The sequence below is a fragment of the Jeotgalibacillus terrae genome (genome assembly GCF_016908195.1).
Taxonomy (GTDB): Bacteria; Bacillota; Bacilli; order Bacillales; family Jeotgalibacillaceae; genus Jeotgalibacillus; species Jeotgalibacillus terrae.
Genome location: NZ_JAFBDK010000001.1, coordinates 57,672 through 173,014, shown reverse-complemented (window position 1 = coordinate 173,014; position 115,343 = coordinate 57,672). Strand labels below are relative to the sequence as shown.

Genomic DNA, 115,343 nt, shown 5'->3' with positions numbered 1-115,343 from the left:
GATGCAATGGCCTATCAGGTAGCGAAGGAAATCGGTGCTGCCGCTGCAGCTGTCAGCGGAAAGGCTGATGCGATTATCCTGACTGGTGGACTTGCGTATGGAAAAGAGTTTGTTGAACTGATCAGTAATCGCGTTGACTGGATTGCTGATGTGATTGTTCAGCCTGGCGAAAATGAACTGCAGGCACTCGCGGAGGGTGCCCTCAGAGTATTGCGTAATGAAGAATCTGCAAAAATATATTCAGCGAACTAGGAGGAATCATCATGGCAGAAGAATATGATCTCGTCATTATCGGTGGCGGTACTGGCGGGTACGTAGCTGCAATCAGAGCTTCACAGCTTGGATTGAAAACAGCGATCGTAGAAAAAGGTAAGATAGGTGGTACGTGTCTTCATAGAGGCTGTATTCCAAGTAAAGCCCTTTTGAGAAGCGCTGAAGTATTCGCAACAGCAAAGAATGCAGAAGAATTCGGAGTTGAGATCAGCGAAGCCGTTTTAAACTTTACGAAAGTACAGCAAAGAAAACAGGCCATTGTAGACCAGCTCCATAAAGGTGTACAGCATCTGATGAAGCAGGGGAAAATAGATGTATTTGATGGATTTGGAAGAATTCTCGGACCATCTATCTTCTCTCCAATGCCCGGCACGGTTTCAGTGGAAATGACTGACGGTACAGAAAATGAAATGCTCATACCGAAAAATGTGATTGTTGCAACCGGCTCTAGACCACGGTCTCTGCCAGGCCTTGAAATTGACGGTAAGCATATTCTGAGCTCTGATGAAACGTTAGAGCTTGAAGAGCTTCCAAAGTCTATCATTATCGTAGGCGGAGGTGTAATCGGTATCGAGTGGGCTTCAATGTTAAATGACTTTGGTGTTGAAGTAACAGTGCTTGAGTACGCAGACCGTATTATTCCTACTGAAGACAGCGACGTGTCTAAAGAAATGGAAAAGCTTCTGAAGAAAAAAGGAATTACAATTGTTACTTCAGCTAAAGTGGATGCTGAAAGTGCCTCTACTGGAGATGAAGTGTCCATCTCAGCTGAAGTAAAAGGTGAAACGATTACCTATACGGCTGAAAAGATTCTTGTTTCCGTTGGCCGCAGCGCAAATACTGAAGGTATTGGACTTGAAAACACTGATATTCAGGTGGAAAACGGATTTATTAAAGTGAATAACAAGCTACAAACAAAAGAATCTCATATCTATGCGATCGGTGACGTGATCGGCGGGCTGCAGCTGGCTCATGTGGCGTCACACGAAGGGATTCATGCCGTCGAACATATTGCAAATATGGAAGTTGAACCGATCGATTACAGCCTTGTCTCAAAATGTATTTATTCAAGTCCTGAGGCTGCAAGTGTAGGTCTGACTGAACAGCAGGCGAAAGATGAAGGCTTTGATGTGAAAGTTGGTAAATTTCCGTTTAAAGCAATTGGAAAAGCACTTGTATTCGGAAAGTCAGATGGCTTTGTGAAAATTATTGCTGATAAAGCTTCAAATGATATCTTAGGCGTCCATATGATCGGACCGCATGTAACGGATATGATTTCTGAAGCAGGTCTTGCGAAAGTACTTGACGCTACACCTTGGGAAGTCGGACAGACGATTCACCCGCACCCTACGCTGAGTGAAGCGATCGGTGAAGCAGCACTCGCAGTTGATGGAAAAGCAATTCATTCTTAATGCAGGAGGCGAAAGTAAAATGTCAAATTCACGTCACGAAGAATTAGGTCTGACAAATGAAGATGTTTTGAAAATATATGAAACGATGTTAATGGCAAGACGAATCGACGAACGTATGTGGCTATTGAACCGTTCAGGTAAAATTCCATTTGTTATTTCATGTCAGGGTCAGGAAGCTGCACAGGTTGGAGCAGCCTACGCACTTGATACAGAAAAAGATTATGCTCTTCCTTACTATAGAGATATGGGGGTTGTGCTTCATTTTGGTATGACTGCCCGTGAACTGATGCTATCAGGTTTTGCAAAAGCAGAAGACCCTAACTCAGGCGGACGTCAGATGCCTGGACATTTCGGTCACAAAGCAAAGCGGATCGTAACCGGATCATCACCTGTAACAACTCAGGTCCCGCATGCTGTTGGACTTGCTCTTGCAGGTAAAATGGAGAAAAAAGATCTTGTCACTTTTGTTACTTTTGGTGAAGGATCTTCAAACCAGGGAGATTTCCATGAAGGTGCAAACTTTGCAGGGGTACATAAATTGCCCGTTATCTTCATGTGTGAAAACAATAAGTATGCAATCTCTGTACCGATCGAAAAACAGCTTGCATGTGAAAACGTATCAGACCGTGCGATTGGGTATGGTATGCCGGGTATTACAGTAGATGGTAATGATCCGCTTGAAGTTTACAAAGCTGTTAAAGAAGCAGCCGACAGAGGACGCCGTGGTGAAGGCCCAACATTAGTAGAAACGGTCTCTTACCGTCTGACTGCGCACTCGTCTGATGATGATGACCGTGCATACCGTTCTCCTGATGAAGTGGCAAAAGCGAAATCTCTTGATCCGATCATTACGTTTGGTGCTTACCTGAAAGAGAATGGTGTCATGAATGATGAGCTCGAAAAAGAAATCAACGACCGGATTATGAAAGAAGTAAATGAAGCGACTGATTACGCTGAAAAAGCACCTTATGCAGATGCTGAGTCAGCTTTAAAATACGTATACGCAGAACAAGAATAAAGGAGGATAAACCGATGCCGGTAATGTCATATATTGACGCTGTTACATTAGCAATGAAAGAAGAAATGGAACGGGACGAGCGCGTGTTTGTCCTTGGTGAAGATGTTGGGAAAAAAGGTGGCGTATTCAAAGCAACGAATGGATTATACGACCAGTTCGGTGAAGATCGTGTCATTGATACACCTCTTGCAGAATCTGCCATCGCAGGTGTTGGAATCGGAGCTGCTATGTACGGGATGCGTCCGATTGCCGAAATGCAATTTGCAGACTTTATTATGCCTGCTGTGAACCAGATTATCTCAGAAGCAGCAAAAATCCGTTACCGTTCCAATAACGACTGGAGCTGTCCAATGGTGATCAGAGCGCCTTATGGAGGCGGTGTACACGGTGCGCTGTATCATTCTCAATCTGTTGAAGCGGTATTTGCAAACCAGCCCGGGCTGAAAATTGTTATGCCTTCAACACCACATGATGTAAAAGGTCTGCTGAAAGCCGCGATCCGTGATGACGATCCGGTTATGTTCTTTGAGCACAAGCGTGCCTACCGTCTGATTAAGGGTGAAGTGCCGGATGAAGATTATACTATTGAAATCGGCAAAGCAGACGTGAAACGTGAAGGCGAAGATATTACAGTGATTACTTACGGATTATGCGTACACTTTGCCCTGCAGGCTGCAGAACGCCTGGCTGAAGATGGCTACAGCGTACACGTGCTTGACCTTCGTACCATCTATCCTTTAGATAAAGAAGCGATCATTGAAGCTGCTTCAAAAACTGGCAAGGTACTATTGTTAACTGAAGATACAAAAGAGGGAAGCATTATGGGAGAAGTATCTGCCATTATCGCTGAAAACTGCCTCTTTGACCTTGACGCACCAATTATGCGACTTGCAGGACCTGATGTACCCGCAATGCCATATGCACCTACAATGGAGAAATTCTTTATGGTGAACCCTGATAAAGTAGAAAAAGCAATGAAAGAACTTGCTGAATACTAATCACCTCTGTTAAGACTTTTAGCAGAGCACAATAAAAAGGAGGCTATTTCCTTGGGTATTGAAAAAATGACGATGCCTCAGCTTGGTGAATCTGTTACTGAGGGTACGATTGAAAAATGGCTCGTGCAGCCGGGAGATTCTGTTAATAAATATGATCCGATTGCTGAAGTGAATACAGATAAGGTCAATGCAGAAGTGCCGTCTTCATTTACAGGCGTTATTAAAGAGCTGATCGCAAATGAAGGTGACACACTTGAGGTCGGAGAAGTAATCTGCTCAATCGAAGTAGAAGGCGGATCTGCAGAGGAACCTGCTGAAAAGAAAGAAGAGAAATCTGAAGCGCCGGTTTCAAATGAGAAAAAGTCAGCATCTGACACTAAAAAACCTCAAACGAAACAGACTGGTACAAGGTTCTCACCTGCAGTGATGAAAATGTCACAGGAGCACGGTATTGACCTGTCACTTGTTGAAGGCTCAGGTAAAGAAGGGCGCATTACAAGAAAAGATCTTCAAAAAATCATTGATTCAGGGGAGATTCCAACTGCAGACCAAAAGCCGGCTGAACCTGCACCTGAACAGAAGCCTGCAGCCCAGGCGGCACCGAAGCCTGCTGCACCGAAGCAGGATATCCAATCTGCACCTGGAGATATTGAAATCCCAGTAACAGGTGTAAGAAAAGCGATTGCTGCCAACATGCTGAAAAGTAAGCATGAAGCACCTCATGCATGGACAATGATGGAAGTGGATGTAACAAACCTTGTTCAATACCGCGACTCAATCAAAGGTGAGTTCAAGCAAAAAGAAGGATTCAATATTACTTATTTCGCATTCTTTGTTAAAGCAGTAGCGCAGGCACTAAAAGAATTCCCTCAGATGAATTCAATGTGGGCCGGGGATAAAATCATTCAGAAAAAAGATATTAATATCTCTATCGCAGTTGCTACAGACGATGCGTTATTTGTACCAGTTATTAAGCATGCAGATGAAAAAACAATCAAAGGAATCGGCCGTGAAATTAATGAGCTTGCAGGAAAAGTACGTGCAGGAAAGTTGAAGTCCGAAGAGATGCAGGGCGGGACATTTACAGTAAATAATACCGGCTCATTCGGTTCTGTACAGTCTATGGGTATTATCAATCACCCGCAGGCAGCAATTTTACAGGTTGAATCAATTGTGAAAAGGCCTGTAGTGATGAATAATGGCATGATCGCTGTGCGCGACATGGTTAACCTTTGTCTTTCACTTGACCACCGCGTACTTGATGGTCTTGTGTGCGGGAGGTTCTTGCAGCGCGTAAAAGAAATCTTAGAGAATACATCTGAAAATACTACTGTATATTAATTAGCTCAGGCCGCCAGTTTATACTGGCGGCTCTCTTTTCAATGTCTCAACTTTTCACTATACTGGTATTGAGAGAATTGAAAACGATTACATAAGGGGGAAAGCTGCACAGCAGCAACAACATGAATAATAAAACAGTATTTCCGGCAGCTTCATATGAAGAGTGGATTGAACAGGTGGAAAAAGTGTTAAAAGGAAAGCCGGTTGATTCATTAAATAAAATGACGCCGGAAGGAATTACGTTACATCCTTTATATACAGACAGACCTGAAACAGACGACAGCCATATTTCAAGGTACTGGAAACCTAACCCTGACTGGCTTATTGCGCAGCAGGCATTTGGACTTCAAGCATCTAAGCTGATTTCAGCTGCAAGAGAAGAGTTAACCAGAGGTTCTGACATAGTCGCATTAGATAGTGAGACATCCGGCTGTTTTAACGCTCAGGATGCCGTCAGCCTGTTTAGCTTAAAAGACGAATTACATATCTATATAAAACATCAGGACGGGAACCCCTGGATCCAGGCCCTGAGTGACCGGAAAGTAAGAGGTGTTCTGGGAAGGGACTGGGGTAGCCAGGTTCAAAATAATACGACGGATGAAGCCTTTACAGAGATGAAAGAAATTGATCAGACGCACCCCGAATTGAAAAGTGTGATCCTCTCTAGTATTTCAATTCATCAAAAAGGGGCGAATATGATTCAGGAGCTTGCATTTATTCTTTCTCAGGCAAGCAGCGTGATCAGAAAAGCTGATCACCATGGATGGGCAATTGATAAGATTTGTTCTAAGATTCATGTGGAATTTGCAATCGGCTCAGATTTCTTTATGGAAATTTCAAAGCTGAGAGCTTTCCGGGCACTATGGCATCATTTCATGTCTCAGTATGGTGTCACACACACAGTGACAATTGGTGCTGAAACTGCTCAATTTACAAAATTAACACAGGATGAACATACAAATATGCTGAGAAGCGGGAATGAAGCTTTTGCAGCTGTTCTCGGCGGTGCTGATTATATCAGTGCAAAACCGTATGACTGGTTTAAACAAAAACCCTCCCAGCAGGCAATTCGTGCTGCGAGAAATATACTCCTGATTTTAAAGGAAGAAATGTTCCTGCAAAACCAGATTGATCCTGCAGGCGGGTCTTACTATGTTGAACATCTGACAAAAGAAATTGCTGAAAAGGCATGGGAACAATTTTGTGAGATTGAAGATAACAAGGGCATAGAGCATGTCTACAGTGAATTCATGAATGAGATTAAAACAGTCTTTGATAAAAGAGATCAGGATGTTCGTACCAGAAAACAATCACTCGTTGGTTTGAACAAATATGCACCACCAGAAAAGAATATTCTGAAACACATACCGGAAACAGCAGGCTATTCCTGGGACCTTCTGATCCAGAAGGTAAAAACGACTTCAACTGCGAGTGTATCACTTTATCCTGTGGGTGAATTAAAAGATTACAAACCGCGGGCAGATTTTGTGAAAGGTGTATTCTCAGCTGCAGGGATCGTACCTGATATTAATAATAATGAAGCGCAAGTGATCATCGTCTGCGGTTCTGATAAAGCATATGAAGAATATTTATTCGGTGTCATTCAATCAAAAAAAGCAGGACAAAAGGTATTTGCAGCTGGAAAGTATGAAGCTAGAGGACTTGATGGGGTTATATACAGCGGTATGGATATGATCTCATTTCTTGAAGAAGTATTGTTTGGTCAGAAGGGAGCAAATGGTCATGAAGCCTGAATTTAAGAAAAGTTCATTCAAATGGTCTGATTATACAAATACCACAAAGGCAGACAGCAGGCCAATGATTACAAACGAAGAAATTGAAATTAATTCGTATTATACTTCAACGGATGTTGAACAAGCTGACTATGTGAACGAACTTCCAGGGACAGCCCCTTTTACAAGAGGTCCGTACCCGACGATGTATACGACAAGACCGTGGACAATCAGACAATATGCTGGATTCTCGACTGCTGAGGAAAGTAATGCATTTTACCGCCGAAACCTCGAAATGGGTCAAAAGGGTTTATCTGTTGCTTTCGACCTTGCCACGCACCGTGGATATGATTCCGATCATAAAAGAGTAACTGGGGATGTAGGAAAAGCGGGTGTAGCAATTGATTCAGTTGAAGACATGAAAATACTTTTTGACGGAATTCCCCTTGATAAAATGTCTGTCTCCATGACAATGAATGGTGCAGTTCTGCCAATCATGGCTTTTTATATTGTTGCAGCAGAAGAGCAGGGAGTCAGCCCTGAACAACTGTCAGGTACAATTCAAAACGATATTTTGAAGGAATATATGGTGAGAAACACGTATATTTATCCTCCTGAGATGTCGATGAAGATTATTGCTGACATCTTTTCATATACAGCAGGACATATGCCGAAGTTCAATTCAATCTCGATTTCCGGTTATCATATTCAGGAAGCCGGGGCACCTGCTGATGTGGAACTTGCATATACGCTCGCAGACGGACTTGAGTATGTAAGAACCGGATTAAAAGCAGGGATTGATATAGACAAGTTTGCGCCAAGGCTCTCTTTTTTCTGGGGAATCGGGATGAACTACTTTATGGAAGTTGCAAAAATGAGAGCTGCAAGGAATATGTGGGCGCAGCTGATTAAACCTTTTAACCCTGAAAATCCAAAATCACTGATGCTGCGGACGCATTCTCAGACATCAGGATGGTCATTAACAGAGCAGGATCCATATAACAACGTCATGAGAACATTGATGGAAGCACACGCTGCGGCAATGGGACATACTCAGTCGCTCCATACGAATGCACTTGATGAAGCAATTGCTCTCCCGACTGACTTCTCAGCAAGAATTGCAAGAAATACGCAGCTTTATCTTCAGGAAGAAACTGGTATCACCAATGTAATCGATCCATGGGGAGGCTCTTATTATGTTGAATCACTGACTCAGCAAATCATGGATAAGGCGTGGGCCCATATTGAAGAAATCGAATCTCTTGGCGGCATGACAAAAGCGATTGAAACCGGCCTGCCAAAGATGCGGATTGAAGAAGCCGCTGCTAAAAGACAGGCGAAAATTGATTCGGGCAAAGAAGTGATTATCGGTGTGAACCGCTTCCGCCTGGATCAGGAAGATGAAATGGATATTTTATCAATCGATAACGAGAAAGTACGCCAGGCACAGATTGAACGGATTCAAAGAATGCGTGATGAACGGGATGAGACAGCGGTGAATGAAGCGTTAAACGATCTGACTGAAGCTGCAGAGTCGGGTGAAGCAAATCTGCTTGAAAAAGCCATTTATGCTGCAAGACTGAGAGCCACGCTTGGAGAAATCTCAGACGCAGTTGAAAAAGTATGCGGAAGACATCAGGCGGTGATTCGATCAGTCAGCGGTGTTTACAGTGATGCCTACTCTGATGCAGATGCGATTGATAACGTGCGTGAAATGACTCAGGCCTTTATGGACAATGAAGGGAGAAGACCGAGAATCTTAATTGCTAAGATGGGTCAGGATGGGCATGACCGGGGGGCAAAAGTGATTTCCACTGCCTTTGCAGACCTCGGTTTCGATGTGGATATCGGCCCGTTGTTCCAGACGCCTGAAGAAACTGCAGCTCAGGCTGTAGAAAATGATGTTCATGTGATCGGAGTCAGCTCACTTGCTGCAGGTCATAAAACACTTGTGCCAGCGCTTATAAATGAACTGAAAAAGTGGAACAGGGAAGATATCATGGTCGTAATCGGCGGTGTCATTCCTGCCCAGGACTATGCCTATTTATTGAATAATGGTGCATCTGCCATCTTTGGCCCGGGTACGGTCATACCGGCAGCTGCTGAAAAAGTAATTGAAGAAATTTATCTCCGCCTTGGATACGAGGAAGTTATGCAGGATGACTAATCCTAAAAAAAGAAGAGTTTTTCAAAAGAAGGTTAGGGAAGAAATTGATGTTAAACACCTGGCTGAAAAAATGATTAAAGGTGACAGAGGAGCTTTATCAAAAGGTATTACAATCATTGAAAGCCATGCAAGACATCACAGACAGACTGCAAATGACCTGATTCAGCTGATTTTACCGTATACAGGAGATAGTGTAAGAGTTGGAATCACTGGTGTGCCTGGTGCAGGAAAGAGTACATGGATAGAGGCTTTTGGTAAAACAGCTGTCAGCAAAAAACATAAAACTGCTGTGCTTGCAGTAGATCCAAGCTCATCTTTATCCGGAGGCAGTATTCTTGGTGATAAGACCAGAATGGAATTTCTTGCGCATCACCCTGATGTATTTATCAGACCTTCCCCCTCCTCAGGCACTCTTGGCGGTGTGGCAAGAATGACAAGGGAAACGATTCTGCTCTGTGAAGCAGCCGGTTATGACCTTATTCTGGTTGAAACTGTCGGGGTAGGCCAAAGTGAAGGGATAGTAAGAGGCATGACTGATTTCTTCCTGCTACTTTCATTGACCGGGGCGGGTGACGAACTGCAGGGGATGAAAAAAGGGATCATGGAACTTGTTGATGCCATTGTCATTAATAAAGCGGATGGCGCCAATAAAGAACAGGCAGTTAAAACAATGCACGATTACAATCAGATTTTAAGATTTATCACACCAGCTACAAAAGGATGGAAACCGAAAGCCTATACCTGCTCAGCATTATATAATGACGGTATTAATGATGTTTGGGATGCAGTATTTGAATTTATCGAAGCAACAAAAAAAACAGGAGAGTTTCACAAACGTCGCAGTAGACAGTCAGTTGACTGGATGAATCAGCTTATACAGATAAAGCTGAATGAAACTTTCTTTAATGATCAGAAAAAGCTTCAACTTAAAATACTGGAAGAAAAAGTCCGTAGTGGTGAAGTGTCTCCTTCAGAAGCAGCAGAACTTTTGTTTGATTAAGTCTTTTGAGTAGCTTAAAACAAAAAAGGACGGCAGAAATTCTGCCGTCAAAGAAATCTAGGGAGTTTAGGGGTTAAATCTAGATCCTAGTAGCTATTATTCCACGGTTAAAAAAAAATAAACCTTTTTTATTTTATTCAGCCACATTTTTTGGAATGTTGTTAATTGTATATAGTTGATAAACATGCGGTTGTCATCTATGATTAAATTGTAATCACCTTTAAAGGAGAGTCGGAAAATGAGCATGGATTTTAATATATTTATGAATGATGTAGTCCGTCAGGCGAGAGAAGAAATTGAAGCTGCAGGTTACGAGCAGCTGACTACACCTGAGGAAGTTGAAGAAACGCTTGAAAAAGAAGGTACGACTCTTGTAATGGTTAATTCGGTTTGCGGTTGTGCAGGCGGTATTGCCCGTCCTGCAGCTTCACATGCGATCCATTATGATAAGCGTCCCGACCGTCTTGTTACCGTATTTGCAGGACAGGATAAAGAAGCGACAGCGAAAGCCAGAAGCTATTTTGAAGGCTATCCGCCGTCATCTCCATCTTTTGCATTACTGAAAGACGGAAAAATCATTTCAATGGTCGAAAGACATGAAATTGAAGGTCACGATCCAATGTCAGTAATTGCAAACCTTCAGAGTCTGTTTGAAGTGCACTGTAAAGAATTATAATAAAATTTAGGCTATGTTAAAGCCCAATGTTGTTTTAGCACAGATGGTGATTGGAGCGGAAGGGGGACGACTCCAGCAGGAGAAGCGTGACAGGTGAGCCCCCGCAGAAGCGTAGCTTCGAGGAGGCTCACCGCACGCCCTGCGGAAAGCGTTCCCTCTGAAGCGGAAATCAACAGCCACCTTTAACAGAGCTAAAATTTAAAAACCGTGCCGTGTGCACGGTTTTTTCTTATGTCCATATATTGATTGAAAAATCTGAATAATTTTATATTTATTCATTTATTAAAAAAGTATTGCAAGATCATGAGAGGGTGATAGAATAAAAATATAATAAATATACAAGTTATTGTATTAAAATACGTTTTTGGGGGAATTGAAATGAAAAAAATGTTATTTGTATCTGCACTGACGGGTGCGCTGGTATTATCAGCTTGCGGTTTTGAGGATCAATCAGGATCTTCAACAGAAAATTCATCAGAAGATAAGCCGCAGCTTGTAATGGGAACTTCAGCAGATTACAAACCTTTTGAATACGTTGATACTGCGAACGGGGAAGAAATTATCGGTTATGATATCGACCTTGCTAATATGATTGCAGACGAACTCGGATTTGAATTCACGATTAAAGATATGGAATTCAGCGGACTGATTACAGCTTTACAAAATGAGCAGGTTGATTTTGTATTGGCTGCGATGACGCCGACAGAAGAAAGAAAACAGAACGTTGAATTCACTGATATTTATTATGTGGCACAGGATATGATCATTTCTCTTGATGGCAGCGGGATCACATCTCCTGAGGATCTTGATGGAAAAACAGTTGGCGTTCAACTTGGTTCTATTCAGCAGGAGTATGTTGATGGGCTTGCAGAGGAAATGGATGTGACAGTTGAAACGAGAAACCGTATTCCTGAATTAATGCAGGATGTGATTAATGAGAGATTTGATGCGATTATCGTTGAAAATACTGTAGCAGAAGGATATCTGAATAATAGCGAGGAATTGACAGGTAACACAATTGAAGTAGAAGAACAGGAAGCCGGTTCTGCTATAGCATTACCTCTTGGCAGCGAATGGACAGAGCAGTTTAATGAAGTACTTGCTGAGCTTGAAGAGTCAGGTGAACTTGAAAAGCTGGCTGAAAAATGGTTCGACGCAGAAGCGTCCGAATAAATTTTAAAAGAGTGCTGCTTTAGAGCACTCTTTTATTGTTTCGCTTTGTTTCTAAATATCACGACAGGAAGGCTGATTGAGTATGAATTTCGAACAAATCGTCCCATCGATGCCATATATCCTACAGGGGATCTGGGTAACATTACAAATCGTTTTAATCGCAGGGTTACTCGGTTTTGCAATTGGTATTATTTTATCCTTATTTAAAATCGGGAGAATCCCATTTTTGAGATGGTTTGCAGACGGCTATACATCTATTTTCAGAGGAACGCCGCTTGTACTGCAGCTGATGATCATCTATTATGCATCACCTCAGCTCTTCGGGGTACAGATCGAAGCTTATACTGCAGCAATTTTATCATTCGGTTTAAACTCTGCGGCATATATATCGGAAATTATCCGTGCAGGGATCCAGGCGGTGGATAAAGGACAGCGTGAAGCTGCTATGGCGCTTGGTGTGCCATATAATAAAATGATGAAAGACGTTATTTTGTCGCAGGCACTAAAAAACATCCTGCCTGCTTTAATGAATGAATTTATTACTCTGACAAAAGAGTCAGCGATTGTGACAGTCATCGGTGTTACTGATATCATGAGAAGAGCTTATATCGTCGGCAGTGATAAATTTTCATTTTTAGAACCATTGTTATTTGCCGGAATGATTTATTATCTTATGGTACTGGTTCTGACATTTGCCGGTAAATGGGTTGAAGGGAGAATGAGAAAAAGTGATTAAAGTAGAAGGATTATATAAATCATTTGGACAACTAGAGGTCTTGAAAGATATCACCGCAGAAATTAAAGAAGGAGAAGTTGTCGTGGTGATCGGGCCATCAGGTTCAGGGAAATCCACTTTTCTGCGTTGTTTGAATCTGCTTGAAGAACCTACATCAGGGAAAATTGTGATTGGACAGGATGAAGTAACAGGCAAAAAATTCAACCCTCAGAAGCTGCGTTCAGAGGTCGGGATGGTGTTCCAACATTTTCACTTGTTCCCGCATATGACTGTGCTTGAAAATGTCACATATGCACCATTAAAAGTAAAGGGTGTTCAAAAGCAGGAAGCAGATCAGCTTGGCAGAGAGCTGCTCGCTAAAGTCGGACTGTCAGAAAAAGCAGACGAATATCCAAACAGGTTATCAGGCGGACAAAAGCAGCGTGTGGCAATTGCCAGAGCACTCGCTATGCAGCCAAATGTTATGCTGTTTGATGAGCCTACTTCAGCGCTTGATCCTGAGATGGTAAAAGAAGTACTTGATGTAATGAAGTCACTCGCGAAAACCGGTATGACGATGATGATTGTCACTCATGAAATGGGCTTTGCGAGAGAAGTAGCTGACAGAGTGATCTTTATGGACGAGGGAATGCTTGTAGAACAGGCAGATCCAACATCATTTTTCAGTTCACCTTCCTCAGAAAGAGCGCAGAATTTCCTTCAAAAAGTGTTATAATAAATCTGACGTTACCCAAAGTATATCGATACTTTGGGTTTAAATTTTTTCTATTTCATATATGTGAAAGAAAGGAAGAACGAATGTTTCGAATCGGATATCGCACCATAAAAACAGCTGCAGGGACTGCGATTGCCATTGCGGTTGCCGGAATGCTCGGGCTTGAAAATTTTGCATCCGCAGGAATCATTACCATTTTATGCATACAAAATACAAAGCGGAAATCTGTTAAAGCGTCCTGGAGCAGGGTTGCAGCATGTATAATCGCCATGATATTTTCTTTTTTCATTTTTGAAGGGATCGCTTACCATCCTGTTACCATCGGGCTGTTAATTCTGTTTTTCATACCAACTGCTGTAGCCCTGAAGATCAAAGAAGGAATTGTGACAAGCAGTGTCATTATTTTGCATCTGTATACAAGTAACCATATTACGTTCGCTCTGATTGGTAATGAATTAATGCTTCTGACGATCGGGGTGATCACTGCGCTTTTGATGAACTTGTACATGCCGAGTGTTGAAAGTAAAATGGGAAACATGCAGATGCAGATTGAAGAACAATTCAAGGAGATTTTTGAGCAGATGTCCGCATACCTGAGAGATACTCATTCAGAGTGGAATGATCATTTGTTAAAGGAAACAGAAGCTCTGATTAAAGAGGGGAAAACGATTGCTTTTCAGGATGTTGAAAATCACTTTTTAAGAAATGAGAATATTTATTATCTCTATTTTACGATGAGAGAAAAGCAGTTTGTGCTCATCAAAAGGATGCTGCCTCTGTTGCAAAGCTTAAATTCTGAAGTCGAGCAGAGGGAAATGATTGCTGAGTTCGTTGAAGATTTAAGCACGCATATTCATCCGGGAAACACAGCAGTCTTATATTTGAAAAAGTTGTTTGACATGAAGCTGCTGATAGAAGAAATGCCAATGCCAAGAGAGCGTAACGAATTTGAGACGAGGGCAGCATTGTTTCAGTTTATACGTGAAATGGAAGAATACCTGCAGCTGAAACAATCCTTCAGAGGGATTCCATTATCAAGAAGACAGGCAGAAATGTAAAGGAGCAGCGGATCCTGTGATCCACTGCTCCATTTTTTAAAATACAACCATTGATAATCCGATAGCAAGCGTCGAAGCCAGCATCGCAAAAATCATCAGGTAAACAATAAAAGTTCTGAATTTGCGGTTGCGCAAAATGATTCGCTCCTTTTACAGCATATTGATTTAATTGTACACGCCTGTACAATCCTTCGCAAGTAGTAGTCAACTTCAGCTGATATCGTTACAATAGAAAAGTAGCCGTCTGAAAGGGGAATTCTAATGAAAAAAACAGATCATATCGGAGTAGCAGTTAAATCAATTGAAGAAGCACTGCCTTTTTACACTAATATGTTAGCGCTTACTTTACTGAAGCAGGAAACAGTTGATTCCCAGGGAGTCAAAGTAGCATTTTTAGATGCCGGGAATATTAAAATTGAATTACTTGAACCGCTGAACAGTGATTCTCCAATTGCAGCTTTTATTAATAAGAGAGGTGAAGGCATTCACCATGTGGCATTTGGCGTGAGCGATATTGATCAAAGAATGGAAGAACTGAAAAGCAAAGGGCTAAAGTTTACCTCAGAGGGTTCAAAAACCGGAGCGGGCGGTGCCCAGGTCGCATTCCTGCATCCTAAACAGGCACATGGTGTGCTATATGAACTTTGCGATCACGATTATAAAGGAGGCAGTCATCATGAGTGATATGTTCGAAAAAATTAATGAGTTATACGATAAAAAACGGGAAATTGAGCTCGGAGGCGGAGATGAGCGCATTGATAAGCAGCATGAAAAAGGCAAGCTGACAGCCCGTGAAAGAATCGATCTTTTAGTGGATAAGGGGTCTTTTGTAGAATTGAATCCTTTTATTGAGCACCGCTGCGGAGATTTTGGAATGGAATCACAAAAGGGACCCGGGGATGGTGTTGTAACCGGTTATGGCAAAGTAAACGGACGCCCGATATATTTATTTTCACAGGACTTTACTGTATTTGGTGGTGCGCTTGGGGAAATGCACGCAGCTAAAATTGCAAATGTAATGGATCTTGCAGCAAAAAACCGGGCTCCGTTTATTGGATTGAATGATTCAGGAGGCGCCCGGATCCAGGAAGGTGTCGTTTCATTAGATGGATACGGTCAGATTTTTTACCGTAATTCCATCTATTCCGGCGTAATGCCACAGATCTCTGTCATAATGGGACCGTGTGCGGGTGGCGCAGTTTATTCTCCAGCTATTACTGATTTTGTTTTCATGGTGGATAAAACAAGCCAGATGTTTATTACAGGACCTAAAGTAATTGAAACAGTAACAGGTGAAAAAATATCTTCAGAGGATCTGGGCGGATCGAAAATACATAATTCTATCAGTGGAAACGCTCATTTCCGTGCTGAAACTGAACAGGAAACGCTTGAGCAGGTTAGACAGCTGCTTAGCTACCTGCCGCAGTCCAATGAAGAACAGCCACCAGTAGCCGATGTGCCGGATGAATCTGATGACAGACCGGACTTAGCTGATGCGATTCCATTCGATCCGCTGCGTCCCTATGATGTCAGAATTGTCATTGATCACGTTGTGGATAAAAACTCATTTATGGAAGTGCAGAAAGAATTTGCACGCAATATTGTCGTAGGTTTTGCAAGAATCAAAGGTGAGACAGTTGGACTTGTGTGTAACCAGCCGAAAGTAATGGCAGGCGGTCTTGATATTGATTCAAGTGATAAAGCATCAAGGTTTATCCGCTTTTGTGATTCATTTAATATTCCGATTATCACGTTTGAAGATGTAACCGGATTCTTCCCGGGTATTAAACAGGAGCACGGTGGGATTATCAGACACGGTGCAAAAATTCTGTATGCCTATTCAGAAGCTACCGTACCGAAGATGACAGTCATTTTACGTAAAGCTTATGGTGGGGCTTACGTGGCATTGAACAGTAAATCAATTGGAGCAGACCTTGTTTTTGCATGGCCGAATGCAGAAATTGCAGTAATGGGACCACAGGGGGCTGCCAATATTATTTTTGCCAGAGAGATTGCAAACAGTGATGAGCCTGAAGTAACACGAGCTAAAAAGATTGAGGAATACCGTGAAAAGTTCGCAAACCCATTTGTGGCTGCTTCAAGAGGAATGGTGGACGATGTGATTGATCCGAGAGAAACGAGAATTAAGCTGATCCAGGCGCTTGAGATGATGAGAAACAAGCATGAAGAACGTCCAAAGAAAAAGCACGGAAACATACCGCTGTAATAAGTGACAGTTCTTCGTTATACTTAATACTTATTATGATTTTTTCGGAGGTTTTTAGATGAATAAAGAACGTGTAGTGAATCAATTTATTGAACTTGTTAAAGTAGATTCTGAAACGAAATACGAATCTGACATTTCTAAAGTGCTGAAGAAAATATTCACAGAGCTTGGCTGTGAGATTGAAGAAGACGACAGTATGAAAGAGACCGGGCACGGTGCTAATAACCTGATTATCACGCTAAAAGGACAGGATCAATCAGCTGATACGATTTACTTCACATCCCACATGGATACAGTTACGCCAGGGAAAGGAATTAACCCTGTCATCAAAGAGGATGGATACATTTATTCTGATGGTTCAACCATCCTTGGTGCGGATGATAAAGCAGGTATTGCTGCGATGATTGAAATGATTCTTCAATTGAAAGAACAGAATATCAGCCACGGAGATATTCAATTTATCATTACTGCCGGTGAAGAATCAGGACTTGTTGGTGCTAAAGCGCTTGATCCATCTTATGTAAAAGCAAAGTACGGTTATGCTGTAGACAGTGATGGACAAGTTGGAAATATTATCGTAGCAGCTCCGACTCAGGCAAAAATCAAGGCTGTCATTCACGGAAAAACGGCACATGCCGGCGTAGCACCTGAAAAAGGTGTGTCAGCTATTACAATCGCTTCTAAAGCAATTGCAAACATGAACCTTGGCCGTCTTGATGAAGAGACTACTGCAAATATTGGCCGCTTTGAAGGTGGAAGTGCCACTAATATCGTCTGTGACCGTGTAGATGTATTAGCAGAAGCAAGATCATTGGTTCCTGAAAAAATGGAAAAACAGGCACAGGAAATGAAAAAAGCTTTTGAAGATGCAGCCGAGGAAATGGGTGGCAGGGCTGATGTTGAGATCCAGGTAATGTACCCGGGCTTTAAATTCAGTGAAAACGACCATGTTGTTCAGTTGGCGAAGAAGGCAGCAAAGGCAATCGGCAGAACTTCCGAGCTACTGACAAGCGGTGGAGGAAGCGATGCGAATGTCATTGCAGGTATGGGTGTGCCGACTGTAAACCTTGCAGTGGGCTATGAAGAAATCCATACAACCAATGAGCGTATGCCGGTTGATGAATTAGTTAAATTAAGTGAATTATTGACTCAGATTGTGAAAGAAAGCAATCAATAAAAAAGCAGGTTTTCCTGCTTTTTTATTGATTTGCTCATAATATTATTATGTAAACTAAATAATTATGGAAAACCCTGTTGTTTTATGGTACATTAGTATCATTCGAAAAAGGGGGAAATTAGTTATGGAAGATGGATTAAAAGCAGTTGTTTTTAAGTGTGGAAACGAAGAATACGCCATTTCAATTCAATCAGTTATATCAATTGAAAAAGAAGAGAAAGTAACACCTGTTCCGCATCTTCCCGCATATATGCCCGGGATCACTGAAGTAAGGGGAGAGCTTGTCCCTGTTTTGGACTTTGAAGAGATCCTTTACAGCAGGCCGCTGGTTGCTGAAGAATCAAAGATGCTTGTATTGAAGACAGAACAGCTTTCACTCGCCGTACGTGTAAGAGATGCAAAGGAAATCATTGATATTCCGTCAGAGCGCCTAAAAGAAATAGGGCTCGCAGCATACAGAAAAACAGAGTATTTCACTTCAGTTGCACAACTGGAAAATCGCTTGATTACCATCATTGATCCTGAGGTTCTGACAGAGAGTCTCGATGGAATGAAAGAAATCAGGGATTATATAGCTGAAGCCAAATCACAGGAAATTTCCTGATTATAGATCATGATTTAACAGATGTTCCTTTATGAAGGAACATTTTTTTTTGTGTGATTTTCGTGTAATATTTTCAGTAGTGAACAATAGAAGGGATTGAGTTGATGAGCGGAAGTGGAAAAATTATTCTCCATATTGATATGAACAGCTTTTATGCTTCAGTTGAAGCTGCTCATCAGCCGGAACTGAAAGGGAAGGCGATTGCGATTGCAGGTAATCCTGAAGAGCGGAGAGGCATTGTTGTCACCTGCAGCTATGAGGCGAGGAGTAAAGGTGTCAAAACCACTATGCAGGTTCATGAAGCACTGAAGCTTTGTCCTGAGCTGATTGTACTCAGACCTGATTTCACACGCTACAGACAGGCCTCTAAAGCCATTTTTGATATTCTGAGAAGTTATACTACGATGGTTGAACCTGTATCAATTGATGAAGGATATATGGATATCACGGAGGTTGAAGGAAACCCGATAGAGTTGATTAAAGAAATTCAGGACAGAATTCTAAGGGAGCTTGATCTTCCGTGCAGTATTGGTGTTTCTCCAAATAAGTTTCTTTCTAAAATGGCTTCGGATATGAAAAAACCGATGGGGATAACAGTGCTGAGAAAAAGAGAAATTGAGCACAAACTCTGGCCCATGCCAATCCGTGAGATGAACGGAGTAGGGGAGAAAACGGCTGAAAAATTATCTTCTCTTTCCATCGAGACCATTGGAGATCTTGCATCAGCTGATGAAATAAAATTGAAAGTATTGCTTGGTATTAATGGACTGAAGCTGAAGAACAGAGCAAATGGGATTGATTCGAGAAAAGTGGACCCGGAAAGTATCTATGATTACAAAAGTGTAGGGAATTCAACTACGCTGCCAAAGGATCTGACAAATCAAAGTGAACTGTTAAAAGTAATTGAGCAGCTGTCAGAAAAGGTCAGTGAACGATTAAGTACGAAGCAGATGATCGGGTATGCTCTACAGATCATGATCCGTTTTAAAAACAGAAAAACCATAACCAGGAGTCTTACACTCAGTCACCCGCTGTATGACAGAAATCATATAGCTGAAGAAGCAAAAGGACTTTTTCTGAAGCATTGGAACGGAACGCCGGTCAGACTGCTCGGTGTCACAGTACAAGATCTGGCTGATAAAAGTCATGCTTATAAACAGATTGATTTATTTTCATATGAGGAAGATGTTAAGTATGAGCCGGTCGAAAAAGTGATGAGAGAACTTGAAGAGAAACACGGAAAAGGAATTCTGACACGTGGGATGAAAAGCGCGAAAAGTGTCCAGAATGCAGAAACCAGTTTCAGCAAAGATTTTCTTGATGACCATAATTAGAGGGTCATCGTTCGATTTTTTGGCGTTTAATGATACAATAGTTTAGGATCAAAGGGAGAACGAAGACAGAAAGGAAGTTGATTATGTCAAAACATCAATTTGGCGTTGTCGGTTTGGCAGTTATGGGTAAAAACCTTGCATGGAATATTGAAAGCAGAGGTTTTTCAGTTGCTGTGTATAACCGGTCTTCTGAAAAAGTTGACGATATGTTAAATGAATCCGGAGGCAAGCAGATCCACGGTACATATAGCCTGGAAGAGTTTGTGGATTCTCTTGAGACACCGAGAAAAATTATGCTCATGGTAAAGGCAGGTCCTGCTACAGATGCAACGATCTCAGGGTTGCTGCCTTTACTTGATAAGGGTGATATTCTGATTGATGGCGGGAATACATTTTATCAGGATACAATCCGCCGTAACAAAGAGTTAAGTGAGTATGGTGTACACTTTATCGGTACCGGCGTATCCGGCGGTGAAGAAGGCGCACTGACAGGCCCTTCAATTATGCCTGGTGGACAGAAAGAAGCCTATGATCTCGTGGCGCCGATTTTCAACGAAATTTCCGCAAAAGTGAATGGGGAAGCCTGCAGTACGTATATCGGCCCTGATGGTGCGGGACATTATGTAAAAATGGTGCATAACGGGATTGAATACGCGGATATGCAGCTGATTGCAGAATCCTACTTCCTGATGAAGCAGGTGCTTGGATTGAATGCTGAAGACTTGCATGAAGTTTTCACAGAGTGGAATAAAGGTGAACTCGACAGCTATCTGATCGAAATTACAGCAGATATCTTTAAAAAATATGATGATGAAACCGGTAAACCGATGGTAGACGTGATCCTTGATAAAGCAGGGCAAAAGGGTACCGGAAAATGGACAAGCCAAAGCGCACTTGACCTTGGTACACCACTTCCGATCATTACAGAATCAGTATTTGCACGGTTTATTTCAGCACTGAAAGATGAGCGTGTGAAGGCAAGCGGGATTTTAAGCGGACCTGAACCAAAGTTACCTGAAGAAGATAAAAAAGAGTGGGTTGAAGCGATCAGACGCGCACTTTATATGTCTAAAATTGCTTCCTATGCACAAGGCTTCGCTCAAATGAGAGCTGCTTCTGAAGAATATAACTGGGATCTGAAATTCGGTGAGATTGCGATGATTTTCCGTGGAGGATGTATTATCCGTGCCCAGTTCCTTCAAAAGATAAAAGAAGCTTACGATAGAGATCCGCATTTGACTAATCTGATGCTTGATGATTACTTTAAGTCAATTGTTGAAAATTACCAGAGTGCACTGCGTGAAGTGATTGCGCTTGCTGTTAAGAATGGAATTCCGGTACCGGGCTTCTCTACAGCGCTGTCTTACTATGACAGTTACCGTACAGCGGTTCTGCCGGCTAATCTGATTCAGGCTCAGCGTGACTATTTCGGCGCACATACGTATGAGCGCACTGATAAAGAAGGTACATTCCATACTGAATGGATTGAAGATTAATCAATACCCGCCTTTCATTTTGAAAGGCGGGTATTATAGAATGGAGAGACTCTCATGAGAAGACTGTACGGTGCAATCGTATTCTATGCAGGTATTATGCATTTTCTTAAGGAAAGAAACTTCAGAAAGATCGTCCCGCCTGCTTTACCATTTAAAAAAGCCATTGTCTACATAACAGGTGTGATTGAAATTGTGATCGGGGCAATGCTGGTACTTGATAAAGGGGCAAAACTTGCAGGGAAACTGCTTGCGCTCTTTCTTGTTGCCGTCTGGCCGGCCAATATATATATGGCAAAGAAAAATGTGAGGATTGCAGGAAAAAAGATGCCTGCTGCTCTTTGGGGAAGAGTACTTTTTCAAATTCCGCTGATTCAGTGGGCATTGAAGATAGCAAAAAAGTAAGGCAGAGATGCCTTACTTTTTTGTATGCTTATTCATCAACTTCCAGTTCGCCGATTGGCCACCACTCAAAACCATCCTGTTCAAGCAACAGGTCACTTTTGTGAGGTCCCATTGACCCTGCGAAATAATTCGGGAACGAAGTATCTTTTGTTTTTTCCCAATGATCAGAGATTTTATCGACAAAACTCCACGAATGCTTTACTTCATCCCAGTGTGTAAAGTTAGTCGCATCTCCTAAAATGCAGTCTAAAAGCAGCTTTTCATAAGCTTCAGGTGTATTAATCCCGTCGATACTGCTTGCAGAATAGCTGAGCTTCACACTGTCAGTATCAATACCCTGAGCAGTTTTCTTAGCATTAAGGTGAAGTGTAATACCTTCATCGGGCTGAATATGAATGACCAGCAGATTAGGATCAAGTGAATGCTCTTTATTATAATAAAGATTCATCGGAATGTCCTTGAACTGCACAACAATTTTGGTGGATTTAACAGCCATGCTCTTCCCGGTACGGATATAAAAAGGTACACCTGCCCAGCGGAAATTATCAATCATCACTTTTCCGGCAACATATGTCTCCGTATTGGAATCGGAATCTACATTATCATTTTCCCTGTAGCCCTTTTGAACACGTTTGTAATCAGATCCGTACTGACCTCTGACAAAATAATTGTCCACCTCTTCACCTTCGATCGGACGCATTGCACGAAGTACGCGTACTTTTTCACTTCTGATCTCATCTGTGCTAAGACTGATCGGAGGCTCCATTGCAAGCAGTGCAACCATCTGAAGCATATGGTTTTGTACCATATCTCTCAGAGCACCGCTTTTTTCATAATATCTCCCGCGTTCTTCCACGCCGAGTACTTCTGAAGAAGTAATCTGGATATTTGAAATGAAGCGGCTATTCCATAATGGTTCGAACAGTGCATTTGCAAAACGGATTACTTCGATGTTCTGCACCATTTCTTTACCAAGATAATGGTCAATCCGGTAAATCGATTCTTCAGGAAATGATTGTCTGATCTGATTATTCAGCGCATTTGCTGAAGGAAGACTGTGTCCGAACGGCTTTTCTATGACAAGACGGCAGAAACCGTTATTATCTGTCAGCCCGTCAGATTTCAAATGATCTGTAATGGTGCCGAAAAACTCAGGAGCCATTGCAAGATAAAAAATTCTGTTGCCTTCTAAGTTAAACTTTCCGTCAAGTTCATCAGCTACGTGTTTAAGCTTTATGTATGATGAGGAATCTTCAACATCATGTGACTCATAAACACAATGCTCGATAAATGAATCAATATGGTCATGGTTATCAGAAGCAGTCATTAATGAATCCCGGATGTGTTTTGTGAATTGTTCATTAGACCATTCACGGCGACCGATACCCAGCACTGCAAATTGTTTTTCCAGACTTCCTTTTAGATAAAGCTGATATAATGAAGGATACAATTTGCGTTTAGCAAGGTCTCCGGTTGCGCCAAATATCATAATTAATGTTGGTGGTGTAGATGTCTGTTTCACTTTCAGGACCTCACTTTATAGTTTCATTCGGCGTGATGCCGGCTTTGCAATATCTAAATTGTATAGCGGCTCCCGATCAGATGCAACCTTTACGCTGAACTTGAACATACAGGTAACATGATTTAATCTGTTAAAACACATTCACATAAATATTACTATCATTTATTCAGGAGGAAATTATGCGTTTACATTTTTTAGGTACAGGTGCAGGCGTTCCAGCTAAAGAAAGAAATGTTTCTGCCGTTGTATTAAAACAAATCAATAAAGATGGCGACAGCTGGCTATTTGATTGCGGAGAAGCAACACAGCACCAGATTCTGCAGACTTCGATTAAACCAAGAAGAATTACTAAAGTATTTATTACACATTTGCACGGCGACCACATCTTCGGCCTTCCAGGATTTCTTGGGAGCAGATCTTTTCAGGGGGGGACCGGACCGTTAACGGTATACGGACCAGCTGGTATAAAAGATTATATAGAAACTTCGTTGAGAATCAGTAAAACTTATTTGAAATATGAGCTTTCAGTGATTGAAGTATCAGACGGAGAGGAGTTCACCGAAGACGGCTTTACAATTAGTATAAGGCAGCTTGATCATGTTATCCCTTCTTTCGGGTACAGGCTTGTTGAGAAAGACCAGCAGGGAAAACTGAACAGTGAAAAACTTCAGTCTATCGGTATCGAACCTGGTCCAATTTATAAACAGCTGAAAAACGGAGAAAAGGTTATGTGGAATGGCCGACTGATTGATGGTAATCACTTTCTTAGTGAGCCAAAAAAGGGGAAGGTCATTGCAATTGCAGGCGATACGAGAAAATGCAAAGCTGCCGCTGATCTCGCACATAAAGCAGACGTGCTCATACATGAAGCAACATTCGGGAGCGAAAATGAACAGCTGGCTAAAGACTATTATCATTCGACTGCAGCTCAGGCTGCAGAGACTGCGAAAGTGGCCGGTGTCAACACACTCTGGCTTACACATATCAGTGCACGTTATGCAGATGGGAAAGAAAGCGCGCTTTTGATGCAGGCAAAAGAAATTTTTCCGAAAACCTATATTGCTGAAGATTTGCTAGAAGCGGAGGTCGATTAAATACAACAGACTGTGACAAGTGCTTATCACAGTCTGTATTGTAAGGTTAAAATACCCAGCCCCGGCTATATTGTTTAAGTGGTTCAATAGAAGTCTGAAGTTCGAGTGCTGCTCTTCTTGGCCAGTATGGATCTCTTAGCAGTTCTCTTGCGATAAAGATCAAATCAGCGCGTTTGTTCTGCAGTATTTCTTCTGCCTGCAGTCCGCTTGTAATCATACCAACAGCCCCCGTATCAATTCCACCTTTATGTTTAATCGTCTCAGCCATTGGCACCTGGTATCCCGGATAAGCGTGAATCTGAGCCGGAACAACCGCACCTGAGCTAACATCAATCAGGTCAACACCCTGCAGTTTCATCCATTTTGCATATGTAGCATAATCTTCTGGCGTTAATCCTTCCTCGTGCCAATCACTTGCAGAAACCCGTACAAATAGAGGGCCGGACCATTCTTCATTTACTGCTTCGATCATTTCTTTTAAGAACCTGTAACGGTTTTCAGCCGAACCACCGTATTCATCTGATCTGTGATTAGAGAGTGGGGATAAAAACTCATTAATCAAATAGCCATGTGCCCCGTGCAGTTCAATAATGTCAAAGCCGGCTTCACGGGAACGTCTGGCACCATCTTTAAATGCCTGGATCGTTTCGCGGATCTGAACCTGCGACATTTCTTCGGGCTGCTTCATATTTTCGTTAAAAGCAATGGCAGACGGGGCAATGATGGTTCCATCAGTCATTGACTTTCTTCCTGCGTGTGCGAGCTGGATCGCAGACTTTGAGCCATTTTCTCTGATCAAATCTGTCAATTCTTTTAAACCGTTGATATGGTCATCACTCCAAATCCCCAGATCTTCATTCGAAATTCTTCCCTGAGGCGTTACTGAAGTAGCTTCAAGCATAATTAAACCGGTTTGACCTGCAGCTCTTGAAGCATAATGGACTTTATGAAAATCAGTTACCATCCCGTCTTGCCGGTAGCAGGAATACATACACATAGGTGCCATAACGATACGGTTTTTTAAGGTAACGCCTTTTATTGTGTAAGGGGAAAACAAAACTGTACTCATCAAATAACCTCCTGTAATAACATTCCTTACCAGTATATCATCATTAAAAAAAGAGCTGAATCTTCAGCTCTTTTTCTTCAGCTCTTTTATGGAGTAGGTTGTTCCTCTCCAGCTGATTCCGCCTCGCAGAGCAGTCAGTGCCGCAGCTCTGAATATTGCATAAATGAATAGTACTGCCGAAACAGGAAATACTGCAGCATGCCATACAGGATAGGCAGTCAGTCTCCTGGTAATAGGAATGTAGACTGCCATTATTGCTGCAATTGTGACCCATGCCATAGAAGCAGTTAAAGGATCCGGACTAAACACTGCTATAAAAGGAAGAACCTGTGAAATGAACACCCCGCACATTGCAAACAATGTAAAAAGATAGCTGTAATGCAATCCTGCGAACGCATTCTTTTCAAGTCCTTTGAAAGCCTCATTTAAAGAAGGATACCACTCTACACTGAGCATCGTTTTAGCAGTAGCCATCCTTTGCTTAAACCCTTTCTTTTTAATGTGTATCCCTAATTGCAGATCATCGTCAGGTCTTAACCTGATTGCCTGGTGACCACCGATCCTCACATAGGATGATTTTGTAATCATATTAAAAGCACCGATGCCCATTCCGTTTTTTGAGCGGTCCCGGTTTGCTGTCCAGGGTCTCTTATAATAGGAAAATCCGAATAAAAAGAAAGCGACAAACGCTTTTAATAGAAAACTTTTTGATTGCAGGTCAGGTGAGACAGTCAGATGGTCAATTTTCATTCGCTTCATATAGTGGAAAGCTTTTGCCACCATATCAGGTTCATAAAGTACATCAGCATCTGTAAAAAGGTATACGTTACCTGAAGCGGCTTGTGCACCTCTGTGAAGGGCATAATTTTTTCCAAGCCAGCCTTCAGGCAGTGTTTGTATATGAATCACCCTTATTCTGTGATCAAGTGCTGAGAGTTTATCCATTATTTTACCTGTTTCATCACTGGAACGATCATTGATTAAGATCCACTCGATCTGACTGTAAGTCTGATTTAACTGGGAGCGGATACTCTTTTCAATATGTGCTTCTTCATTTCTCGCAGGAATAATGAGACTGACCATGCCGCCTGAACTGAGCGGAGGTTCTTTTTCTAAAGCAGGCAATTCTAGAAGCCCGCGGTACGTATCTATTGCGACAATCATCCAGAACAGAGCTGTAATGGAAAGTATGATAAAAAGCATGAGCACAGCTCCTTTTATACAATCGTACTGAAAGCTGCTTTATCACTGCAAGTATTAACTGCTGTGAGTCTGCTCAAATTGTCTGCGCAGTCGTTCAGAATGGTCGGTAGCTTCTTTAATACAGGCTGCAAAAGCATCTTTTACCTGTCTGCAGTCCAGCTCAGCGATTCCCGCTTCAGTTGTTCCGCCTTCACTGGTAATGGCTTTTCTTAAATTTTCAGGAGACTGATTGGATGTTTCGAGCATATGAGCAGCTCCTTTTAATGTCTGAATAATAAAAGGCATGGCATCATCACCAAGATCAGCAGCAGCTTTTTCCATTGCTTCTACTACATAATATATATAAGCAGGTCCGCTTCCGGATAACCCTGTTACTAAGTCAAGTCGTGATTCCTCCACATAAGTAACGGAACCGATTGATGAGAAAATAGAACGGGCTACATCTTTTTGAGAATCTGAGAGCTGGCTGTTAAAAGATAACCCTGTTGCAGATTCCCCAATCATAGCTGACGTGTTTGGCATGGCCCGGGCAATTGCCCCCCTGGCGAGTATATGTTCAATAAAACTGATCGAAAGTCCTGCAAGTACAGAGATCAACAGCTGTTCATTATAAAATGGTTTTATGGAAGTGAGTGCCTCTTTCGCATCTTTCGGTTTTACTGCAAGAATGATTATATCAGCCTGATCGAATAACTGAGGAAAATCATAGGTAGACTTCACACCGTAATTCTCAGAAAGCTTATTAAGTCTCACATTATCATGCCTATTTGTTACCCAGATATCTGTATGTTTAAATTCGTTTGAGTTTTTCATTCCTTTAATCATTGCTTCAGCCATGGATCCTGCTCCTACAAAAACGATCTTCATTATTCATTCCTCCCCTGAAAAAATTAAAGAACCCTCCCGTCCCTGTAAAAAGGACGAAAGGGTTCTTCCGTGGTACCACCTTAATTTGCAGACCGTTCTGCACACTCATAACGCCTCTAACGCGGGCTGGGCGGACATTTTTATGTCACTCTAAGGGCAGGTTCAGCGGATGGTCGGACTGCAGAATTTTTCAGCCTGTGAATTCTGCTCTCTGATGTCCCCAGTGGCGCTTACTATTCCTTATCATCGATTTTATTTATTATTGAGATTATGCTTAGTTTAAGTATGAATGTCAAGAACATTTTTCTTTCTCTTAACAAAGCAGGGGAAAAAGGCTACACTAGAGAAAAAGTGAATAATTATTCATTTCAGGAGGTTTAATATATGAAAGATCCAATTATTCATCAGCTTACAATTCCCACTCCATTTGCTGTGGGGGATGTTCATACTTATTTATTAGTACATGACACTGTGACACTTGTGGATACAGGTCCTGACACAGCTGAAGGTAAAGAAACGCTGATAAAAAAACTAAATGAAATTGGCTTTCAACCTGAAGATATTGATCAGATCGTCCTGACGCATCACCATCCTGATCATGCAGGACTGACTGAATTTTTCAGCCATGCAAAACTGTTTGCACACCATGACAGTGAGCGTTTTCTCGTCAGAAACGATTCATTTATGAACCTGCATGACTTTTTTTACAATGAGTTTTTCAAACAGGCCGGTCTGCCGGAAGCTTATTTTATACTCATTGAAAAAATGAAAGAGACACTGAGTGTAATGGGGAACAGGCCGGTTGATGCATATTTGGCTGACGGTGATCTGCTGCCCGGTCATCAGGGATGGAGTGTAATGGAGTCACACGGTCACTCTCAGGGACACATATCACTCATTCATGAAAATGGAATGGTTATAGGGGGAGATCTGCTGATCAGACATATTTCATCGAATCCGCTGATTGAACCTCCGTTTGGAATCAATCAGCCAAGGCCGCTCCCGCAGCTGCAATATAATGAATCGCTTAAAAAACTGGCTGCACTGAATCCTACAATCGTATACCCGGGTCATGGAGAAGTCATTGTTCAGGCAGCTGAATTAATTTCTGAGCGCTTAATAAAACAGGAAGAACGTGCCGGATACGTGAGATCACTTCTTCAGAAGAAAGAGACAACTGTTTTTGATCTCTGCACTCAGCTTTTTCCAAAGATCTATAAAAAACAGCTCGGGCTCACCCTTTCAGAAACTCAGGGACAAATTGATTATTTGATGGCGAAAGGAGAAATTAGAGCTGCAGATATGAGTGGGTCAGCTATTATTTACAAAACTGAAAGCAGGGTGAAGTTATGAGTCATTTAAGTGGAAAAACAGTGTGGATTACCGGTGCTTCAGGCGGCCTTGGAAGAGCGATTGCTGAGGAGGCTGCAAGATACGGTGCGGACTTAATTTTAACTGCAAGAAATGAACGGGGGCTGATTCAGACAGGGGAGAGATGCCGCCAGTTTGGTGCCGGTCACATTTTGATCAGACCGTTTGACCTGAACCGTATTGAAGAAATTCCCGGATTTGCTGAATCAGTTGTAAATGAAAGCAGCAGAATCGATGTTCTGGTCAATAATGCCGGATTTGGGCTTTTTGAAAAGCTTGAGGATACGTCTCCTGAAACCATTATTTCAATGATTAACGTGAATGTTACAGCTCTTATGTTAATGAGCAGAGCGGTGATACCATCGATGAAAGAAAAGGGAGGACATCTTGTCAATATCGCCTCCCAGGCAGGGAAGCTTGCAACGCCTAAATCTTCTGTCTATTCTGCTGCCAAACATGCGGTTCTGGGTTTTTCAAACAGTCTCAGAATGGAGCTCCCAGAAGACAATATACGCGTCACTGCAGTGAATCCGGGTCCGATTGAAACAGATTTTTTTGAAACAGCTGATCAGTCAGGCAGGTACGCAGATAACGTGAGGAAGTGGATGCTTTCACCGCGTACAGTTGCAAAAAAGACAGTAGAAGTATTTTACACTGATAAAAGAGAAGTGAACCTTCCGGGCTGGATGAATGCAGCTTCAAAAGCCTATTCATTAGCTCCGGGAATGGTAGAGCGTCTTGGGAAAAAAGGATTTAATCAAAAATAAGCGCAATTGCGCTTATTTTTTTGTTTAACTTACTCATTCAGCTCTTTTTCTGCTCTGACACATGATTCAAAAACACCCTTATGCGATGCATCGCAAAACGGCATTCGTTTTGACTGCCCGCATCTGCATAATGAAAACACCTGCTTAACCGGAAACTGGTTGCCATCCATATCTACGAGTTCAACATCTCCCGTAACTTTTAATGATCCATTGTCCATCACTTTTATCTGTACTTTTTTCTCCATTTAATCCCCTCCGCAAACATGATTCGCTTTTGATGCTACTTGAAAAGCCTTTCAAAAGCAAGATAAGAGAAGAACGCTTCTGATCATGCTATACTTGAAAAAATGGAGGCGGTTAAGATGAATATTGAAATTACCAATCTGGCAGCAGAAAAAATTGCAGATAAAATCGCGTCTGATTCCGGCTTTTTAAAATTAAAATACGACACTGAAGGAACAGGCTGCGTGTTAAATGGTGTTCCGACCCTCTGGTATGTTAAGGAAGCGGCAGATGGTGATCAGTTAATTGAGACAAATGACCGGCCAATTCTTGTTGAAGAATCAAAAACGGTTTTTTATGATCAGCGTCTCAAAATCGACTATTCTGAATCAGCGCGGATGTTCCAGCTCAAAAGCCCAGGACAGACGATTAATGGAAGAATGAGTTTGAAAAATATGATCAAATAACAAAAAGCGCCTGCAATTAGGCGCTTTTTGTTATTTGGAATAAAAATGTTCATTTAAAAACTGATCAATTTTTTTACTGTAAGCGTCAGGATTCGCTGTATAGGATTGTGCATGTCCGCCATCTTCGGGTATGAACAGTGCTTTAGGTCCTTCTTTTAAGTTATATAGCGTTTCCGTCATGTGAGAAGGAATGAAATTGTCATTACGGCTATGGATAAAAAGGACTGGCTTATGAATGTTTTTCACAGCCTCTTTAGGTGAAACACCTCTGATCCGATACCTATCCCTGATCAAAATAAATGTCCCAGCCAGGTTCAGAGCCATTTGGACAATGTAAGAAGAACGTGAGGACTTAGCCATTAGAAAGCTTAACTGTTCTGTCAGGTCTGAAAATGGACAATCAGCTATATAAAATGCCCCGCGGTCTTCAACGCTTCCGGCATATAAAAGCATGGTTACAGCACCCATCGATTCCCCGTGAATACCAAATACAGTCTGTTCACCTTCTTCGGTAATCAGATGGTCAATGACTGCTTTTAAATCTGTTTTCTCAAAATGTCCATAACTCGTACTTCTGCCTCCTGAATCCCCATGGCGCCTGTGATCGTATATGACCGCATTAAATCCTTTATCAAGAAACAAATTTACATATTTCATTGAATTAATCTTTGTTTCAGTGACGCCATGACAAAAGATCATAAATGGTGCTTCCGGATATTTCTTAATGATAACTGTATGAATATCATAACCGGTCGGAGAAGGGATACTGAATTCTCTTTTGGGAAGTCTACTGTACATATCAGGATTAAAGTATCCAGCTGCCTCTTCCCGTTCTTTGATTTCAGTCGGATCCTTCAGCTTCATAAACATAATTTTGTTAGAAAGAAACACACCAAGTACGCTGATTCCTGTAACTGCTGTAAAGGCGGCAACTCTTCTTTTTCTCAATCCAATCCCTGCTTTCTATTCTTCCTTCTTTTTATATGACTGATAATACCAGCTCGAAAGCTCGCGGGAAACATGAGGCTCTACTATACTGATGGCCTGTGCAAGTTGATTAAGATCTATGCCTGTTTCAATTCCCATCCGATCAAGCATATACACGACATCTTCTGTTGCTGCGTTTCCGCTGGCACCGGGCGCAAAAGGACAGCCTCCGAGTCCTCCGGCTGATGCATCGAATCTTGTGACACCGGCGCATAATGCAGCATAAATATTCGCAAGCGCCATTTTACGTGTATCGTGAAAATGCGCAGCCATTAAGACCTCAGGTAATTCTTTTTTCAGCATGCTGAATAATGAATAAGACTCTTTTGGTGTAGCTTTTCCGATTGTATCAGCTACACTTAATTCGTTCACACCTGCATGAGCAAGCCTTTTGCATAATGCAAGGGTATCCGCAGGGGCGATTTCACCTTCGTATGGACAGTGAAACGCTGTGGAAATACAGGCTCTGATATAGATTCCGCTATCTTTTAAATCTTTAATGTGAGGAAGCAGGCCTTCAACTGCTTCTTCAGTCGTTTTGTTTATATTTTTCTGATTAAAAGTTGTACTGACACCGATAAAAATTGCAACTGCTTTAGCGCCAGAAGTCAGTGCAGCTTCGATTCCTCTTTTATTGGGCGTAAGGACCATTGTCCCTGAATGACCGCCAATTTCTTTCATGACCTCAGCTGCGTCTTTCATCTGAGGCACCCATTTAGGGGATACAAAAGAAGTCACTTCCATTTCCTTAAATCCTGCTTTCCATAAAGCATCTATAAAAGCTGTTTTCTTTTCTGTAGGAACAAAGTTTGCTTCATTTTGCAGTCCATCCCTCGGACCAACTTCGATTATTTCAGCATAATGGGGTAATTCCAAACGATCCAACTCCTTTTCATGTCATAATTCAACTTTATCAGAAAAAAAGCATGTGAAAAAGCAGGAATAAAAGCGCTTTCATAGAAGTGGTACAATAGAATAGCCGATAAGGTTTGAAAGGGGTAGAGATCATGAAGAAAATTTATCAGTCAGCAGCTGAAGCTGTTGCTGTTTTAAAAGACGGGGATACACTGATGGCCGGGGGATTTGGGCTTTGCGGAATTCCGGAGAAGCTGATTCTTGCGATCAGGGACAGCGGAGTAAAGAATTTGACAGTGGTATCAAATAACTGTGGAGTGGATGACTGGGGCCTTGGACTTTTACTGCAGAATCATCAGATTAATAAAATGATCGGTTCATATGTAGGTGAAAATAAAGAATTTGAAAGACAGGTTCTCTCAGGAGAGCTTGAAGTTGAGCTCGTACCACAGGGGACGCTTGCAGAGAGAATCAGAGCAGGTGGAGCGGGGATCCCTGCATTCTTTACACCTGCGGGGGTAGGCACTCAAATTGCAGAAGGCAAGGAAATCAGAACATTTGAAGGTAAGGAATATGTGATGGAGCATGCCTTAAAAGCTGACCTTAGTATTGTCAGGGCGTGGCGTGGCGATCACATGGGGAACCTTGTATACAGAAAAACTGCACGCAACTTCAACCCAATGATCGCTGCAGCAGGAAAAGTAACGCTCGCAGAGGTGGAAGAACTGGTAGAAACCGGTGAACTTGATCCTGATCATATTCATACGCCGAGTATATATGTTCAGGGGCTTTTGCAGGCTGATCAGGAAAAAAGAATTGAAAGAAAAACTGTTTCTGCCGGAGGTCAATCAAATGGATAAGAAAAAAGTAAGGGAAACCATTGCTAAAAGAGCTGAAAAAGAAATTAATAATGGAGACTATGTAAACTTGGGAATCGGGATGCCAACGTTAGTTGCCAATCATATTTCAGAGGGGAAAGAAGTGATCCTGCAGTCAGAGAACGGTTTGCTCGGGATTGGCAGATACCCTGAAGAAAATGAGCTGGATGCTGACCTAATTAATGCCGGCAAAGAAACTGTCACTGCAATAAAAGGAGCTGCTTTTTTTGATAGTGCTGAGTCTTTCAGTATGATCAGAGGCGGACATGTGGATGTGGCGATTCTAGGGGGTATGGAAGTATCTGAACAAGGAGATTTGGCAAACTGGATGATACCGGGTAAAATGATCAAAGGCATGGGAGGCGCGATGGATCTCGTGCACGGTGCAAGAAAAACAATCATTATTATGGAACATGTCAGTAAAGATGGCAGTCCAAAAATCCTCAGGGAGTGTTCGCTTCCATTAACCGGCAAAAAGGTTGTCAGCCGGATCATTACCGAACGGGCAGTCATAGACGTTACGCCAGCAGGGCTCGAACTCTCGGAAGTTGCCCGCGGGTATACAGTGGATGACATTACTTCAAGCACCGGGCCGGACCTTCGTATCTCTGAAAACCTTAAAATGGAAGCTTTCTAAATGCGGGGTGACACTGATGAAAAAAGTAAAAAACGATAAAGATGCAGTACTGAAGGATGCATTAAATGAGCAAACGCTTGAAAAGCTTAAAATGTTAAAACAACAGACAGCAGCTGCTGAAGAGGACAGAAGAAAAGCTGAGCTTGCAAGAAAAGCTGAAGAAAAAAGATTGCGTGAAAAAAATAAATCCTTTGAAGAACTGCTTAATGAGAGTGACCTTGATTGGACGAACTATAAAAAATGAGGTGCAACTGCACCTCATTTTCAGGTTATCTGTGTTCAGTATAGCCCTTGTTATTAGTAAGTGATTTCAGCATCTCAATTTCCTCGCGGCTAAGAGGCTTCTGATTGATCGCATGAATATTTTCCTTTACCTGTTCAGGGGAGCTCGCTCCGGCAATAATAGAGGATACTTCAGGGTTTGATGCGTTAAATAAAAGTGCCAGCTCCGTCAATGAACGGTTATGAAAGCGGCCGGCAATTTTAGATAGCACTTCCTTCAGCTCCTGATGACTGTAATGTACATATCCATTTTCGCCTGGCCCTGAAAGTTTTTTATTGGATTTAGGAGACAGCAGCCCTTTTGCAAGTGGACCTCTGGTAATGACCGAGACGTTATTTTCTTTCAGCACGGGAAAAGCCTGTTCTTCAGGTCTGCGGTCAAGCAGGCTGTATTGCATCATATTTGATGAAGCAGAAGATCTTGGCGCATATTCCCTGATCACATTCGGGCGGATTGAAGAAAAGCCATAAGCTCTGATTAATCCTTCCTGCTTCAGTTCATCAAAAGCTTCGATCGTTTCATCGATGGGATCATCAAGTGTACCGCCATGCAGCTGATACAGGTCAATATAATCTGTTTGAAGGCGCTTAAGACTATTTTTCACCTGCTCTTTTATGTAGAACTTGGATGCGTCCCAATACCAGCCACTTTTGTCATCTTTAGCACGATTTCCAACCTTCGTTGCAATCAGAACCTCGCTTCTGAATGGCTTTAAAGCTCTGCCGACAATTTCTTCATTTGTTCCATAGTCATATAAGTCAGCGGTATCAAAATAGTTAATCCCGTTTTCATATGCGGTTTTAATAATTTTTTCTGCTTCGTTATACTCTGTTCCGAGTGACATACAGCCGAGACCCAGTAATGAGCTCTCTAGCGGTGAAGACCCAATCCGTCTTTTTTCCATCATCATTCTCCTCTCTATATCAATCATATTCTCTAATTCCCCCGTGTTCAAACTATGCTGAAGCAAATAAGAAAGAACATTGATACAATATGAAAGAAGGAGTGATGAAAGTGAAAAAGTTTGAAGAAAAAACATTGAATAAAGATGTGCTGTTCACTGGGAAAATTATCAGCCTGCAGGTTGAGGAAGTAGAACTTCCAAATGGCAAAACGTCGAAACGGGAAATCATTAAACACCCCGGTGCTGTTTGTGTAATCGCAAAAACTGAAGATAATAAACTGATTATGGTTGAACAATACAGAAAAGCACTAGAGCGTTCAATCGTAGAAATTCCTGCCGGGAAACTTGAACCGGGAGAACTGCCTGAAGTGACTGCTGAGAGAGAACTTGAAGAAGAGACCGGTTATGGCTGTCAAAGTCTGAGCCATTTAATTTCATTTTACACTTCGCCAGGCTTTGCTGATGAGCTGGTACATGTCTATATGGCAGAAGGTTTGTATAAAATTGAGGATGCTCATGATACAGACGAAGATGAATTTGTGGAACTGATGGAAGTTACGCTTGAAGAAGCAGAAGAAATGGTATTAAACCAGAGAATTTATGATGCGAAAACGGCATATGCTGTGCAGTACCTCAGACTTAAGCAAATGAGAAAACATACATAGTATCGATCTGCCTGCATAAGATGTCTGTGCAGGGAGGGAATGCACTTGAAGCCGAATCTGAGTACAGCTATCTTGCACTATCTATCACATCATATTGCATACTATACCTTTATTATCATCATACTTTTTGGCGGCACAGCAGCGGGTGCTCTGCTTGTTAATATTTATGGTCCCCTGAATATTATGCCGTCATTTCATCCTGATACATTTATGAATGATAAAGTATTCAGTGCCCTGATTGTAGATATGATTTTTCTCTTATTTATATGGACATCCGGATTTACACTTGCCGGTCTTCCTATTGCCTGGTTTGTTGTATATATGAAGGGTTGTCTTTTCGGATTTGCAGCAGGTATGATGATATACGATCAGGGCCTGTCGGGAGTAATGGAAGCCGTAATGATCCTGCTCCCACATAATCTGCTGATCATTGTACTGTATATTGTAATGGCAGCTGAATCATTAAAGCTTGCAGGGCAGATCTGGAAAGGAATTGGTGCGAGACAGCCGCTGATCTATACTGTCCGTCAGTTGAAAAATTCCTATACCCTTCTTTTGGGCACTGCAGCTGTTGGAGTTGTCCTGGCTGGTATCATAGAGTTTTATATACCGGGTCTGTTAATTAAAATTTTTATTATATAATAATTATTATTAAATAATAACGCTCTTTTCTTCTAATTAATAATGATTATTGTTTGCAAATGAGAAAACGTTTGTTATAATGTTGATGACATAATGAGGGAGGGGTCAGTATGGAAAACAGGATTGAGAGAATCAAAAAACAGCTTCATTCAGCAAGCTACAAATTAACCCCTCAGCGTGAAGCAACAGTCAGGGTGCTACTTGAAAACGAAGCTGATCACCTCAGTGCGGAGGATGTTTACTTACTTGTAAAAGAAAAAGCGCCTGAAATAGGACTTGCAACTGTGTATCGCACGCTTGAACTTTTGTCCGAACTGAAAGTTGTTGATAAAATAAATTTTGGGGACGGCGTTTCAAGATATGATTTGAGAAAAGAAGGTGCAGCACATTTCCATCACCATTTAATCTGCCTTGAATGTGGAGCTGTAGATGAAATACAGGATGATCTGCTTGAAGATGTTGAAGAAATTGTTGAGCGGGACTGGAACTTTAAAATAAAAGATCACAGACTGACATTTCATGGTATATGCCATAGATGTCAGGATTAAGCCAAAACCATGCACACGCGCATGGTTTTATTTTTTTCGCAGTTAGGTGGTTAAAGACACGGCTTAGACAGGCTGGTTACAACTGATGAGGTGACTTTCACAGTGTTTAACTTTAAAATAAATATGAAACGGGGTGAGGGAATGAACGAGCATCTGCAGGACTTTATACAATATATGATCATTGAAAAAGGCCTCTCTAAAAATACAATTCAGTCGTATGAAAGAGACCTTAAAAGCTATATCGCATATTTAATGAAAGTTGAACAGATCAGTGAAATGAACGACATCCAGAGACTTCATGTGCTACAGTTTTTTCAGCATCTGAAGCAGCAGGGGAAGTCATCTAAAACAATCGCAAGGCATACATCATCTATCAGGTCATTTCATCATTACTTAATGAGGAACAGATTAAGCACGCAAGATCCTACTGAACATCTGAATACGCCTAAAGCAGAAAAGTCTCTCCCTAAGGTATTATCAATAGAAGAAGTGGAGGCGCTGCTTGAGAGTCCTGATCTGACAAAGAAAAATGGTCTGAGAGATAAAGCGATGCTTGAAGTCTTGTACGGGACAGGGATGCGTGTCAGTGAATTAATCGATTTAAATATGGATGACATTAATCTGGATATGGGGTTTATCAAATGCAGAGGGAAGGGAAATAAAGAAAGAATTATACCTATCGGTCAGACAGCAACCGGTGTGATTAAAGGTTATATCCGCCAGCAAAAAACAAGAAAACCAGGTGAACAGGCACTATTTTTGAATCACCATGGAAGAAGACTGAGCAGACAGGGTTTCTGGAAAATCTTAAAAGCGCTTTCCGGCAGAGCAGGAATTGAAAAAGAACTGACGCCCCACACACTCAGACATTCATTTGCCACTCATCTGCTCGAAAATGGTGCAGATTTGAGAGCTGTGCAGGAAATGCTTGGACATGCAGATATCTCAACTACACAAATCTATACGCATGTATCTACAAAAAGAATCAGGGAAGTTTATTCACAGTTTCATCCGAGAGCCTGATTCTCGGTAAATTTAGTTGTCAGACTTCAGACGTATCCCTTGTCACATCGGTTAAAAAATAGGTACAATATAAGCAGTTATTAAAGGAGGAAACAATTATGAGTGATAATCGATTTAAGCGCATTCATCTGATTGTAATGGATTCAGTTGGAATTGGAGAAGCTCCGGATGCTGAGGCATTTAATGATAAAGGTGCGCACACGCTTGGCCATATTGCAGAGCACATGAATGGACTCGAAATGCCGAATATGGGAAAGCTGGGTCTATCAAATATTGAAAACATTAAAGGGATCGAGCCTGCAACAGAACCTCTTGCGAAATATACAAAAATGCAGGAAGCATCTGTAGGGAAAGATACAATGACCGGCCACTGGGAGATTATGGGCCTAAATATCGATACACCTTTTAAAGTATATCCTGAGGGCTTTCCATCTGAGCTGATACAGGCTCTTGAGGAAAAGACTGGACGTAAAGTAATCGGAAATAAGCCGGCAAGTGGAACTGCGATTCTGGATGAACTTGGTGAAGAACATATGAAGACAGGAGCGCTTATTGTTTATACATCAGCGGATCCGGTTCTTCAGATTGCTGCACACGAAGATATCATTCCAATTGAAGAGCAATATAAAATCTGTGAAATTGCAAGAGAGCTCACGCTCGATGAAAAGTACTTAGTTGGACGTATTATCGCAAGACCGTTTGTCGGAGAGCCGGGTTCTTTTAAACGGACTAAAAATCGTCATGACTATGCATTAAAGCCTTTTGACCGTACTGTAATGAATGAATTGAAAGATGAAAATCTGGATGTCATTGCCATCGGTAAAATTTCTGACATTTATAATGGTGAAGGTGTGACTGAATCACTGCGCACAGCAGATAATATGGACGGAATGGATAAGCTGATTCAGACTTTTGACAAGGATTTTACAGGGCTCAGCTTTTTAAACCTTGTTGATTTCGATGCACTATTCGGTCATAGACGAGATCCTAAAGGATATGGGGAAGCATTAGAAGAATATGATGCGCGTCTGACAGAAGTATTTGAAAAAATGACTGAGGATGACCTGTTGATTATCACTGCTGACCACGGAAATGATCCTGTTCACCACGGTACAGACCATACCCGTGAATATGTACCTCTTCTTGTGTACTCACCGGCATTAACAGGAGGGGAAATCCCTGTAAGGGAAACATTTGCTGATATCGGTGCTACCATTGCTGAAAACTTTAACGTAAAAGCACCGGCTTTCGGGAAGAGTTTTTTAACTGATTTATCTAAATAACATTAATCTGTTCAGAGCGGATTCAATACCGCTCTGAATAAAATGAATAAACCTGAAAAGAGGCATCTTAACATGAGAATGGTAGATATTATTGAAAAGAAAAGAAATGGTCAGGAATTGTCAACTGAAGAGATAAGCTTCGTCATCGAAGGCTATACGAATGAAACAATCCCAGACTACCAGGTAAGCGCTTTATTAATGGCAATATATTTTGAAGGTATGACACAGTCAGAACGTGCAGATCTGACAATGGCAATGGTTGAATCGGGAGACCAGATCGATTTATCTGCAATTGAGGGAATTAAAGTGGATAAACACTCAACCGGCGGTGTTGGTGATACCACTACGCTGATTCTTGGACCCCTTGTTGCAGCAGCAGGTGTGCCGGTGGCAAAAATGAGTGGACGCGGACTTGGTCACACAGGTGGTACAATTGATAAACTTGAAGCAGTTCCTGGCTTCCATGTGGAGTTATCGAGTGATGAGTTCACACGACTTGTGAATGAAGAAAAACTTGCTGTTATCGGTCAAAGTGGCAACTTAACGCCTGCAGACAAAAAACTGTATGCACTGCGTGACGTGACAGCAACAGTAAACAGCATTCCGCTGATTGCTTCTTCGATCATGAGTAAAAAAATCGCTGCCGGTGCTGATGCCATTGTTCTTGATGTTAAAACTGGTGCCGGGGCATTTATGAAAGATGAAGCGCAGGCCCGTGAACTAGCAGAGGCGATGGTCAGAATCGGAAATAACGTTGGCCGTCAGACAATGGCTGTTATTTCTGATATGAGTCAGCCGCTTGGATTTGCGATCGGAAATGCTTTAGAAGTAAAAGAAGCGATCGATACGTTAAAAGGTGAAGGTCCTGAAGATCTGACAGAACTCTGTCTTGTTCTGGGCAGTCACATGGTCGTATTGTCTAAAAAAGCCGAAACGCACGAAGAAGCAAGAAAGATGCTTGAAGATGCAATTCAAAGCGGAGAAGCACTTAACCGCTTCAAAGCGTTTCTTAAAGGCCAGGGTGGCGACGCCTCAGTAGTAGATGATCCGTCGAGACTCCCTCAGGCAGAACATAAAATTGAACTGCCGGCTAAAAGCAGCGGTAAAGTCAGCCGCATTATTGCTGACAATGTTGGGACAGCAGCAATGTGGCTTGGAGCAGGAAGAGCAACCAAGGAAAGCGAGATCGACCTTGCAGTTGGTCTGATGCTTAAAAAGAAAGTCGGAGATGAAGTGCAAGAAGGAGAATCGCTCGTCACAATTTATGCGAATGACTTATCAGAAGTAGAAAAAGTGAAAGCTAAACTTTATGAAAGTATTGAAGTTTCCACAGAAGGTCATGCACCAGCCTTAATTGTAGATCAGGTAACAGGAGAATAACGCTCAGAGCCGCAGCTTAACGCTGCGGCTTTTTATGTATAAAAAATCAAAAACCACAAATCATAATAAAAACCGTTAAAGGGCGTGTATGTGTTGAAGAAAATAATGTTCCTCTTTTGCCTGACGTTATTCATATGCCTGCAATCACAGTCCAGTGCTGCAGAACCCGCTTTCGACAATATCAAATCGGGCATTTTGATTGATGCCGATTCCGGAATGGTGATTTATGACCAGAATAGCAGTGAAAAACTTCCACCTGCTTCCATGACTAAAATTGCGACGCTCCTTTTAATCATGGAAGAAGTGAACAGCGGCAGCCTGAAATGGGATGATAAGGTCACAACAAGCAGCACAGCAGCCGGAATGGGAGGTTCCCAGATTTATTTAAAAGAAGGAGAAACCATGACAGTCCGGGAGCTCATCAAAGCAATCTCCATTGCTTCAGCGAATGATGCGTCAGTTGCACTTGCAGAACATATTGCAGGAACTGAAGAAGCATTTGTCAGCAAAATGAATCAAAAAGCTGAAGAGCTTGGATTAAAAAACACTCACTTTAAGAATGTCACAGGGCTGCCTGACGAAGGTCATGTCAGTTCAGCGATGGATATGGCCAGACTTGCAATGGAACTGCTGACACATGAGGAGATTACTGAGTTCACTGGTACGTATGATGATTACCTCAGACAGGATGAAAATCCATTCTGGCTTGTAAACACAAACAAATTGATCAGATCCTATCCGGGGGCAGACGGGTTGAAAACAGGGTTTACAAATGAAGCGAAATACTGTCTCACCGCCACAGCTAAAAGAGGAGACATGCGCCTGATCAGTGTTGTATTCGGTGCACCGAGCTCAAAAGAGAGGAATCAGGTGTCTTCAGACATATTAAATTACGGCTTTAAAAACTATGTGACTAAGACATTCAATCAAAAAGGCGAAGTGCTGGCAGAAGCGGCAATCAATAAAGGTTCAGCTGAAAAAATTCATGCGGAGTTAAAGAACTCCCTGAAAATCATTGAAAAGAAAAATGAGAAAGCTCAATATACGAGGAAACTTACGGTTTATAAAAAGCTTGATGCACCGATCAATAAGGGTCAAGAGGTTGGGTACGTCTCACTGCACAAAAACGGTAAAGAGATTTCAAAAGAACTTCTAATTTCCTCCAAACATATTAAAAAAGCGGACTGGACGGATCTGTTCAGACGCTCATGGAAACGCGTATTATATGCGGAATAAGTCGAAAAACAACTAGTTTTTTCTACTATTGTCATGAGGCAGGATTACGTTACTTCTATCGTGAATACTCCGGATTACAGCTGAGATTAAAATCTGACAGCTGAAAAAGGAGGAATAGGTATGGCGTGCAACGTAGAGGCTGAAGTCAAAGGTAATGTACTGTTACTGAGAATGAGCGGTGAGCTTGATCATCATGAAGTAGGTCCTATTCGAAAAGAACTGATTGAATTGATGGAAAAAGAGTCAATCAGACATATGATTTTAAATCTTGCCAACCTTGAATTTATGGATAGTTCCGGACTCGGCTTAATTCTCGGAAGATATAAGCATCTGCAGAAAATCGGGGGCAATATGGTACTATGCGCAGCAACACCTGCAGTAAAAAGATTATTTGAAATGTCAGGTATGTATAAAATTCTCATCGTTGAACTGTCAGAAGAACGGGCTTTTTCAAGATTGGAGGCAGTCCAATGAAAAACAGTCTGACATGCCATTTTACTTCCATCAGTGAAAATGAAGGGCTTGCAAGAATGATTGCCGCTTCATTTATCGCGCCATACGACCCGACGGTAGGAGAATTGAGTGATATTAAAACAGTTGTTTCAGAAGCTGTTACAAATGCAGTCATCCATGGTTATAACGAAGAAGATTTCCATGAAATCACGCTGAAGCTCCACATTGAACAAAGACTGTTAACAATTGAGATCATTGATGAAGGCAAAGGAATGGAAAAAGTGGAACAGGCGATGGAGCCGCTGTATACTTCAAGGCCTGATATGGAAAGGTCGGGAATGGGCTTTACAATTATGGAACATTTTATGGATCAAGTCGAAGTAAGATCTGCATCAAATCAGGGGACAACAGTCAAAATGGTGAAGCAGCTTTCAGCTGTGAATGCCAATTGTCTGTAGGCCGATTTGTATGAATGCTAATTCTATTAATCATGAAGAAATTCGTGAGTGGATCAGACAAAGTCAGGACGGTAATCAGCAGGCCAGGGATAAAATGGTTGAGAAAAACGTCAGGCTTGTCTGGTCGGTTGTTCAGCGCTTTCAACATCGCGGATATGAATTGGACGATTTATTTCAAATTGGTGCGATCGGATTGTTAAAAGCGGTTGATAAGTTTGACCTTTCATATGATGTAAAATTTTCGACATACGCGGTACCGATGATCATCGGTGAAATTCAGCGCTTTTTAAGAGATGACGGAACAGTAAAAGTAAGCAGGTCAATAAAAGAGCTGGGGTACAAAGTAAGAAGAGCACGTGAACATTTATCTGCAACATTAAACAAAGTGCCGACACTCTCAGAAATTGCAGATTATCTGCATGTGTCGATTGATGATATTGTACTTGCCCAGGAAGCATCTAAAGCACCTTCATCTATACATGAAACTGTATATGAGAGTGAAGGGGATCCAATCACACTGTTAGACCAGCTGGCAGGCGGGGACGATCAGTGGTTTAATCAGATCGCTTTAAAAGAAGCGCTGATGACACTTGATCACAGAGACAGGACGATTATTTTCTTCAGGTATTTTAAGGATTGGACCCAGTCTGAAGTGGCAAAGGAATTAGGGATATCACAGGTACAGGTTTCTCGTATTGAGAAAAAAGTATTATCCTCTATCAAAGATTGGCTTGAAGAAGAACAGAGGGCTTAATAAGGGGGTGAAGAGCGTGGATGCATATATCGAAATGAAATCAAAAGCAATGGTGAAAGAAGGGCCGGTTACATTGAATGATATTGCTGAGATCTTTGCAGAGGATCATCTTAAGCAGTTGCTGATGTGTGACATTGTTTTAAAAGATGTTGACGGCCGATACTCTGTTATCAGCAGGACAGACCTCCAAAGGAAGTATCAGCACCAGAATATTATCATTACAGGCAGTGCCCTTACAATTGTTGAGAGAATGGAAGCGTCGCGCTCTTCAGTCGCTCTTTTAATTACGGTCTGGCTGTTGCTGTTTACAGGTTCAGCATTAACAATCATGTATTTTCATGAAGATGTAAGCATGGCTGAAACACAGATGGTTATTGTGAGTATGCTGGGTAATCCTCATCCTTTCTGGTTTCAGATTCCGTATTCTATCGGAATAGGAGCAGGTATGCTTCTGTTTTTTAACAGAATCATTAAAAAGCAGTTTAATGATGAACCGAGTCCGCTTGACATTGAGATTTACAAATATGAAAAGTCGGTTGAAGATTATGTGAAATCTGCTGACCGGCGGGATCACGAATGATTGCAAATTTACTTGCAGCCTTTACAGGAATATCTGGCGGATTTGCTGTGGGTGGCGGGTTTGTTGCTTTTATCTCAGTACTTGGTGTATTACCGAGAGTCATATTATTAACATCTCAAAAATCTCAGTTAAGGATCATAGAATGGGCGCTTATTGCAGGGGCTCTATGTGGGACAGGCGTGCTGTTTGGCCCAGTCTATATTCAAACACCGTTTCTGGTTCCGGCAGCCGGCCTGTTTTCAGGTCTGTTTATCGGAATGATGGCAGCCGCGTTAACAGAGGTGTTAAACGTTATTCCACTGATAACCAGACGTCTGAAAGTCGCAGGCAGTCTCCAGATCATTATTGCAGCAATTATTGCGGGAAAAGTAGCCGGTTCACTCTTTTACTGGCTGATCTTTTTGCCGGTATGGAAGGATTGAAATAAATGAAGAAGCTCCCCAAAGAAAATCGGGAATTGGACAGCAGATTAAAAGAAGCTGGACTTGGCAAAAGCTTTGACTTTATCGTCAGGCGAATTGAATTTGGCTCTGAGCAGATAAATCTGTATGCTGTGAATGGTCTTTGTGAAACGAGATTCATTATGAAAATCCTTGATGAATTAAGTGCTCTGCATGACTATGATGACGGCGACATTTTCAGAGAAGTCGTCAATCAGAGGATTATTCATCATTCAGTTGAAATGACTGACTCAGAGGATGAATTGATCAGGCAGGTTTTTTCAGGTCTGATAGCCATTAAAATTGACGGTGATCAGGAGTGTTTTTTAGTCGACGTCAGAAGCTATCCCGGACGTCAGCCGGAAGAGCCTGATAATGAAAAAGTAGTAAGGGGATCGAGAGACGGTTTTGTCGAAAATATCATTGTAAATACTGCACTTACAAGAAGAAGAATCAGGGATAAGGGCATCAGGTTTGAGATGCTTGAAGTTGGAGAAAGATCAAAAATGGATGTTGCGATCGGTTATATCGATGGGATCGCAAATAAAGAGCTCATTAACATTATTAAAAAAGAAATTTCTGAGATCAATACTGATGGACTGATTATGACTGATAAGTCACTTGAGGAATACCTTGTAAAACAGGGTTTTAATCCGTATCCGCTTGTCAGATTTACTGAAAGAGCGGATATAGCAGCAGAGCATCTTCTTGAAGGTCATATCTGTATTTATATTGATACATCCCCGGGTGTTATGATCGCACCTGCAACATTTTTTCATCATGTCCAGCATGCTGAGGAATTCAGGCAGTCTCCTGCAGCAGGTACAATGATGAGGTTTATCAGATTTTCCGGAATCATCGCATCAATCATACTCATCCCTCTCTGGTATCTGATGGCGATCGACCCTTTTATGAAACCGATTGAATTATCTTTTATCGGCACAAAAGAAGACTCTGCAATCCCATTGATTATCCAGCTATTATTGGCTGATATTGGTATCGAATTTTTAAGAATGGCTGCTATACACACCCCTACACCTTTATCTACAGCCATGGGATTGATCGCGGCTGTTTTAATCGGGCAGATCGCGGTTGATGTCGGCTTATTTGTTCCTGAAGTCATTCTTTATGTATCAGTTGCGGCGATTGGTACTTTTGCTACACCGAGTTATGAACTGAGCATTGCCAATAAATTTGCCAGAACTTTTTTACTTCTAATGACGGCTTTTTTTCATACCAGCGGTCTTGTGATTGGGGTCACAGTGCTTATTATCTATCTGGCAAGAATTAAAGTTTTTTCAGTACCATATTTGTGGCCGCTGCTCCCATTCAGACCAATTGCGCTTTGGCAGGTCATAACACGTGTACCTGTGACCAGCTCATTTTTAAGACCGATGATCGTGAAATCTGAAGACCGGATCAGACAGAAGCGGAAAAATTGATGCATTGCACGAAATCGCTTTACTGTGGTAATGTACTTACTATCTATAAATGATATTTCGCAGTAAAGAAGGGGTTAAAATATGCATTTTTATGGCACATCATCTATAAATGAAAATGGGCATTTAACAATCGGTGGAGTAGATACAATAGAACTGGCAAAAGAATTTGGAACTCCGCTATATGTTTATGACACACAGTTAATCCGCGAGCGGGCGCGGGGTTTTAAAAATACTTTTGATCAGTTAGGCGTTACTTCCCAGGTTGCATACGCAAGCAAGGCATTTTCTTCAATTGCTATGATACAGCTGATTGATCAGGAGGGGCTTAGCCTCGATGTGGTGTCAGGCGGGGAATTATATACAGCTTTGAAGGCAGGCTTTAATCCTGAAAAGATTCATTTTCATGGAAACAATAAAAGCGCTGAAGAAATTGCAATGGCTTTAGACGCTGATATCGGCTGCTTTGTTGTGGATAATTTTCATGAAATTAACCTTTTGTCTGATATCTGTCAGGAAAAAGGTAAGACCGCATCAATTCTGTTAAGGGTGACACCGGGAATTGAAGCACATACACATGATTATATTTTAACCGGCCAGGAAGATTCAAAATTTGGATTTGACCTGCAAAACGGTCAGGCAGAAGAAGCGCTAGAAAAAACGCTGGACCTTAAGCAGCTGCACGTACTTGGACTCCATTGTCATATTGGATCCCAGATTTTTGAAACGACCGGCTTTATCATGGCCGCTGAAAAAATGATTGAGAAAATGTCAGTATGGAAGCAGCAGTACAATTTTTCAGCTGAAGTGCTGAACTTAGGCGGCGGATTTGGCATACGTTATACGAAAGATGATGAACCGCTTGCCCCGGGTAAATATGTTGAAGATATTATTACCAGAGTAAAATCGCTCATGGCTGACTATCAGCTCACAATGCCTGAGATCTGGATTGAACCGGGACGCTCACTTACAGGAGATGCGGGCACTACTTTGTATACAGTAGGCTCATCTAAGAATGTGCCTGACGTAAGAAATTACCTGGCGGTTGACGGAGGGATGAGTGACAATATACGGCCAGCCCTTTATAATGCCAGATATGAAGCTGTAATTGCAAACCGTCCTGAAGCTGAGCCCGAATCTGTTGTATCGATTGCAGGTAAGTGCTGTGAGTCCGGGGATATGCTAATTTGGGACCTGCCGATCAGTATGCATTCATCAGGAGATGTACTTGCGGTATTCTGCACTGGCGCTTATGGCTATGCAATGGCAAATAACTATAACCGTATTCCGCGTCCTGCTGTAGTGTTCGTTGAAAATGGTGAAGCGGAACTTGTCATTGAGCGCGAAAAATATGAAGACCTGATCAGACATGACCTGCCGTTAAAAGCGCAGCATGGAGGTCAGAAATGAAAAAGCAAAACATATTAACTTTTATTGCCCTGTTAATTATGGCTGTTATCTGGGGAATTATCTACTGGGCTTTCATTGTCTGAAGGCAAAAATTGAAAAGTTCTGCTGCATCTAGTATGATATGTAACGGTATAAGGACAAAATTGATTTAACCGGATCAACTGCCGGATCATAAACCGGCATATGATGATTACAACTTGGTGAGGAGTACTTTATGTTAATTCGTTATAAAAAATCCTTTGAGAAAATTGCAATGGGCCTGATGTCTTTTATGCCAACTGAAAAAGAGATTAAACAACTGCAGCAGTCGATGAAGCAGTATGAAGAAGAACCTAATTTTCAGTTGTTTCTCTGGAAGGAAGAAGATATTATCGGTCTTGCAGGTGTTGAGATTGAAGAGGAGTGTGTTACATTGCGTCACATCTCAGTTAACCCCTCTCACCGCAATGAAGGAGTAGGGCATCGTATTGTTTCAGCACTTAAAGAAATGTACAATGAAAAAGAATTGGGCAGTACATCGTACACAGAAGGATTTTTTCAAAAATGTAATGATAATGAAACCGCAGCTGACTAATGCTGCGGTTTCATTAATTTTTATAAGGTGATCTGGATTTGGAGATCAGTGCTTGCTGTCTCAATGAAATAACGTCAGCTCTGTCACGTAATTTATGTCTGTCGATCAGCATTTTATTCTGAAGGTCACTTGTGCTGCCCCAGCTGTAACCTCTATCGCTGCATATCTTCCCGCATGCTTCGACCAGGTCCTGATCAGTCAGTGGAATCATTACGCTCTGGTAAGGTGAATGAGTAAGGATTGCCCCTTCTAATTCAGTCATCAGCTGTATCAGTCTGTCAGTATCAATTGATAAGTGTCCTGCAGCATCTGTAAAACTTAAGATTTTTTCTTTGGACTGCCTGATCATTCTGAGTGCTCCGCTGTAGTTTCCCCGTCTTTGATGATATAACGCTACTGCGAGCTGTATCAGCCCGACCCAGATTGAATGTTTATTCCCATCAGTGTTTTCTTTCCAATATTCTTCAAGCACTTCATGACATTCAAAGTAGTCGCGATCGCCGTGGAAGTGAACTAAAAATTGAATATAGGAATCCGGATATTTTCTAATCGTTAGCACCTCCGTTCGTGGACAAGTTTAGCATATGGTTTTTTCAGCTCCAAACATTTTGAAAATACCAGAGAGTGATGACAACTGCCAGTATCATACCAGTTAAATCCGCAAGCAGTCCGACAGCAAGTGCCCTTCCCATTTTTTTAATACCAACAGCACCAAAATATACGGTCAGAATATAGAGTGTTGTATCTGTACTTCCCTGTATAACGGCAGCCATTCTTGAAATGATATGCTCGGTTCCGTATGTATGAGTCAAATCTGCCGTGATACTTAACGCTGCGGTACCTGAAATGGGCCTGGTTAAAAAAAGAGGAAATAGTTCTGCCGGGATATGAAAAGTCAGAAATAACGGCGATAGCAGGTTTGTGATCCATAACAATAAACCTGAAGATCGGAGCACGCTGATTGCGGCCATCATACCAACTAAAAACGGCAAAAGCTCAGCGGCCATTTGGAGTCCTTCTTTTCCTCCACTTACAAAAGCACTGTATGCATCTGTTCTTGTTATTAGTGCTGAAAACAAAATCACAAGAATAAATAATGGCAAAATCAGCTTGGCCAGAAATACAATATCAATCACGACTGCCACCTGAAACGATTTTCCAGCTGATTCTGTCATATAAAATGGCAGCAGAACATGACAGGACTGTCGCAATAAATGCCGGAATGACAATATCAAGCGGATCAGCGGCACCTTCAGATAGTCTCATCGATACAATCGTGGCTGGGAAAAAGGTCACGGCTGCTGTATTCATACAGAGGAAAGTAACCATCGAACGGCTTGCCAGTTCAGCGTTTTTATTCATGGATTGGAGCTCTTTCATCGCTTTAACGCCAAAAGGGGTCGCAGCGTTACCCAGACCGAAAAAATTAGCTGATAAATTTGTCATGATATAACCGGCAGCAGGGTGATTTTTAGGCAGATCCGGAAATAATCTGCGAATAAAAGGATAACCGAGTTTAGTCACTAATTGTAATAAGCCCGCACGTTTTGCGATCTCCATCATTCCGAGCCAGAGCGTGAAAACTGCGACAAATCCGATCACTAATTCCACTGACTGCCCCGCAGATTGTAAAAGTCCTTTATTTACTTCGTCTACAGTTCCATTAAAAAAACTGAACAGGATACCCGAGATCAGCATGAAGATCCATATCAGGTTTACCATGTGAAAAACTCCTTTATTTTTCTAATCAGTGTCTGATAGAACGCAGGTGAATCAGTCTTGTCTGCATAAAGTTTTACTTTGGTTAACTCTTCATCCTGAATGTATACGCTCAGTGAAGGTGTATCTCCGTGCTTAATGTGGTAGACAATCTGCTCAGTCTCATCTTCAGTCAGCGGAACTTTTTTTACCTGTTTAGATATGTACTTCATATTTTCATATGATCCGGGTAATACAGGAACAGGACCTTTAGATATTACTTCAAAAGTAGCATACCGCTTGAACGCATCTTCAAAAAGTGACATATGATCATTCCAGTCATCAGGTGCATTAATTGTGACAGCTATTAAGGTCATATTGTTTTTGGTAGCGGTCGTAACCAGCGTTCTGCCGGCTTTTTTTGTAAATCCTGTCTTGCCGCCATCTGAATGAGGATACAATCCTGTAACAAGACGGTGTTTATTGTTCCAATGATAATCGTTAAATGAAGGCTTGTATGATTTAGAAGAAAAGATGGTGTTGAACTGATCATTCTTTATGGCTTCTTTAGTAAGTATGGCCATATCAAAAGCAGTTGACAGATGCTTGTCATCCGTATCAAGTCCATGTGGATTTGTAAAATATGAGTTGGACATTTGAAACGCTTTTGCTTCTTTATTCATCAGTTCAGCAAACTGTTCTACTGACCCGCTGATATGTTCAGCAATTGCCACGGCAGCATCATTGCCTGATCTGAGCAGGAGTCCGTACAAAAGATCTTTTAACAGTACTTTTTCACCTGCTTTCAAATAAAGGCTTGAACCCTCTGCAGATGAAGCTTTTGTTGAAATTTTTACTTGATCATCCAAATTGCCGTGTTTAAGTGCCACATGAGCAGTCATAATTTTTGTAATGCTTGCAATTTTTAATTTTTCGTGCTCATTTTTATTAAAAAGAACCCTTCCACTTTCTGCTTCGATTAGAATTGATGATTGTGCGGAGACATCTATAGCATGTACAGGCTGACAGATTAACAGGAACATGATACATACAGCCAGAATTTTTTTAATCGGGCACACCTCCTAATGTATCATTATGAACCCCTTTGAAAATTAGACCTAAAAAAGACACGTGCATGAGCACGTGTCATTCGTTTGCTGAAAGGCCGTTCCTTAATGATTCAAAGAATAAATCACTATCTTCATTTTCATCATCTATATCCTCTGGAAGGGGAGGAAGTTCTGACAAATCTTTAAGACCGAGGTAATCCAGAAATTCTGCAGTCGTGCCGTATAAAATAGCTCTTCCTGCGCCTTCATTACGGCCAACCTCTTTAATCAGTCCTCTTGCGATCAGTGTATGAACAGGGCCATCAGTCTTAACACCTCTGACTTCTTCAATCTGTACTCTGGTTACCGGCTGTTTATAAGCAATAATTGCCAGGGTTTCAAGTCCGGCTTGTGTCAGAGAGGAAGGTGAAGGTGAATCGGCCAGTAGCTTAATATGTGCTGCAAGGCTTTTTTTTGTAACAAATTGATATTTCCCTGCATAAGCAGCAATTTCAAGTCCTCTTGACGGATCTTCCTCATACTGTGCTGCGATCGATTTCATCAGATCAGCAATCTCTGAAACCACCATGTTCAATGCTTCAGCAATTTGATCTTCTGAAAGTCCTGAATCCCCTGCTGTAAATAAAAGTCCTTCTATAATTGCATTTTGATTATCGCTGTCCAACTAATGACACTCCTTCAGTACTTTCCACCATGATTTCTGAAAAATTATGATCCTGCTTAATATGAATCTCCTGCCTTTTAACTAATTCAAGCACTGCCATGAATGAGACAACCATATGCGGTTTTTCGGCTACGGGAAATAGTTCAGAGAAAGTTCGCGGCGCAGCATGTGCCCGGATGGTTTGGAGAATTTCAGACATGCGTGTTTCAATTGATATTTCCTGTCTGGCAATTCTTGTAGACAGCGGTTTTTTAATCTTTTTACGTCGCATTAATTTATTAAATGCACCAATCAGATCATGCAGGTCAATATTTGTTTCAGATCCCGCACTCACCTGCTCTGAGTATGAACTTAGATCTTCAGGAGGCTTTGTATAATGAAGACTTCTTTCATCCTCTTTTTGCTTAAGCTCGGTAGCAGCTTTTTTGTATTTTTTATATTCAATGAGCTTTTCAACTAATTCTTCTCTGGGGTCTTCTTCAAATGATTGATCTTCTTCCCAATATTCTTCCTGCTTAGGGAGGAGCATTCTGCTCTTAATTGACATTAAAGTAGCAGCCATCACGAGATACTCACTCGCAGTATTCAGCTCCAGTACACTCATTGCTCTAATATAGAGAGTATACTGTTCAGAAATTTCAGCCATTGGGATATCATATATGTCGATTTCAAGACCCTGTATAAGATGAAGCAGAAGGTCAAGCGGGCCTTCAAATGCATCAAGCTTTACTGTGTATTCCATTTCATCACCATTCTAGCGCATACGCTGAGATTCTTTCATCATGCTAATTATATCTGAAGAAATAGGCAGATCCAACAGTTAATCAGGGTTTTATATGATCGTGATTTGCTTTTGACCATATATGTGACATAATGCTGTAAGAAGAAGAACAAATGAAGAGGTGTAAGAGATGGAGAGATTACAAAAAGTGATTGCACACGCTGGAGTGGCATCACGCAGAAAAGCAGAAGAATTAATTTTACAGGGTAAAGTAAAGGTGAATGGAAAAACCGTTAAAGAACTTGGCACTAAAGTGACAGCTTCAGATAAAATAGAAGTTGAAGGAGTCAAAATTGAGCGGGAAAACAAAGTATATTATCTATTCTATAAACCATCCGGTGTGATCTCAGCTGTTAGTGACGATAAAAACCGCAAAGTAGTAACTGATTATTTTCAGCATGTGGAAGAGAGAATTTATCCGGTTGGAAGACTGGACTATGACACATCAGGTTTACTGCTGCTGACCAATGATGGGGAATTTGCCAACCTGTTGACTCACCCTAAATATGAAGTCCCTAAAACGTATGTTGCCAGAGTCAAAGGGCTTGTGAAACGTGAAGTGATTAAAAAACTTGAAAGAGGTATCAAGCTTGAAGATGGAATGACTGCGCCTTCTAGAGCGAAAGTGATTTCAGCTGATAAGCAGAAAGATAAAACCATCCTTGAGATTACGATTCATGAAGGACGTAACAGACAGGTCAGAAGAATGCTTGAGGCTGTAGGACATCCTGTTCAAAAGCTGAAAAGAGAAAGGTACGCCTTTTTGCATCTGACAGGCCTTAATGCCGGTGAAGCCAGAGAACTAACGCCGCATGAAGTGAAACAGCTGAGATCATTCGCAGAAAACGGACTTCATAACTGACAATTTTCACAGTTCATTCAAATACTATACGCTAATGCCTTTATAACGAATGCTATAATGACAATGATACTTTAGTGTGACCGTTTTAAGGGGGTAGCTAATATGAGTAAGAAAAAACAAAAAAGGCTCATCATGCGTGTATCGATTCTTGCTGTCTTACTTGCAGCAGTCTCATATACAATCTACTCCAGTGTGACTGGGGATGAAAAGTCCCTTGTCAGAGCTGGTGATCAGGCACCCGATTTTATACTCGAAGATTTGGATGGCGACACGCATCAGCTGTCAGATTATAAAGGCCAGGGTGTATTTTTAAATTTCTGGGGTACTTGGTGCGAACCTTGTAAAGAGGAATTTCCTTATATGCAAAAACAATATGAGGTCTTTAAGGACCAGGGAGTAGAAGTTATTGCAGTAAACGTAGGGGAATCTGAATTCAAAGTTTCCAATTTTGCCAATCAGTTCGGTCTTACATTTCCTGTGGTCAGAGATGTGAACAGTGACGTAATGGATGCTTATTCAATCGGACCGCTTCCAACGACGCTTCTTGTGAATCCTGATGGAGAAATTGAGAAGGTGATCACAGGCGAAATGAGTGAAGAAATGATTGTATCTTACATGAACATGATCAAACCTGAAAGTCAGGAGTCTTCTGAATGAGTAAATTGATTTGTAAATGCGGCCACGTAAATCCGGAAGGTTCTGAGTTATGTCAGGCCTGCGGCAGAACGTTAACTGAAAAAGCTGCCAAAAGAAAAACAAATGATGTGATGCGGTATGAGGGAATGGCGAGAAGATCTCAAACTTATCACGCTTCTGTTATTGATAAGGTGTGGAACTTCTTTTCATCAGTTAAAGTTGGCGTCTGGCTGATTGTTATTACACTGGTTGCTTCAGCAATCGGAACGATTTTTCCTCAGGAATTTTTTATTCCGCAAAATATTCCGGCTATAGAATATTATGAAGACCGTTACGGTATAGCCGGTAAAATCTATTATGTATTGGGTTTTCATGATTTATATGGATCCTGGTGGTATATGCTGCTCGTAGCAGCGATTGGGACATCGATTATTATAGCTAGTCTGGACCGGGGTATTCCGCTGTATAAAGCGCTGAAAAAACAGCGTGTGGAAAGACATGATTCTTTCCTGAAAAGACAGCGGATTTATTCTGCCTATGAAGCTAAAGGCTCGCTGGATACACTTAACCGCCTTAGCGAAGGTCTGAAAAAAAGACGTTACAAAGTCAGAGTGGAAAATGGTAGTCTTTTAGCTGAGAAAAACCAGTTTTCTAGATGGGGACCGTATATTAACCATACCGGACTGATTATTTTTTTAATCGGAGCAATGCTCAGGTTTGTACCTGGTATGTATGTCGATGAAATGTTATGGATTCGTGAAGGTGAAACTCAAATCATTCCCGGAACAGATCAGGAGTATCTTCTGAAAAATGAAGGGTTTACACTTGAAACGTATCAGGAAGGCGATTCCGAGGTATTTGATGAGACCATTCAGCGCACAGGTGCGATTGCTAAAAACTTCCAGACCGATGCTATACTTTATAAAAAAGACGAAAATGCGATTGCCGGTTCAACTGACAATATAACCGAAGTTGACCATCACGCAATTCAGGTAAATGTGCCGATGAAATTTGATCAATTTGCACTTTATCAGACAGATTATATTGAAGATGAATTATATAAGATGTCCTTTACAATGGACAGTAAAGAAACCGGTGAACCAGTCGGCAGTTTTACAGTCGATTTGTTTGACCCGAACACTTCAGGCGTATATGAATTAAACGATGGCTATGCTGTTGAAATTTCAGGTTATTATCCGGATTTCAGCGGATTTGATGACGGGGAGCCACAATCTGTTTCTCCTCTGCCTAACAATCCTGCATTTTTATTTAATATGATATCACCTGAACATCCTGATGGAGAAGTAGCGTTTGTAGCTATTCAGCAAAATCTTGAACCTCTTGGAGAGAATGACTATGAAATCAGTTTTAATGGCATTGAAACAAGGGATATTTCAGGGTTAACTGTCAGAAAAGATTTAACGCTGTGGATTCTTGCTTTAGGCGGCGCTATTTTTATGTTTGGGGTTATCGTTGGGTCCTACTGGAATCACAGAAGAATCTGGATTAAGACAGATGCCGATTCTCATTTGTATGCAGCAGGCCATACAAATAAAAACTGGTACGGATTGAAAAAAGACATTGCTCCGGCATTCGAATATGCTGGACTCGATCAGCCTGATGACCATCAGGAGCTGAAAGAATCCAAAGGCAATGCAAAGGAGGAAGATGAAAGTGGCACAACTCGCGAGCATAAGTAGTACGCTGCTGTATATAGCTTTTCTGTTATATCTTGTGGCAACTGTATTTTTCGCAGGATCAATTAAATCAAAAAAACATACGAATCAGACTGGCAAAAACAGATGGGCAACAATCGGAATTACCATAACGCTGATCGGATTTGCTTCTCAGCTTGGATATTTCTTTACGAGATGGATTGCTTCAGGACATGCGCCGGTCAGCAACCTGTTTGAATTTATTACATTTTTTGCGATGATGCTCGTTGCAGCATTTATTATCATTTACTTTATTTACCGTTTGCATATTCTTGGCGTATTTGCATTGCCGATTGCACTCCTAACAATTGCATACGCAAGCATGTTTCCAAGAGACGTTTCTCCTCTGATTCCTGCACTGCAAAGTGACTGGCTTGCTATTCACGTGTCAACAGTGGCTGCAGGTGAGGCGATTTTATCTGTCAGCTTTGTAGCTGGTCTGATTTTCCTCCTGAAAGACATTGATCTTTCAAAAGGTGGTAAACAGGTATTCTGGCTTGAATCTGTTCTCTTCGGTATTATTCTTGTAGTTGGATTCGTTTTAAGCGCAACAGTATTTTCTGTGGCAGGTTATGAATCTGAATTTACATTTATTAATGCTGATGAAGCAGAAACAGTTGTACAATATTCAATGCCTGCACTGGTTACACCTAATGAAGGTGAACTGATTACAGAGGGAGCATTCTCAACAGGCCTTGAAATGCATCCGCTTGTAAATGCATCAAGATTGAATACAGTGATCTGGTCTATCGGTGTAGGTATCATTCTTTACTTACTAATCAGACTGATCTCAAGAAGAAAAGTAGCTGCTCTATTCCAGCCGCTTGTTAAAAAAGCAAATCTGGATATGCTTGATGAAGTCGGCTACCGTTCAGTGCTGATCGGCTTTCCTGTATTTACATTAGGTGGTCTGATTTTTGCAATGATCTGGGCTCAAATTGCCTGGACACGCTTCTGGGGATGGGACCCTAAAGAGGTGTGGGCGCTTATTACATTCTTGTTCTATGCAGCGTTCCTGCACTTGAGACTGTCGAGAGGATGGGAAGGAAATCGTTCCGCCTGGCTTGCAGTAATTGGATTTGTTATTATTATGTTTAACCTTGTAGCAGTAAACTTAATTATTGCCGGACTCCATTCTTACGCTTAATCAAATTGCCCTCACGAGTAAGTGAGGGCTTCTTTTAAATACATATCTCAAGGAGGATCTTTAATGAATGAACTTGGTCATATTCTTGTAGTTGATGATGAAGAAAGAATCCGCAGGCTGTTAAAAATGTATCTGGAGCGTGAAGGATATACAGTAGAAGAAGCTGAAGACGGTGAAAGTGCGCTTAATAAAGCTCTTGGAGAAGATTATGATTGTATCCTGCTTGACTTAATGATGCCTGGTAAAGACGGGATTGAAGTTTGTAAGGAACTGCGTGAAACCAAAACAACACCTGTCATTATGTTGACTGCTAAAGGTGAAGAGGCAAATCGTGTACAGGGATTTGAGGTTGGGACAGACGATTATATCGTTAAGCCTTTCAGTCCGCGGGAAGTAGTATTAAGAGTAAAGGCATTACTCAGACGTACTGCTACGAGCAGTCACGTGAAAACAGATACAAAAGCCAAAGACATGATTGCATACAGTCACCTTGTAATCGATAATGATGCCCACAGAGTAACTGCTGATGGACATGAAGTTACATTGACACCTAAAGAGTATGAGCTGCTTTTATTCCTGGCAAAAAGTCCGGATAAAGTCTATGATCGTGAGCAATTACTGAAAGAGGTCTGGCACTATGAATTCTTCGGTGATCTGCGGACAGTCGATACTCATGTAAAAAGATTAAGGGAAAAACTTAACAGAGTCTCTGAGAAAGCAGGCAAGATGATTGTTACTGTATGGGGAGTAGGATATAAATTCGAGGTTGACGAATGAGAATCTGGAGAAGTGTAGTAGGCAAGCTGTGGATGACAATTCTGCTGCTTGTCTCCTTTGTTTTATTTATACTGACCATCCTGCTTCTGGAGTTTTTTCAGAACTATCATGTGGAAGAAGTAGAAGAGTCTTTAAGGTATGAAGCACAAAAAGCAGCCAGTATTATTGAGGAACACGATAATTTAGATATGAGTCTTCAGATTGTATCTGAAATTCTTGATGATCCTGTCCATTCTATCGTAAAAATTGACGATCAAACTGTTTTTTATTCAGATGGTGTCAATTATACAGAAATTCTATCTGTCATTGAGGGGAGCAATTCGCTAAGCAGAGTAGATGATGAGTCTGTGATTGTTCAGGATGAATTCCCCACTGGTGAAGATTTCGATAACCGCTACAATAATGTCATGATTGTTGGAGTGCCGGTATCAGATACTGAAGGTGAGACAGCCGGTGCAGTGTATGTTTATCAGTCTCTTGAAGCCATTCAGCAGACCACTGAACAGACGACACGCCTGATTATTTTAGCAGCTGCAATTGCCATTATACTTACTACTATTTTTGCCTTTTTCCTGTCTACAAGAATTACTGCACCACTCAGAAAAATGAGGGAAGGCGCTTTTGAAGTGGCACGGGGTAAATTCGATACAAAAGTTCCAATCCTGTCTAATGATGAAATTGGAGAACTTGCTACAGCTTTTAATCAGATGGGACGACAGCTAAAGCACCACCTCGATGCTCTCAGCCAGGAAAAAGAACAGCTATCAAGCGTACTCAGTTCTATGGCAGACGGTGTAATCACATTTAATAAAGACTGCACAGTCCTGGTTTCCAATCCGCCTGCAGAGCGCTTCCTGAAGAATTGGTATGATGAACAGGAAGATTTCACAAAGCTTGCGCTGCCTCCCACTCTTGAAGAACTGATCCAAAAAGTCATGCAGACAAATGAGGAACAAATAGGTGAACTTGAGGTTAACGGCAGATCATATGTGGCGATTATCAGTCCCCTGTACAGCGGTGATACTGTCAGAGGAGCTGTCGCAGTACTAAGAGACATGACTGAAGAAAGAAAGCTTGAAACGCTTAGAAAAGACTTTATCGCTAATGTATCTCATGAGCTGAGAACCCCGATATCAATGTTGCAGGGGTATAGTGAAGCGATCATTGATGACATACCGCAAAGTGATGAAGAAAGAAAAGATATTGCCAGGGTTATCTATGATGAATCCCTTAGGATGGGCCGTCTTGTGAATGAACTGCTTGATTTGGCACGAATGGAAGCAGGACATATTGTATTGAATCAGGAACAGGTTAAAGTAAATGAATTTGCATCGAGAGTTTTATCGAAATTCAGACTGGGGTTAAACGATAATGATATTCATATGAATTTAGTAAGTGAATTAGATGAATCGGTCGCCATTCACATCGACCCCGACAGAATTGAACAGGTCCTTACCAACCTTCTTGACAATGCAATCAGACATACCAAAACAGAGGGTGACATTACAATCAGAACAAAAATGGAGAATCAATTTATCCGGTTTGATGTTATAGACAACGGAGTCGGTATTCCGGAAGATGATCTGCCATTTATATTTGAACGTTTTTACAAAGCTGATAAAGCAAGGACAAGAGGGCGCGCCGGGACCGGTTTAGGCCTTGCGATTGTAAAAAACCTGATTGAAGCACACCATGGAAAGATTAAAGCAGAAAGTAAGGTTGACGAGGGAACGACGTTTTCATTTTATCTTCCACGAAATTGATCAGTCCATATACAGACATGCAGATATGAAACGGACAATGGTTTTGATAGGTCAGAGCAGAGAATACATCTCCGGTTCTGCCTGAAAAATCAATTGTCCGTTTTTAATACATATTAATTTTAAATCCAGCTTTTACAGTTCACACCTCTCATGTAAAATGAGAGGGTGTATAAATGCAGATGATATAAGAAAACGTTCTGATGAAAGAAACTTTTTCATCTTAAATACGACTAATGGTATGAACGGGGGAGGAGACGGTTAATGGACTCCGTTTTTAAGCGATTATATTCAGATTATCAACAGGATGTTTTTCAATTTTTGATCTATATGGTTAAAAACAGGGATACTGCTGAAGATCTGTTGCAGGAAGTGTATATAAAAGTGATGAATTCCTATCACAGGTTTGAGGGGAAAAGTTCTGAGAAAACCTGGTTATTTTCAATTGCTAAAAATGTGACAATTGATTATTTTAGAAAGCAGCAAACAATACGCAAGCGGGTAATGGACCATTTTGACTGGGGAGAAAGAGAAATTTCATCAAACGGACCGCTCCCTGAAGAAATTACTGAGCAAAATGAAGAGGTTCAAAAGTTGTACAGCTGTCTTGATTTGTGCACGACTGACCAGCAACTTGTCATTGTAACAAGGTATATTCAGGATTTAAGTATAGCAGAGGCAGCAGAAGTTCTTGGGTGGTCAGAAGGAAAAGTAAAAACGACACAGCACCGGGCAATCAAAAAGCTGAAAGAACTGATGTCAGAAGATGGGAGGGATATCAATGACTATTCAGAAGCCGACTGAAAAAGAAATAGAGCATCAATTGAAACAACTGCCGGTCATTAAAAACCGCTTAAGTGCAGAAGATGTTTATCAGCATATTCATTTAAGAAACAGGCCGAAAAAGAATTTTCCCTGGATGCCTGCAGTTGCAGGTACTGCAGCTGCAGCTCTGATGCTTATACTCGGTCCGGGTCTATTTAATCAGGATACTCCCTCAAGTGAGGAATCATCTTCTGACATGGCAATGACCGTGAATGATGAATCTGCCAAAAGTAATGTGCAGGAGTCTGAGCGTGAAGAATCATCAGATACCCGGATAGAGGAATCAAATTCAGTGACACCTGAAGAAGAAACAGCTGAAACTACAGTTGAAGAAGAAGGCGAAGCTGCAGCAGCTGCGGATGAAGAACTTGAAACAGTAGAAATTGAAAGCACTCAGGAATCCGGCCTGCTTTTTGAAGAAGACCTTGGCGGCAGTCAATATTTTGAAGCGGCACTTGTTACAGAAGATGCATACGTCATTCCTTACACATTTGTCGTACCTGAGAGTGAAGAAAGTTTATCAGCGGCCTCTTTATACTTGAAGTGGGCAGAAGTCATTGATGAACAGCAAATGGGATTTATGGATTATCATCCGGTAAGCAGTAACCTGACAGAAGAAGGCGAAATCATTACCGGTATGATCAATGAGCTTGAAAATAAAACCCAGGGATCATCTGCAGCCCTTTTAATTGATGTATTAAAAGAAACTTTCGGCTCTGACTATGATCAGTTCAGAATTGTAGATGAAAATAATGAGGCAGCTGAAGTAGGCGCGTTTGGTATAGTAGAGTCCTATCCGCTTAATCATGACCAAAAAGGGTTTTATGTATATGAAAACAATAATGGAACTTACTATTACGCGAAAAGCAATGAGAATTTCACCACGCTTCAGGAAGCTCTGACAGCAATAGAAGATGAAGTGCCGAATGATCGTTACACTTCACCTGTTCCAGAAAATATTGATGTTAATTATGAAGTGATTGGCAATGAAGTAATTGTGACATTTGAAGGGAATATCAATGAACTGACAGCTGAAGAAAAAATAAAAATGGTTGAATCAATTTTGCTGACAGCAGAATCTTTCTCAATGAGTTCAGTTCAATTTGATGGCATTGAACCCGGTTTTATAGAGGGATATGATTTCAGCGCTCCGGTACCTGTTCCGGTCGGCGGAAACATCGCATATCTGCAATAAAAAAGACCTGGCCAAATAGACAGCAATTGTCTATCCGGCCGGGTCTTTTATTCAAACTTAAGTGCGTCGCCATCAAACGGTTCGTCAGCAACCTTGATGGAATCAGTAGGGCAGCCTTCGAAAGCGTCTAGCATATCATCATACAATACTTCGGGTACTTCAACAGTACCGTCATTGTCATCAAGTACGACAAATGCAATACCCTCATCATCGTAATCATAAATGTCCGGCGCTGCAGCACCGCATGCGCCACATGCAATACATGTATCTTTATCTACGATTGTATATTTAGCCAATTGGATTACCTCCTCATAAAAGCATTTATAAGCTGAAAAATGTCCATTACTTATTTTACTCGTCTGCGTTTCGATTTTCAATACAGAAGACCGTTTAATTTCTTTTACCCGTCTCAGCACAAATGAAAACTGACGAATGCGTCAATCGGATGTTACTATAAATATAACTTGTAAACAAAGGAGATCCTCTATGAATTATCTTGACGCTATGATGATGGTTGGACTCGACATCATCAATGGTGAAAGAACCCAATCCTCTATCTATCATCTTCTAAAAGGTAAAAAAACTTCACAAACAATACAGGATGCACAACTGTTTGGGCTATCCCCTCAGTTTCAAATTTACCCCGCACTGAGAAGAAAAGATTATGATCAGAGGTTATCCGGCCTTTTGCAAAAAGATTTTATTGCAGAGAAAAAAGACGGGATCATGGTTTTAACCGGATCAGGAAAAAAAGCCGTGTCTGATTTTTTTAATGTAAGACCGGTTCCTTATGACCTTAACGGCTGGAAATACCAGAAGTCAGCTCCAATTTTCTGGCACAGGCTGACACTCATGGTTCAGACTGCATCTAACCTGATACATGATCAGCAGCGTTTTCTGCCTGTCAGCAGAGATATACATATACAAAACTGGGTCAGAAATCATGTGAAGCAGTCTGATAAAGCATTACTTGATTACACTTATCAGATTCATAAAGAACTAACAGAGGTTCTCTCATTAGAAAACTTTCCTGATACACCTGATTTAGTCATTCAGAAACTTTCAGGGTTTGAAATGATCGGATTAACAAATCAGCAAATTGCCAATAAGCTGAATTGTGAAGTCTCCGATGTGTATATCCGGTTTTTAAATTCGCTTCATTTCATCATGACAGCTGTTGAAAAAAAGTCTGCAGATTATCCGGTTTTATCATCCATGATGATGTTAGAAAACACTGGAAATACGCTTTTGACAAAATCAACAACTGAAACATACTGTTATTTATCAAAGCAGTACTCTATTGATCAGATTGCAGCAATAAGGCAATTAAAGAAAAGCACCATTGAAGATCACGTACTTGAAATTGCTTTGCTGGATCCTGAATTTAATATTAATCTCTATGTGCATGATGAGTTAAATAAGAAAATTCAATTAGCAGGCGGGGACAGTAGAAGGCTGAGATTTATAAAAGACAAAGTACCGGAAGCGGATTATTTTCAAATCAGGCTAGTACTTGCTACGTCAGAAAGGAATGGGATGGCATGGAGAAATTACTTTATGAAAAGTTTGGGTATTCATCATTCCGGTTAGGGCAGAAAGAAATCATCAGTTCAGTAATTAATCATCAGGATACGATTGCCATGTTGCCTACGGGAACGGGAAAAAGTCTTTGTTACCAATATCCTTCTTATGTAAACAACAATCGGGTCCTGATTATTTCTCCATTATTATCATTAATGCAGGATCAGGTGGATCAGATTAAGTTGAGGGGAGAAAAGAGGGTAACAGCAATTAATTCTTTTCTGGCTTATAACGAGAGAAAACAGCTGGTTGCAAATCTTGAAGCTTACCGCTTTATTTTTCTTTCACCCGAGATGCTGAATTCAAATGAAGTACTTCATAAGTTAAAAGAAATTGGTATTGGATTACTGGTTATTGATGAAGCACACTGTATTTCTCAATGGGGACCAGATTTCAGGCCGGATTATCTGAGACTTGGACATCTCAAAAAGACACTTGGCAGCCCGTGTACACTTGCACTGACTGCAACTGCGACTGAAGAGATCAGGAAGGATATAGCATTGAAGCTTAATCTGAACAATTGGAAAGAGTGGGTATATTCAGTCAACCGGCCAAATATTGCATTGGAAGTCAACACATTTAATCATGTGTCTCAAAAAGAAGATAAACTACTTTCACTTATTCAAAACAACACAGCACCAGGCATTGTTTTTTTCTCAAGCAGAAAAAAAGCAGAGGAGATGCAGGCAGCTGCATCATCTGAAAATGTCAGATCTTCTGTATATCACGGAGGAATGGAAACAGATCAGCGCATCTTAATCCAACAGCAATTTATAAACGGTCAATTGGACTGGATTTTTGCGACAAATGCTTTTGGTATGGGGATAAATAAAAATAACATCAGAACGGTTATTCATTTTCACATGTCATCATCAGTTGAAAACTTTCTCCAGGAGATCGGAAGGGCAGGCAGGGATCTAGAGCAGGCTCACTCCATTCTTCTTTACAGTGAAAATGACGAATTTATTCCGCTGCAGCTTGCAGAGCTTGAAAAACCTGCTTTTGAACAGATAGAAAATTTCTATTATATGTTCAGAAGAGATTTGTCTATTAACGAAATCCAGGAAAAACTGATGCTCTCAGACACTCAAATCAGAGTCCTGAGTTATTATATTCATCATGAACCTGCTGAAGATTGGGCTGAGCGTATCAATCAATTGCTCGATAAAAGAGTGATCAGTAAAAAAGAAAAAGTGTTGGAAATGAAAAGTTATATAGAAGCTGAGTCCTGCCGGAGAGCGAAGCTTTTGGCTTTCTTTGAAGAATCGCCGGCAGCAAAAGCAGATCATTGTTGTGACAAATGTGGACTCGAACACATGATGATGAATAGAGAACAATCTTCATACAAAGAAGTAAGCTGGAAAGAAAAATTGGATAAGTTATTACTTAAAAATGAATAAACAACAGTCCTATACAGGCAGAGAATTAATAAGTGCGGTGTATGCCACACAAATCATTCTGATTATCATATCAATTTTTCTCGGGTTTATTTTATTTAACAGTTTTTCCGACTTCACTCAGCTGTTTCAAATCAATACAGAGATACTAATCATCAGTTTCATAACTGGTGCAGCGATTGTGTTAATAGATTTGCTGCTTATGAAAGTTTTTCCTGAACAATCATTTGATGATGGCGGCGTTAACCGCACTCTTTTCAGCTCTCTCAGACCTGCTCACATCTTACTTTTAACAGGGTTGATTGCATTTAGTGAAGAACTGTTATTCCGGGGGATTTTACAGACTCATATTGGACTGATGGGAGCCAGTATGATTTTTATAGCTATCCATTTCCGGTATCTGAAGAATCTTTTCCTACTTGTAAATGTTACTTGCTTATCTTTTATTTTGGGATTTGTGTATGAATCTACCGAAAGTCTATGGTCAGTTATCATTATTCACTTTATAATAGACTATATATTAGGTATTTATATTCATTATACTTATAAAGAAGGGGATTAAAATGAAAAGAGATCCTTACAGGGACCGTGCAGAAAAAGACAGAAAAGAAATACAGTCAGCTAAACCGGCATCTAGAACTGAAAACAGTCAACAGACTGCCCATTCAAGAGTTGAATTACATGGAAAAAAGAGAGAAGAGAAAAAATCCGGTAAAAAACCATTTCCGCTGACAGGGTTACTGCTTGCAACTTTTATTGTATTACCATTAACCGTTGTACTTGCAGCAGTTTATCTTTTTTCAGATAACGAAACGGGCATTACAAATGCAACGCTTGAAAATGCAAATGAATTTCAAATCGAGAAGATGAGAGAAACAGCATTAAGTGATAAGACTGAACCGGTTATAGCTGAAGAAAATAACGACTCAGCAAGCGAAGAAATTACAGAAGAAGCATCTGAAGAAGCACTAGAGGAAGAACCTGCGGACCAGACTGAAGAAGAACCTGCAGAACAACCGGTGGAACAACCTGTAGAAGAGCCTGCAGAAGAGGTTGAACAACCTGCAGAAGAACCAGCTGAACCAGCTGCAGAAACTCCTGAACCATCAGGAAGTACACATACTGTCCAGGCTAATGAAACGCTATACAGGATTTCTGTCAATTATGGACTGGGGCCGGATGGTGTCGAGCAGCTGAAACAAATTAATGGACTGGGTAACAATGAAATTTACGTTGGACAGGTTTTACAATTACCATAACAGGAAAAAGGGTTTTAACGATGTTTTACAGAATAAAATGATTAAGCAGCTGAGCTGTTACTAATTAACCGGGGTGAATGCAGATGTTTGTTAAAAGTGCGATGGTACCAGCAGCAAAATGTTTTACCGTTCAGGCAGATGAATCGATTGAAAAAGTGATTACTCTTCTGGAAGAGAAAGAAGTGGATGCCTTACCTGTTTTAAGTGGTGATACATATAAGGGTGTGACAACCAGGTATCATATTTATCAGGCTTTCTTTAAATCAGGAATTTCCAAAGAAGCTTTTTATGAAACGAAAAAAGCGGGGGATATATTAACTCATGAGGATAACTACCTGCAGGGTGATGAAATATTTGAAACAACGTTATATCAGCTGAATGATTTTCCGCTTATGTCAGTCGTAGATGCTGACAGAAGGTTCAAAGGGATTGTCACAAGATTCGATGTGTTTAATCAGTTCAGAAGCGCATTTGGAATGCACAAAAACGGTGTGAGAATAGCTTTTACATCCGTCGAAACAGAAGGCAGAATTTCACGGCTTGCTGAAATTATTCAGCAATTTCATGAATCAGTTATTTCACTTGTTACATTTGATGAAACTGATAAGCTTGTCAGAAGAATCGTTCTTAAGATTGAAAAGAGAGATAATCTTGACAAATTCCTGAAGAAACTTGAAAAGTCAGGATTTAGAATTCTTGATATAAAAGAAGATCTTTAATCAATCATTTCCCCGGAGTTCGGGGAAATGATTTTCTTTTTACACCGCTACATCAATGCCAGCTCAGGAGGAAACAATGAAATATCTTTTAGTTATGTTAAGTATGGTTGTTTCAATGTGTCTTTTGATGTTGAAAAGGGCTTTTGAAAATAACCTTGTCACTCATGAAGTAATGTTAAATAATGAAAAAAAATATAAGCCGGTTAACATGCTGTTTATTTCAGATATTCACAGACGATCCGTTTCTGAAAAATGGCTTACATCTCTGCCTGAAACAGATATAGCTGTGATCGGAGGGGATATAACTGAAAAAGGGGTATCTTTCGAGAGAGTCAGAAAAAACGCAGCACTGCTTGCTGCAAATAAAAAAACTTATTTTGTTTTCGGTAATAATGATGAAGAAGTAGATAAAACATTACTTACTGACATACTTGAAAATCAAGGTATTACTGTGCTTGAAAATGAGTCAGTTAAATGTCATCTGAATGAGGGCCTGGTAATTGCAGGTGTTGGTGATATCAACTATAAAAAAGATGATATTAGTAAAACTATGGCTGGTATTCAAGATGAAGATGTCATTTTAATCAGTCACGATCCCAGAATTACAAAAAAATTAAATCAAACAGCGAATGCTGCTAACATTAAGCTTATATTGTCAGGTCATACGCACGGGGGTCAGATCAGATTATTCGGATTCGGTCCTTATCAAAAAGGCAGTATGAAGCGGAAGCCTCATTATTCACATCTGATCAGTAACGGTTATGGCACAACACTTCTTCCTATGCGGCTTGGTGCGAAATCTGAAGTGCATCTGATCCGGATTGTGTGATACAGTTATAAAAAACCTATACAGATTTTACATCTTTGTATAATGAATATATAATTAAGTATCACGAAGTTCGGAGCAGGGGGTAGGCCATGAAAGCTGACGAAGGAAAATATAATATAAAAGCGGTTTCTAATATGCTTGGTATACAGCCTGGAACGCTAAGAGCGTGGGAACGGCGATATCAGATGGTCGCGCCTGTCCGTAATGAATCAGGTCACCGACTTTATACAGATGAGCATATAAGAAAATTAAAATGGCTGGTCTCAAAAGTAAATGCCGGTTTTACAATCAGTCAGGCTGTTGCGCTTTCTGAACAAGAGCAGGACAATATCGTATCGTCAGAGCAAAATGAAGATCAGCTTTCAGTACTCAGGAATGATCTGCTCAGATCACTGATGCAGTTCGATGAAAGCAAATCGCATGATTTAATTAATGAAGCATTCTCGCTTTATACAGTTGATAAAGTACTGATTGATATTTTAGGGAGTATCCTGATAAAAATTGGCCTTTTATGGGAAGAAGAACGTATTACGACAGCTCATGAACATTTTGCTACGTCTATTTTAAGGTCAAGAATTGGCATACTGATGCACTCTTTTCCTCAAAATAACTTTCTTCCAAAAGTTGTTGCTGTCTGTTCACCCGGTGAATGGCATGAGCTGGGACTGTTGATTTTCACGTTATTTATACGCCGGAAAGGTTTTAACGTGATCTATCTGGGTTCAAGCATAAAAGAAGGGGATATACAAGTGGTGCTTGATACAGTAGAACCTAAATTCCTCTTTATGTCCTGTACTTTAAAGCAGAATCTTCAAAGAGCGAAAGAATTAATAAAAGACCTTGAAAAAGATTACCAGGATCTTGCAATCGGACTTGGAGGAAATGCTGTTAATATGATGAGTGATACAGAAAAAGAAGGGTACGAGAAAAATCTGGTGGGTCTCAATAAAGAAGATTGGGAAAATTGGATCAGTAATTCGCTCAATATGTCTGCAAATTAATTGAATAGTGACAGTAAAACTCCTATTATGATTAAATAGGAGTTTTTTAAAGGAAGAAGGGTATAGCAGACGTTTGCTTTGAAATAAGGAGTGACAAAATGAAAACTGAAAAAGTAATTGTGATCGGTGGAGGACCTTGCGGACTATCTGCTGCAATTGAACTGAAAAATAAAGGACTGGATCCTCTTGTAATAGAAAAAGGAAACATTGTGAACGCGATTTATCATTATCCGACACACCAGACTTTTTTCTCATCAAGTGAAAAACTTGAAATCGGGGATGTGCCATTCATTATTGAACAGCATAAGCCCAAAAGAAATCAGGCCCTTGTTTATTACCGGGAAGTTGCGTTAAGACATGAACTTCGAATTAACAGATTCGAGCTAGTAAAAGGTGTCAGGAAAGAAAATGATCTTTTTATGATTAATACAGATAAAGGTGAATATTCTGCTGAGCAGGTCATTGTAGCTACGGGTTACTATGATCATCCAAACAGGCTTGAATGTCCTGGTGCCAAATTAGACAAAGTTCATCACTATTTCAAAGAAGCCCATCCATATTTTGATTTGGATGTAGCTGTAATTGGCGGGAAGAACTCTGCTGTGGATGCAGCGATTGAACTTCAAAAAGCAGGTGCCAGAGTCACGGTGTTATACAGAGGAATTGAGTATTCACAAAGTATTAAACCCTGGATACTGCCGGAATTTGAAGCGCTGGTAAAGAATGGATCCGTCCAGATGATCTTTAATGCTGAAGTAAGAGAAATTAAAGACAATGAGCTTATTTATCATGATGGGTTCAATGAGATATCAATGAAGAATGACATTGTATTTGCGATGATTGGTTATCATCCGGATCATTCTTTTATCGAATCAATGGGTGTGGAAATAGATTATGAAACCGGGCGTCCACTTTTTAATCCTGAAACGATGGAGACGAATATCCCGGGTATTTATATAGCCGGTGTCATCGCTGCCGGCAACAACGCCAACGAAATCTTTATTGAAAATGGCCGTTTTCACGGTAAGCAGATTGCAGAAGCGATTACCGTTCAATAAAAAAAGCTGTGTCATAATTGACACAGCTTTTTTTATTGAAACATTGCAGCGATATTATCCTGATCGTCTGATTGAGATAGTCCGATCATCAGCTTGAGCCGTGCTTTTTGACCATTTAACCCGTTAGAAAAAATCACGCCCATCTTTTTCAGCTGGCGTCCTCCTCCTTCGTAGCCGTATACATCCTGTGCAATTCCATTAAAGCACCTGGATACCAGCACAACGGGTATATTCTTTTCAATCAGGTGAGCAAGTCCATCCACTGTCCCTGGCGGCAGATTTCCCTGACCAAGCGCTTCGATTACTACCCCGTCAAAATCTAGAGAAGCAAGTGCTTCAAATAGTCTTGAATCCATACCGGCATATGCCTTAATAATCGAGACATTTTTATTCAATTCAGATATGGAATATTTAACGTCAAGCTTCGGTGTATGATGGAACAGCACAGCACCTTTGGTTACAATTCCGATTGGCCCATATTGAGGGCTCTGGAAAGTGGAAACATTACTTGCATGTGTTTTTGTCACATTGACAGCGGTGTGGATTTCATCATTTAATACGACAAGTACACCTTTGCCGAATGCTTCATCAGAGGTTGCTACCCTTACAGCACTAATTAAATTATACAGACCGTCAGAGCCAATTTCATTCGATGACCTCATAGCTCCAGTCACAACAATCGGAATTGAAAGTCTCAACGTTAAATCAAGGAAATAAGCAGTTTCTTCAAGTGTGTCAGTTCCATGTGTGATTACAGCCCCATGAATACCGTCTTCTAAATAATATTTTTCAATTATTTTTTTTAGTTCGAGCATATGATCCGGCGTAATGTGCGGTGATGGCAGTGTAAACGGCGTCTCTACGATAAATTCAGCATAATCATTTAAATTAGGCGTATGTCTCATTAACGGATTAGCACCCTCGGGTTTTACTGCTCCGGATTCATCTTCCGACATGGAAATTGTGCCGCCTGTATGAATTAGTAATAGTTTTTTCTTAGACATTTGACCCCTCCGTGAAAGTTAACTGTGTAATTCGATTCTTTTACATGATACGATGAGAAAAACAGATTGAAAAGAGGCAACATCATGATCGCTCTTATTTCAGCTGCGATAGCACCCGGACTGGCTCTTTTAAGCTATTTTTATTTGAAGGATCAATATGACTCAGAGCCTGTCAGAGTGGTTTTCAGGGCATTTATTTTAGGCGTTGCTGTAACATTTCCCGTTATGTTTATACAGTATGTAATAGAAGTTGAAATAGATTTTAGTAATATGATATTTCAATCACTTTTGACATACGGATTATTAGAGGAATTTTTTAAATGGTTTATTTTATATTTCTTTATATTTCATCTCGTTGAATTTGATGAACCATATGACGGAATTGTATATGGTGCTGCAGTATCTTTGGGATTCGCAACACTTGAAAATGTACTTTATCTCGCTGCATACGGCCTTGAAACGGCTGTCGGAAGAGCGTTATTACCTGTATCAAGTCATGCATTATTTGGTGTTGTAATGGGTTATTACATAGGGAAAGCTAAATTCAATCAAAAAAGATACTTATTTGTTTTCATTTCATTAATATTGCCAATCATTCTTCACTCGATTTATGACTTTATTTTAATGAGCAGCAGACACTGGATCTATTATATGGTTCCATTCATGCTGTTTCTGTGGTGGCTTGGTTTATGGAAAGTCAAGAAAGCTCATATTCTGACCGATGCCCACCACAATACTAATCATATATAACAACTAAAAGCATGCAGCTGCATGCTTTTTTTTTGAGCTCTGATTAATGCCTTTTGTATAGTTTGCTGAATTTGGTTCAGATTAATATTATCCATTGTTACAGGAGGTATATGCATGAAGAAACAATATATCGCTACTATACTTATTTGCTTATTATTCTTCAGCAACAGCTCAGCAGTTAACGGATTCAGCGGACAAGTCATTCAAAAAGGAGCATATGGAGACGATGTCATTGAACTGCAGGCACGTCTTCAATATATCGGCTATTACACCGGCCAGATCGATGGGGATTTTGGATGGGGTACTTACTGGGCGCTTAGAAACTTTCAACAGGATTATGGTATGGAAATAGACGGGCTTGCAGGGCCGGAAACGAGGCAAAAACTGATCAATGCAAGTGAATATAATAAAGATTTTGTGAAAGACAACATCAACAAAGGTGTGAAATTTACTCATTACGGCGGGACACCGCTGAAAAATCAGGTGAAAGGGGAATCTTCAACCAAGAAAATGAATTTACCTAAAGGTTATTCTGAAAAAGATATTCAGCTGATGGCTAATGCTGTATATGGAGAAGCACGTGGCGAACCATATGAAGGACAGGTTGCTGTAGCTGCTGTCATTTTAAATCGGATTGAGGATGAAGCATTTCCCAATACTGCCTCAGGGGTGATTTTTGAACCGCTTGCGTTTACTGCGGTTGCTGATGGTCAGATATGGCTTACACCTAACGAGCAGGCTAAACGTGCGGTGATGGACGCTATTAATGGCTGGGATCCCTCAGAAAATGCCTTGTACTACTTTAATCCGGTGACTGCAACGAGTAAATGGATCTGGTCCAGACCGCAAATTAAACAGATTGGTGAACATATATTCTGTCTGTAAATGAGGAGTCTAAAAAGTGAAAAAGAAAAAAATGATCCTGATCATATTGTTTTTATGTGCTTTTATCGCAACTGCAGCAGCAGCCTATCAAAAAGGGCAGGTACAGGCCCTGGAAACTCATATGGAAAATCAATATCAGCGTGCATTTCATGAAATGACGTTCCAAATGGATCTTCTTCATGATGAAATAGGATCCACACTCGCGATGAATGGCGGGCGTACACTGACACCGGCTCTTACGGAAGTGTGGCGGCTGACTTCGATGATCCATTCAGATATCGGTCAACTGCCGCTTGGTATTCTGCCTTTTAGTGAGATGGAAAAGTTTCTGATGAAAATTGGGGAATTCAGCTACCGTACATCAGTCAGAGACCTATCATCAGAACCGCTCACAGGAGAAGAATATGACAAGCTAAAACAGTTGTACAGCCAGTCTGCTGATATTCAGACTGAACTTAGGAACATTCAGGAAAGAATCTTAAATGAAGAATTGAGCTGGCTCGACCTTGAAGAGCTTATGGCTACCGGAGATGCAAAAGCTCAGCCGGTCGTAGACGGTTTTGCTAAAGTGGATGGAAATGTAAAAGGTTACGCCTCAGAAACTTTTGCTCCGACTGAACAGGAAACTGCTTCAATGCGGCGAAAACAACTCCAGCATTTAAGCGGAAATGAAATCACAGAACAGGAAGCACTTAAAATCGCTGAATCCTTTTCTGAAACGGCACTTGATCAGCCAGAAGTTACAAAAAGTAAGAAAGGATCACCTTATCCCTTTATTACTGTCAGAGAACAGGATGAAAACTTTTCAATGGATCTTTCTCTAAAAGGCGGGTATCCATTATATCTGATAAAAGATCGTGAAATTAAGAACACATCCCTCAGTTTAAATGAAGCGTCAGCAGAGGCAGAAGCATTCCTGAAGAAAAACAAGCTGACTGACTTAAAGCTTGATCAGGCCCAGCAGACAGATCACAGTGCTTCATTTACATTTGTTAAGTATCTAGAAGATGAAAACGTATGGGTGCTTGATGATTCAGTATATTTAAAAGTTGCACTCGATAATGGAGAAGTACTCGGCTTTACAGGTTTCGATTATTGGGCAGGGTATGGAGATATTGAAATTCCAGAGCCCTCTCTGTCAGAAACTGAAGCCTTATCACTGCTTCATTCAGATTTTAAAAATGGGGAAACAAGAATGACGCTGATCAGAAATGAGTTTGATGAACATGTTTTATGCTTTGAATTTACAGGCGTTTCAAACGATGAAACTTACCGGATTTATATTAATGCAGAGACAGGTCAGGAAGAAAAAGTAGAAAAACTGTAGAGTTTAACCCTTTTATTCAGTACGTATACAATATACTGAGTAAAAGGGTTTTTTTATAAAAAGTTTATGCTTTCTTACTGAAAAAGGAATTGAAATTGTGATGTTCCATGAGATAATACCTATATAGCGTAGTTTAGGCAGGTGTGACAAATGAAAATTGGAACTGTATTAACAATTGAACCGATGCATGCTTCTCAGAATGATAAATATAAAAGCAGACTTGTTGAAGTGAGCGGGAAAAAACTATTTATTGATTATCCAATCAGCATTTCGACAAATAAAACAGTTTTTCTGACTGATGGAATGCAGCTGAGAGTTACATACACGGATGACAAAAATGATGCATTCTCTTTTGAAACAGAAGTCAAGGGAAGAAAAAATACAAATATCCCTATGATCTCAGTTGAAGCACCGGAGGATAAAGACTTAATTAAAATTCAGCGGCGTCAATTTGTCCGTGTAAATTCCTCTATAGATCTATCGGTTAAATCCGGTGCAGCAACTTTTACAACCGTTACTGAAGATATCAGTGCGGGAGGACTGTCTTTTATCATTAAAAATGGAATGAATTTTGAACAGGGTGATCCTCTCGAACTTTTTATTGTGCTTCCAATGAGAAACGGTGAGATACAATATGTAAAAGTTGAGGGTGAAGTCATCCGCACCAAACAGGTAGAGCGGGTACATATAGGTATGGTTAAATTTATTGATCTTACTGCTCTTGAGAGACAACTGTTATTAAGGTATACGTTTGAATGCCAGCTCAAGTTAAAAGAAAAATAACACCCGAAACGCTCTTTCTGTGAAAACATTAAAAGAGCGTTTTGTCGTTTGGAATCATCAGAAAATCCGACGTTTGTGATACAATGACTGTGATTAAATTAGATTGAGGAGAATCGCCGGTGAATAAATTGAATAACATACGTATTGCACTTGATGGTCCGGCAGCTGCCGGAAAAAGTACTGCTGCAAAAAAAATTGCTGAGAAACTCGGTTTTATTTATATAGATACAGGTGCAATGTACAGAACTTTGACATTAAAAGCAGTCAATCAGCAGATTGATCCTAAAAATGAACAGGCATTATATGATCTGTTAATGAATACAGTGATAGAGCTGAAGCCTGGAGAAGATGGGCAGCTTGTCTTTCTTGATGGCAAGGAAGTAACAAGGGATATCAGAGAACAGCGGGTAACAAAACATGTATCTGATGTGGCACTGCATAAGGCTGTAAGAAGTGAGATGGTCAAAAGACAACAGAAACTTCTTAAAAATGGCGGGATTGTGATGGATGGCCGTGATATTGGAACAGCCGTGATCCCTGATGCAGAATTAAAAATTTTCATGTCAGCAACCGCTGAAGAACGGGCAAGAAGACGCTTTGAAGAGCATCAGTCTCAGGGAATTAAGTCAGATCTTCAGCAGTTGAAATCAGAAATTGAAGAACGTGATTATATTGATTCAACACGTGAAGTTTCTCCACTTACTAAAGCTGAAGATGCAATTGAGCTTGATACAACCCATATGTCAATTGATGAAGTCGTTAATAAAGTAACAGAATTAGCTGCCGGACGGGGGGCTGTACAATGAATTTATACTCATTTGCCAAAGGACTTGTAAAAACGATTCTAACCCCTGCTTACAGGATACGTACAGTGGGTAAAGAACATATACCGGAAGAAGGCGGCGTATTAATATGTGCCAATCATATAAATGTACTTGACCCTCCTGTTGTCGGAATCACTTCACCAAGACCGGTCTCATTTATGGCGAAAGAAGAGTTATTTAAGGCTCCTGTTTTGAAAAGCCTGCTGCCGAACCTGAATGCATTTCCGGTCAAAAGAGGAATGAGTGACAGGGAAGCTTTGAGAAAAGGACTGGCGCAATTACGTGATGGACATGTTGTGGGCCTGTTTCCTGAAGGTACAAGAAGTAAAGATGGTCAGATTGGTAAAGGCCTTGCCGGAGCAGGTTTTTTTGCACTGAGATCGGATGCAGCAGTTGTACCGTGTGCCATTATCGGACCATACAAATTATCAAAAAGACTAAAAGTCGTTTACGGTAAACCGATTAATATGGTCGAGCTTAAAGAAAGAAAAGCATCAGCAGTAGAGGTAACAGAAATCATTATGAATGAAATAAAACAGCTATCCGACAATCATCGATAAAAGTTCTCGCTTGACAAACACGGCTATTTATTAGAAGTTAGTAGTATATTCTGAATTTAACATTAAACTGTGAATTTTTTCACATTTAATACAATTTCAGCAGTCTTGGATTAAGGAGGAGTACATATGACAGAGGATATGAACAACATCGAAGTAAACTCATTAGAGGTAGGAAATCGGGTTACCGGTACTGTAACCAAGGTGGAGGAAAAACAGGTTCTTGTAGATGTTAAAGACAGCAAGATAGACGGTATTATTCCGATTTCAGAACTTTCGAGCCTCCATGTGGAAAAAGCCTCTGACGTCGTTAAAGAGGGCGATGAGCTTGATTTAGTCGTGACTAAAGTCGAGGAAGAGCTTCTTGTATTGTCTAAACGCAAAGTGGAAGCTGAAAAAGCCTGGGAAGAAATGAAGCGCAGATACGAGTCTGAAGAAGTGTTTGAGGCTGAGGTGAAAGACGTTGTAAAAGGCGGTCTTGTAGTTGATCTTGGTGTCAGAGGATTTGTACCGGCTTCACTTGTGGAAGACTATTACGTGGAAGATTTTGAAGACTACAGAGGCAGATCTCTGACTTTCAGAATTGTTGAACTGGACGAAGAGAAAAACAGGCTGATTCTTTCACACCGTGCTGTAATAGAAGGCGAAAAAGCTGAAAAGAAAAAAGAACTTCTGGAAAAGATTCAGGCAGATGATGTGCTCGACGGGACTGTTCAGAGAATCACGGATTTTGGTGCTTTTGTAGATATCGGCGGAGTGGATGGTCTTGTGCATATCTCCCAGTTATCACACCAGCACGTAGAAAAGCCTTCTGACGTTGTTGAAGAAGGACAGAAAGTTCAGGTTAAAGTACTATCTGTTGACCGTGATAACGAAAGAATTTCTTTATCAATTAAGGAAACTCTTCCTGGCCCGTGGTCGGATATTGAAGAAAAAGCACCAAGAGGAGCAGTCCTCGACGGGAAAGTCAGACGTCTTGTATCTTATGGAGCATTTGTCGAAGTGTTCCCGGGTGTTGAAGGACTTGTTCACATTTCACAGATCTCACATCAGCATATCGGTACACCTCATGAGGTACTGACTGAAGGAGAAGAAGTTCAGGTGAAGGTACTCGATGTTAATGTGAATGATCAAAGACTTTCTCTTTCAATTAAAGAATTAAAAGAAGATAAAGGGTCTGTTTCACAGAACTATGATATGCCTGAGGAATCTTCGGGCTTCCAGCTTGGTGAAATGATTGGTGACAAATTAAAAGATTTAAATAATGACAAATAATTAGGTGAATATTAGTGAGTAGAGCGAAAAGAAAACTGGATCATATTCAATATGCTTTAAATGATAAACCATCAGGCATGACGGGGTTTGATGATGTTCAAATTGTTCATCAAAGTCTTCCGGACTGTTCTGTGGAAGAAGTTTCTCTTCACTCTGAAGTAGGCGGACTTGTCTTGAGTTCGCCTTTTTTTATCAATGCGATGACAGGTGGAGGAGGAGAAAAAACGCTTGAGATCAATGCTTCTCTAGCCAGAGCGGCAAGAGAAACGGGCATTGCTCTATCTGTTGGTTCGCAAATGTCCGCAATTAAAGATAAAGAAGAACGGAGAACTTACAGCATTGTTCGTAAAGAAAACCCGAATGGTGTTATATTTGGTAACATTGGTAGTGAAGCCACACTGTCTCAGGCATTCGAAGCGGTTGAAATGATTGAAGCTGATGCCCTGCAAATTCATCTGAACGTTATACAGGAACTGGCTATGCCTGAAGGTGACCGGTCGTTTAATGGAGCTTTAGAGAGAATTTCACATATCGCAAATGAGCTTTCTGTACCGGTAATTGTGAAGGAAACAGGTTTTGGTATCAGTAAGGAAGCAGCTGCAAAACTTAATAATACTAATGTGGCTGCAATCGATGCGGGAGGATACGGAGGAACTAATTTTTCAAGTATCGAGAACAGCAGGCAGGAAAGAAAAAAACTTTTTTTCGACCAGTGGGGAATACCTACTGCGGCTTCAATTATTGAAACAGCCAGCGTTACCGGAAAAACAGTACTCGCTTCAGGGGGTATACAGTCTAGTATTGATATTTTAAAAAGTCTTATCCTTGGTGCTTCAGCAGCCGGCATTGCAGGGAAGTTTTTGAAAATATTGACTGAAGAAGGAGAAAATGAACTGATTAATGAAATTGAATACGTCAATGAAGATCTGGTCATGATGATGACTGCACTTGGCTGTCGTGATATAACTTCTTTACACCGCGCTCCTGCAGTTATTTCCGGTGACTTATATCATTGGCTTCATTCACGGGGGCTGGATCCTGAACAATTCAGCAGAAGATCATAAGCTATTTTAACAAGTAAAAGCTGATTTCCTTAAAAAGAAATCAGCTTTTACTTGTATCAGGGCTTGTTGTGCATTAAATTAAATACTGATACAATGATTTGGCTGTACAGAACGAATAATTTGAAAGTGCACAATGCAAAAAGTGCGTAGAAAGGGTGAACGTCATGGCAAAAGCAAAGCCGGTCGTTGCGATAGTTGGTCGCCCGAATGTAGGGAAATCCACTATTTTTAACAGAATTGTAGGAGAACGTGTATCTATTGTGGAAGATACACCGGGCGTTACAAGAGATCGAATTTATAATTCAGCTGAATGGCTGAATCATGATTTTAATATTATTGATACTGGCGGAATCGATATTGGAGATGAGCCATTCTTAGAACAGATCAGACAGCAGGCTGAGATCGCGATTGATGAAGCAGATGTCATTATTTTTATGACTAATGGACGTGAAGGTGTTACTTCAGCTGATGAACATGTAGCGAAAATCCTTTATAAGTCTAATAAGCCGGTTGTTTTAGCAGTTAATAAAGTGGATAATCCGGAAATGAGAGAACAGATCTACGATTTCTATTCTCTTGGATTTGGTGAACCTTATCCAATTTCAGGTTCACATGGATTAGGTCTTGGTGATCTGCTTGATGCTGCAGCTGAACACTTTGATCAGCGTGAAACAGAAGATTATGGAGAAGAAGTTATTAAGTTTTCTCTAATTGGAAGACCGAATGTTGGAAAGTCTTCACTCGTGAACGCGCTTCTAGGGGAGGATCGGGTCATTGTCAGTGATGTTGCCGGTACTACTAGAGATGCTGTAGATACGCCTTATAAATATGACAGTCAGGAATATGTCATCATTGATACTGCCGGAATGAGGAAAAAAGGTAAAGTGTATGAATCAACTGAAAAATACAGTGTGCTTCGTGCACTTAGAGCAATTGAGCGGTCTGATGTAGTTCTTGTATTAATCGATGGTGAAGAAGGTATCATTGATCAGGACAAAAAGATTGCAGGCTATGCCCATGATGCAGGAAGAGCTGTTATTATAGTTGTAAATAAGTGGGATGCAGTTGAAAAAGATGAAAAAACAATGGACAAGTTTGAGAAGACAATCAGAGCTCACTTCCAATTTCTTGATTATGCGCCGGTAGTATTTGTTTCAGCACTTACTAAAAAGCGTATTCATACGCTCCTGCCAGTCATCAATATGGCGAGTGAAAATCATTCAATGAGAGTTCAGTCAAGTATTCTGAATGAAGTTGTAATGGATGCTGTTGCAATGAACCCAACTCCGACGGATCACGGAAAGCGTCTGAAGATCTTCTATGCGACTCAGGTTGCCGTTAAGCCGCCTACGTTCGTTATTTTTGTAAATGAGCCGGAATTAATGCACTTTTCATATGAGAGATTCCTTGAGAACAGAATCAGGGAAGCTTTTGGCTTTGAAGGTACACCGATCAGATTGATTGCCCGTGCCAGAAAGTAACGCTGTTAAGGAGGGATTGGATTGGACAAGCAAAACATAGCAGTTCTTGGAGCAGGAAGCTGGGGGACTGCCCTTGCAATTGTGCTTGCAGACAACCATCACCAGGTGAATTTGTGGACACATACACAAGCTCAGGCAGACCAGATCAATGCAACACATAAGAATGAAAAATATCTTCCTGGTATTGACATTTCTGAAGAAATCACCGCCTATTCTGATCTCGGCAAAGCGGTAGAGACAGCGGAAATGATTGTATTTGCTGTACCTGCCAAAGCGACAAGAGAAGTTGCAGAACAAGTGAATAAAATCAGACACACACCTGCACTGATTGTTCATGTCAGTAAAGGGATAGAACCTGATACTCATTTAAGAATATCCGAAATACTTCAGGATACATTATCCGCTGATGCGATGAGTGATCTGGTCGTATTATCGGGCCCGAGTCATGCTGAAGAAGTAGTTAAGCGTCATCCGACAACTGTAACGGCCGCGTCTGAAAATATAAATGCAGCTGAAAAAGTTCAGGATGCGTTCATGAATCAGCATTTCAGAGTATATACCAACCATGATGTCACAGGTGTTGAGGTTGGTGGTGCGCTGAAAAATATCATTGCGCTTGCAGCCGGAATTACCGACGGGCTCGGGTATGGTGATAATGCGAAAGCTGCCCTAATCACGCGTGGCTTAGCTGAAATTGCAAGACTGGGCACTAAACTCGGTGCTAACCCATTGACATTCTCCGGGCTTACTGGTGTAGGTGACCTGATTGTTACGTGTACAAGCGTACACTCAAGGAACTGGAGAGCGGGTAATATGCTTGGTAAGGGGCATAAGCTGGATGACGTTCTTGAGCAGATGGGTATGGTCGTAGAAGGTGTCAGAACGACTAAGGCTGCTTATCAGTTAGCAGAGAAGCATCAGGTGACCATGCCAATTACATCAGCTCTGTACAAAGTCCTTTTTGAAGATGTCCATCCCAAAGAGGCAGTTGACCAGCTGATGACGCGTGTAAAAACACATGAAATGGAAGAACTGGTCAATATCTTAGAGAACCAGAACGAATAAACCGGGGGGTGACCCGGTTTATTTTATTTTTATGGACTAAATTCCTTGAACTTTTTCTGACTCTTATATACCTTTTTTATGAAGTGAAAATACATATGTTATAATTAAACGGCACGTTTTGTGAAAGGGTGAGCTTTAATGGATGCATTAACTAAAATGTGGATTTCATTCGGTTCGATGGGCTTTATGTTTTTAGCCATTATTATTATTTATTTAAGCCGCTATAAGATTTCAAATAAAGTTTTAAAGTTTATTACAGCTTTTGCAGCTTATATTTTTATGATTTTAGCCGGTTTGATTATGCTATGGGTCGTATTAAGCGGACCGACTATGGAAGCCTGATTCGGGGGATATAAATATGACAAAACGCCTTCTTGCAATTACAGCTGCTTTATCGCTTGTTTTAACAGGATGTATGTTACCTTCACAGGAACGGGCTGGGAATGATATTGCATATGAAGAACAGATTGAAAGTGTCCAATCAGCAGTTGACCAATATCAGGAAAGTACCGGTGGTCTTCTTCCGATTAAGACAGTTGATAATGACACGCCTATGTACAGAAAATATCAGATCGATTTTTCATTATTAAAACCAAGGTTTATGGCCGACCTGCCTGGTAATGCTTATGAAAATGGCGGAGTATTTCAGTACACACTTCTTGATGTGGAAGAGAATCCAACGGTCTATGTTTTTGACTTAAGGGTAGCTGAAACCATCAGATCGCTTCAGATCAGAATACAGGCTAACAGAGGAATTCCTTTTGAGGGTCAGGTGGGGGATAATATGTACTCTATCGACTTTTCGGAACTCGGATATGAAGAAGATCCTGTTGTAACCAGTCCATATACAGGGAATGATCTTCCTCTCGTTGCACGTGGTGATGGTACAGTTTATGTGGATTATATTACAGACTTGTATCAGTTAACGCAGGATATGGATCAGCCATCGATACAGGATCTTGAAGATTTACGCCCGATTTTATTTGAAGGATCACGAGTTGTCCCTGCATACAGTGTACCTTATTATATCGGGGATGACGGTGAAATAAAATATGGTGATGAAGAAACCGGCTCTTAATTGAGCCGGTTTTTGTTCTTTTTGCAGCATGTCCTCATAGACTATTATTGCGTGAGCTGAAACAGGGAGGCATGCAGATGGAAAAGCAAAATGTATTCGAACATATCGCTGAAAGAACAGGGGGGGATATTTATATCGGGGTTGTTGGACCTGTCAGAACAGGGAAGTCCACATTTATTAAGAAAATGATGGAGCTCGCAGTGATTCCGCACATGAAAAACCCCGCCGAGAAAGAACGGGCACAGGATGAACTTCCACAGAGTGCTGCCGGAAGAACCATTATGACGACTGAACCGAAATTTATACCAAATCAGGCAGTGAAAATTACTGTTTCAGAAGGCCTGGATGTCAATGTAAGGATGGTAGACTGTGTAGGATATACGATCCCGGGTGCTAAAGGACATGAAGATGAATATGGGCCAAGGATGGTACACACTCCCTGGTATGAAGAACCGATCCCGTTTGACGAGGCTGCGGAAGCGGGGACGAGAAAAGTCATCCAGGATCATTCAACGATTGGAGTCATGATGTCGACTGACGGCACAATAGGAGAAATTCCAAGAGAGAGCTATGAAGAAACAGAAGAAAGAATCATTGCTGAATTAAAAGAAGTGGGAAAACCATTTATTATGGTGCTCAATAGCGCCAGACCTTATCAGGAGCAGACTGAAAACCTGAGAAGGGAATTACAGGTGAAATACGATGTTCCGGTTGTTGCAATGAGTGTTGAAAGTATGCGAGAAGCAGATGTCATGATGGTTTTAAAAGAAGCTCTATACGAATTTCCTGTATTGGAAGTGAATGTTCAGCTGCCGGGCTGGGTGATGGTGCTCGATCAGGAGCATTGGCTACGCAACCATTTTGAAACAGCAATTACTGATGTGATTCATGATATAAGAAGAATCCGTGATGTAGATCGTGTTGTGAGGCAGTTCGAGGAGTTTGACCATGTTGATACTGCTCAGCTCTCTGCAATGGATATGGGCGGTGGAGTAGCCAATATCGACCTGCATGCTGCAGACGATCTTTTTGATCAGGTAATTGAAGAGCTGATCGGGGAGCGTGTTACAGGAAAAGATCATTTCTTAACCTTAATTAAGGACTACACAGAAGCAAAAAAAGAATACGATCAATTTTCAGAAGCGTTGAAAATGGTCCGTCAGACAGGATATGGTATTGCAGCCCCTGTGTTGTCTGATATGAGCCTTGATGAACCTGAAATCATCCGGCAGGGTGCAAGGTACGGTGTGCGGTTGAAGGCTGTTGCGCCATCTATTCATATGATTAAAGTTGATGTAGAGTCAGAATTTTCACCGATCATCGGAACTGAAAAACAAAGTGAAGAACTTGTGCGTTATCTCATGCAGGATTTTGAAGATGATCCTCTTTCAATCTGGAGTTCAGACATATTCGGGAGAAGTCTGAGTTCAATTGTAAGGGAAGGAATTCAGGCTAAGCTTGCCATCATGCCTGAAAATGCTAGATACAAACTAAAAGAGACACTAGAAAGAGTCATCAATGAAGGTTCCGGGGGAATGATTGCCATTATCCTTTAAGAGCATTTATCTTTTATTGTCTTAGTACAGCCCGTTTAGTGGGCTGTTTTTTATTTTTTAACCTCTTTTAAAGTCCAAAGTTGTATTAGTACTGCTGGTGATTGCAGCGGAACGGGAATGACTCAAGCAGGAGGCTCACCGCACGCCCTGCGGAAAGCGTTTACCCTGAAGCGGAAATCAACAGCCCCCCTTAACAGAGCCATTTTTTAAATAATGATGATAAAGACATCATTCTGTTCATGTTATAGGTTAATTTACCTTGTTTATGGCTATAATAAGAAGAGATTCCCAATAATTATCGTATAATTCTTGCTAATGTATTTTTTATGTGATAATCTTTTAACAGAATTGATCTAAAACATTGATTCTATGGGCTTTTTAACGATTATTCATGATCGTGAAGATGCTTTTCAATGTTCACTTAGTAACAGAGACTTGCCCATAACTTTTTTGGGAGGAGGTGAATGACGTGAACAAGACTGAACTGATTAATGCAGTTGCTGAATCTGCGGAACTTTCTAAAAAGGACGCAACTAAAGCAGTTGATGCAGTATTCGATACAGTACAAGATGCACTTGCTAAAGGTGACAAGGTACAACTGATTGGTTTTGGTAACTTTGAAGTACGCGAACGTGCAGCACGTAAAGGCCGCAACCCGCAGACTGGAGAAGAAATCGAAATCTCAGCAAGCAAAGTACCTGCTTTCAAACCAGGTAAAGCGCTAAAAGATGCTGTTAAATAATACATATCTTTAGCGAGCGAAACCGCACATTTATGTGCGGTTTTTTATTGAGTAAGATAATCTGCACATTTACTGAGCTCTTGCCTTTGCGCCTGTGAAAGGCGTTATGCTAATATGAAGTGAAATAAATGCAGTGCAGGAGGATTCGGCATGGACCATACTACAGAAAATATCACAACACTAAACAGCAATGATACGAACCGGGTTGACCGGGAAAAAATACAACGTGCAATTACAATGCTTTTAGAAGCTGTTGGAGAAGATCCATCAAGAGAAGGTCTTCTTGATACACCTAAACGTGTAGCAAAAATGTATGAGGAAATGTTTTCGGGTCTTAATAGTGATCCAAAAGAATATTTCAAAACTGTTTTCAATGAAGACCATGAAGAACTTGTTTTCGTGAAGGATATTCCATTCCATTCTATGTGTGAGCATCACCTTGTACCGTTCTATGGAAAAGCGCATGTTGCATACCTTCCAAAGGATGGTAAGGTAACAGGTCTGAGCAAACTTGCAAGAGCAGTCGAAACGACTGCGAGAAGACCGCAGCTGCAGGAGAGAATTACTTCGACTGTTGCAGATGCCATTATGGAAATGCTTGCTCCGCACGGTGCTTATGTGATCGTTGAAGCAGAACATATGTGTATGACAATGCGTGGAGTTAAAAAACCAGGAGCGAAAACAGTCACAACCGCTGCAAGAGGTATTTATGAAGAAGATCACGTTCTTCGTAATGAAGTAATGACTCTTCTTAAAATGGATTAAATAAAGGAGCGACAACTGTGAGCGACCAGGGGAATTTTATCAGTATTAAAGCGCTTGAAGATGGCGTAAACGTAATCGGTCTGACAAGGGGAACCGATACAAAGTTTCATCACTCTGAAAAACTGGATAAAGGTGAAGTGATGATTGCACAATTCACCGAGCATACATCAGCAGTAAAAGTGCGGGGTAAGGCATCTATCCTTACTGCTCACGGTGAAGTGCTGAGCGATGAAAAAGTGAAAAAGTAATCTGATCTAAGAAGCCAGCAAGCGCTGGCTTCTTTCAACTTCACAATGTCTGTAATGAATATGGTATAATAAGAGAGGTTTATTCATTTAATACATACGAACTAATGAAACGGGGAGAGAAAGATGAGCGATAAACAATCCGAACGCTGGATCAGTCAGACTGTTCAGCACATACTAGACCAAATTCATCATCCCTATCTCCATGCATCAATCGGTCAGCCTGAAATTGATATGGAGCGGCTGTCTCTGCTTTTACTCCCCTTTTACTTAAAAAATAAATATACAAATCTCGATCAATCATATGTCTCTACTGCTATTTTGATCCAGCAGGCTCTAGACACGCATGAAAAAGTTTCTGTTACAGGTGAATCACACCGGATTAAACAGCTGACAGTACTTGCCGGAGATTATTACAGCGGACTGTATTATAAAATTCTATCAGGCATACCGGATATAGAGCTGATCAGAAAGATCGCTTTTTCAATTGAAGAGATTAACGAACATAAGATTGAAATCACATCTGCCCATACATTGACAGAGGATGAATTTCTCAACAGCCTGACAAAAATAGAATCTTCCATTATCACAAGTCTGTTTATACATCTCGGCTATGATGAAATGGTGCCGCTTGCAGAAAAACTTTTACTTGCTAACCGTTTAAAGCAGGAAGAAAGATCTTTTGCACAAGGTGATGATTCAAGTTTATTTTATTTTTTCAAACATGGAAAACACCACATCAAGACATCAGACTACATGACAGCATATAAACGTCTGATTAAGAAAATATCAAGAGAAATTGAATATCTGGCGCGGGAACTTAACCTTCCATCTACTACTAAGAATTTGCCGATTTTCAGTTCTTTTTATGAAAAGTCGATTATTTATGCAGAGGAAGGATAATTATGCAGACAGAGAAAGAACAAAAAGTCCACGGGGTCTTTGAGAAAATACATGGCCGTTACGATAAAATGAATTCCATTATCAGCTTTCAGCAGCATGTCCGCTGGAGAAAGTACACGATGCAGAAAATGCAGGTTGATACAGGTTCGAAAGCGCTGGATGTATGCTGCGGGACCGCTGACTGGACAATTGCGCTTGCAGAGGCTGCTGGACCTGAAGGGGAAGTAGTAGGTCTGGATTTCAGTAAAAACATGCTTAAAACAGGTCATGAAAAAGTGAAGGATTATCCACAAATTTCACTTGTTCACGGTAATGCAATGGCATTGCCCTATGAAGACAATTCATTTGATTATGTCACGATCGGTTTTGGACTGAGAAATGTGCCTGATTATCTTCAGGTATTAAAAGAAATGAACAGGGTACTAAAACCGGGTGGCATGGCAGTCTGCCTTGAAACTTCACAGCCGACTATTCCAGGGTTCAGACAGTTGTATTATGCTTATTTTAAATATGTGATGCCGATTTTCGGAAAAATCCTTGCAAAAAGCTATAATGAATATTCCTGGCTGCAGGAATCAGCTAAAGACTTTCCTGGAGCACGGCAGCTGGCTGACATGTTTGAAGAAGCAGGTTTTGCAAGTGTGAACTATAAACAGTTCAGCGGCGGGGCAGCAGCAATGCACCTTGGGTATAAAAAAGCTTAAAAATGCAAATTAGGTGGAAGTGTTATGAAATTAACAATGCTCTATTCGTTTCTGAAAGCGGATATTGAAGAGGTTGAAAAGGAACTAAGTCAGGCAATTCATTCAGATACTGAGCTTCTAAAGGATGCTTCACTGCATTTACTTCAGGCCGGAGGAAAGAGAATCCGACCTGTTTTTGTTCTGCTCGCTGCCAAAACGGGTCAATATGATATTCACCGTGTGAAAAATGCTGCTGTTGCACTCGAACTGATTCATATGGCTTCGCTTGTACATGATGATGTCATCGACAATGCAGATATGCGCCGTGGCAGAACGACGATTCAGGCGGAATGGAACAACCAGATTGCCATGTACACCGGAGATTATATGTTCGCAAGGGCGCTGAACTATATGACAGTGATCCAGAACCCATCTGCTCATAAAATTCTGTCAGATGCGATTGTGGAATTATGTATTGGTGAAATTGCGCAAATTCAGGATAAGTACCGCTTTAATCAAAGCACCAGAGATTATTTCCGTCGGATCAAGAGAAAAACGGCTCTGTTGATTGCAGTAAGCTGTCAGCTGGGGGCAGTAGCAGGTAACGCATCGGCTGATATTCAAAGGAGACTCTATCGTTTTGGGTATTATGTTGGAATGGCTTATCAGATTACTGATGACATTCTTGATTTTACAAGTACTGAAAAGGAACTTGGAAAACCTGCCGGAGGTGACCTGTTGCAGGGGAATATCACTCTGCCTGTATTTTATGCTATGGAGAATCCTGAGATCAGCAGCAGAATCAAAAAAGTTCATGAAGAAATGCCGGGTGAGGATCTGAAACAGATCATTGATGATATTTTAAAAACTGATGCAATCAAACGGTCCTCTGCAATCAGCCAGAGGTATTTACGAAAAGCACTCGATCAGCTTGATGAAATCCCGCAATCTAAAGCTAAAAAGTCACTTCGTGATATTGCCCTGTTTATTGGAAAAAGAAAGTATTAAATTCCAATGAAAACGTTGCCAAAACGTTCAATGAGTGATAATCTTTTAGAGGGTCTTAAAGAGACCGACATACATAGTTGGGGGAATAGAGAATGGAAAAGACTTTTCTAATGGTTAAGCCTGATGGCGTACAAAGAGGGTTAATCGGTGAAGTGATCAGCCGATTCGAACGTAAAGGATTCAAGCTTGCAGCTGCTAAGCTGATGGTTATTTCTGATGACCTGGCAAAGAAACATTATGGCGAACATGCTGATAAGCCGTTTTTTGGGGAACTAACGGATTTCATCACATCAGGCCCGGTTTTTGCAATGATCTGGGAAGGTGAAGATGTTGTTAAGACTGCCCGTCATATGATGGGTGCTACTAAGCCAAGCGAGGCTGATCTTGGAACACTAAGAGGAGATTTTGGCCTGACAGTAGGTAAAAACATCATTCACGGTTCTGACTCTCTTGAAAGTGCAGAACGTGAAATCAATCTTTTCTTTGGTGAAGATGCAGCACTTGAATACAAAAAATCATCTGATGAATGGGTTTATTAAATTGTAAAAGCACCTGAAGAGGTGCTTTTTTTTATAGCATTTTTTAAGATGTTTTTATATAGTAGCTATTAATAGTGCTAATAAATGAGGTGTACATATGACGAATGATTATTCAGGCTTTGTGACATATATCAAAAGTAAGACAGGAATTGACCTTGCGCTTTATAAAGAGGCCCAAATGAAAAGAAGGCTGACTTCTCTATATGAAAAAAAAGGGTACGGAACTTTCAAGGAATTTTCAAATGCATTAACTTCAGAACAGAATCTCATGGATGAATTTCTAGACCGGATGACAATTAATGTATCTGAGTTCTACAGAAACCAGAAAAGGTGGGAAGTACTTGAGACTAAAATCTTGCCAGATCTGATTAAAAATCAATCGCAGCTGAAGGTGTGGAGTGCTGCATGCTCAACCGGTGAGGAGCCTTATTCACTGGCGATGGTGTTAAATAAAGTGCAAAAGGGACGTTTTAATCATATTCTTGCCACCGACCTTGACCGGCTGGCAATCGAGAAAGCGAAAATTGGACTTTATAATGAAAGAGCGCTTGCTGAAGTGCCGGAGGATATCAAAAAAGAACACTTTATTAAACAGGGTGCTTTCTTTAAAGTCTCAGATAAGATCAAAAGCAGTGTTACTTTTAAACAGCAGAACTTATTAAATGACCGCTTTGATACTGGATTTGATCTGATTGTCTGCAGGAATGTGATGATTTATTTTACAGAAGAAGCGAAAGATGAGCTTTATCATAAGTTCAGCCGTGCATTAAAAAAAGGCGGCGTTCTTTTTGTAGGAAGTACTGAACAAATTTTTAATCCCGGAAAATATGGTTTTGAATCAATTGAAACATTTTTCTACCGGAAAATTTGAACTTGTCGGTTAATTTGACTACATACCTTCAAAAAAATATGTTAGACTGTACAAATATCACTTTAGCGAGTTGAAGGAGGAAAGTATTATGATGAGATACTTAACAGCAGGAGAGTCTCATGGACCTCAGCTGACAACAATCATTGAAGGACTTCCTGCGGGATTAGAGCTTGAAGCAATTGATATTAATGAACATCTGTCAAGAAGGCAAAAAGGTTATGGCCGCGGCAGAAGAATGCAAATCGAGACAGACCGTGCTCAGATCCTGAGCGGGGTTAGACACGGTAAAACACTAGGGTCGCCTATTGCGCTTGTTGTTGAAAATAAAGACTGGACTCACTGGACAAAGATTATGGGTGCAGAACCTCTCAGCGATGATGAAGAAAAAGAAGTAAGAAGAAAAATCACTAGGCCAAGACCCGGACATGCTGACTTGAATGGCGGCATTAAATACGGTCACCGTGATATGCGTAACGTACTTGAAAGATCATCAGCACGTGAAACGACTGTAAGGGTTGCAGCAGGTGCGCTTGCTCAGAAAATCCTTAAAGATCTTGATATTAACATTGCATGTCACGTGAGAGAAATTGGCGGTGTTCAGGCAGAAGTAATTAAAGGCCTCTCAGCAAAAGAAATCAGAAGTAAATCTGAAGAAAGCGAAGTAAGATGCATCGACGCAGAAGCTTCAGAAAAAATGAAAACGGCAATCGATGAAGCTAAAAAGAATGGTGATTCAATCGGTGGAGTTGTGGAAGTGATTGTGGAAAATGTTCCGGCAGGTCTCGGCAGCTACGTTCACTATGATAAAAAGCTTGATGCAAAGATTGCAGCCGCAATTATGAGTATTAATGCTTTTAAAGGTGTAGAATTTGGTCTTGGTTTTGAGATGGCCCGTCTTCCGGGAAGTCAGGTTCACGATGAAATCGCCTGGTCTGAGGATAAAGGCTATTATAGGAAATCCAACCGTCTTGGAGGATTTGAAGGCGGCATGACAACCGGTATGCCAATCGTGGTCAAAGGGGTCATGAAACCGATCCCGACACTTTATAAGCCGCTTGAAAGTGTGGATATTGACTCCAAGGAGCCATTTAGCGCAAGTATTGAACGTTCAGACAGCTGTGCGGTGCCTGCAGCAGCTGTTGTAGCAGAAGCAGTAGTAGCCTGGGAAATCGCATGTGCAATATGCGATCAGTTCGACAGTGATCGTTTTGATCAATTAAAAAAATCTGTTGAACAGCACCGGGCATACGCTAAGGATTACTGATATGGAGCAGCTGATCATCCGGGCAGGGAATGATTACCCTGTTTTAATTGGTGAAAAAGCACTTGGCAAAATCAGACAGTTTATTCTTGATCTGTCTCCTGAGGTTACTTCTACCCTGCTTTTGATTGATGAAACTGTGTATCAATATCATAAGGATATGATTCATGAGAGTATACCTTTTGATGACATTCATGTTTTGCCGGCCGGAGAAAAAGCAAAAACATTTGCTGTTTATGAGCAGGTGATGGGAAAAGCACTTGAATCAGGATTAGATCGTCATTCTCTTATTATTGCATGTGGAGGCGGTGCAACAGGGGACCTTGCAGGGTTTACAGCTGCAACGTATATGAGAGGCATCAGGTATATTCAGGTGCCTACAACCATCCTGGCACACGATAGTGCAGTGGGAGGGAAAACGGCAATTAATCATCCACTGGGGAAAAATATGACCGGAAGCTTTCATCAGCCTTCTGCCGTCGTTTATGACAGCTCTTTTCTCAGAACGCTGCCCGAACGTGAAATCAGGTCGGGGTTTGCAGAAGTGATTAAACATGCATTAATAGCAGATCACGATTTTCTGCAGGAATTAATGAAACATGTCACCGATTTCAAAACCCTTGATCAGGATTTCCTTCAGTACGCACTTAAAAAAGGCATACAGATCAAAGGTGAAGTCGTGGCAAAAGACGAGCGGGAGCAGAATATCCGTGCCTTTTTAAATTTTGGTCACACGTATGGTCATGCCGTTGAAGCATGGTCAGGTTATGGAGGCAAACTCCATGGTGAATGCGTGATGATAGGCATGGTCTATGCAATTTTACTGAGTCAAAGACAAACAGAACTCAAGTTTGATCTAGACGGATTTTTAGTATGGGTTCATTCTTTAGGGTATGAGACTAAAGCTGCTGCACCGTTTGAAGAATTACTTAAACTGATGAAAAATGATAAAAAAAATCTGAAACATCATATCCGCTTTGTTTTACTCGAAGAAGTGGGTAAGCCTGTATTAAAAAAGATTGACCAGGAAGAGTTACTGCAGGTTCACCGACTGCTGCAGCAAAGGGGGGAAACACAATGATCCGGGGTATAAGAGGGGCAACAACGGTAGATTCAGACAAGGAAGAACTTGTTATCGAGGCTACTCTTTCTCTGCTTGAAGAGATGATTGAAAAAAATAGTATTGATGCTGATGATACAGCTTCAGTATTTATATCAACAACTGATGATATTCGTTCAGTGTTTCCTGCAAAAGCATTAAGAAAAATTGAAGGCTGGCAATATGTACCTGTTATGTGTATGCAGGAGATCCCTGTTAAAGATGCGTTGCCAGGGTGTGTCAGAGTGATGGTGCATGTGAATACCGGAAAAAAACAGAAGGATATTCAACACGTTTATCATCATGAGGCTGTAAAGTTACGTCCGGACCTTGCAATGATCAGAAAGGAGAATCATTGATGTATATTAAAAATCAGGTTAAAAAATTATCACCATATAAACCCGGTAAAACAATAGAAGAAGTAAAAAATGAACTTGGTCTCGAAGAAATCATCAAACTCGCTTCTAATGAGAATCCATTCGGCTGTTCAGATCAGGTCAAAAAGCAGATTAAAGAAAATGCGATGAATTATGCAATCTACCCTGACGGCGGCGGGACAGTGCTCAGAAACGCGCTTGCAGCTTTTTATCAGCTTCCAGGAGATCACTTCATTTTAGGGAACGGGTCGGATGAAATCATTCAGATTATCTCAAGAGCAATGCTTGATTCCTCTAAAAACACTGTAATGGCTGCTCCGACTTTCCCTCAATACAAACACAACGCTGTCATCGAAGGTGCTGAGGTGATAGAGGTTCCTCTTGTTGAAGGTCACCATGATCTTCAGGCCATGGCATCTGCAGTTAACGGACAAACAGCTGTCGTATGGGTGTGCAGTCCGAATAATCCGACCGGTGTCAGCATTGCCGAAAAAGATCTGGTACATTTCCTTGATCAGATTCCAAAAGATGTCTTAGTTGTACTTGATGAAGCTTATTATGAATATGTGACGGCAGAAGACTATTACAATGCTTTAGAACTCATCAACTCATATTCAAACCTGATCGTCACAAGAACTTTTTCAAAAGCTTACGGACTTGCGGGCTTCAGAGTCGGGTACGGAATGGCAAACCCTGCGCTGATACAATCTCTTGAACCGGTAAGAGAGCCTTTTAACACGAATGCACTGGCTCAGCAGGCAGCTGCAGCAGCAATTGGTGATCAGACGTTCATTGAAAGCTGCAGACAGCAGAATAGAGAAGGCATACAAAAGTTTGAGCAATTCTGTCATGAGCATGGTCTTACGTATTATCCTTCACAGGGAAATTTTATTCTGGTTCATTTTAATCAGGATGCAGATGACTTATTTGAAGCCCTGTTAAGAAAAGGAATCATTGTTAGAAGCGGTCAGGCACTTGGCTTCCCTAACAGCCTGAGGATCACTATCGGCAGCAGGGATCAGGTTGATCAGACGCTTAAAGCAATCAGGGAGACTATCTCACATTAAAGGTTGTGAACGTATGAATGGCAATGTGTTTATTATTGGGCTCGGTTTGATTGGAGGCTCAATCGGTTTATCAATATTGAAAGAATACCCCGGGGCAACTGTGACGGGCTTTGATATAAAGAAAGAAGAGATCAGACTCGCAAAGGCACTTAACGCAATCAGTCAGGGATCTGATTCCTTACAGGAGGATGCTGAACAAGCAGACCTGATCATTATCTGTACCCCTGTAAATGAAACGGTTGAGATGATGAAGACCATATCTTCTTTCAATCTTAAACCGGATGTGATCGTAACAGATGTCGGTAGTACGAAAAAGAGAATTATGGAATCGAGCCATCTGTTTTCTGACCGGGGAATATCATTTATAGGCGGTCATCCAATGGCAGGTTCACATAAAAGTGGTGTCTCCGCTGCTAAAGCGATTCTGTTTGAAAATGCTTTTTATTTATTAACACCTGCAGAGCATAGTGACGCTGAATCTGTAGCTGTTCTGAAAAAATGGCTGAAAGGCAGTAAAGCGAAGTTTCTTGAAGTTAAGCCTGAGGAACACGATCATATCACCGGAATGGTCAGTCATTTTCCGCATATTATCGCATCATCATTAGTCCATCAGGTAAAAGATAATTATCAGAGGCAGCCTCTCATTTCCAGTCTTGCTGCCGGGGGTTTCAGGGATATTTCGAGAATTGCTTCTTCAAACCCTGAAATGTGGAGGGACATAACCGTTCACAATATCGATACCCTGAAAAGTCTGATGTCAGAATGGCAGCAAGAAATGAATCGTGTAATCGATATGCTCGAAAGAAACAATGCAACGGATATTTATACGTATTTTTCAGAGGCGAAAACATTCAGAGATTCCATGCCGATTCTTCAAAAAGGGGCGATTCCCTCTTTTTACGACCTATTTGTAGATGTCCCGGACTATCCGGGTGTCATTTCAGAAATTACAGGTATTTTGGCTAAGGAAGAAATCAGTATCGTTAACCTCAGAATTATGGAAACCAGAGAGGATATTTACGGGGTTTTAACGATCAGCTTTCAGACTGAGGAAGATCGCAAACGCGGAGCTGACTGCATTTCAGCAGTGACCGATTATGACGTATTTACAGTATAGAATAATTGTGTGAGGAGTTTTGTAATGAAGACACTTCAATATAATAGCCCTTCTGTAAAGGGAACGATTAAAGTACCCGGAGACAAATCTATCTCTCACAGATCGATTATGTTTGGAGCAATTGCAGAAGGAACGACAAAAGTAACCGGGTTCTTAAAAGGTGATGACTGCCTTGCAACAATAGACTGCTTCAGAAAAATGGGTGTTCAGATCACCGAGAATCGTGATGAAATCCTGATTGAAGGAAAAGGATTTGCAGGATTAAAAGAGCCTGAGGAAGTCCTCTATACAGGGAATTCAGGTACGACAACCAGACTGCTTCTCGGTTTACTCGCAGGACGTCCTTTTCATTCTGTCGTTACAGGTGATGAATCTATAGCGAAACGGCCAATGAACAGAGTGACAGATCCGCTGAGAGAAATGGGGGCACGTATTGATGGAAGAGATGATGGTAATTTAACGCCTCTTTCAATCCGGGGAGGAGCACTGCAGTCTTTTCGCTATGAACTGCCTGTTGCCAGTGCGCAGTTAAAGTCTGCATTAATACTTGCCGGGCTTCAGTCAGGAGAAGATACAGTCATAGTTGAACCTCAAAAAACGAGAGATCACACAGAAAAAATGATTAAACATTTTGGCGGCACGATTAAAAGAGAAGGCTCGGCAATAACGGTTAGTGGAAACCAGTCGTTTAAAGCAAAGCATATTCAGGTTCCCGGAGATATCTCTTCTGCGGCATTTTTCCTTACTGCAGCAGCTGTTACTCAGAACAGCTCACTTGTACTGCAAAATGTCGGAATTAATGAAACGAGAACAGGTATCCTCGAAGTTCTGAAACAGATGAACGGTGATTTTGAAGTAACGCCAGTCAATGATGATGAAGAACCAATAGGTGAAATTTCTATTAAGAGCAGTAAGTTAGATGCCTGCACAATTGAAGGAGATCTGATTCCAAGACTGATCGATGAAATACCGATTATTGCACTGCTTGCTACACAAGCCGCTGGAACAACAGTGATTAAGGATGCCGAAGAGCTGAAGGTTAAGGAGACTAACCGTATAGATGCGGTAGTTGAAGAGCTGAAAAAGCTTGGAGCGGATATTGAAGCAACTGATGATGGAATGATCATTCACGGACCATCACAGTTAACGGGGGCTGAGACTGATTCAAAAGGTGATCACCGTATTGGCATGATGCTCGCGGTTGCATCTCTGATTACAAATGGGGAAGTGCATATTAAAAATCCTGAATGTATCAGTGTCTCTTACCCTGAATTTTTTGAAGACCTCGAATCAGTCACACGCTAAAGAGCAGATTTTTCTGCTCTTTTTTATTGCAAAAAAAGGATTTACCTTTTCTAAAGAGAATACTACTTACGAGAGATTATAGTTGAATCTGATCTCAGGTTCTTTTATTCTAGGCTATGTTAAAGACCAATGTTGTTTAGCACAGCTGGTGATTGCAGCGGAAATCACCAGCCACCTTTAACAGAGCCTTATTCTATTATGATAAATGAACGAAAGAAGGTATAAAATGAATCAACTGCAAACGCTGATTGAGCACCTCCATGCAGGAAGTCTCGAAGAAGCAATGAAAATATATAGTGAATTAAAAAGAACAGGTACTGATGATGAAAAATATGAAGCAGCAGAAGCCTTATACAGTCTTAGATTTTTAGAACAAAGCATTGATTTATACGAAGATTTACTTGAACTCTATCCTGAAGAAACAGAGCTTGTTATGTTAAAAGCAGAAGCTCATGCAGAACTTGATCAGATCGAAGAAGCTATGCTGCTGCTTGAACAAATCAACAGTTCAAGTGAATTCTATTCTCGCGCTATGCTGCTGTCAGCTGATCTGTATCATATGCAGGGCCTTCATGAAGTAAGTGAACAAAAATTACTTCAGGCATATGAGCATGAAAAAAATGAAGAAATCATTCAGTTTGCACTCGCAGAATTTTATATCCAGCAGGGACGTTTTTTAGAAGCAATCAGATTTTATAAAATGCTGTCTGAAGAAGAAATTGCAGGTGTTTTGATTAGTAAGAGATTAGGGGAATGCTACAGCGCAGGGGGTTCCTTCGAAGAAGCACTTCCATACTATGAAGACGCGCTGAACCATGAAAGGGATGCTGAAACACTATTTCAGTATGGATTCACAGCCTACCAGTCAGGACATTATATAACAGCTGCTGAAGTGCTTGAAGAATTAATAGAACTAGATCCTGATTATCACAGTGCCTATAAGCTGCTTGCAGCAGCATATGAGCATGAAGAAGATCTTGAGCACGCTATCGAAGCAGCTGTCAAAGGATTAAAGAATGATCCATTCAACAAAGAACTTTTCCATAATGCGGGTAAACTGTCATTAAAAACGGGCGAAGAGGAAAAAGCTGAAGACTTTCTGAGGCAGGCAATAGCCATTGATCCTGATTATCTTGAAGCCGCACTCGTACTGAATAAAGTGCTGCTCAGACAGGAAAAAGCCGAAGAATGCCTTGAAGTGATCAGTACTGTTCGGGAATCAGGCGAAGATGACCCGCAATTTCTGTGGGATGCTGCAAAAGCATATGAACTGAAAGAGGAATATTCTAAAGCGTCGGAAGAATATAAAAAAGCTTATGTGGTATATAATGATCATAGTGATTTTCTAACAGATTACGGCAGCTTTCTTCTTGAGGAAGGACGTCACCGGGAGGCACTGACAATTTATCAGAAACTCCTTGAAAAAGATCCTTCAAATGAAGAATGGCAGATGAATGTAGATCATTTATCGAGAGAGTAAAGGAGGGATTGGCTTGGCCCCGTCAATTTCAGCAAATGAGAAAAAAGACTTTATCAAATGGTTTTTACAGCATTATGAGTTAAAGAAAAGAGAATCAGTATGGATCATGAATTATCTGCTGAGCCACGAACAACTGATTGAGAACCTGCATTTTGTTGAAGATGCCAGATATTGTCCGCGTGGTATTGTCATGTCAGCGACTTGTACAGACGATGTGCCTTTCCGTTTTTATAAGGGACACGTGATGACCACTGATGCTGAAAAATCTTTTCATGATATACGGCTCCACCGGGATGAAGATTTATATATTCAATTGAACTTTGAATCTGCGTACTCATCCTATCAGTATGCGGCAGTACTTGAAGAGAATCCTTATATAAGAGAGGAACTTAAGCTGACAGCAAATGAAAAGAAATTAGCTGAACAGTTTTTAACTGACAGTATTTATGAAAATCAGCGTGCACAGCTGATGCGGCAAATAGATGAAGCACTCGACAGCAATGACCGTGAAAAGTTTGAACAGCTTTCCGGTCTATTAAAAAGCATGAATTAACAGACAGCATTTGCTGTCTGTATTTTTATGCTACAATTTAAAGGAATAAATCAGTTTTTAGGAGTGAGTGTCATGATTTGGAACACAAAGGATATTCTGCTGTACTTTCAGGAAAAAAAATATATAGATACTGCAGTCATCCCGCTTTTACCGCTCAGTTTTGGAGAGGATGCAAAACAGGAAGCGGATCAGGCGGAATTCATTCCGCTTGTTACAGCTTTACTTGAAAAACAATTTAAGGGGCGTATGATGCTGCTGCCGCCTTATACATATTTTTCAACTGAAAGTGATGATCAGAAAAAAAACAGATTGAATGAGTGGACAGTGAACTTAAAAAGCCAGGGGTTTACTCACGTTTTCCTGGTAACGTCTGATTCATTCTGGAGACTGGCTGAAGATGAGATGGCTTCAGAATTAATCTGGCTGCCATCTATTCCGATGGAACATATGGACGGGAAATATAAGCAGAAAATGATAGAAGATCAGGTAAGTCAACTACTCAAAATTGTTGTTGGAAAATGGCAGAAAAATTAACGTTCAAAAAAACTTCACATAGTTGAAATGAAAAGGTTTAACCGATTATTGACCTTGATAATATATTGATATATCATGAATATGTCCTAGTTATATATTTGTGCGAAAAATGTCCGATGGACTGACCTGAAGGTAGAGGGGGGAAATTAATGAGTAATCAGCGTGTTTCACGTCGTCAATTTTTAAACTATACATTAACTGGTGTAGGCGGTTTCATGGCGGCAGGAATGCTAATGCCAATGGTGCGTTTTGCAATTGATCCTGTTTTAACTGCTGAAGCAGGCGGGGATTTCATCTCCACTGGTACTTCAATTGATGAGTTGAGTGATGTTCCGACTCGCGTAGACTTTTCTTATGAGCAGGTAGATGCATGGTATACGTCTGAAGTAACAAACACTGCGTGGGTTTATTTAGATGAAAGCCAGAATGTCATTGCACTGAATCCAACGTGTAAGCATTTAGGCTGTACTGTAAGCTGGGAAGGTAGAGAAAGTGATCCTAACAGATTCTTCTGCCCTTGCCACAATGGTTTATATGAAAAATCCGGTAAAAACGTACCGGGGACGCCACCGACTGCTCCTCTTGATATGTATGAAACAAGAGTATCTGACGATGGCATCCTGCAGCTTGGACAAGTTGTTCCAAACACAATCGCAAAGTAAAGGAGGCGTAATGGGTGCTAAATAAGATTTATGATTGGGTAGATGAGCGGTTGGATATCACCCCGATGTGGCGTGACATTGCCGATCACGAAGTTCCTGAGCATGTTAACCCTGCTCACCACTTCTCGGCATTTGTTTACTGTTTCGGCGGTTTGACATTCTTTGTTACCGTTATACAGATCTTATCCGGAATGTTTTTAACAATGTATTATGTGCCTGATATTGAAAATGCATGGCGTTCTGTTTATTACTTACAAAATGAAGTAGCCTTTGGCGTAATTGTCCGGGGAATGCACCACTGGGGAGCCAGTCTTGTTATTGTCATGATGTTTCTTCATACTTTACGGGTATTCTTCACAGGTGCTTACAAAAAACCGCGTGAGCTAAACTGGGTAGTAGGCGTACTGATTTTCTTCGTTATGCTTGGACTTGGTTTCACTGGTTATCTACTGCCTTGGGATATGAAGGCACTATTTGCAACTAAGGTAGGAATTGAAATTGCTGCTGCTACACCGCTGATCGGTGAGCAAATCCGTGTTCTATTAGCAGGGGACCCTAATATTCTAGGTGCTCAGACACTGACTAGATTCTTTGCTATTCACGTATTCTTCCTGCCAGGTGCTCTGCTTGGTCTGATGGCAGCCCACTTTATTATGATTCGTAAGCAGGGTATTTCAGGCCCGCTATAAAATTGCACATCACCTGGATTAAAAGGAGGGAAAACTATGCATCGTGGAAAAGGGATGAAGTTTGTCGGAGATTCTCGTGTACCGGCAAACCGTAAACCGAATATTCCAAAAGATTATTCAGAGTTTCCTGGAAAGACGGAAGCTTTCTGGCCGAACTTTTTACTTAAAGAGTGGCTTGTGGGTGCAGTATTCCTAATTGGATACTTATCTTTAACTGTGGCTCATGAACCGCCGCTTGAGAAAATTGCAGACCCGACGGATGCTGGGTATATCCCGCTTCCTGACTGGTACTTCTTGTTTCTGTATCAATTACTTAAATATGATTTTGCTTCTGGTCCATATAACGTAATTGGAGCTTTCGTTATTCCTGGTATTGCATTTGGTGCGTTACTGCTTGCTCCATTTATCGACAGAGGACCGGCGCGCCGACCTGGGAAGCGTCCACTTGCAACTGGCTTTATGCTGCTAGGAGTGGCGGCAACAATTTTCCTTACTTGGGAATCAGTTGCTTATCATGACTGGGAAACTCAGCGCAGCCAGGGTGAAATTGTAGCTGAAGTGGAAATTAACACTGAAGCTGAAGGTTACGCAATCTATGAACAGCAGGGCTGTATCAATTGTCACGGTGAAAATCTTGAAGGTGGAGCAGGACCTAACCTTACAGATACCGGATTGTCACCGGAGGAAATCGCTGATATAGCGGTGAACGGAAAAGGACAAATGCCTGCAGGTTTATTTAAAGGTACTGATGAAGAATTACAGCAGCTGGCTGAATTCATCTCAGACCCTGCAGCTGAATAATAGAAAAGAGCCGGATTGTTCCGGCTCTTTTTTTAATCAAATTTTAAAATGATCATTTTCTCATTAAGAGGTGAAATCATGAAAGAGTTTATTTACTCCTGGCTGTCCAACCGCTATTTTCTCATTTTACTGTTTATAGTGAACCTGCTTGGTACGGTGTATGGATATTACTGGTACCGCTATCAGCTTGTAGAAACTGAACCGATTTTTTTAATATTTGTTCCGGATAGTCCCACAGCCAGTTTATTTTTTACCATTGTCATTTTCGGATACTTAATTAAAAAGCAGTGGCCTCTGATAGAAGCGCTTGCGATTATTACGCTTTTTAAATATGGAATATGGGCAGTCGTTATGAATGTTCTGACATGGAGTGTGACAGGTGAGATGTCAGCAGTCGCATGGATGCTTGTGATTTCACATGCCGCAATGGCTCTGCAGGGTCTTTTATATGCTCCTTACTACAGAATAAAGCGGTGGCACATCGCAGCAGCTGCAATATGGACGCTACACAATGATGTAATTGATTATGTCTATATGCAATACCCGATATATTCAAGACTGTCTGAGATGGTTAACCATATCGGATATTTTACTTTCTGGTTAAGCATCACTTCAATTCTGATTACATGGTATTGCTGTGTCTACAGAAAAGACTGGCAGAGATCTTTACATAGCCTGCACTAATCGTCATAACATAAGTCAAGGAGGACTTATAAAAATGACTAGTCTATCATTTTTGTTTTTGAGTGTATTTACTGCAGGCTCAATAATTTCAGTCCTGAGTTATGTTTCATGGCGAAAATATGACGATGAAAAAAAGAAAGCATCTAAGCACAAACGTAGTAATTGACAGGTAATTTAGAACAAAGGTAAAATTTAATCAAACGATCATAATGGAGGGTCTGAATGGAAATACTGATTTATTTTGCGCTGATAATTATTTTGCCTATATGGGCAAGCAGCCGTGTGAAAAGGACTTACAAGAAATATTCAAAAGTACAAACGACGGCTAATATGACTGGTGCAGAAGTAGCTGAAAGAATCCTGCATGAAAATGGTATTTATGATGTATCAGTAAGACCTGGTAAAGGCTTCTTAAGTGATCATTATAATCCTAGAACAAAGGAAATTGTTCTATCGCCTGATAACTATCATGGAATGTCAGTTGCAGGGGCTGCAGTTGCTGCCCACGAGGTAGGACACGCCATTCAGGATGCGGAAAGCTATGCGTTCTTAAGACTCCGTCACAAATTAGTGCCGGTTGCAAACCTAGGGTCAAATTTCTCTTTTATTCTGATTCTTGCAGGGATCCTGCTCGGTTCAATGCAATTTATGCTCGGCGGAATTATCTTCTTTGCTGCAGCAGTGTTGTTCCAATTTGTAACACTGCCTGTGGAATTTGATGCTTCCTCCCGCGCAATGAACCAGATGGTCAGCACTGGACTGATCAGAAATGAAGAAGAGCCTCATGCAAAGAAAGTGTTAAATGCAGCTGCGCTTACTTATGTAGCCGCTGCGCTTGTAGCACTGCTTGAATTGCTGCGTTTTATTCTGATGTTTATTGGAATGAACGGAGACGATTAAAACAAAAACCGGAAGCGGTCCGCTTCCGGTTTTATTAATCTTCTAACGGCTTTTTATTTTCATCAAGCGTAAATCCTTCCCCGAGTACATCATGTACATCTGTAACTGAAACAAATGCATGCGGATCGACGGAAGTAATCAGGTTTTTTAGTCTCACGAGTTCATTTCGGCCGATGACACAATACAATACTTCGCGCTTTTCCTTAGAGTAATGTCCATAACCGGTCAGTACTGTAACACCGCGGTCCATTTCACTGGCAATCAAATCTGCAATCTGTTTTTGATAAGGAGAAATGATCATGGCACCACGAGCGGTATAAGCGCCTTCCTGCATAAAATCAATGACTCTTGCTCCTATAAAAACTGCGACCAGTGTATACATTCCTTCACGATAATTTAAGTACGTAGCAAGAGAAAGTGCAATAACTCCTGCATCAAAAATAAACATGGTTCTTCCCATACTCCAGCCTACATACTTCTTCACGAGTCTTGCGATAATATCCACTCCACCTGTAGTGCCACCATATCTGAAAATAATGCCAAGACCAACCCCGATAAAAGCCCCTGCGAAAAGGGCTGCTAAAAACAGATCATTTGAAAGTGGAATCGAGAATTGATAAATATAAAATATCTCAAGAAAAAGTGATACACTTAAAGTTCCGATGAGTGTATACAAAAAAGAGCGCAATCCGAGTAATTTCCATCCTACAATAAATACCGGGATATTTAATAATAAGTTCGTCACAGAAGGTTTCAGGTCAAATATAAAGTATAATAAGAGCGTAATACCGGTAAAACCGCCTTCTGCAAGGTTGTTTTGAATATTAAAATGAACAATACCAAAACTGAATACTGCAGCACCAAACATAATAAAAAGAATATTTTTGATTTTAAGTCCTAACATACGGATCCCCCTTTTGTACATACGTTCAACATTATATGTCAAAAATCTGATTTTTAGCAATAAGACGGAGGGTAAAAAATGAAAGAAAATAACTTAACAATGACAGATATGCAAAATGAAGTAGATCAATATATCGGCCAGTTTAAAGAAGGCTACTTTAAGCCGCTGGCGATGCTTGCAAGAATGACCGAGGAATTAGGTGAGCTATCGAGAGAAATTAATCATCATTACGGCGAAAAGCCTAAAAAAGCGTCTGAAGATGAGAGTACAATTGAGGAAGAACTTGGTGACTTATTGTTTGTGATTATCTGTTTTGCCAATCAGCAGGGAATCAGCCTGGAATCAGCGCACAAAAGAGTTATGAATAAATTTCAAACCAGAGATAAAGACCGATGGACTAGGAAGGAGGATAATAATCATGAATAAGGAAATATCAGTTGTTATCGCCGGACCCCGCGGCAAAATGGGAAGAGAAGCAGTAAAGATGGTAGAGGGCACCGAAGGATTTACGCTCGCGGCTGTGATTGATAGAAAGTTTGATGGACAGAAGCTTTCAGATATTGAGGGGTTTTCATCTGACGCCATCATCTATACTAATGCTGAACATTGTTTTACATCCGTAAAACCGGCTGTTCTTGTCGATCTGACGACACCTGAAACCGGTTATACCCATGCAAAAGCTGCATTGATGAATGATGTGCGACCGGTAATTGGTACCACCGGTTTTTCCTCACAGGAACTTGAAGAATTAAAAGAATTATCAAGAGATAAAAAACTTGGTACAATCATTGCGCCAAACTTTGCAATTGGTGCAATTCTGATGATGAAATTTTCACAGATAGCGGCTAAATATTTTGAAGATGTTGAAATCATTGAAATGCATCATGATCAAAAACTTGATGCACCTTCAGGAACCGGATTGAAAACGGCTGAAATGATTAAAGAACAGCGTAAAAATAAACAGCAGGGACACCCTGATGAGAAAGAAACGGTTACAGGTGCCAGAGGCGGCGAGGTAGATGGTATCAGAATTCACAGTGTCAGACTGCCGGGGCTAGTTGCGCACCAGCAAGTGATGTTCGGTGGAGATGGGCAGTTGCTTACAATTAAGCATGACTCCCATGACAGAGGATCATTTATGACAGGGGTTAAACTGTGTATTGAAAGCGTGATGGACCTTGAAGAGCTGGTCTACGGCGTTGAAAACTTAATAGACTGAGGAGATGATCGTATGAATATCGCACTGATCGCACACGATGAGAAAAAAGAAGAGCTGTTAAAATTCGTGAATGAGTATAAAGATGAGTTTGCTAAGCATCAGTTATTTGCAACAGGAACAACAGGATTAAGAGTAACAGAACTGACCGGACTGAATATTCACCGTTTTAAATCAGGACCGCTTGGCGGGGATCAGGAAATAGGGGCGAAAGTTGCAAACCAGGAGCTAGATGCAGTGTTTTTTTTCAGAGACCCATTAACTGCCCAGCCGCATGAGCCGGACGTCTCTGCATTGGTCAGACTTGGAGATGTATATAATATCCCGATGGCTACTAATATAGGCTCAGCGAATATTCTGATCAAAGGGATCATCAGGGGTGATATGCAGGATGCTTAAAAATGCATGTCAGGCTGATATTCTTGCTATTGGTGCTCATTCTGATGATGTTGAAATAGGAATGGGCGGCTCTCTGGGCAAGTGGACGCATGAAGGATTGTCAGCGGTCATATGTGATTTAACCAAAGCGGAACTTTCTTCTAACGGTACACCTGAAAATAGACTGATTGAGGCAAACCATGCTGCACAAATATTAAATGTATCCAGGCGCATAAACCTGGAAATTGGTGATCGAAATATTTTCATAGATCAGCATGCGATTGAAAAAGTGGTACGTGTGATTCGCGAAGTGAAGCCTAAAGTTGTATTTTCACCCTATTACGAGGATCGGCATCCCGATCATATCAGTGCAGCAAAACTTGTAAAAGAAGCCGTATTTTCAGCGCGCATCAGAAAATATAATACCGGCCAGGCGCCTCATAAAGCACTTCATTACTATTACATGATTAACGGGATTCATAAGCCGGATTTTGTCATAGATGTATCTGACTATCAGGAACAGAAAATTCAGGCGCTCTCAGCCTATAAGAGTCAATTCACGCCTGAAGATGGTGTTGATACACCGCTCACTGACCAATACATAGAAACAGTCATAGCAAGAGATCAGATTTTTGGAAAAGAAGTTGAAGTTAAATCAGCTGAAGGGTTCAAGTCAGATAAGCCTATCCTGATTAATAAAGATATTGTGGGTGTATTATGAAAAAAATGAAAATCGGTATTACTTGTTATCCAACTGTTGGAGGCTCAGGCGTCATTGCGACTGAGCTTGGAAAACTGCTCGCTGAAAAAGGTCATGAAATACATTTTATTACGTCGAGCGTTCCATTCAGACTGAATAAAATGTACTCAAATATTTATTTCCATCAGGTGGAGGTCAGTCATTATTCAGTTTTTCAATACCCACCTTATGACATTGCACTGGCCAATAAAATGGCAGATGTCATTGAACGGGAAAACCTTGATATTTTACATGTGCATTATGCGATTCCACACGCAGTATGTGCCATTCTCGGTAAACAGATGACAAATCGTGATGTAAAAATCGTCACAACACTTCATGGTACAGACATTACGGTGCTTGGCGTAGATGACAGCCTGACAAAGGCAATTAAATTCGGAATTGAAAAATCAGATCGGGTGACAGCTGTCTCAAAAGCACTTGTAGATCAGACAAACCATTTGATTTCGCCTGATAAAGATATTCAGGTTTTATATAATTTTCTCGATGAAAGAATATATCGAAAAGTTCAGTCTGATTATCTGAAAAAGGATTACCGGATTGAAGATCATGAAAAAGTCATTATCCACGTTTCGAATTTCAGGAAAGTAAAAAGAGTACTTGATGTAATAACCGTTTTTGCTCATATCAGAAATCAGTTGCCTTCAAAATTAATCCTTGCAGGCGACGGTCCGGAGATGTCTGCAGTGATTAAGAAAGTACAAGAGCTGCAATTAGAGGAATCGGTCCTGTTTCTCGGAAAACAGGATAATCTTGAAGAGCTTTACTCAATCAGTGACCTGATGCTTTTATTATCTGAAAAAGAAAGCTTTGGTTTAGTAGCGCTTGAAGCGATGGCTTGCGGTGTGCCATGTATCGGTACTGAAGCCGGCGGTATACCTGAAGTGATCAGGCATCATGAAAACGGCTATATTTTTCCTGTGGGAGATACAGATTCAATGGGCACTGCTGCTGTGGAACTGTTAAATAATGAGGAGCTTCATTCGGCCTTTTCACGTGAAGCCGTCGTAACAGTGCAAAATGATTTTCATTCCAGTAAAATTATCAGACAGTACGAAAATATGTACCAGGAACTGATTCAGGAGCAAAAAGCAGATGAATGATCAATTTAACAAAGCACTTCCTGTATTGAAAGAGATTGAAAAGCACGGATATGAAGCTTTTTTTGTCGGAGGATGTGTAAGGGATTATTTGTTGAATAGAAAAATTAACGATATAGATATTGCAGTTTCTGCAACGCCTGAAGAAATAAAAATGATATTTGAAAGAACGGTTGATATTGGTATTGATCATGGGACTGTACTGGTTCTGCATGAGGCGGGTCAATTTGAGGTAACCACTTTCAGAACAGAGAGCGGATATTCTGACAGCAGAAGGCCTGATCATGTGGATTTTGTCAGGTCAGTTAATGAGGATTTAAAAAGAAGGGACTTTACCATCAATGCAATGGCTCTTTCTTCTTCTTATCAGTTAATCGATCTGTTTGGAGGTCGTAAAGATCTGTTGACCCGTCAAATTAAAACGGTGGGATCTCCTTCTGAACGGTTTGATGAAGATGCTCTCCGGATGATGAGGGCAGTGCGTTTTGTCTCTCAGCTAGATTTTATCATTGAAGAAAATACTTTTGAGGCAATGTGTCAGCATGCCGAAAAGTTAAAGCATGTTGCTGTAGAAAGAAAAGCAGGAGAAATAGATAAGCTGTTAAACGGCACTTCTATGATCAGGGGACTGAAATATGCATTTGATTCAGGGTTAACATCATTTATGCCGCAGCTAATTACTGCTAACGTTATTAATGAACTGAATGACCTTGAGTGGCAGATATTGTACGGGACTGAGCGATTGGCACTTATTCTGGTTTTAGGCAGTTATCAGAACCCCCGGGACATTCTCTCAGCTTGGAGAATGTCAAATAAAGTTATTCAAAAACAGCAGTTACTGGTTAATCTGGTGAATCAAAGACACCATCAGCCTTTTAATAAAAGTGATCTTTATGAGTATGGGTACGACTCTATTGAGTCTGCAGAGAGAATATGGTCTGTACTGAATAAAAAAGAAGTAAAAACCTCAGAGATCAAAGCGCTTTATGACTCGATGAGCATCAAAACCAAATCTGATCTGGTCTTTAGAGGTACTCATTTAATTCAATGGACCAATCAAAAAGGCGGACCGTGGGTAAAGGAATGTACAACGTTAATTGAACAGTTTATTCTAAACGGTCAATTGCAAAACAATATGAGCGATATCAAAAGTTGGGTGGAAACAAAATGGCATCAAAAATAAGAGAATCGATCCTCCATGCACTTTCATCAGAAGAGGACAGTTATTTTTCAGGACAGGAGCTCGCAGATAAAGCCGGCTGCAGCAGAACAGCAATATGGAAGCATATTGAAGATTTGAGATCTTCAGGGTTTTTGATTGAATCCAAAAGGAAAAAAGGGTATCGATTAATCGGAAAAGCTGATGAACTGAATGAAAGCAATCTGCTTGTCGGTCTGAAAACTTCAGTGCTCGGCAGAAAAATTCACTATTATGAATCAGTTGAAAGTACACAGAAAATCGCACATGCCCTGGCACAGGAAGAAGCTCCAGAAGGTACGCTTGTGATTGCAGAAGAACAAATATCCGGCAGAGGGAGAATGGCAAGATCGTGGTATTCGCCTAAGGGAACCGGTATCTGGATGAGTTTATTACTCAGACCTGCTCTTCCGCCGCAAAAAGCTCCTCAGTTTACTTTAATTATGGCGGTTGCTGTTGTGGAAGCTATTCAGAAAGTCTGTGATTTACAAGTGGATATTAAATGGCCTAATGATCTTTTGATCAAAGGAAAAAAGATTACGGGCATCCTGACTGAACTGCAGGCAGACAGCGAACAGATCCATTCATTAATCATAGGAACCGGAATTAATGTGAATCAATCTGAAAGCGACTTTTCTGAAGAAATCCGGCACATCGCTACGTCTTTAAAGATTGAGAGCGGGCAGACATTTTCAAGAGCGGAGATCGTCCAGGAGATCTTAAAGAATCTTGAGAGATATTATGACGTTTATATCAAAGAGGGATTTGAACCAGTTAAAGAAATCTGGGAACAATATGCAGTAACAATCGGTAAACACATTACTGCGCGGACGATCAATAAAGAAATCAGCGGTTATGCTGCCGGTATTACGAATGAGGGAGTTCTTAAACTGATTGATGAAACCGGAAAAACACACCTGATATACTCAGCTGATATTGAGTAGTTTTTGTAGATGTAAAACTTTATAATCTGTTATACTGTGTGTGGGCAGTATCAGTGATGAACTGCACCTTTGAAACGAATCTATTTTTACGATCTGCCTTGATCCATTATGTGACAGGGACAGAGGACCGGAATAATCTGCGGCATCCTTCTGTCTATCAGAAGGTTTTATTTATGTCAGCAGAAATTTCGACTTCCTCTGAAATAAAGGAGGAGAAAAATGAAAACGACATTAGATTTTTTGAAAATGAAAGAATCCGGAGAAAAAATTACAATGGTGACTGCTTATGACTACCCGTCAGCTAAGGCTGCAGAAGAAGCAGGAACTGATATGATTCTGGTCGGCGATTCTCTTGGGATGGTGGTTCTCGGGTATGATTCTACCGTACCGGTAACAATTGAAGATATGATTCATCATGCGAAAGCAGTGAGAAGGGGTGCACCTGATACTTTTGTGGTCGTCGATATGCCTTTTATGACGTATCACCTTTCACGTGAAGAAACGCTCAGGGCTGCTGCGAAAATTATGCAGGAGTCAGGTGCTGATGCCGTAAAGCTTGAAGGTGCCAAAGATGTGATTACGATGATTGAAGCACTTGTTAACTGCGGCATTCCTGTCATGGCGCATTTAGGCCTCACGCCGCAGAGTGCAGGTGTACTGGGCGGATTCAAAGTGCAGGCTAAAACTGCTGAACAGGGCAAGCAGTTAATCGCTGATGCGGTTCGCTGTGAAGAAGCAGGAGCGTTTTCAATTGTACTTGAATGTATACCGCAGCAGATTACTGAAAGCGTGTCTGAACAATGTCAAATTCCGACTGTAGGAATTGGAGCAGGTGTTCAGGCTGATGGACAGGTTCTCGTCTACCATGATCTGATAGGTTACGGTGATCACAGGGTTCCAAAGTTCGTGAAGAAATATACTGATGTTTATCCAGGTATTGTGGCAGCCATTAAAAACTATCATGAGGAAGTAAAAAATAAAGAATTTCCAGCACCATCCCACTCTTTCAACCTGAAAGAAGAAGAAAGAATTTCTCTGTATGGAGGAAAAGGCTCGTGAAAATCATTACCTCTGCAAAAGAAATGCAGCAAACCGCATCAGATCTGAAGAAACAGGGGAAAATAATCGGGTTTGTTCCAACAATGGGGTTTCTGCATGAAGGTCACTTATCATTGGTCAATAAATCAGTCAGTGAATCTGATATTACTGTGATGAGCATTTTTGTTAATCCGCTTCAGTTCGGACCGGGAGAAGATTTTGAAACATATCCAAGAGATATGCAAAGAGATCAGTTGCTCGCTGAAGAAGTTGGCGTTGATATATTATTTACACCGGATGTAACTGAACTTTACCCGGTTGAACCGTCTGTAAAGGTTCAGGCAGTGAAAAGGACTGAAGTTTTATGCGGTGCATCACGTCCGGGTCACTTTGACGGCGTTGTTACAGTTCTTTCGATTTTATTTAACCTGGTCAAACCGGATAAGAGCTTTTTCGGTCAAAAAGATGCACAGCAGGCTGCTGTCGTAGAGGGTCTGGTCAAAAGTCTTCATTTTCCGATTGAGATTATTCCGGTTCAGACGGTCAGAGAAGATGACGGACTTGCCAAAAGCTCAAGAAATGTCTATCTGAGTGATGAAGAAAGACAGGAAGCACCTGTCATTTATCAATCATTAAAGTCAAGTGCGGATATATATCTTAGTCAGGGTATCGAACCTGCAATAGAACACTTTCAAAAACAGATTGCTGCTATCAGCGGAGAGATCGATTATGTTGACATTCTTTCATATCCGGAATTACAAGAGCCAGCACCTGAAGATCACCGGTTAATCATTGCCGCTGCTGTGAAGTTCAAACAGGCAAGACTGATCGATAATGTGATATTCAGTACTAAGGAGGAAATATAATGTTCAGAACGATGATGAGTGGGAAAATTCACAGAGCAAGAGTAACTGAAGCTAATCTGAATTATGTAGGCAGTATTACTATAGATGAGGATATTATGGATGCAGTAGGCATATATCCTAATGAAAAAGTTCAGATCGTTAACAATAATAATGGTGCCAGATTTGAAACCTATACCATTAAAGGAAAGCGCGGCAGTGGTGTAATGTGTGTGAATGGAGCTGCAGCGAGACTTGTCCAGGAAGGCGATGTTATTATTGTCATTTCATATATGATGGTTGAAAATGAAGAAGCCAAACATCATCAGCCTAAAGTAGCGATCATGAATGAACACAACGAAATTACTGAAATGATTCACCATGAGCCTGAGGCAACAATTATAGGCTAGAAATAAGAAAAAGGCTGTGAATAGGTTATGTTATCAGAAAAAATTGCAGTGGTGGATATTGAGACGACTGGAAACGCCTATAAAAGGGGCGACCGTATCATTCAGATTGCGGTCGTCCTGATTGAAGACATGCAGATCATCAGAACATATTCATCATTTGTAAATCCAATGCAGCCTATTTCTCCATTTATCACTGAACTTACAGGTATTAGAGATCAGGATGTAAAAGATGCCCCGTCGTTTGAGACGATTGCTCCCGACATTCTTGACATGTTGCAGGGGGCTGTTTTTGTTGCGCATAATATCCAGTTTGATTTACCTTTTTTGAATGGGGAACTCGCACAGGCAGGTTTTATGTCTTTCACAGGACCTGCATGGGATACAGTAGAACTTTCAAGAGCGATTATGCCTGAAGCCGGGAGTTTTAAACTGGGTGATTTAACTGAAAATCTTTCAGTCGACCACGACAGGCCGCATCAGGCTGACAGTGATGCCCGCGCAACAGCAGAACTGCTATTGAAATTACATAAAAAAGTAATGAATTTACCCTTATTAACCGTTGAACAGCTGACAGGACAGGCAGTGTTTTTAAAAAGTGATCTGGAGCTTTTCTTTAAGGCGTGTGCGAATGAAAAAAAGAAGAATTTGTCAGACCTGCCGCCGCACATGGAAGTATTCCGCGGTATTGCATTAAAAAAGAAAGAATTTTTTCCTGAAAAAAAGTTAACATTTAACAGGGATATTGAAGATTTCATTGGTCAGCTGGTGCCTGGTTATCAAAAGCGTAAAACCCAGCTTCATATGATTCGTGATATTTTAGACGGATTCAATACTGGGAGACATACGATTATTGAGACAGGAACCGGAGTCGGAAAAACACTTGGGATTTTAATTCCGGCTCTGCAAAAAGCGGCTGAGGGGAACAGCGTGTTAATATCAACCCAGACATTGCAGCAGCAGGACCAGTTATACAACACTGCTCACAAAATGAATCACCTACTCGATCATGCTCTTCGTACGACGATTCTTAAGGGAAGAAGTAATTATATTCACATGCTGAAGTTTGAGCAGTCATTAACGGACAGAGATTCACAATATGATACTGTTCTTGCTAAAATGCAGATTTTGACCTGGCTGACAGAGACTGAAACTGGGGATATTGATGAATTGAATCTTTCAGGTGGAAGTCTCTTATATTGGAACAGGATCAGACATAGCGGCTGGTATCTTGAAAAAAATAATGATCCATGGGCAGAGAGGGATTTTTACAGCCACTCTCTTTTAAAAGCTGAAAAATCACATATCGTCATTACTAATCATGCGATGCTCGCTGCTGATAAACTGAAAGACACTCAGGCTTTTCCTCACTATGATTACCTTCTTCTTGATGAAGCTCATCATATAGAAGATGCCTGCAGAAAACAGTGGGGGATAAAGCTTGATTATATGAATGTTAAGTTTGCGATTAACCGGCTTTCGGGAAATCATGAAGATGGTATTGCTGAAAAAATTGGTAAATTGTTAAATAAGCATGCGATCGAATGCCGTTTATTTGATATAGAGACATGGGAGAAATTAAATCAGGAGACTGATCTTGCTTTTTATCAGCTCAGTCATTACTTTAAGACACATGTCAAAAGGCAAAAAGGCTTACAGAAGCATTCTCTGCTGCTTGAAGATGTTCAAAGTGACTGGAACACGGTAAAATACAGTTTTGAACGGCTGCTCTCAGAATTAAAGAATTGCATGAAAATCTTAAGGGATCAGCTGGTACTATTACGGAAAAAGAATAGCAGTCTGACTACGCAGGAAAAAGCAGTAATAGAGGATGCCGGTTCACTGCTTCAGGAAATTGAAAAACTTGTTATAACAATCAGACTGTTGTTTATAAAAAATAATGATCATTACGTGAAATGGATCGAAGGGGATCTCCGCTCGGTACCAGGAAGTATTACAATGGTGGCTAATGAACTTGATCTAAGTTATTCGATCAGACATGCATTTTTTACAAAACAGCCTGCTGCAGCTGTCAGTGCAACGCTTACTGTCAATCATTCCTTTACGCATTTTATCAGAACAGCCGGTATAGATGAACGGCAACTTATTTTAAAGCAGTATGATTCTCCTTTTGATTATAAGAATCATGTTAAGCTGATGGTCCCGAGTGACCTGCCGGACATCAAATCAGTCTCTCCTGAAGAGTATGTAGAATGGATAACAGGTCATATAGCAGTGATTGCAGAAGCGACAGCCGGAAGAATGCTGGTCCTTTTTACTTCTCACGAGATGCTGCGCAATACTTATGAATTAATTAAAGAGAGTCAGCAGATGGAAGATTTCGTGCTTATCGCTCAGGGTATCTCTGCAGGCAGCAGGACCAAGCTGTCTAAAAACTTCAGAAAGTTTGACAAGGCTGTATTGTTCGGAACGAGCAGCTTTTGGGAAGGACTTGATATTCCCGGAGATGATCTTTCATGTCTTGTTATGGTGAGGCTGCCTTTTTCACCACCAGACGAACCCCTGGTAAAAGCTCAGTGGAATAATGCCAGACTTGAAAAGAAAAATCCTTTTCAGGAAGTCTCTTTGCCTAAAGCTGTTCTCAGGTTCAGACAGGGCTTTGGGCGGTTGATCAGACATGAAAACGACCGGGGAATATTTGTGGTATTTGACCGCAGACTGCTAAATGCTTCTTACGGTCATGCGTTTACTGATTCCATCCCCGAAATGACTGTTGAAGAAAAAAGCCTCGACGAATGTGTTGAGGATATTGAACAATGGTTATAACACAAAAAAACCTGTTATACTGTTTAAGATAAACTGATGAAAGAAGTGAAGCTGATGGGTGAAAAAATTGAAATCATTTCCACTGTTACAGTAGATCACACCAAAGATTTATACAAGATTGTGGATGCATTAAACAGATCTTTAAAAAGAGATGATCTCATGTTCGGGCTTGCACTTGATAAGGAAGATCAGTCAAAAGCTGTATTTACGATTTACAGAACGTAAGTGAGGGGTACTATGAAAAAGTGGATCTTATTAATAATAGCGATCTTTGCTGTTTTTATTGCCTGCTTTCTGATTATTTTTAACGCTGCAAAAAATCAGGTTAATAACCAGCTTGATATAGCTGAAGCTGCTGCTATGGATGAGGGGATCTCAGTGAAAGAAAGCTATCATTACTATGGCAGTGCCCCATATTCAGTTGTTGAAGGGACCTCAGATGGGGTAGAGAAACTGTTTTTCCTTGCTGAGAATGGAGAAGATCCCGTAATAATAGATGCAGCTGCAGGGGTTGATCAGGAGCAGGTTTTGAATATGCTTGAAGCAGATGATAACCCGAAAAAGATCCTGTCTTCTAAAATTGGTATGGAACCAATTGGACCAGTATGGGAAGTCATATATGAAGATGAAGATGAATTGTTGAATTATTATTATGTGAAATTCGAAAGCGGCGAATGGTGGAGAACAATCCGTAACTTATAAGGAGTGGTCAAAATGAGAGAATTACTTGCTGACAGAGTGAAATCATTAACGCCTTCTACTACACTGGCGATAACTGCGAAAGCGAAAGAATTAAAAGCTGAAGGAAAAGATGTCATAGGGCTTGGCGCAGGTGAACCTGATTTTAATACACCGGATCATATCATTGAAGCTGCTTATGAATCTATGAAAAGCGGAGAAACAAAATACACCCCTGCTGCCGGTACTGTTGCTTTAAAACAGGCTGTAGCAGACAAATTCAAAAGAGATCAGCACATTACATATGATCTTCCGGAAATTTTTGTGGGAAGTGGCGCAAAACATGTGCTTTACTGCCTGTTTCAGGCCATTTTAAATGATGGCGATGAAGTCATTATCCCAACGCCATACTGGGTCAGTTATCCTGAGCAGGTAAAGCTTGCAGGGGGAACACCGGTCATCGTTGAAGGTAAAGAATCCAACGACTACAAAATTACTGCTGAGCAGATAGCTGAAGCAGCAGGACCGAAAACAAAAGCCGTGATTCTGAATTCTCCAAGTAACCCGACAGGAATGGTCTATTCAAAAGAAGAACTTTCATCAATCGGTCAGGCCTGCATGGATAAAGGTCTGCTGATTGTATCTGATGAAATTTATGAAAAATTATTATATGGCGGAACGGAACACGTATCAATTGCAGAAATTTCTCCTGAGTTAAAAGAACATACAATGATTGTCAATGGTGTATCTAAATCACATTCAATGACGGGATGGAGAATCGGATATGCTGCAGGAAGAGCAGATATCATTAAAGCGATGACGAACCTTGCAAGCCACTCTACTTCCAATCCTACAACGACTGCACAGTTTGGTGCGCTTGCAGCATATAACGGACCTCAGGATGCGGTTGAAGAGATGAGACAGGCTTTTGAAAGCAGATTGAATAAAGTATATGACAAGGTAAATAGTATTGAAGGCTTCCGCTGCATTAAGCCCCAGGGTGCATTTTACTTATTTCCAAATGTAAAAGAAGCAGCAGCTCTATGCGGGTTTGATTCGGTGGATGAATTCGCAAAAGATCTTTTAAGCGAAGCAAATGTGGCAGTTATTCCTGGTTCAGGCTTTGGCTCCCCTGATAATATCCGTCTATCTTATGCAACTGATCTTGAATCACTTGAAAAAGCCATCTCAAGAATCAGCAGTTATGTTGAAAATAAAAAACGCTGATTGAACCATGTACCTAACAAAGGTATAATACGTTAGGGATAAAACAATAGAGATTAAAAGTTTCTGGAGGTAAATATATTGAAAACATCAATCACTCAAGCCGGCAGTCATGTCGGTGAAGAAGTAACGATCGGAGCTTGGCTCGCAAATAAACGTTCGAGCGGTAAGATTGCTTTCCTGCAGCTTCGTGATGGAACTGGATTTATTCAGGGCGTTGTTGTGAAAAGCGAAGTCGGCGAAGACATTTTCCAAAAAGCTAAATCATTAACACAGGAATCATCTATTTATGTAACTGGTGTAATTAAAGAAGATACGCGCTCTCCTTTTGGATATGAGATGGAAGTAACAGATCTTACTGTGATTCACGAATCAACAGATTATCCGATTACACCCAAAGAGCACGGAACAGAATTTCTCATGGATCACCGTCATCTGTGGCTGCGTTCAAACCGTCAGCACGCTGTGATGAAAATCCGTAATGAGATCATCCGAGCTACGTATGAATTTTTTAATCAGGAAGGGTTCGTTAAAGTTGACCCGCCAATCTTAACAGGCAGTGCGCCTGAAGGTACATCAGAGTTATTTCATACAAAATATTTTGAAGAGGATGCTTATCTTTCTCAAAGTGGCCAGTTATACATGGAAGCTGCTGCAATGGCACTTGGTAAAGTATTCTCATTCGGACCTACTTTCCGTGCAGAGAAATCAAAAACGCGCCGTCACCTGATTGAATTCTGGATGATCGAGCCTGAAATGGCGTTTTATGAATTCGACGATAACCTTGAAGTACAGGAACAATATGTATCGTTCATTGTTCAGTCAGTATTAAAAAACTGCCAGCTTGAATTAACCCGTCTTGGGCGTGATACTTCAGCACTTGAGAAAATCACAGCACCATTCCCGCGCATTACTTATGATGAAGCGTTAAAGTTTCTTCATGAAAAAGGATTCGATGATATTAAATGGGGAGATGACTTAGGTGCGCCGCATGAAACAGCAATTGCTGAAAGCTATGACAAGCCTGTGTTTATCACACATTACCCAACAAGCCTGAAGCCATTTTATATGCAGCCTGACGCCGCTAACGAAGATGTTGTATTGTGTGCTGATCTGATTGCTCCTGAGGGCTACGGAGAAATTATTGGCGGATCTGAACGTATTCATAATCTTGAACTGCTTGAACAAAGAATTAAAGAACATCAGCTAGAACCTGAAGCTTATCAGTGGTATTCAGAACTGAGAAAGTACGGATCAGTACCTCACTCAGGTTTTGGTCTGGGACTTGAAAGAACAGTTGCCTGGATCAGCGGCGTGGAACATGTCAGAGAAACAATTCCATTCCCGAGACTATTAAACAGACTATACCCATAATAAAAAAATGGCCGAATGAGCGACAATGCTTTTC

127 protein-coding genes and 1 other annotated feature (1 of these 128 only partly in view) are annotated in these 115,343 nt (G+C 40.9%); of the genes, 109 read left to right on the top strand and 18 right to left on the bottom strand.

All coding sequences use genetic code 11. The features are described 5' to 3' along the window. From buk to JOD21_RS00875, 13 genes are all read left to right on the top strand, one after another. On the top strand, positions 1 to 252 hold the final stretch of the coding sequence (gene buk / locus JOD21_RS00935; RefSeq protein WP_204727778.1) for a butyrate kinase. Its footprint begins 834 nt before the window's first position; only the last 252 of its 1,086 coding nucleotides appear in the window; its start codon lies beyond the left edge, outside the window; it ends in the stop codon at positions 250 to 252. A gap of 11 nt (positions 253 to 263) precedes the next feature. Beyond that, positions 264 to 1,685 (top strand): dihydrolipoyl dehydrogenase, encoded by a 1,422-nt coding sequence (gene lpdA / locus JOD21_RS00930; RefSeq protein WP_204727777.1) that lies wholly within the window; start codon positions 264 to 266, stop codon positions 1,683 to 1,685. Positions 1,686 to 1,704: 19 nt separating this feature from the next. Beyond that, complete coding sequence (locus JOD21_RS00925; protein ID WP_204727776.1) at positions 1,705 to 2,703, top strand: thiamine pyrophosphate-dependent dehydrogenase E1 component subunit alpha; 999 nt, start codon at positions 1,705 to 1,707, stop codon at positions 2,701 to 2,703. Positions 2,704 to 2,717: 14 nt separating this feature from the next. Further along, entirely contained in the window at positions 2,718 to 3,701 is a 984-nt protein-coding gene (locus tag JOD21_RS00920) for an alpha-ketoacid dehydrogenase subunit beta (RefSeq protein WP_039809574.1), read from the top strand. Positions 3,702 to 3,752: 51 nt separating this feature from the next. Continuing rightward, on the top strand, positions 3,753 to 5,042 hold the full coding sequence (locus JOD21_RS00915) for a dihydrolipoamide acetyltransferase family protein (RefSeq protein ID WP_204727775.1): 1,290 nt from the start codon (positions 3,753 to 3,755) through the stop codon (positions 5,040 to 5,042). A gap of 122 nt (positions 5,043 to 5,164) precedes the next feature. Continuing rightward, positions 5,165 to 6,796, top strand: coding sequence for a methylmalonyl-CoA mutase family protein (locus JOD21_RS00910; RefSeq protein ID WP_204727774.1), 1,632 nt, complete (start codon positions 5,165 to 5,167; stop codon positions 6,794 to 6,796). Next, positions 6,786 to 8,942 carry a methylmalonyl-CoA mutase gene (gene scpA, locus JOD21_RS00905; protein WP_204727773.1) on the top strand — a complete coding sequence of 719 codons (2,157 nt, stop codon included), beginning with the start codon at positions 6,786 to 6,788 and terminating at the stop codon, positions 8,940 to 8,942. Before JOD21_RS00910 ends, scpA begins: the two co-directional genes overlap by 11 nt. Further along, on the top strand, positions 8,935 to 9,942 hold the full coding sequence (gene meaB, locus JOD21_RS00900) for a methylmalonyl Co-A mutase-associated GTPase MeaB (protein ID WP_204727772.1): 1,008 nt from the start codon (positions 8,935 to 8,937) through the stop codon (positions 9,940 to 9,942). Before scpA ends, meaB begins: the two co-directional genes overlap by 8 nt. 238 nt (positions 9,943 to 10,180) lie before the next feature. Continuing rightward, on the top strand, positions 10,181 to 10,618 hold the full coding sequence (locus JOD21_RS00895; protein ID WP_204727771.1) for a BrxA/BrxB family bacilliredoxin: 438 nt from the start codon (positions 10,181 to 10,183) through the stop codon (positions 10,616 to 10,618). A gap of 378 nt (positions 10,619 to 10,996) precedes the next feature. After that, positions 10,997 to 11,791 carry a transporter substrate-binding domain-containing protein gene (locus JOD21_RS00890; protein ID WP_204727770.1) on the top strand — a complete coding sequence of 265 codons (795 nt, stop codon included), beginning with the start codon at positions 10,997 to 10,999 and terminating at the stop codon, positions 11,789 to 11,791. A gap of 82 nt (positions 11,792 to 11,873) precedes the next feature. After that, positions 11,874 to 12,527, top strand: coding sequence for an amino acid ABC transporter permease (locus tag JOD21_RS00885; protein ID WP_380269807.1), 654 nt, complete (start codon positions 11,874 to 11,876; stop codon positions 12,525 to 12,527). Further along, a complete protein-coding gene (locus JOD21_RS00880) occupies positions 12,520 to 13,242 on the top strand; it encodes an ATP-binding cassette domain-containing protein (protein ID WP_204727768.1) in 723 nt (240 codons plus the stop codon). Before JOD21_RS00885 ends, JOD21_RS00880 begins: the two co-directional genes overlap by 8 nt. A gap of 83 nt (positions 13,243 to 13,325) precedes the next feature. Further along, positions 13,326 to 14,300 (top strand): aromatic acid exporter family protein, encoded by a 975-nt coding sequence (locus JOD21_RS00875; protein ID WP_204727767.1) that lies wholly within the window; start codon positions 13,326 to 13,328, stop codon positions 14,298 to 14,300. Positions 14,301 to 14,336: 36 nt separating this feature from the next. Here JOD21_RS00875 and prli42 read toward each other — a convergent pair whose 3' ends face one another. Further along, positions 14,337 to 14,435, bottom strand: a complete 99-nt coding sequence (gene prli42, locus JOD21_RS00870) for a stressosome-associated protein Prli42 (protein ID WP_152614722.1) — start codon at positions 14,433 to 14,435, stop codon at positions 14,337 to 14,339. Positions 14,436 to 14,561: 126 nt separating this feature from the next. Here prli42 and mce point away from each other — a divergent pair, with 126 nt between their 5' ends. The 7 genes from mce to JOD21_RS00835 all read left to right on the top strand — a co-directional run bounded on the left by mce (position 14,562) and on the right by JOD21_RS00835 (position 21,540). Further along, entirely contained in the window at positions 14,562 to 14,984 is a 423-nt protein-coding gene (gene mce / locus JOD21_RS00865; RefSeq protein WP_204727766.1) for a methylmalonyl-CoA epimerase, read from the top strand. Beyond that, positions 14,977 to 16,527, top strand: a complete 1,551-nt coding sequence (locus JOD21_RS00860; RefSeq protein ID WP_204727765.1) for an acyl-CoA carboxylase subunit beta — start codon at positions 14,977 to 14,979, stop codon at positions 16,525 to 16,527. Before mce ends, JOD21_RS00860 begins: the two co-directional genes overlap by 8 nt. Positions 16,528 to 16,585: 58 nt before the next feature. Further along, positions 16,586 to 17,704, top strand: coding sequence for a M20/M25/M40 family metallo-hydrolase (locus JOD21_RS00855; protein WP_204727764.1), 1,119 nt, complete (start codon positions 16,586 to 16,588; stop codon positions 17,702 to 17,704). Between the two features lie 124 nt (positions 17,705 to 17,828). Continuing rightward, entirely contained in the window at positions 17,829 to 18,308 is a 480-nt protein-coding gene (locus JOD21_RS00850; protein ID WP_204727763.1) for a chemotaxis protein CheW, read from the top strand. 104 nt (positions 18,309 to 18,412) lie between these two features. After that, on the top strand, positions 18,413 to 19,642 hold the full coding sequence (locus JOD21_RS00845; protein ID WP_204727762.1) for a DNA polymerase IV: 1,230 nt from the start codon (positions 18,413 to 18,415) through the stop codon (positions 19,640 to 19,642). Between the two features lie 83 nt (positions 19,643 to 19,725). Beyond that, positions 19,726 to 21,138 carry an NADP-dependent phosphogluconate dehydrogenase gene (gene gndA, locus JOD21_RS00840; RefSeq protein ID WP_204727761.1) on the top strand — a complete coding sequence of 471 codons (1,413 nt, stop codon included), beginning with the start codon at positions 19,726 to 19,728 and terminating at the stop codon, positions 21,136 to 21,138. 54 nt (positions 21,139 to 21,192) lie between these two features. Further along, positions 21,193 to 21,540 carry a DoxX family protein gene (locus JOD21_RS00835; protein WP_204727760.1) on the top strand — a complete coding sequence of 116 codons (348 nt, stop codon included), beginning with the start codon at positions 21,193 to 21,195 and terminating at the stop codon, positions 21,538 to 21,540. Between the two features lie 28 nt (positions 21,541 to 21,568). On the opposite strand, the gene zwf is transcribed toward JOD21_RS00835, so the two are convergent. Further along, positions 21,569 to 23,062 carry a glucose-6-phosphate dehydrogenase gene (gene zwf, locus JOD21_RS00830; protein WP_204727759.1) on the bottom strand — a complete coding sequence of 498 codons (1,494 nt, stop codon included), beginning with the start codon at positions 23,060 to 23,062 and terminating at the stop codon, positions 21,569 to 21,571. Positions 23,063 to 23,241: 179 nt separating this feature from the next. On the opposite strand from zwf, the gene rnz reads away from it, so the two are divergent. Continuing rightward, the gene (rnz, locus tag JOD21_RS00825) at positions 23,242 to 24,156 is read left to right on the top strand and encodes a ribonuclease Z (RefSeq protein ID WP_204727758.1); all 915 of its coding nucleotides are present in this window, start codon (positions 23,242 to 23,244) and stop codon (positions 24,154 to 24,156) included. Positions 24,157 to 24,202: 46 nt separating this feature from the next. Here the strand turns inward: rnz and namA are convergent, their stop codons facing one another. The 3 genes from namA to proC all read right to left on the bottom strand — a co-directional run bounded on the left by namA (position 24,203) and on the right by proC (position 27,295). Then, on the bottom strand, positions 24,203 to 25,225 hold the full coding sequence (gene namA / locus JOD21_RS00820) for an NADPH dehydrogenase NamA (RefSeq protein ID WP_204727757.1): 1,023 nt from the start codon (positions 25,223 to 25,225) through the stop codon (positions 24,203 to 24,205). Positions 25,226 to 25,288: 63 nt separating this feature from the next. After that, complete coding sequence (locus JOD21_RS00815) at positions 25,289 to 26,428, bottom strand: glycosyltransferase family 2 protein (RefSeq protein ID WP_204727756.1); 1,140 nt, start codon at positions 26,426 to 26,428, stop codon at positions 25,289 to 25,291. A gap of 54 nt (positions 26,429 to 26,482) precedes the next feature. After that, positions 26,483 to 27,295 (bottom strand): pyrroline-5-carboxylate reductase, encoded by an 813-nt coding sequence (gene proC / locus JOD21_RS00810; protein ID WP_204727755.1) that lies wholly within the window; start codon positions 27,293 to 27,295, stop codon positions 26,483 to 26,485. A 46-nt stretch (positions 27,296 to 27,341) separates the two neighbouring features. Further along, positions 27,342 to 27,551: a binding site (T-box leader), on the bottom strand. A gap of 128 nt (positions 27,552 to 27,679) precedes the next feature. Here proC and JOD21_RS00805 point away from each other — a divergent pair. After that, complete coding sequence (locus JOD21_RS00805) at positions 27,680 to 28,648, top strand: MBL fold metallo-hydrolase (protein WP_204727754.1); 969 nt, start codon at positions 27,680 to 27,682, stop codon at positions 28,646 to 28,648. After that, positions 28,645 to 29,433, top strand: coding sequence for an SDR family NAD(P)-dependent oxidoreductase (locus JOD21_RS00800; RefSeq protein ID WP_204727753.1), 789 nt, complete (start codon positions 28,645 to 28,647; stop codon positions 29,431 to 29,433). The genes JOD21_RS00805 and JOD21_RS00800 overlap by 4 nt, the downstream gene beginning before the upstream one ends. Positions 29,434 to 29,462: 29 nt before the next feature. Here the strand turns inward: JOD21_RS00800 and JOD21_RS00795 are convergent, their stop codons facing one another. Then, a complete protein-coding gene (locus JOD21_RS00795; protein ID WP_041122764.1) occupies positions 29,463 to 29,678 on the bottom strand; it encodes a CDGSH iron-sulfur domain-containing protein in 216 nt (71 codons plus the stop codon). Between the two features lie 117 nt (positions 29,679 to 29,795). Between JOD21_RS00795 and JOD21_RS00790 the strand changes: the two genes are divergently transcribed. After that, a complete protein-coding gene (locus tag JOD21_RS00790; RefSeq protein WP_204727752.1) occupies positions 29,796 to 30,122 on the top strand; it encodes an iron-sulfur cluster biosynthesis family protein in 327 nt (108 codons plus the stop codon). Positions 30,123 to 30,152: 30 nt separating this feature from the next. On the opposite strand, the gene JOD21_RS00785 is transcribed toward JOD21_RS00790, so the two are convergent. Together JOD21_RS00785 and JOD21_RS00780 are read right to left on the bottom strand one after the other, a co-directional pair. Beyond that, positions 30,153 to 31,070: an alpha/beta hydrolase gene (locus tag JOD21_RS00785; RefSeq protein WP_239581235.1), complete on the bottom strand. Its 918-nt coding sequence runs from the start codon at positions 31,068 to 31,070 to the stop codon at positions 30,153 to 30,155. Positions 31,071 to 31,085: 15 nt separating this feature from the next. Continuing rightward, positions 31,086 to 31,985, bottom strand: coding sequence for a hydroxymethylglutaryl-CoA lyase (locus JOD21_RS00780; protein WP_204727751.1), 900 nt, complete (start codon positions 31,983 to 31,985; stop codon positions 31,086 to 31,088). A gap of 131 nt (positions 31,986 to 32,116) precedes the next feature. Between JOD21_RS00780 and JOD21_RS00775 the strand changes: the two genes are divergently transcribed. From JOD21_RS00775 to JOD21_RS00765, 3 genes are read left to right on the top strand one after another with little or no spacing between them, the layout of a single operon-like run. After that, on the top strand, positions 32,117 to 32,824 hold the full coding sequence (locus JOD21_RS00775) for a CoA transferase subunit A (RefSeq protein WP_204727750.1): 708 nt from the start codon (positions 32,117 to 32,119) through the stop codon (positions 32,822 to 32,824). Continuing rightward, complete coding sequence (locus JOD21_RS00770) at positions 32,817 to 33,479, top strand: CoA transferase subunit B (protein WP_204727749.1); 663 nt, start codon at positions 32,817 to 32,819, stop codon at positions 33,477 to 33,479. The genes JOD21_RS00775 and JOD21_RS00770 overlap by 8 nt, the downstream gene beginning before the upstream one ends. A gap of 16 nt (positions 33,480 to 33,495) precedes the next feature. Next, a complete protein-coding gene (locus JOD21_RS00765) occupies positions 33,496 to 33,723 on the top strand; it encodes a YqkE family protein (RefSeq protein WP_204727748.1) in 228 nt (75 codons plus the stop codon). Positions 33,724 to 33,748: 25 nt separating this feature from the next. On the opposite strand, the gene JOD21_RS00760 is transcribed toward JOD21_RS00765, so the two are convergent. Further along, positions 33,749 to 34,666 (bottom strand): aldo/keto reductase, encoded by a 918-nt coding sequence (locus JOD21_RS00760; protein ID WP_204727747.1) that lies wholly within the window; start codon positions 34,664 to 34,666, stop codon positions 33,749 to 33,751. 110 nt (positions 34,667 to 34,776) lie between these two features. Between JOD21_RS00760 and JOD21_RS00755 the strand changes: the two genes are divergently transcribed. From JOD21_RS00755 to JOD21_RS00685, 15 genes are all read left to right on the top strand, one after another. Next, positions 34,777 to 35,331 carry an NUDIX domain-containing protein gene (locus tag JOD21_RS00755; RefSeq protein WP_204727746.1) on the top strand — a complete coding sequence of 185 codons (555 nt, stop codon included), beginning with the start codon at positions 34,777 to 34,779 and terminating at the stop codon, positions 35,329 to 35,331. A gap of 45 nt (positions 35,332 to 35,376) precedes the next feature. Beyond that, positions 35,377 to 35,973, top strand: a complete 597-nt coding sequence (locus tag JOD21_RS00750; protein WP_204727745.1) for a stage II sporulation protein M — start codon at positions 35,377 to 35,379, stop codon at positions 35,971 to 35,973. A gap of 110 nt (positions 35,974 to 36,083) precedes the next feature. Continuing rightward, on the top strand, positions 36,084 to 36,521 hold the full coding sequence (gene fur, locus JOD21_RS00745) for a ferric iron uptake transcriptional regulator (RefSeq protein ID WP_041122754.1): 438 nt from the start codon (positions 36,084 to 36,086) through the stop codon (positions 36,519 to 36,521). Between the two features lie 141 nt (positions 36,522 to 36,662). Then, positions 36,663 to 37,544, top strand: a complete 882-nt coding sequence (gene xerD / locus JOD21_RS00740; RefSeq protein WP_204727744.1) for a site-specific tyrosine recombinase XerD — start codon at positions 36,663 to 36,665, stop codon at positions 37,542 to 37,544. 98 nt (positions 37,545 to 37,642) lie between these two features. Next, entirely contained in the window at positions 37,643 to 38,827 is a 1,185-nt protein-coding gene (gene deoB, locus JOD21_RS00735; protein ID WP_204727743.1) for a phosphopentomutase, read from the top strand. Between the two features lie 72 nt (positions 38,828 to 38,899). Further along, entirely contained in the window at positions 38,900 to 40,207 is a 1,308-nt protein-coding gene (locus JOD21_RS00730; RefSeq protein ID WP_204727742.1) for a pyrimidine-nucleoside phosphorylase, read from the top strand. Positions 40,208 to 40,297: 90 nt separating this feature from the next. Beyond that, complete coding sequence (locus JOD21_RS00725; RefSeq protein ID WP_380269785.1) at positions 40,298 to 41,443, top strand: D-alanyl-D-alanine carboxypeptidase family protein; 1,146 nt, start codon at positions 40,298 to 40,300, stop codon at positions 41,441 to 41,443. A gap of 120 nt (positions 41,444 to 41,563) precedes the next feature. Further along, a complete protein-coding gene (gene spoIIAA / locus JOD21_RS00720; RefSeq protein ID WP_041122749.1) occupies positions 41,564 to 41,917 on the top strand; it encodes an anti-sigma F factor antagonist in 354 nt (117 codons plus the stop codon). After that, a complete protein-coding gene (gene spoIIAB / locus JOD21_RS00715; RefSeq protein WP_204727740.1) occupies positions 41,914 to 42,354 on the top strand; it encodes an anti-sigma F factor in 441 nt (146 codons plus the stop codon). The genes spoIIAA and spoIIAB overlap by 4 nt, the downstream gene beginning before the upstream one ends. 10 nt (positions 42,355 to 42,364) lie before the next feature. Further along, the gene (gene sigF, locus JOD21_RS00710; RefSeq protein ID WP_239581231.1) at positions 42,365 to 43,108 is read left to right on the top strand and encodes an RNA polymerase sporulation sigma factor SigF; all 744 of its coding nucleotides are present in this window, start codon (positions 42,365 to 42,367) and stop codon (positions 43,106 to 43,108) included. A gap of 16 nt (positions 43,109 to 43,124) precedes the next feature. Then, positions 43,125 to 43,688, top strand: coding sequence for a stage V sporulation protein AA (locus tag JOD21_RS00705; RefSeq protein WP_204727738.1), 564 nt, complete (start codon positions 43,125 to 43,127; stop codon positions 43,686 to 43,688). Next, on the top strand, positions 43,685 to 44,110 hold the full coding sequence (locus JOD21_RS00700) for a stage V sporulation protein AB (RefSeq protein ID WP_204727737.1): 426 nt from the start codon (positions 43,685 to 43,687) through the stop codon (positions 44,108 to 44,110). Before JOD21_RS00705 ends, JOD21_RS00700 begins: the two co-directional genes overlap by 4 nt. A gap of 5 nt (positions 44,111 to 44,115) precedes the next feature. Further along, on the top strand, positions 44,116 to 45,570 hold the full coding sequence (locus JOD21_RS00695; RefSeq protein WP_204727736.1) for a spore germination protein: 1,455 nt from the start codon (positions 44,116 to 44,118) through the stop codon (positions 45,568 to 45,570). A gap of 81 nt (positions 45,571 to 45,651) precedes the next feature. Beyond that, complete coding sequence (gene lysA, locus JOD21_RS00690; protein WP_204727735.1) at positions 45,652 to 46,977, top strand: diaminopimelate decarboxylase; 1,326 nt, start codon at positions 45,652 to 45,654, stop codon at positions 46,975 to 46,977. A gap of 214 nt (positions 46,978 to 47,191) precedes the next feature. Beyond that, positions 47,192 to 47,551 carry a GNAT family N-acetyltransferase gene (locus JOD21_RS00685; protein ID WP_204727734.1) on the top strand — a complete coding sequence of 120 codons (360 nt, stop codon included), beginning with the start codon at positions 47,192 to 47,194 and terminating at the stop codon, positions 47,549 to 47,551. A 13-nt stretch (positions 47,552 to 47,564) separates the two neighbouring features. Here JOD21_RS00685 and JOD21_RS00680 read toward each other — a convergent pair whose 3' ends face one another. The 6 genes from JOD21_RS00680 to JOD21_RS00655 form a co-directional block, all read right to left on the bottom strand. After that, a complete protein-coding gene (locus tag JOD21_RS00680; protein WP_338032842.1) occupies positions 47,565 to 48,110 on the bottom strand; it encodes a DUF309 domain-containing protein in 546 nt (181 codons plus the stop codon). Between the two features lie 34 nt (positions 48,111 to 48,144). Then, positions 48,145 to 48,687, bottom strand: a complete 543-nt coding sequence (locus tag JOD21_RS00675; RefSeq protein WP_338032841.1) for a spore maturation protein — start codon at positions 48,685 to 48,687, stop codon at positions 48,145 to 48,147. Then, positions 48,680 to 49,273: a nucleoside recognition domain-containing protein gene (locus tag JOD21_RS00670; RefSeq protein ID WP_204727733.1), complete on the bottom strand. Its 594-nt coding sequence runs from the start codon at positions 49,271 to 49,273 to the stop codon at positions 48,680 to 48,682. The genes JOD21_RS00675 and JOD21_RS00670 overlap by 8 nt, the downstream gene beginning before the upstream one ends. Then, a complete protein-coding gene (locus JOD21_RS00665; protein ID WP_204727732.1) occupies positions 49,267 to 50,292 on the bottom strand; it encodes a D-alanyl-D-alanine carboxypeptidase family protein in 1,026 nt (341 codons plus the stop codon). Before JOD21_RS00665 ends, JOD21_RS00670 begins: the two co-directional genes overlap by 7 nt. Positions 50,293 to 50,395: 103 nt before the next feature. Next, positions 50,396 to 50,983 (bottom strand): SMC-Scp complex subunit ScpB, encoded by a 588-nt coding sequence (gene scpB, locus JOD21_RS00660; protein WP_204727731.1) that lies wholly within the window; start codon positions 50,981 to 50,983, stop codon positions 50,396 to 50,398. Continuing rightward, complete coding sequence (locus tag JOD21_RS00655; RefSeq protein WP_204727730.1) at positions 50,970 to 51,725, bottom strand: segregation/condensation protein A; 756 nt, start codon at positions 51,723 to 51,725, stop codon at positions 50,970 to 50,972. The genes scpB and JOD21_RS00655 overlap by 14 nt, the downstream gene beginning before the upstream one ends. A 169-nt stretch (positions 51,726 to 51,894) precedes the next feature. Here JOD21_RS00655 and JOD21_RS00650 point away from each other — a divergent pair, with 169 nt between their 5' ends. The 8 genes from JOD21_RS00650 to JOD21_RS00615 all read left to right on the top strand — a co-directional run bounded on the left by JOD21_RS00650 (position 51,895) and on the right by JOD21_RS00615 (position 60,681). Then, positions 51,895 to 52,626 (top strand): pseudouridine synthase, encoded by a 732-nt coding sequence (locus JOD21_RS00650; protein WP_204727729.1) that lies wholly within the window; start codon positions 51,895 to 51,897, stop codon positions 52,624 to 52,626. Between the two features lie 102 nt (positions 52,627 to 52,728). Then, positions 52,729 to 53,283, top strand: a complete 555-nt coding sequence (gene resA, locus JOD21_RS00645) for a thiol-disulfide oxidoreductase ResA (protein WP_204727728.1) — start codon at positions 52,729 to 52,731, stop codon at positions 53,281 to 53,283. Continuing rightward, entirely contained in the window at positions 53,280 to 54,962 is a 1,683-nt protein-coding gene (locus tag JOD21_RS00640) for a cytochrome c biogenesis ResB family protein (protein ID WP_204727727.1), read from the top strand. The genes resA and JOD21_RS00640 overlap by 4 nt, the downstream gene beginning before the upstream one ends. Then, the gene (gene ccsB / locus JOD21_RS00635; RefSeq protein ID WP_204727726.1) at positions 54,931 to 56,124 is read left to right on the top strand and encodes a c-type cytochrome biogenesis protein CcsB; all 1,194 of its coding nucleotides are present in this window, start codon (positions 54,931 to 54,933) and stop codon (positions 56,122 to 56,124) included. Before JOD21_RS00640 ends, ccsB begins: the two co-directional genes overlap by 32 nt. 63 nt (positions 56,125 to 56,187) lie before the next feature. After that, a complete protein-coding gene (locus tag JOD21_RS00630; protein WP_204727725.1) occupies positions 56,188 to 56,901 on the top strand; it encodes a response regulator transcription factor in 714 nt (237 codons plus the stop codon). After that, complete coding sequence (locus JOD21_RS00625; protein ID WP_204727724.1) at positions 56,898 to 58,664, top strand: ATP-binding protein; 1,767 nt, start codon at positions 56,898 to 56,900, stop codon at positions 58,662 to 58,664. Before JOD21_RS00630 ends, JOD21_RS00625 begins: the two co-directional genes overlap by 4 nt. Positions 58,665 to 58,925: 261 nt before the next feature. After that, the gene (gene sigX / locus JOD21_RS00620) at positions 58,926 to 59,465 is read left to right on the top strand and encodes an RNA polymerase sigma factor SigX (RefSeq protein ID WP_204727723.1); all 540 of its coding nucleotides are present in this window, start codon (positions 58,926 to 58,928) and stop codon (positions 59,463 to 59,465) included. Next, positions 59,443 to 60,681, top strand: coding sequence for a hypothetical protein (locus tag JOD21_RS00615; RefSeq protein WP_204727722.1), 1,239 nt, complete (start codon positions 59,443 to 59,445; stop codon positions 60,679 to 60,681). The genes sigX and JOD21_RS00615 overlap by 23 nt, the downstream gene beginning before the upstream one ends. A 47-nt stretch (positions 60,682 to 60,728) precedes the next feature. Here JOD21_RS00615 and JOD21_RS00610 read toward each other — a convergent pair whose 3' ends face one another. Continuing rightward, the gene (locus JOD21_RS00610; RefSeq protein WP_204727721.1) at positions 60,729 to 60,977 is read right to left on the bottom strand and encodes a ferredoxin; all 249 of its coding nucleotides are present in this window, start codon (positions 60,975 to 60,977) and stop codon (positions 60,729 to 60,731) included. 190 nt (positions 60,978 to 61,167) lie between these two features. Here JOD21_RS00610 and JOD21_RS00605 point away from each other — a divergent pair, with 190 nt between their 5' ends. The 8 genes from JOD21_RS00605 to JOD21_RS00570 all read left to right on the top strand — a co-directional run bounded on the left by JOD21_RS00605 (position 61,168) and on the right by JOD21_RS00570 (position 68,525). Then, on the top strand, positions 61,168 to 62,271 hold the full coding sequence (locus JOD21_RS00605; protein WP_204727720.1) for a YpbB family protein: 1,104 nt from the start codon (positions 61,168 to 61,170) through the stop codon (positions 62,269 to 62,271). Next, positions 62,223 to 63,662 carry a RecQ family ATP-dependent DNA helicase gene (locus JOD21_RS00600; protein WP_204727719.1) on the top strand — a complete coding sequence of 480 codons (1,440 nt, stop codon included), beginning with the start codon at positions 62,223 to 62,225 and terminating at the stop codon, positions 63,660 to 63,662. The genes JOD21_RS00605 and JOD21_RS00600 overlap by 49 nt, the downstream gene beginning before the upstream one ends. Next, on the top strand, positions 63,655 to 64,221 hold the full coding sequence (locus JOD21_RS00595) for a CPBP family intramembrane glutamic endopeptidase (RefSeq protein ID WP_204727718.1): 567 nt from the start codon (positions 63,655 to 63,657) through the stop codon (positions 64,219 to 64,221). The genes JOD21_RS00600 and JOD21_RS00595 overlap by 8 nt, the downstream gene beginning before the upstream one ends. 1 nt (position 64,222) lies before the next feature. Next, positions 64,223 to 64,918, top strand: coding sequence for a LysM peptidoglycan-binding domain-containing protein (locus JOD21_RS00590; RefSeq protein WP_204727717.1), 696 nt, complete (start codon positions 64,223 to 64,225; stop codon positions 64,916 to 64,918). 83 nt (positions 64,919 to 65,001) lie between these two features. After that, positions 65,002 to 65,637, top strand: a complete 636-nt coding sequence (locus tag JOD21_RS00585) for a CBS domain-containing protein (protein WP_204727716.1) — start codon at positions 65,002 to 65,004, stop codon at positions 65,635 to 65,637. A gap of 76 nt (positions 65,638 to 65,713) precedes the next feature. Next, positions 65,714 to 66,466, top strand: coding sequence for a metallophosphoesterase (locus JOD21_RS00580; protein ID WP_204727715.1), 753 nt, complete (start codon positions 65,714 to 65,716; stop codon positions 66,464 to 66,466). A gap of 89 nt (positions 66,467 to 66,555) precedes the next feature. Next, entirely contained in the window at positions 66,556 to 67,467 is a 912-nt protein-coding gene (locus JOD21_RS00575; RefSeq protein ID WP_204727714.1) for a MerR family transcriptional regulator, read from the top strand. 98 nt (positions 67,468 to 67,565) lie between these two features. Continuing rightward, complete coding sequence (locus tag JOD21_RS00570) at positions 67,566 to 68,525, top strand: YpdA family putative bacillithiol disulfide reductase (RefSeq protein ID WP_204727713.1); 960 nt, start codon at positions 67,566 to 67,568, stop codon at positions 68,523 to 68,525. A gap of 32 nt (positions 68,526 to 68,557) precedes the next feature. Here JOD21_RS00570 and JOD21_RS00565 read toward each other — a convergent pair whose 3' ends face one another. Continuing rightward, positions 68,558 to 69,529, bottom strand: a complete 972-nt coding sequence (locus tag JOD21_RS00565) for an asparaginase (protein WP_204727712.1) — start codon at positions 69,527 to 69,529, stop codon at positions 68,558 to 68,560. 84 nt (positions 69,530 to 69,613) lie between these two features. Between JOD21_RS00565 and prsW the strand changes: the two genes are divergently transcribed. The 36 genes from prsW to JOD21_RS00385 all read left to right on the top strand — a co-directional run bounded on the left by prsW (position 69,614) and on the right by JOD21_RS00385 (position 100,459). Next, the gene (prsW, locus tag JOD21_RS00560; RefSeq protein WP_204727711.1) at positions 69,614 to 70,279 is read left to right on the top strand and encodes a glutamic-type intramembrane protease PrsW; all 666 of its coding nucleotides are present in this window, start codon (positions 69,614 to 69,616) and stop codon (positions 70,277 to 70,279) included. 114 nt (positions 70,280 to 70,393) lie between these two features. Continuing rightward, the gene (gene sleB, locus JOD21_RS00555; RefSeq protein ID WP_204727710.1) at positions 70,394 to 71,164 is read left to right on the top strand and encodes a spore cortex-lytic enzyme; all 771 of its coding nucleotides are present in this window, start codon (positions 70,394 to 70,396) and stop codon (positions 71,162 to 71,164) included. A 16-nt stretch (positions 71,165 to 71,180) separates the two neighbouring features. Further along, positions 71,181 to 72,491, top strand: coding sequence for a germination protein YpeB (gene ypeB / locus JOD21_RS00550; RefSeq protein ID WP_204727709.1), 1,311 nt, complete (start codon positions 71,181 to 71,183; stop codon positions 72,489 to 72,491). A gap of 150 nt (positions 72,492 to 72,641) precedes the next feature. Next, the gene (locus JOD21_RS00545) at positions 72,642 to 73,274 is read left to right on the top strand and encodes a flagellar brake protein (RefSeq protein WP_204727708.1); all 633 of its coding nucleotides are present in this window, start codon (positions 72,642 to 72,644) and stop codon (positions 73,272 to 73,274) included. A gap of 128 nt (positions 73,275 to 73,402) precedes the next feature. Beyond that, a complete protein-coding gene (gene cmk / locus JOD21_RS00540) occupies positions 73,403 to 74,080 on the top strand; it encodes a (d)CMP kinase (protein WP_204727964.1) in 678 nt (225 codons plus the stop codon). Further along, a complete protein-coding gene (locus tag JOD21_RS00535; RefSeq protein WP_204727707.1) occupies positions 74,077 to 74,658 on the top strand; it encodes a lysophospholipid acyltransferase family protein in 582 nt (193 codons plus the stop codon). The genes cmk and JOD21_RS00535 overlap by 4 nt, the downstream gene beginning before the upstream one ends. Positions 74,659 to 74,784: 126 nt before the next feature. Then, positions 74,785 to 75,930: a 30S ribosomal protein S1 gene (gene rpsA, locus JOD21_RS00530; RefSeq protein ID WP_041122716.1), complete on the top strand. Its 1,146-nt coding sequence runs from the start codon at positions 74,785 to 74,787 to the stop codon at positions 75,928 to 75,930. Between the two features lie 14 nt (positions 75,931 to 75,944). Continuing rightward, a complete protein-coding gene (gene fni / locus JOD21_RS00525) occupies positions 75,945 to 76,994 on the top strand; it encodes a type 2 isopentenyl-diphosphate Delta-isomerase (protein WP_204727706.1) in 1,050 nt (349 codons plus the stop codon). A 164-nt stretch (positions 76,995 to 77,158) separates the two neighbouring features. Then, positions 77,159 to 78,475 (top strand): ribosome biogenesis GTPase Der, encoded by a 1,317-nt coding sequence (gene der / locus JOD21_RS00520; RefSeq protein WP_204727705.1) that lies wholly within the window; start codon positions 77,159 to 77,161, stop codon positions 78,473 to 78,475. Between the two features lie 21 nt (positions 78,476 to 78,496). Further along, a complete protein-coding gene (locus JOD21_RS00515; protein WP_239581227.1) occupies positions 78,497 to 79,540 on the top strand; it encodes an NAD(P)H-dependent glycerol-3-phosphate dehydrogenase in 1,044 nt (347 codons plus the stop codon). Between the two features lie 138 nt (positions 79,541 to 79,678). Continuing rightward, positions 79,679 to 79,882 (top strand): DUF2768 domain-containing protein, encoded by a 204-nt coding sequence (locus tag JOD21_RS00510; protein WP_204727704.1) that lies wholly within the window; start codon positions 79,679 to 79,681, stop codon positions 79,880 to 79,882. Between the two features lie 16 nt (positions 79,883 to 79,898). Continuing rightward, complete coding sequence (locus tag JOD21_RS00505; protein WP_204727703.1) at positions 79,899 to 80,618, top strand: hypothetical protein; 720 nt, start codon at positions 79,899 to 79,901, stop codon at positions 80,616 to 80,618. Between the two features lie 77 nt (positions 80,619 to 80,695). Further along, positions 80,696 to 82,174, top strand: coding sequence for a stage IV sporulation protein A (gene spoIVA, locus JOD21_RS00500; RefSeq protein WP_204727702.1), 1,479 nt, complete (start codon positions 80,696 to 80,698; stop codon positions 82,172 to 82,174). A gap of 469 nt (positions 82,175 to 82,643) precedes the next feature. After that, positions 82,644 to 82,916, top strand: coding sequence for an HU family DNA-binding protein (locus tag JOD21_RS00495; RefSeq protein WP_039809415.1), 273 nt, complete (start codon positions 82,644 to 82,646; stop codon positions 82,914 to 82,916). 150 nt (positions 82,917 to 83,066) lie between these two features. Then, positions 83,067 to 83,681, top strand: coding sequence for a GTP cyclohydrolase I FolE (gene folE, locus JOD21_RS00490; RefSeq protein ID WP_204727701.1), 615 nt, complete (start codon positions 83,067 to 83,069; stop codon positions 83,679 to 83,681). 17 nt (positions 83,682 to 83,698) lie between these two features. Further along, on the top strand, positions 83,699 to 83,929 hold the full coding sequence (gene mtrB / locus JOD21_RS00485; RefSeq protein ID WP_041122709.1) for a trp RNA-binding attenuation protein MtrB: 231 nt from the start codon (positions 83,699 to 83,701) through the stop codon (positions 83,927 to 83,929). A gap of 123 nt (positions 83,930 to 84,052) precedes the next feature. Beyond that, positions 84,053 to 84,829 (top strand): heptaprenyl diphosphate synthase component 1, encoded by a 777-nt coding sequence (locus JOD21_RS00480; protein WP_204727700.1) that lies wholly within the window; start codon positions 84,053 to 84,055, stop codon positions 84,827 to 84,829. A 2-nt stretch (positions 84,830 to 84,831) separates the two neighbouring features. Then, positions 84,832 to 85,533 carry a demethylmenaquinone methyltransferase gene (locus JOD21_RS00475; RefSeq protein ID WP_204727699.1) on the top strand — a complete coding sequence of 234 codons (702 nt, stop codon included), beginning with the start codon at positions 84,832 to 84,834 and terminating at the stop codon, positions 85,531 to 85,533. 24 nt (positions 85,534 to 85,557) lie between these two features. Further along, complete coding sequence (gene hepT, locus JOD21_RS00470; RefSeq protein WP_204727698.1) at positions 85,558 to 86,520, top strand: heptaprenyl diphosphate synthase component II; 963 nt, start codon at positions 85,558 to 85,560, stop codon at positions 86,518 to 86,520. A 92-nt stretch (positions 86,521 to 86,612) separates the two neighbouring features. Beyond that, positions 86,613 to 87,059: a nucleoside-diphosphate kinase gene (gene ndk, locus JOD21_RS00465; protein WP_204727697.1), complete on the top strand. Its 447-nt coding sequence runs from the start codon at positions 86,613 to 86,615 to the stop codon at positions 87,057 to 87,059. 97 nt (positions 87,060 to 87,156) lie between these two features. Further along, complete coding sequence (locus JOD21_RS00460) at positions 87,157 to 87,930, top strand: CheR family methyltransferase (RefSeq protein WP_204727696.1); 774 nt, start codon at positions 87,157 to 87,159, stop codon at positions 87,928 to 87,930. Between the two features lie 91 nt (positions 87,931 to 88,021). Then, a complete protein-coding gene (gene aroC, locus JOD21_RS00455; RefSeq protein ID WP_204727962.1) occupies positions 88,022 to 89,194 on the top strand; it encodes a chorismate synthase in 1,173 nt (390 codons plus the stop codon). 1 nt (position 89,195) lies between these two features. After that, positions 89,196 to 90,272 carry a 3-dehydroquinate synthase gene (aroB, locus tag JOD21_RS00450; RefSeq protein ID WP_204727695.1) on the top strand — a complete coding sequence of 359 codons (1,077 nt, stop codon included), beginning with the start codon at positions 89,196 to 89,198 and terminating at the stop codon, positions 90,270 to 90,272. Then, the gene (gene aroH / locus JOD21_RS00445; protein WP_204727694.1) at positions 90,269 to 90,649 is read left to right on the top strand and encodes a chorismate mutase; all 381 of its coding nucleotides are present in this window, start codon (positions 90,269 to 90,271) and stop codon (positions 90,647 to 90,649) included. The genes aroB and aroH overlap by 4 nt, the downstream gene beginning before the upstream one ends. Then, positions 90,649 to 91,734 (top strand): histidinol-phosphate transaminase, encoded by a 1,086-nt coding sequence (hisC, locus tag JOD21_RS00440; protein ID WP_204727693.1) that lies wholly within the window; start codon positions 90,649 to 90,651, stop codon positions 91,732 to 91,734. Before aroH ends, hisC begins: the two co-directional genes overlap by 1 nt. Before the next feature lie 13 nt (positions 91,735 to 91,747). Beyond that, complete coding sequence (locus JOD21_RS00435) at positions 91,748 to 92,851, top strand: prephenate dehydrogenase (protein ID WP_204727692.1); 1,104 nt, start codon at positions 91,748 to 91,750, stop codon at positions 92,849 to 92,851. A gap of 24 nt (positions 92,852 to 92,875) precedes the next feature. Beyond that, on the top strand, positions 92,876 to 94,156 hold the full coding sequence (aroA, locus tag JOD21_RS00430) for a 3-phosphoshikimate 1-carboxyvinyltransferase (protein WP_204727691.1): 1,281 nt from the start codon (positions 92,876 to 92,878) through the stop codon (positions 94,154 to 94,156). A gap of 226 nt (positions 94,157 to 94,382) precedes the next feature. Continuing rightward, positions 94,383 to 95,636: a tetratricopeptide repeat protein gene (locus JOD21_RS00425; RefSeq protein ID WP_204727690.1), complete on the top strand. Its 1,254-nt coding sequence runs from the start codon at positions 94,383 to 94,385 to the stop codon at positions 95,634 to 95,636. Between the two features lie 13 nt (positions 95,637 to 95,649). Further along, positions 95,650 to 96,189: a ReoY family proteolytic degradation factor gene (locus tag JOD21_RS00420; RefSeq protein ID WP_204727689.1), complete on the top strand. Its 540-nt coding sequence runs from the start codon at positions 95,650 to 95,652 to the stop codon at positions 96,187 to 96,189. Positions 96,190 to 96,261: 72 nt separating this feature from the next. After that, a complete protein-coding gene (locus JOD21_RS00415; protein WP_204727688.1) occupies positions 96,262 to 96,723 on the top strand; it encodes a YpiF family protein in 462 nt (153 codons plus the stop codon). Positions 96,724 to 96,872: 149 nt separating this feature from the next. After that, positions 96,873 to 97,385, top strand: a complete 513-nt coding sequence (locus JOD21_RS00410) for a QcrA and Rieske domain-containing protein (protein ID WP_041122696.1) — start codon at positions 96,873 to 96,875, stop codon at positions 97,383 to 97,385. A 14-nt stretch (positions 97,386 to 97,399) separates the two neighbouring features. Further along, positions 97,400 to 98,074 (top strand): menaquinol-cytochrome c reductase cytochrome b subunit, encoded by a 675-nt coding sequence (qcrB, locus tag JOD21_RS00405; protein WP_041122695.1) that lies wholly within the window; start codon positions 97,400 to 97,402, stop codon positions 98,072 to 98,074. Between the two features lie 36 nt (positions 98,075 to 98,110). After that, the gene (locus JOD21_RS00400) at positions 98,111 to 98,875 is read left to right on the top strand and encodes a menaquinol-cytochrome c reductase cytochrome b/c subunit (RefSeq protein ID WP_204727687.1); all 765 of its coding nucleotides are present in this window, start codon (positions 98,111 to 98,113) and stop codon (positions 98,873 to 98,875) included. Between the two features lie 78 nt (positions 98,876 to 98,953). After that, a complete protein-coding gene (gene lhaT, locus JOD21_RS00395) occupies positions 98,954 to 99,559 on the top strand; it encodes a lipoprotein heptaprenylglyceryl N-acetyltransferase LhaT (RefSeq protein ID WP_204727686.1) in 606 nt (201 codons plus the stop codon). 34 nt (positions 99,560 to 99,593) lie between these two features. Further along, positions 99,594 to 99,725 (top strand): sporulation protein YpjB, encoded by a 132-nt coding sequence (locus JOD21_RS19590; protein WP_204727685.1) that lies wholly within the window; start codon positions 99,594 to 99,596, stop codon positions 99,723 to 99,725. A gap of 56 nt (positions 99,726 to 99,781) precedes the next feature. Continuing rightward, positions 99,782 to 100,459 carry a zinc metallopeptidase gene (locus JOD21_RS00385; protein ID WP_204727684.1) on the top strand — a complete coding sequence of 226 codons (678 nt, stop codon included), beginning with the start codon at positions 99,782 to 99,784 and terminating at the stop codon, positions 100,457 to 100,459. A 34-nt stretch (positions 100,460 to 100,493) separates the two neighbouring features. Here the strand turns inward: JOD21_RS00385 and JOD21_RS00380 are convergent, their stop codons facing one another. Then, positions 100,494 to 101,363 carry a YitT family protein gene (locus JOD21_RS00380; protein ID WP_204727683.1) on the bottom strand — a complete coding sequence of 290 codons (870 nt, stop codon included), beginning with the start codon at positions 101,361 to 101,363 and terminating at the stop codon, positions 100,494 to 100,496. Between the two features lie 78 nt (positions 101,364 to 101,441). Here JOD21_RS00380 and JOD21_RS00375 point away from each other — a divergent pair, with 78 nt between their 5' ends. From JOD21_RS00375 to asnS, 15 genes are all read left to right on the top strand, one after another. Continuing rightward, positions 101,442 to 101,789, top strand: a complete 348-nt coding sequence (locus JOD21_RS00375; protein ID WP_239581225.1) for a nucleotide pyrophosphohydrolase — start codon at positions 101,442 to 101,444, stop codon at positions 101,787 to 101,789. After that, positions 101,782 to 102,582 carry a 4-hydroxy-tetrahydrodipicolinate reductase gene (gene dapB, locus JOD21_RS00370; protein WP_204727682.1) on the top strand — a complete coding sequence of 267 codons (801 nt, stop codon included), beginning with the start codon at positions 101,782 to 101,784 and terminating at the stop codon, positions 102,580 to 102,582. The genes JOD21_RS00375 and dapB overlap by 8 nt, the downstream gene beginning before the upstream one ends. 12 nt (positions 102,583 to 102,594) lie before the next feature. Then, positions 102,595 to 102,978, top strand: coding sequence for a methylglyoxal synthase (gene mgsA, locus JOD21_RS00365; RefSeq protein ID WP_204727681.1), 384 nt, complete (start codon positions 102,595 to 102,597; stop codon positions 102,976 to 102,978). Continuing rightward, positions 102,971 to 103,678 (top strand): bacillithiol biosynthesis deacetylase BshB1, encoded by a 708-nt coding sequence (gene bshB1 / locus JOD21_RS00360; RefSeq protein WP_204727680.1) that lies wholly within the window; start codon positions 102,971 to 102,973, stop codon positions 103,676 to 103,678. The genes mgsA and bshB1 overlap by 8 nt, the downstream gene beginning before the upstream one ends. After that, on the top strand, positions 103,675 to 104,820 hold the full coding sequence (gene bshA, locus JOD21_RS00355; protein ID WP_204727679.1) for an N-acetyl-alpha-D-glucosaminyl L-malate synthase BshA: 1,146 nt from the start codon (positions 103,675 to 103,677) through the stop codon (positions 104,818 to 104,820). The genes bshB1 and bshA overlap by 4 nt, the downstream gene beginning before the upstream one ends. Then, the gene (locus JOD21_RS00350) at positions 104,813 to 106,000 is read left to right on the top strand and encodes a CCA tRNA nucleotidyltransferase (protein WP_204727678.1); all 1,188 of its coding nucleotides are present in this window, start codon (positions 104,813 to 104,815) and stop codon (positions 105,998 to 106,000) included. The genes bshA and JOD21_RS00350 overlap by 8 nt, the downstream gene beginning before the upstream one ends. Next, positions 105,985 to 106,959 (top strand): biotin--[acetyl-CoA-carboxylase] ligase, encoded by a 975-nt coding sequence (locus JOD21_RS00345; RefSeq protein ID WP_204727677.1) that lies wholly within the window; start codon positions 105,985 to 105,987, stop codon positions 106,957 to 106,959. The genes JOD21_RS00350 and JOD21_RS00345 overlap by 16 nt, the downstream gene beginning before the upstream one ends. A gap of 219 nt (positions 106,960 to 107,178) precedes the next feature. Then, the gene (gene panB / locus JOD21_RS00340) at positions 107,179 to 108,018 is read left to right on the top strand and encodes a 3-methyl-2-oxobutanoate hydroxymethyltransferase (protein ID WP_204727676.1); all 840 of its coding nucleotides are present in this window, start codon (positions 107,179 to 107,181) and stop codon (positions 108,016 to 108,018) included. Beyond that, complete coding sequence (panC, locus tag JOD21_RS00335; protein WP_204727675.1) at positions 108,015 to 108,863, top strand: pantoate--beta-alanine ligase; 849 nt, start codon at positions 108,015 to 108,017, stop codon at positions 108,861 to 108,863. Before panB ends, panC begins: the two co-directional genes overlap by 4 nt. Then, positions 108,863 to 109,249 (top strand): aspartate 1-decarboxylase, encoded by a 387-nt coding sequence (panD, locus tag JOD21_RS00330; protein WP_204727674.1) that lies wholly within the window; start codon positions 108,863 to 108,865, stop codon positions 109,247 to 109,249. Before panC ends, panD begins: the two co-directional genes overlap by 1 nt. A 27-nt stretch (positions 109,250 to 109,276) precedes the next feature. Then, positions 109,277 to 112,033 carry an ATP-dependent DNA helicase DinG gene (gene dinG, locus JOD21_RS00325; protein WP_204727673.1) on the top strand — a complete coding sequence of 919 codons (2,757 nt, stop codon included), beginning with the start codon at positions 109,277 to 109,279 and terminating at the stop codon, positions 112,031 to 112,033. Positions 112,034 to 112,087: 54 nt separating this feature from the next. Continuing rightward, positions 112,088 to 112,258, top strand: a complete 171-nt coding sequence (locus JOD21_RS00320) for a YpmA family protein (protein WP_204727672.1) — start codon at positions 112,088 to 112,090, stop codon at positions 112,256 to 112,258. A 12-nt stretch (positions 112,259 to 112,270) separates the two neighbouring features. Beyond that, positions 112,271 to 112,735, top strand: a complete 465-nt coding sequence (locus tag JOD21_RS00315) for a hypothetical protein (RefSeq protein WP_204727671.1) — start codon at positions 112,271 to 112,273, stop codon at positions 112,733 to 112,735. Positions 112,736 to 112,747: 12 nt separating this feature from the next. Further along, the gene (locus tag JOD21_RS00310) at positions 112,748 to 113,938 is read left to right on the top strand and encodes a pyridoxal phosphate-dependent aminotransferase (protein WP_204727670.1); all 1,191 of its coding nucleotides are present in this window, start codon (positions 112,748 to 112,750) and stop codon (positions 113,936 to 113,938) included. 78 nt (positions 113,939 to 114,016) lie between these two features. After that, positions 114,017 to 115,309, top strand: coding sequence for an asparagine--tRNA ligase (gene asnS / locus JOD21_RS00305; protein ID WP_204727669.1), 1,293 nt, complete (start codon positions 114,017 to 114,019; stop codon positions 115,307 to 115,309). Positions 115,310 to 115,343 lie beyond the last annotated feature (34 nt).

Excerpts from the sequence above, each read along its gene's own strand:
- hisC (WP_204727693.1), top strand. The coding sequence starts at position 90,649 with ATGTATATTAAAAATCAGGTTAAAAAATTATCACCATATAAACCCGGT.
- JOD21_RS00925 (WP_204727776.1), top strand. The coding sequence starts at position 1,705 with ATGTCAAATTCACGTCACGAAGAATTAGGTCTGACAAATGAAGATGTT.
- JOD21_RS00375 (WP_239581225.1), top strand. The coding sequence starts at position 101,442 with ATGAAAGAAAATAACTTAACAATGACAGATATGCAAAATGAAGTAGAT.
- JOD21_RS00385 (WP_204727684.1), top strand. The coding sequence starts at position 99,782 with ATGGAAATACTGATTTATTTTGCGCTGATAATTATTTTGCCTATATGG.
- deoB (WP_204727743.1), top strand. The coding sequence starts at position 37,643 with ATGAGTGATAATCGATTTAAGCGCATTCATCTGATTGTAATGGATTCA.
- der (WP_204727705.1), top strand. The coding sequence starts at position 77,159 with ATGGCAAAAGCAAAGCCGGTCGTTGCGATAGTTGGTCGCCCGAATGTA.
- JOD21_RS00625 (WP_204727724.1), top strand. The coding sequence starts at position 56,898 with ATGAGAATCTGGAGAAGTGTAGTAGGCAAGCTGTGGATGACAATTCTG.
- JOD21_RS00795 (WP_041122764.1), bottom strand. The coding sequence starts at position 29,678 with ATGGAGAAAAAAGTACAGATAAAAGTGATGGACAATGGATCATTAAAA.
- JOD21_RS00545 (WP_204727708.1), top strand. The coding sequence starts at position 72,642 with ATGAAAATTGGAACTGTATTAACAATTGAACCGATGCATGCTTCTCAG.
- JOD21_RS00770 (WP_204727749.1), top strand. The coding sequence starts at position 32,817 with ATGGATAAGAAAAAAGTAAGGGAAACCATTGCTAAAAGAGCTGAAAAA.
- aroA (WP_204727691.1), top strand. The coding sequence starts at position 92,876 with ATGAAGACACTTCAATATAATAGCCCTTCTGTAAAGGGAACGATTAAA.
- panD (WP_204727674.1), top strand. The coding sequence starts at position 108,863 with ATGTTCAGAACGATGATGAGTGGGAAAATTCACAGAGCAAGAGTAACT.
- folE (WP_204727701.1), top strand. The coding sequence starts at position 83,067 with ATGGACCATACTACAGAAAATATCACAACACTAAACAGCAATGATACG.
- sleB (WP_204727710.1), top strand. The coding sequence starts at position 70,394 with ATGAAGAAACAATATATCGCTACTATACTTATTTGCTTATTATTCTTC.
- JOD21_RS00920 (WP_039809574.1), top strand. The coding sequence starts at position 2,718 with ATGCCGGTAATGTCATATATTGACGCTGTTACATTAGCAATGAAAGAA.
- JOD21_RS00315 (WP_204727671.1), top strand. The coding sequence starts at position 112,271 with ATGAAAAAGTGGATCTTATTAATAATAGCGATCTTTGCTGTTTTTATT.
- aroC (WP_204727962.1), top strand. The coding sequence starts at position 88,022 with ATGAGATACTTAACAGCAGGAGAGTCTCATGGACCTCAGCTGACAACA.
- JOD21_RS00875 (WP_204727767.1), top strand. The coding sequence starts at position 13,326 with ATGTTTCGAATCGGATATCGCACCATAAAAACAGCTGCAGGGACTGCG.
- JOD21_RS00685 (WP_204727734.1), top strand. The coding sequence starts at position 47,192 with ATGTTAATTCGTTATAAAAAATCCTTTGAGAAAATTGCAATGGGCCTG.
- JOD21_RS00320 (WP_204727672.1), top strand. The coding sequence starts at position 112,088 with ATGGGTGAAAAAATTGAAATCATTTCCACTGTTACAGTAGATCACACC.
- JOD21_RS00615 (WP_204727722.1), top strand. The coding sequence starts at position 59,443 with ATGACTATTCAGAAGCCGACTGAAAAAGAAATAGAGCATCAATTGAAA.
- rnz (WP_204727758.1), top strand. The coding sequence starts at position 23,242 with ATGCGTTTACATTTTTTAGGTACAGGTGCAGGCGTTCCAGCTAAAGAA.
- JOD21_RS00640 (WP_204727727.1), top strand. The coding sequence starts at position 53,280 with ATGAGTAAATTGATTTGTAAATGCGGCCACGTAAATCCGGAAGGTTCT.
- JOD21_RS00895 (WP_204727771.1), top strand. The coding sequence starts at position 10,181 with ATGAGCATGGATTTTAATATATTTATGAATGATGTAGTCCGTCAGGCG.
- JOD21_RS00535 (WP_204727707.1), top strand. The coding sequence starts at position 74,077 with ATGAATTTATACTCATTTGCCAAAGGACTTGTAAAAACGATTCTAACC.
- JOD21_RS00595 (WP_204727718.1), top strand. The coding sequence starts at position 63,655 with ATGAATAAACAACAGTCCTATACAGGCAGAGAATTAATAAGTGCGGTG.
- JOD21_RS00670 (WP_204727733.1), bottom strand. The coding sequence starts at position 49,273 with ATGGTAAACCTGATATGGATCTTCATGCTGATCTCGGGTATCCTGTTC.
- JOD21_RS00475 (WP_204727699.1), top strand. The coding sequence starts at position 84,832 with ATGCAGACAGAGAAAGAACAAAAAGTCCACGGGGTCTTTGAGAAAATA.
- JOD21_RS00800 (WP_204727753.1), top strand. The coding sequence starts at position 28,645 with ATGAGTCATTTAAGTGGAAAAACAGTGTGGATTACCGGTGCTTCAGGC.
- JOD21_RS00600 (WP_204727719.1), top strand. The coding sequence starts at position 62,223 with ATGGAGAAATTACTTTATGAAAAGTTTGGGTATTCATCATTCCGGTTA.
- JOD21_RS00845 (WP_204727762.1), top strand. The coding sequence starts at position 18,413 with ATGAGCGGAAGTGGAAAAATTATTCTCCATATTGATATGAACAGCTTT.
- JOD21_RS00565 (WP_204727712.1), bottom strand. The coding sequence starts at position 69,529 with ATGTCTAAGAAAAAACTATTACTAATTCATACAGGCGGCACAATTTCC.
- spoIVA (WP_204727702.1), top strand. The coding sequence starts at position 80,696 with ATGGAAAAGCAAAATGTATTCGAACATATCGCTGAAAGAACAGGGGGG.
- hepT (WP_204727698.1), top strand. The coding sequence starts at position 85,558 with ATGAAATTAACAATGCTCTATTCGTTTCTGAAAGCGGATATTGAAGAG.
- JOD21_RS00460 (WP_204727696.1), top strand. The coding sequence starts at position 87,157 with ATGACGAATGATTATTCAGGCTTTGTGACATATATCAAAAGTAAGACA.
- lpdA (WP_204727777.1), top strand. The coding sequence starts at position 264 with ATGGCAGAAGAATATGATCTCGTCATTATCGGTGGCGGTACTGGCGGG.
- JOD21_RS00885 (WP_380269807.1), top strand. The coding sequence starts at position 11,874 with ATGAATTTCGAACAAATCGTCCCATCGATGCCATATATCCTACAGGGG.
- namA (WP_204727757.1), bottom strand. The coding sequence starts at position 25,225 with ATGAGTACAGTTTTGTTTTCCCCTTACACAATAAAAGGCGTTACCTTA.
- lysA (WP_204727735.1), top strand. The coding sequence starts at position 45,652 with ATGCATTTTTATGGCACATCATCTATAAATGAAAATGGGCATTTAACA.
- JOD21_RS00910 (WP_204727774.1), top strand. The coding sequence starts at position 5,165 with ATGAATAATAAAACAGTATTTCCGGCAGCTTCATATGAAGAGTGGATT.
- meaB (WP_204727772.1), top strand. The coding sequence starts at position 8,935 with ATGACTAATCCTAAAAAAAGAAGAGTTTTTCAAAAGAAGGTTAGGGAA.
- JOD21_RS00480 (WP_204727700.1), top strand. The coding sequence starts at position 84,053 with ATGAGCGATAAACAATCCGAACGCTGGATCAGTCAGACTGTTCAGCAC.
- xerD (WP_204727744.1), top strand. The coding sequence starts at position 36,663 with ATGAACGAGCATCTGCAGGACTTTATACAATATATGATCATTGAAAAA.
- JOD21_RS00700 (WP_204727737.1), top strand. The coding sequence starts at position 43,685 with ATGATTGCAAATTTACTTGCAGCCTTTACAGGAATATCTGGCGGATTT.
- ndk (WP_204727697.1), top strand. The coding sequence starts at position 86,613 with ATGGAAAAGACTTTTCTAATGGTTAAGCCTGATGGCGTACAAAGAGGG.
- JOD21_RS00575 (WP_204727714.1), top strand. The coding sequence starts at position 66,556 with ATGAAAGCTGACGAAGGAAAATATAATATAAAAGCGGTTTCTAATATG.
- JOD21_RS00695 (WP_204727736.1), top strand. The coding sequence starts at position 44,116 with ATGAAGAAGCTCCCCAAAGAAAATCGGGAATTGGACAGCAGATTAAAA.
- bshB1 (WP_204727680.1), top strand. The coding sequence starts at position 102,971 with ATGCTTAAAAATGCATGTCAGGCTGATATTCTTGCTATTGGTGCTCAT.
- ccsB (WP_204727726.1), top strand. The coding sequence starts at position 54,931 with ATGAAAGTGGCACAACTCGCGAGCATAAGTAGTACGCTGCTGTATATA.
- spoIIAB (WP_204727740.1), top strand. The coding sequence starts at position 41,914 with ATGAAAAACAGTCTGACATGCCATTTTACTTCCATCAGTGAAAATGAA.
- resA (WP_204727728.1), top strand. The coding sequence starts at position 52,729 with ATGAGTAAGAAAAAACAAAAAAGGCTCATCATGCGTGTATCGATTCTT.
- JOD21_RS00850 (WP_204727763.1), top strand. The coding sequence starts at position 17,829 with ATGGAAGATGGATTAAAAGCAGTTGTTTTTAAGTGTGGAAACGAAGAA.
- aroB (WP_204727695.1), top strand. The coding sequence starts at position 89,196 with ATGGAGCAGCTGATCATCCGGGCAGGGAATGATTACCCTGTTTTAATT.
- JOD21_RS00650 (WP_204727729.1), top strand. The coding sequence starts at position 51,895 with ATGGAGAGATTACAAAAAGTGATTGCACACGCTGGAGTGGCATCACGC.
- mgsA (WP_204727681.1), top strand. The coding sequence starts at position 102,595 with ATGAATATCGCACTGATCGCACACGATGAGAAAAAAGAAGAGCTGTTA.
- JOD21_RS00345 (WP_204727677.1), top strand. The coding sequence starts at position 105,985 with ATGGCATCAAAAATAAGAGAATCGATCCTCCATGCACTTTCATCAGAA.
- JOD21_RS00760 (WP_204727747.1), bottom strand. The coding sequence starts at position 34,666 with ATGGAAAAAAGACGGATTGGGTCTTCACCGCTAGAGAGCTCATTACTG.
- JOD21_RS00805 (WP_204727754.1), top strand. The coding sequence starts at position 27,680 with ATGAAAGATCCAATTATTCATCAGCTTACAATTCCCACTCCATTTGCT.
- proC (WP_204727755.1), bottom strand. The coding sequence starts at position 27,295 with ATGAAGATCGTTTTTGTAGGAGCAGGATCCATGGCTGAAGCAATGATT.
- JOD21_RS00410 (WP_041122696.1), top strand. The coding sequence starts at position 96,873 with ATGAGTAATCAGCGTGTTTCACGTCGTCAATTTTTAAACTATACATTA.
- mce (WP_204727766.1), top strand. The coding sequence starts at position 14,562 with ATGAAAAAAACAGATCATATCGGAGTAGCAGTTAAATCAATTGAAGAA.
- panB (WP_204727676.1), top strand. The coding sequence starts at position 107,179 with ATGAAAACGACATTAGATTTTTTGAAAATGAAAGAATCCGGAGAAAAA.
- bshA (WP_204727679.1), top strand. The coding sequence starts at position 103,675 with ATGAAAAAAATGAAAATCGGTATTACTTGTTATCCAACTGTTGGAGGC.
- JOD21_RS00815 (WP_204727756.1), bottom strand. The coding sequence starts at position 26,428 with ATGCTTTTTATCATACTTTCCATTACAGCTCTGTTCTGGATGATTGTC.
- JOD21_RS00730 (WP_204727742.1), top strand. The coding sequence starts at position 38,900 with ATGAGAATGGTAGATATTATTGAAAAGAAAAGAAATGGTCAGGAATTG.
- JOD21_RS00400 (WP_204727687.1), top strand. The coding sequence starts at position 98,111 with ATGCATCGTGGAAAAGGGATGAAGTTTGTCGGAGATTCTCGTGTACCG.
- JOD21_RS00860 (WP_204727765.1), top strand. The coding sequence starts at position 14,977 with ATGAGTGATATGTTCGAAAAAATTAATGAGTTATACGATAAAAAACGG.
- fur (WP_041122754.1), top strand. The coding sequence starts at position 36,084 with ATGGAAAACAGGATTGAGAGAATCAAAAAACAGCTTCATTCAGCAAGC.
- JOD21_RS00630 (WP_204727725.1), top strand. The coding sequence starts at position 56,188 with ATGAATGAACTTGGTCATATTCTTGTAGTTGATGATGAAGAAAGAATC.
- JOD21_RS00855 (WP_204727764.1), top strand. The coding sequence starts at position 16,586 with ATGAATAAAGAACGTGTAGTGAATCAATTTATTGAACTTGTTAAAGTA.
- JOD21_RS00415 (WP_204727688.1), top strand. The coding sequence starts at position 96,262 with ATGATTTGGAACACAAAGGATATTCTGCTGTACTTTCAGGAAAAAAAA.
- JOD21_RS00605 (WP_204727720.1), top strand. The coding sequence starts at position 61,168 with ATGAATTATCTTGACGCTATGATGATGGTTGGACTCGACATCATCAAT.
- JOD21_RS00380 (WP_204727683.1), bottom strand. The coding sequence starts at position 101,363 with ATGTTAGGACTTAAAATCAAAAATATTCTTTTTATTATGTTTGGTGCT.
- JOD21_RS00765 (WP_204727748.1), top strand. The coding sequence starts at position 33,496 with ATGAAAAAAGTAAAAAACGATAAAGATGCAGTACTGAAGGATGCATTA.
- gndA (WP_204727761.1), top strand. The coding sequence starts at position 19,726 with ATGTCAAAACATCAATTTGGCGTTGTCGGTTTGGCAGTTATGGGTAAA.
- JOD21_RS00310 (WP_204727670.1), top strand. The coding sequence starts at position 112,748 with ATGAGAGAATTACTTGCTGACAGAGTGAAATCATTAACGCCTTCTACT.
- JOD21_RS00435 (WP_204727692.1), top strand. The coding sequence starts at position 91,748 with ATGAATGGCAATGTGTTTATTATTGGGCTCGGTTTGATTGGAGGCTCA.
- sigX (WP_204727723.1), top strand. The coding sequence starts at position 58,926 with ATGGACTCCGTTTTTAAGCGATTATATTCAGATTATCAACAGGATGTT.
- JOD21_RS00655 (WP_204727730.1), bottom strand. The coding sequence starts at position 51,725 with ATGGAATACACAGTAAAGCTTGATGCATTTGAAGGCCCGCTTGACCTT.
- rpsA (WP_041122716.1), top strand. The coding sequence starts at position 74,785 with ATGACAGAGGATATGAACAACATCGAAGTAAACTCATTAGAGGTAGGA.
- JOD21_RS00775 (WP_204727750.1), top strand. The coding sequence starts at position 32,117 with ATGAAGAAAATTTATCAGTCAGCAGCTGAAGCTGTTGCTGTTTTAAAA.
- JOD21_RS00665 (WP_204727732.1), bottom strand. The coding sequence starts at position 50,292 with ATGTTCCTGTTAATCTGTCAGCCTGTACATGCTATAGATGTCTCCGCA.
- scpA (WP_204727773.1), top strand. The coding sequence starts at position 6,786 with ATGAAGCCTGAATTTAAGAAAAGTTCATTCAAATGGTCTGATTATACA.
- JOD21_RS00790 (WP_204727752.1), top strand. The coding sequence starts at position 29,796 with ATGAATATTGAAATTACCAATCTGGCAGCAGAAAAAATTGCAGATAAA.
- JOD21_RS00505 (WP_204727703.1), top strand. The coding sequence starts at position 79,899 with ATGACAAAACGCCTTCTTGCAATTACAGCTGCTTTATCGCTTGTTTTA.
- aroH (WP_204727694.1), top strand. The coding sequence starts at position 90,269 with ATGATCCGGGGTATAAGAGGGGCAACAACGGTAGATTCAGACAAGGAA.
- dapB (WP_204727682.1), top strand. The coding sequence starts at position 101,782 with ATGAATAAGGAAATATCAGTTGTTATCGCCGGACCCCGCGGCAAAATG.
- JOD21_RS19590 (WP_204727685.1), top strand. The coding sequence starts at position 99,594 with ATGACTAGTCTATCATTTTTGTTTTTGAGTGTATTTACTGCAGGCTCA.
- sigF (WP_239581231.1), top strand. The coding sequence starts at position 42,365 with ATGAATGCTAATTCTATTAATCATGAAGAAATTCGTGAGTGGATCAGA.
- JOD21_RS00890 (WP_204727770.1), top strand. The coding sequence starts at position 10,997 with ATGAAAAAAATGTTATTTGTATCTGCACTGACGGGTGCGCTGGTATTA.
- spoIIAA (WP_041122749.1), top strand. The coding sequence starts at position 41,564 with ATGGCGTGCAACGTAGAGGCTGAAGTCAAAGGTAATGTACTGTTACTG.
- prsW (WP_204727711.1), top strand. The coding sequence starts at position 69,614 with ATGATCGCTCTTATTTCAGCTGCGATAGCACCCGGACTGGCTCTTTTA.
- JOD21_RS00580 (WP_204727715.1), top strand. The coding sequence starts at position 65,714 with ATGAAATATCTTTTAGTTATGTTAAGTATGGTTGTTTCAATGTGTCTT.
- JOD21_RS00570 (WP_204727713.1), top strand. The coding sequence starts at position 67,566 with ATGAAAACTGAAAAAGTAATTGTGATCGGTGGAGGACCTTGCGGACTA.
- lhaT (WP_204727686.1), top strand. The coding sequence starts at position 98,954 with ATGAAAGAGTTTATTTACTCCTGGCTGTCCAACCGCTATTTTCTCATT.
- JOD21_RS00590 (WP_204727717.1), top strand. The coding sequence starts at position 64,223 with ATGAAAAGAGATCCTTACAGGGACCGTGCAGAAAAAGACAGAAAAGAA.
- JOD21_RS00510 (WP_204727704.1), top strand. The coding sequence starts at position 79,679 with ATGGATGCATTAACTAAAATGTGGATTTCATTCGGTTCGATGGGCTTT.
- JOD21_RS00425 (WP_204727690.1), top strand. The coding sequence starts at position 94,383 with ATGAATCAACTGCAAACGCTGATTGAGCACCTCCATGCAGGAAGTCTC.
- JOD21_RS00350 (WP_204727678.1), top strand. The coding sequence starts at position 104,813 with ATGAATGATCAATTTAACAAAGCACTTCCTGTATTGAAAGAGATTGAA.
- JOD21_RS00585 (WP_204727716.1), top strand. The coding sequence starts at position 65,002 with ATGTTTGTTAAAAGTGCGATGGTACCAGCAGCAAAATGTTTTACCGTT.
- JOD21_RS00835 (WP_204727760.1), top strand. The coding sequence starts at position 21,193 with ATGAGAAGACTGTACGGTGCAATCGTATTCTATGCAGGTATTATGCAT.
- dinG (WP_204727673.1), top strand. The coding sequence starts at position 109,277 with ATGTTATCAGAAAAAATTGCAGTGGTGGATATTGAGACGACTGGAAAC.